Here is a 114491-nt window from a genome sequence, read left to right as displayed (position 1 = left end):
GCCAGCTAAACTCGCCGCCCCTCACCCGGGGCCGCGCGACGCAGACACAGGCGGTGCATCCGGCAAGCGGGTGCGCCGCCTTCCTTTGAGAGTAACAGGACCAACATCATGATTATTCGCGATCTTGCAGACATCGTCGGCACCGACATGGACGTGAAGGGCAAAGGCTGGACCTCCCGCCGTCTGCTGCTGGCCAAGGACGGCATGGGCTTCTCCCTGCATGACACCCTGATCCATGTGGGCCACGAACTGCACCTCCACTATGTGAACCACCTCGAAGCGGTCTACTGCATCGAGGGCAAGGGCCGCATCCTCGACAAGGCGACCGGCAAGGTTACGGACCTGCACCCCGGCGTGGTCTATGCGCTGAACGAACATGACGACCACATGATCGAAGCCGACGAGGAGATGCGCATGGTCTGCGTGTTCAACCCGCCGGTGACGGGCACTGAGGTGCACGACGAAACGGGCGCCTACCCCGCAGCCACCGAATAGCAGCTGCACCCGCCATAACTCGGGCACATTTGACGGGCACAAGAGCGGTCTCGGAGGGGATCGTCTCTTGTGCCCGTTGTGTATTTGCGGGGAGGCGGCATTCAATGGATTTCATCTGGCTGATCGGCGGCGGTATCGCGCTTGCCATCGTCATCTCACTCGTCATGTTCGGCTCCGGCCACAAGCGCGCCCGCAAGGATGAGCGCCTTGGCCAGGCTTTCGACCGGGCCCGCTACGCGCGGCGCACCGGCACCATGGGCTCGGATCGCGGATATATCCGCTAGCCGGGTCCGGCCACGTTCGCATCAAACCTGTCATCCTTGACAGGAAATGACTGCACCTCCATTCTTGTCATGAGTGACAGGATTGGAGCGCGCCATGGCACGACCGCAGATGGGAGACGAACGCCGCGAGCAGATACTCGCAGCCTTCGAAGCCTGCGTGATGCGCGCGGGCCTGGCCAAAACGACACTGACGGACGTGGCGTCGGAATGCGGCCTGCCCCGCTCCCTGGTGCGTTACCACATCGGCAACCGGGCAGAGATGGTGGACCTTCTGATCGACCGCATGGTGGAACGCGCCGAAGACGGCGTTGCCCGCCTGCGGCCGAAGGGGCGCGCCATGACCACCCACGACCTCGTGGACGTCCTCTTCACCAACACCTTCACCAACGATGTGACCAACACGGTGGTGAACGAGCTGTGGTACCTCGCCGAGCGTGACGATAACATGCGCGACCGGCTGCGTGCCATGTATGGCCGCATCACCCGGATGCTCACCACACAGATGGAAAAGGACGGCCTCGGCAGCAGCCCGCAGGCACGCCGTGACACTGCCTACGCCATTCTCTCCCTGACCTATGGCAATGAAGCCTTCCAGTTCCTCGGGCTGCAGGGAGGCCGGCGCGCTGCGGCCCTCGCTGCCGCTCGCACCCTGGTCGACACCATGGCGACAGAGGGAACAGGGACGAAAACCAAAAAGGAAAAACAGAAATGAAGAAACTGCTTTTGGGCGGTGCCGCCCTGCTGCTGGCAGCAGGGGCCGCTGGCTATGTGTTTTTCGGCAGCAATATCGACCGTGCCACGACGGTGGCAACGCTGTTCACCGGGGAGGAGCAGTACCAGAACTTCCATCGCATGGATGACATGTTCCCGGTGAACCGCCTGCCGGCATCGGATAAGCCCTACGACTTCCCGGACGGCGAGAGGATCAGCCTGCCCGCCACCTTCACCTACAAGGGTGACACGGTGGATACCGAAGAGTTCATCAAGCTGACCGACACCGGCGCCCTCTTGGTGCTGAAGGACGGCAAGGTCGTCTATGAAAATTACTGGCTGACCGGCGGGCGCGACGAGCAATGGCTCTCCATGTCCGTCGCCAAGAGCTTCATCTCGACGCTGGTGGGGATTGCGGTCGAGGAAGGTCACATCGAGAGCATCGAGCAGCCGGTGACGGCCTATCTGCCGGACCTGGAAGGGTCTGCCTATGACGGCGTCCGCATCAAGGACATTCTGCAGATGTCATCAGGGGCTGCGTGGAACGAGGATTACTCGGACCCGGACTCCGACATCAATCGCTTCGGCCGCATCTTCGCCCTCGGCGGATCGCTCAACGACTTCATGGCCACGCTGGAGCGCGAGCGGGAGCCGGGCACCTATAACCACTACAACTCGACCGACACGCAGGTGCTGGGCGCGCTTGTGGTGGCAGCCACCGGCCGCAGCATTGCCGACTACATGACCGAAAAGCTCTGGCAGCCGCTGGGCGCTGAAAGCGATGCTTTCTGGCTCACCGACGATGAAGGCATGGAAATGGCCTTTGGCGGGTTCAACGCCACGGCACGTGACTATGCCAAGCTCGGCGAACTGTTCCGCAAGGGCGGTGAATGGCGCGGAAAGCAGCTGGTGCCTGCGGACTGGGCAAAGGCCGCTGTGACGCCGGACGCGCCGCATCTGCTGCCGGAGGCAGAAAACGGCATCCCCTTCCCGCTCGGTTATGGCTACCAGTGGTGGGTGCTGGACAGCACCGAGGGCGAGTTCTCGGGCATCGGGGTCTACAACCAGTTCGTCTATGTGAACCCCGCCAAAGACGTGACCATCGTCAAGCTGTCGGCCTTCAGCGACTACGCCAAGGACCTCGAACAGAGGTCCTACCGTGAGGAGGAAACCTTCGAGATGTTCCGCGCCATCGTGGACAGCCTCTGACACGCACCATGGGACGGGTGGCGGCGCGCAGTCTCCTGCTTGCGGCAACACCATTGACGCCGCCGCCCGCCTATGGATGATCCCCCGCAAACAGAAACACGTCTTTTCGGGGAGAATTCCATGCTTGAAGGCATTCGCGTCGTCGAACTCGCCACCTATATCGCCGCGCCTGCCGCCGCCGGCATCATGGCCGACTGGGGCGCCGAGGTGATCAAGGTGGAACCGCTTCAGGGCGACGCGATCCGCGGCATGTTCAAGAACGTGTCTGCCGCCAATGTGGAAGGCAACCCGATCTTCGACATGGACAACCGCGGCAAGCGCGGCCTTGCCGTGGACCTGCGCAACCCGCAGGGCGCCGAAGCGCTGAAAAAGCTCGTCCTGTCGGCCGACGTCTTCATCACCAATGTGCGCCCCGGCGGCCTGGCCCGCGCCGGCCTCGACTGGGCCACACTGCACGCCGAAAAGCCGGAACTGATCTATGCCAGCGTTACGGGCTATGGCCTGACCGGCGAAGAGAAGGACCGACCCGGCTTCGACATGGCGGCCTTCTGGGCCCGCTCCGGCGTTGCCAATCTGACAGCGCCCAAGGGCTCCGAACCCTTCCCCCTCCGCGTCGGCCAGGGCGATCACACCACGGGCCTTGCAACCCTCAACGGTATTCTCGGCGCCCTGTTCGAGCGCACCCGCACCGGCAAGGGCCGCCTGATTGAGGCGTCCTTGCTGCGCACCGGCATCTATTCCATTGCCTCTGATATGGCGATCCAGCTGCGCTACGGGCGCATCGCCTCCACCAAGGGCCGCACCGAGGCCGTGAACGCGCTGAACAATTTCTTCCAGTGCGCCTGCGGCACATGGCTGTGCCTGCTGACACGGCACTCCGGCGACATCTTCGGCCCCATCGCCCGCGCCATCGGGCGCCCCGAACTGGCCGAGGACGAACGATTCCTGACCGCAAAATCGCGCCGCGCCAATGCCGAAGTGCTGGTGACGATCCTCGACGAGGAATTTTCAAAACACGACATTGCTGAATGGGGCCGCCGCCTCGATGAGCAGGATGTGGTGTGGGCACCGGTGCAGACCCTCGCGCAGGTGGCCGAGGACAAGCAGGCGGAAGCAGCAGGCGTGTTCGTGGAGATCCCGGACGGTGAAGGCGGCAGCGGCAAATCCGTTGGAGGCCCGGTGCGTCTGCCCAATGAAGACGGCACGACAGCGGACAAGGTGCGCGGGCCCGCCCCGGCGATCGGTCAGCACACCGAGGAAATCCTCCGCGAGCTCGGCTATGACGATGCGAGCATCGCCTCCATGCGCGACGCCGGAGCGATCAACTAGGGAAATGGCGTCAGGCCAGCGTGCCGCGCAGGACGTCCTGATAGGCCTGGGTCACGGCGCGGGAGGGGATGGCGTAGGTGTCGTCGCCTTCGGCCCACTCATAGCGGTCATCCTCACCCTTGCGGGCGGAGGCTGCGGGGAGCGGGTCGAGGGACGCAAGCACGTCCATCACGGCAGGCGTCAGCACCAGCGTGGGGCGTGACGCGGCAACAGCACCGCCAGACAGGGCAAAGGTGAGCGGACCGGCACCGCCCTGGGCGGGGCTGCGGTAGTTCACCACCGCGTCAGCGGGCTGATGCACCAGCGGACGCGATGCCCCGGCGGAGGCGACCCGCTGCGGAGCACCTTCAAGGGCGGCGACGGCAGCCCGCGCGTCGGCGCCGATATCCTTGTCCCGTGTCAGCCGGTCATAGACCTCGGACACGTTCCTGGCGCGGCCGTTGCCGTCATAGAAAATCGATGTGTTGGCCTTGGCAGCCGCCGGGAACAGCGACGCAGCCGGGGTGCCCGGATCGCTCTCAGCCGTGTTGATGAGCTTGATCGCGCCGCTTGGCCCCATGAAGTGGGCAAGATAGAGCTCACCAGACGTCGCCTTGCGGCCAATGCCCTGCTCCAGCGCCCGCGCGCTCTCATTGGTCAGCGCACCGGCCATGAGGGCGGACACTTCCGGGTCATGGCGCAGGGCAAGAATTGCCTCCCGGGCAGATTTGTCGGTCACTTTGTGCCGACCACCCGCCGTGGTGTCGATGGCCGCAGCTTCGGCCTCCAGACCGAAGTCCGCGCCATGCCGTTTGACCACGCCGAGCCATGTCTGCTCGATGAACTGGAACAGGCCCGACGCACTGGACGTCTTGGCTTTTGCCGAGGGATTGAGCGAGCTTTCGCGCACGGCCGTCTCAAGCAGATAGTCGAAATCCGCCCCTGTCGAGGCAGCAGCCGTCTTCACGGCGGCAACGACGCTGGTGGTGCTCTGCGAGGCGTTGATATTGGCAACGGCGGTCATGCGGTCGGGCTCCTTTCGGCGCTACCGTTTCAAGCCCCGTGCCAGTTTATGGACACAGAAAGTCGGTTGGTTTCAGCCCCCTGCTTGTTAGGATGCGGTTAATGACTCCTAACAGGAGTTGAACAAGAACACGCATATGAGGGAGGCGCGCCGCATGACCGGACCCGGTCGCGACGACGACAACATCAATGATGAAATCGGCCATATCGCCGATGACATGATCGAGGCAGGCACCCAGACGCCGGCCATCCACGACGACACCCCGCCCGCAGCCGGAGAACCGCCCTACCCGAGCAGGCTGTACGCCTGGTACGTGGTGGGCGTGCTGGTGCTGGCCTATACCTTCTCCTTCATCGACCGGCAGATCCTGAGCCTGCTTGTCGTGCCGATCCGCCGTGACCTGGAAATCTCCGACACCGAGATGAGCCTGCTCATCGGCTTTGCCTTTGCGTTGTTCTACACGATCTGCGGCCTGCCCATCGGCCGCGCGGTGGACGTGAAACACCGGATACGGATCATCTCAATCGGCATTGCCTTCTGGAGCGTGATGACCGCCCTGTGCGGCGTCGCCAAGACCTATTGGCAGCTGTTCCTGTTCCGCATGGGCGTCGGCGTCGGCGAGGCGGCACTGTCACCTGCAGCCTACTCGATCCTGTCCGACTATTTCCCGCCCAATCAGCGCGGCGCTGCGCTGGGTGTCTATGGCATGGGCGTCTATATCGGCGCCGGCCTGGCGCTTGTCATCGGCGGCGTGGTGGTGAAGGCGGTTTCCGGCGTCGAGCACACCGTCCTGCCCATCGTCGGCGAGGTCTATGCCTGGCAGGTGGTGTTCTTCGTCGTCGGCCTGCCGGGCCTCCTGGTGGCGCTGTGGGCACTGACCCTGAAGGAGCCTGTCCGGCGCGGCCACACCCGCAAGACGGTGGATGCTAACGGGCGTGAGGTGCTGGAATCCGTGCCGGTGAAGGATGTGGTCGATTACATGCGCGCCAACTCCCTCACCCTGTTTTCCCACCATGTGGGCTACGCCCTGTGCGCCATGATGGCCTATGGCGTCTCCGCCTGGATTCCCACCTTCCTGATCCGCACCCATGGCTGGGAAGCCGGCGACGCGGGCATCTATTACGGGATCATCGTCGTCATCTTCGGCACGGCGGGCGTCGTCACCGGCGGCTGGATGGCCGACAAGCTGACCGAGATGGGCTATCGCGACGGCAAGCTGCGCGTGCTGCTTTATGGCGCGCTGGCCTGCATTCCCTTTACCGCCGTCTATCCCTTCCTCGACAATGCCTGGGTCGCCATGGCGCTGATCGCCCCGTCGACCTTCTTCGCCACCTTCTGCACCGGCGCAGGCCCCGCAGGCGTGCAGGAGATCATGCCCAACCAGATGCGCGGACAGGCCTCCGCCTTCATGATCTTCGTGGTGACCATCATCGGCCTTGGCCTCGGCCCCACGGCCATCGCGGTCGTGACCGACGCGGTCTTCGCCGACGACAACATGCTCTACGCATCCCTCGGCATCGTCGCCACGGCCATCCTCGTGATCGCCGTCGTCGTCATCTGGGTGGGCCTAGACGCCTACAAGGCCAGCCGCGACTACCTGGATGAATGGGTGGCCGTGCACGAAAAGCCGTGAGGTCGCACAAGCGCCCAACCCCAGGCTAACTCCAGCGGCCTTGACCGAGTTGTCCGCAGCATCTAGCTTGTTCGTGTTTTGTTCTTATTGCGTGCGAGCACTAGAATGTCCAACCAGCATACACTCGCAAAGAAGTTCCGCGCCCTTCACCAGCCGGGCAAGCCCTTTATCATTCCCAATCCATGGGATGCGGGGTCAGCCCGATACCTTGCTGCACGCGGTTTCCCTGCGCTGGCCACGACCAGCGCAGGCTTCGTTTTCTCGAGAGCAATGAGTGAAGGCTCATTGACGCGCGATCTTGTCCTGACACACGCCAGTGAACTGGTGGAAGCAAGCAACTTGCCCGTGAGCGCAGATCTCGAGGACTGTTATGCGGCAGCAGCGGAGGGCGTAGCGGACACCATCAGGCAGGCGGCCGCTACAGGACTCGTCGGCGGCTCAATCGAAGACGCCCGCCAAGGCACATCTGACCCCATGTATGGGTTTGAAGAAGCCCTTGATCGAGTGCGCGCCGCAGTGGAAGGGGCCCGGTCTCTACCCTTTCCGTTCACCTTGACGGCGCGCTGCGAGAATTACCTGTTTGACCGGCAGGACCTGGCTGACACCATCAAACGGCTCCAAGCCTATCAGGACGCTGGCGCCGACGTCCTTTATGCGCCCGGCCTGACCCGGATCGAAGACGTCAAAAGCGTCGTCACATCGGTCGACCGCCCTGTAAACGTCGTCGTGGGACTGCCGGGGACCCAGTTCTCGGTTGAAGAACTTGCCAGGGCAGGCGTTGCCCGCATCAGCATTGGCTCGGCCCTGTTCCGGACGGCGTTCACGGCAGTAATTCAGGCCACTGATGAAATGCTGGCCACCGGTACATTCACCTTTGCCAAGACAGCGACAGGCTTTGGTGAGCTGAACGAGTTGTTCTCATCATGACCTGTCGTCCTGCCTAATAGCTCTTCGGCAGGCCTAGCACGCGTTCGGCGAGGAAGGAGAGGATGAGTTCGCGGCTCACGGGGGCGATGCGGGCGATCATGACTTCACGGAGATAGCGCTCGACATGGAACTCCTTGGCATAGCCCATGCCGCCATGGGTCATCACCGACCGTTCGCAAGCCGTGAAGCCCGCTTCCGCTGACAGATATTTGGCGGCATTGGCTTCGGCGCCGCACGGCTTGCCCGCGTCATAGAGATAGGCCGCCTTCATGCACATGAGCCACGCGGCTTCAAGCTCCGCCCAGCTGGCTGCCAGCGGGTGCTGGATGGCCTGGTTCTGGCCGATGGGACGGCCGAAGACTTCCCGCTCGGCCGCGTAGGTGGCTGCCCGCTCAAGGGCGAGCTGCCCGAGGCCGACCGCTTCCGCCCCGATCAGAATGCGTTCCGGATTGAGGCCGTGCAGGAGATATTCAAACCCCCGCCCCTCTTCGCCGATCAGGTCCTCCGCCGGCACGTGCAGCCCATCAATGAACAGCGCGTTGGAGTCGACCGCCTTGCGGCCCATCTTGTCGATCACATGGACGTCCACCGCCGAGCGGTCGAGATCCGTGTAGAAGAGGCTCAGGCCGTCGGTTGGCTTGCGCGCTTCCTCAAGCGGTGTGGAGCGCGCCAGAAGCAGGATCTTGGTCGCGGTCTGGGCCGTGGATGTCCACATCTTGCGGCCGTTGATGATGTAGCCATTGCCGTTGCGCACGGCCCGTGTCTCGATATGCGTGGTGTTGAGACCCGCATTGGGTTCCGTCACGCCGAAGCAGCAGCGCGCCTCGCCGGCGATCAGCGGGGGGAGGTGTTTCTGCTTCTGTTCATCCGTGCCGAACACCACCAGCGGCATGGGACCGAACATGTTGATGTGAATGGCGCTGGCACCGGAAAAGCCCGCACCGGAGCGCGCGACCGTATGCATGACGAGCGCCGTCTCGGTAACCCCAAGCCCCGCCCCGCCAAACGCCTCCGGCATCGCCGTCCCCAGCCAGCCGCCTTCAGCCATGTCCTTCACAAACGCTTCGGGAAACACGCCATCGGCATCCCGCGCCAGCCAGTAGCTGTCGTCATAGGCCGCACAGATGCGGCCCACAGCATCCACTATCGCCTGCTGGTCTTGCGTCAGCTCAAACATGCTTCCTCCGGTCTTGCTGCCTGTTGACGCGGCTTGCCCGCGCGTATTTACAGTCATGCCCCAAAGCAAGGGAGGGCACAAATGGCCGGGCTTTATTTCGAGGAATTCGAGGACGGGATGGTGATCGAGCATGCCATCCGGCGCACCATCACCGAAAGTGACAACACGCTGTTCTCGGTGATGACCATGAACCCGGCGGCGCTGCATCTGGATCATCATTATGCGGAAACAGAGACCGAGTTCGGCAAGCCGCTGGTGAACTCCCTGTTCACGCTCGGCCTGATGATCGGCATCTCGGTGCATGACACGACGCTGGGCACGACCGTCGCCAATCTCGGCATGACGGATGTGAATTTTCCCAAGCCGCTGTTCCACGGCGATACGGTGCGGGTGGAGACCCGGGTGATCGGCAAGCGGGAGTCCAAGTCGCGGCCGACCCAGGGCATCGTCACCTTCGACCACACGGCTTTCAATCAGCATGGGGACGAAGTGGCCCGCTGCCGCCGCCAGGCGCTGATGCTGAAGAGGCCCGCCAAATGAGGTCGCTGCTTTTTGTCCCTGCGGACAGCGAAAAGAAACGCACGAAAGCCTTGGAGGGCGACGCCGATGCCCTGATCCTCGACCTCGAGGATTCAGTCGCGCTCAGCGAGAAGCCGCGGGCGCGCGCGGAGACGGCGGCGTTCCTCCGCGACGGGGACCGCAAGGGCAAGACCATTGTGGTGCGTGTGAACCCGGTGGACGGCCCGCATTGCAGGGACGACGTGACACAGATCGTGCCCGCTGCGCCGGACATGATCATGCTGCCCAAGGCGACGCCGGAAGGCGTGCAGGACCTGAGCGACATGATCGCGCCGCTGGAACGGGAGGCGGGCCTTGACCCGGGATCGATCCGCATCCTCACCGTGGCCACCGAGACGCCCGGAGCGCTGTTCGTGATGGATGGCTATGTGCATTGCGGCGAGCGGCTGGCCGGCCTGTCCTGGGGCGCGGAGGACCTGGCAGCCGAGATGGGCGCCACCTCCAACCGCCGCACAGACGGCGTTTACACGGACACTTTCCGCCTCGCCCGCACCCTGACCCTCGCCGCCGCCCGCCATGCCGGAGTATTGGCAATCGACAGCGTCTACACGGATTTCCGCAATGAAGACGGCCTGCGCGCGGAACTCGCCGAGGCAGTGCGGGACGGGTTTGATGCCAAGCTGGCGATCCACCCGGCCCAGGTGGCGGTCATCAATGAGGCGCTGACGCCATCGGCTGCGGAACTGGCCGAAGCCCAGGCAATTGTGGATGCCTTTGCCGCCAGTCCGGACCAGGGCGTGCTGTCGCTGAATGGCCGGATGATCGATCGGCCGCATCTGCTGCAGGCCCAGCGGGTTCTCATGCGTTCAGCGCAAGGCTGAGTGACGGGAATCACGCAGCACAACCGCCTTCACCCACTGGATGGTGGCGACTCTTCAGTATAAGCTGCTCTGAATAAAGGACTTCCGGCGTTGCGTATTTGGAAAGCTCCCACACAACAGGACATCTTCCTCGGGGACGTCGACATGCGCCGCTTGAACATCCAGGATTCCGCTTTCCTCACCGTCGAGACCGATGAAAGCCCGACCCATGTGGCCGGCTTGCAGATCCTGCAATTGCCGCCGCGCTACAAGGGCAACTTCTTCCAGGAAATGTTCGACAGGTTCGACCTGTCCGCCCCGCCGCAGGCGCCCTTCAATCTCAAGCTCGGCGGCCAGCTGTCGAAGCTGGAGCTGACCCCGCGCTGGGTAGAAGACGAGGATTTCGACCTCGACTACCACATCCGCTTCGTGCGCCTGCCCGAGCCGGGCACCATGGAGCAGCTGACGGCACTGGTGTCGCGCCTGCACGGCCAGCGCCTCGACCGGGCGCATCCCCTGTGGGAGTGCTATTGCATCGAGGGCATCGAGGGAAACCGGGTCGCGCAATACATCAAGATCCACCACGCCCTGGTGGATGGCGTCGCGGCCATGTCGATCCTGTCCTCCACCCTGTCACGCTCCGCCCGTCACCGGCAGGACAAAGGCTTCTGGCAGATGCCGGTGAAGCGCAACAAGAAGGTGCCGGTTAAAGCCGGCCCCGCGCCGAAGCGCGACATGGTTTCCCTGGCACTTGAATCCCTAAGCCAGGTGGCCGAGGGCGTGAACACCACGACCCGCACCGTGAGCGAACTGGGCGGCAAGCTGCTGCGTGGCGGCTTCCACATCCTTTCCGGTGACGAGCGGGACGCGCCGCTGCCCTTCCAGGCACCGCCGACGATCTTCAACACCACGATCTGCCGTCACCGCCGGTTTGGCGTCGCCACCCTGCCCCTGACCCGCGTCAAGGACACGGGCAAGAACCTCGACGCGACGGTGAATGACATCGTGCTGGCGATCTGCGCCGGCGCGCTACGGAAATATCTCACGGTCCACAAGGCCCTGCCCGCCAAGCCGCTGACCACCATGTGCCCGGTCTCCGTACGCCCGAAGGATGCGGAGCAGGAAGGCAATTCCATCTCCATGATCATCACCACGCTGGCGACGGACGTGGACGATCCGCTGAAGCGGCTTGAGGTGATCAAGCGCTCTTCGCGCGCGGCCAAGGACAAGGTGAACCACCTGTCCCGTGAGGCTGCCACCAACTATTCGCTGCTGCTCAACGCGGCCGTGCTGGCCACCAATGCGGTGGGATTGGGCGGCACCGTGCCGCCGCCCGCCAATCTGGTGATCTCCAACGTGCCGGGCCCGCGGGAGCAGCTCTACGTCAACGGCGCCAAGCTGGTGGCGAATTATCCCATGTCGGTGCTGGTCCACAGCCAGGCGCTGAACATCACCGTGACGAGCTATCTGGATTCGATTGACTTCGGCCTGATGGCGGACCGGGAAGTGGTGCCGGACGTGGACCTCATGGCCGACCTCGTGATCGAGGCCGCGCAGGAACTGGAAGACGCCTTCGAAAAGAAGATGGAGCTTCAGGCTTTCCAGGCCGCCGAAGCGCTGGCAGCACATAAGCGCCTCAAGGAAGCCCAGGCCGAGGCAGGCAAGAAGAAGCCGGCCCGCAAGAAGGCCGCCGCGCGCAAGACAACCGCAAAGAAGAAAACCGCCGCGAAGAAAGCGACGTCCAAAGGCCCCGTCGCCAAGACGGGCGGCAAGCGCACGGCGAAACTCGAAGCCAAGGCAAAGACCGCCGCCCGGCGGGCCCGCAAGGTGGCCAAGCAGACCCCGATCAGCGAGGAGGCAACCACCACGGTGCCGGATCCCAAGCTGAACGGCGCCCTGCAAACGCTCGACGTGACGACCGTGACGCCGGAAACGGTAGTGGTGACCCCGGCAGTTGAGACACCCGCACCGGACAAGCCTGCCGAAGGCTATTCAACGGCAGCCGAGTAGCAGCGCGCCGCACTCCCGCCGGATCACCTGTCCCTGATCACTCCGGGTTGGCCAGCCCGCCTGCGCCGCCGCGCCGCGCCAGCACGCGGAAGCGCAGGCTGATGACGGCAGCCGAAAACAGGCTCGCGATGAGGAAGGCTTCAAGCAGCCCCTGCGGCCCGCGCTCCCAGTGAAGGCCGAACAGCCAGGCCAGCGGCAGCATGATCAGGAAATAGGAAATGACGTGGAAGCCCGTGGGCACCCACGTCTCCCCCATGCCGCGCAAGCCGCCGGCAACAACCGTCTGCGCCGTATCAAACGGCAGCACCAGGCCGATGAAGCCAATCAGCCCGGCCGCCAGCACGATGAGCTCGCCATTGTCGCCATAGATTGAGGCAATGGGCTCGCCAACCACCATCAACAGGCCGCCGAGAACGGTCATGACGGCGAGGTTGAAGCCGAGACCGATCCACCCGGCCACTTCCATCTGGTGCCGGTCGCGCTGACCGTAATAGAAGCCCACGCGCACCGCTGTCGCCGTGCTGATACCGACGGCGGCCATGAAGGACACCGCGAACACATTGAAAGCGATCGTGTAGCTGCCCAGTGCCAGAGCGCCCATAGTGCCGGCCATGAGCTGCATGATGGAGAATGCAGCGTTCTCGGTCCCCATGCTGGCGCCTGCGGCATAGCCAAGTTCCCGCTGCCGGGCACCGCCCCGCCAGAACGCCCGCCATCCGGCCGCCACGCGCGCCCGGACGCCGAAGCGCTGCCGGTCACGCAGGTGCCAGATGTAAAGCGTGATGATGAGAGCCTGGAACGTCCACACGATCGCCGTGGCAACAGCGGACCCGACCGCCCCCATCTCCGGGAACGGACCAATGCCGAAGACGAGCAGCCAGTTGGCAAGGATATTGAGCAGATTGGCAGCAATCATCAGCACCATGCCGGGCACCGGGCGCTTGATGCCTTCAAGGAAGTAGCCGCCCGCAACGGTGATGAGCACGAACGGCATGGCGAGGCCCAGCACCATGCTGACCTTGCCGCCTTCACGCGCAAGCTCAGCCGTCTGGCCGGTAAGCGCCAGGATGGGCCCGCCAAAGAGACAGAACACGAATCCGAGCAGCCCTAGCGCCGCCGCATAGGGGACGCCGCGCCGCCATGCCGCCCCGCAGGCCGTGTCATCCCCCGCCCCGAATGCATTGGAGGTGACAACCAATTGCCCCATGATCCCGCCGAGCAGGAACAGCAGCATGAAGCTGAAGGGCACATAGCCGATGGCCTGGTAGGCAAGTTCCTGAGCGGAGTAATTGCCCACCATCATGGTATCGACCACAGACATGGTCAGCACACCGCCACGCTGCACCATGGTCGGCAGCGCAAGGCGAACGAGCTCCGACAGGTGGGCACGGTAAAGTGCAACACCGCGCTGGCCGGCCGCCGGCGCATGCGCCGTGCTCATGATGTTGGTATCGTCGGTGTGCGGCGGCATGGGATCTTTCAATTGTGCCCGCCGCCACTCCGGCCTCGCGGGGGGCGCGCACGCTAACACCGGATCGCGCCCGCGGTAAGCCACGGCGGTCGCAAAAACTTGTCTCGTGTCGGGCATCATGCTCCCCTATCTGCAAGGGGTAAGTGGGGTCCGAAAGGGAGGAGACTGCACATGCGCACACGACTTGTGGCTTTCGCCGTGATCCTGCTGGCAGGCGGTGCCGGTACCTGGCTGATCCTGCAGACGAGCAGGCCCGCAGCGATCGTCTTCGGCCTGTCTGTTCTGCTGCTGTCCCTGACCGCCTTCCTCAACCGGAAGAAGGCGACCTCGGCGGCATCTGACGGCAAACACACGACCGGCAGCAGCAAACTCGACAAGATGCCCGCCGGCGCCGTCGCCTTCCGCCAGAGCCGTGCCATGGCCCGCGCCGAGGATGGCGAGATCCGCGGCCTGCCGGGTGGCCCGGGCTAGGACGCCCGCCGCCGCCACAGCCCCTCCCCGCAGTTTGCCAGTATGTGATGTCCCAGTTCCCGCCTGACAGGCCAAGCGCCAGCCACCAGGAAACGATCATTCCCCTGGAGGCCTTGCCCGCCCGCCGCCGCCGCCCGCGCGCACTCCACACGGTGGGTCTTGTGGCAGCCAGCATTACCGGCGCCGTCCAGTTTGCCGGTGCCGAAGCCACCGCGGGCGCGAGCCTGATGACCTATGGCTGGGGCGACATCACCATGGCTGCCCAGCGCAGCGCCAACCATTCAGGCACGACCGCACCGCAGCGGGTGGTCTTCATCCACGGCACGCCCGGGTCGGCAGGCGCCTGGGAGGATTATCTGGCAGACGTGCCGGAAGGGTTCGAGTTCATCGCCGTGGACCGCGCGGGCTTCGGCGACAGCGGCCCGGACGATGCGGTGACGTCGCTGGAAGACCATGCGCGCGCCATCGCCCCGCTCCTGGACGCGCGCGGCACCATCCTTGTCGGCCATTCCCTCGGCGGCCCCGTGGCAGCGATGCTTGGTATTCTCAAGCCTGATGCCGTGCAGGCGCTGGTGATCGTGGCGGGTTCGCTGGATCCCGCGCTTGAAGAAGTCCATTTCATGCAGCCGGTGGGTGAATGGTGGGGCGTGCGGCATGTGCTGCCGCGCATGATCCGCAATGCCAATCGCGAATTGCTGGCGCTCGAGCCCGAGTTACAGGCCCTTTCTGCCCGGCTGGAGGAACTCACCATGCCGGTGGAGATCATTCACGGCACGGAGGACAACCTCACGCCCTTCGCCAATGTTGCCTATATGCGTGCCACCATGGTCAATGCGCCGCTCAACATTACCGTGCTGGAGGGGGAGAACCACTTCCTGCCGTGGAACGCCAAGCAGCATATCGACGCGGCAATCCGGCGCGTTGCGGCCCCGGGCAATGCGCCGTAACCCCGTCTAAACCGGGTGTGCGACAAGCTGGCCATATGGGTTAGATTGCCCCCGACCTGATTCATTCCTGCCGCCGGACACCAGATGGATTTCTCCTACGAGGCGCTGCTGGCCTTAATCGAGAGCTTCTCGGACAACCAGCTTCTGGTGATGCTGGCGATCATCGCCGGCACGCTGATCCTCGAGGATGCGGCCACCGTGACCGCTGCCCTTCTGGCGAGCGAGGACGTGCTGCCCCACACAGCCGCTTTGATGTCGCTCTATATCGGCATCCTTTTCGGTGATTTCGGGCTCTACGGACTGGGCGCCCTGGCGGCACGGTGGCCCCGTGCCCGGCGATGGGTCTCCGAGCACAGGATCATGAAGGGCCGCGAATTTCTCGAAGGCTCACTCTTCGTCACATTGTTTGGCGCGCGCTGCATCCCGGGCATGCGGCTGCCGACCTATACCGGCGCAGGCTTCGTCGGCATCCCCTTCCCGCGTTTTGCGCTCTATGCAGGGGCGCTGGCGGCTGGCTGGTCCACCGGCGTCTATACCCTGATCGCCATATTGGGCGAGACGGTGCTGGACGAGCTTGGCCCGTGGCGCTGGGGCGTTGCCGCGATTGTGATTGTGCTGGCCATTGTGCTGCCCCGCATCACGGCGAAGATATTGAAACGGTTCGGCACTCCTCAGCCGACGGATAATTCCTAGCTCAATCAGTCCGGGGCCCGCGCGCCAATGACCGAGACCGCCACACCGCCCACCCCTACCCCTCCGCACCGCCCGACACCCAACCGCCCGATCCATGTGGGCATGCCGCCCCTGGATATGTCAGGCCCGCCCGTCTCCCATTTCGAGTTCTGGCCGCAGCATATCTTCTATGCGCCCATCGCGCTGCAATGGTGCTGGCTGGCGCTGCGCCACCGGGGGCCGGGTCTTGCGCTGCTGGCCAACCCGTCCTTCCCGGACGGCGGCATGGCAGGTGAAAGCAAGCTGGCGATTTTCGAGTTGCTGGAAGGCCAGGCCCGCGAGGCCATGGCCAGGTGGACGTCCCTGACCCGCGGACCTGCCGATACCATCGGCACGGCGCAGGACATGGAAACCGCCATCGGCCTCATGGCGGCAGCAGATCTCAGCTTCCCGGTCGTGGCAAAGCCCGATATCGGATGCCGCGGCGTTGGTGTACGGCCCGTCCGCAGCCGCGAGGACCTGGCGGCCTATCTCGAGAGCTTCCCGCAAGGCGCACGCCTGATCCTTCAGGAAATGGTTGAGCATGAGGCGGAGGCCGGTGTCTTCTATGTACGGCTGCCGGGCGAGAAAACCGGCCGCATCTTCTCGCTTACCCTCAAATACTTCCCTCACGTGATCGGCGACGGTCACTCGACGCTTGCTGAGCTGATCGCCGCGGACCCGCGCGCCGGGCTGCTGCAGCACATCTACCTGCCACGCCACCGACACCGGCTGGACATGGTCCTGCCCCATGGCGAACCCTTCCGCCTCGCCTTCGCCGGCAGCCATTCCCGCGGCACCATCTTCCGCGACGGGGCCGCCTACATCACGCAGGAGATGGAACGGGCTTTCGACGCCATCGCCGACAGCATTCCCGAATTCTATTTCGGGCGCTTCGACCTGCGGTTTGAAAGCATTGAGAAGCTGCAGCGCGGCGAAGGTTTCAAGCTGGTGGAGATCAACGGCGCCGGCGGCGAAGCCACCCATATCTGGGACCGCAAGACGACCCTGCGGCAGGCCTATGCCACGCTCTTTGAACAGAACCGGCTCCTGTTCGAGATCGGCGCGCGCAACCGTAGGCGCGGCTTCCGTGCCCCGAGCATCTGGAACCTGTGGGATGCCTACAAGCGGGAAAAGCACCTGAACCCGCTTTATCCGGTGACCCAGTAACAGGCCTCAGATCTCCGGCCGCCAGCGCGAGACCTTGTCTTCGAAGTCCGGACGCACACGTTCGCCGGGTGCATTCACCACCGAGCCGAAATAGAGATACCCCGCCACGCGCTCATTCTCGTGCAAACGCAGCGCCTGGTTGACCATGTCGTCATAGGCGTACCATTCGGTCAGCCACTGGGCAGCAAGACCATGGGCCGTGGCGGCGATCAGCATGTTCTGGCAGACAGCCCCCGCCGACAGCACCTGCTCCCATTCCGGGATCTTGCTTTCCGGATTGACGATGGAGACAACGGCAACAACCGCGCCTGCCCGCAGGAAGCGCTCGCGCTCGAACTGGCGGCGGTCATCCTCGTCAGGCATGCCGCTGGCGAGATAGGCCCGCTCAAGCACGCCCCCGAACTGCTTGCGCGCGGTGCCCTCGAACACGATGAACCGCCATGGGGCGAGCTTGCCATGATCCGGCACCCGCAACCCCGCCCGCAGGATATCCTCCAATTGCTCCGCAGACGGACCATCCTGCCCCATGTCGCGGGCAACGATGGACCGGCGGGTCCTGAGGAGATCAAGGGTCGGGTTGGCAGCGTCGGTCATCAAGGGGCTCCGGCGAATGGCAGTGCGGCGCCTGTATAGCGCGGTTCAGCCCTGATGTAGTGTTTTGAGAACGGCTCGCAAGTAGAAAAAGCGCGTAGCCCCGGGGGAAGGTCCTACCGGCTGAGGGTTTCGCGCAGATCAGCCCGGATTTCCGGCCCCTCCTTCGGGGTCCCGGAGGCCGGGACCGTGGACGTGACCGGCGTCAGCAGGCCTTCAACGTCGATATCCGGCGGCGAGCTCCAGCCGGACCCCGGCGCACCGGCCTGAAGCTGGCTGAGGGTAAAATCCATCCGCGTGTCATAGGTCCGCTCCGGCTGGTTGCGCAGCCGCTGTTCGGCCTTGTACCAGGCGCGCTTGGTGCCGCCGTCGGGGCACGTGGCAAGCTCCGCCCCGTCCGCACCCCAGCGCCGCTCGGCACAGTGGTAGGGGTCAAATGACAGATCAAACAACCGGTCCTTCACATCAGCAAAGCCGAGGTTGACCTCAGCACCCGCGGAATTGCGGTAAGTTATGCGGCAGGCATCCGCCTCCGCCCTGTACACCCCCAGCAGGTCAGCGCGGATGTCTGTGCCTGCATAGGTGACCCGGTCGCTGCCGTCATCCACGAGGGCAACGAAGCGCGCGACCTCATCCCGCAGCTCCATGAAGGATGTCTTGAGGCGGGCATCGCGCGACGGGGTGGAATAGGTCTCCCACTCCCCGCTGGTGCCATAGATGTTCTGTGGCAGGCGCGACGGCTGCGGCTTGCGGTTGATGCCCGCGGCAATGGCTTCATCCACCGCGTGAACGCGATAGGTCAGGTCATCACACAGCGACCGCATCATGTTGCGCGTCTCGACAAGCGGGTCATAGACGAGGTTGCGGCCTGCCACCGCGGCACGGACCCAGTCGTAGTAATCCATCCGCTGGCCGTTGAAGGCAAAGCCGCCCGCATTCCACGCGGACCGGTCGGGCGCGACATTGCCGTAATACTGATCGACAGAGAAATCCGGCAGCTCGCTATTGGCCGCATATTCGTACCGGCCGCCGACAAGACTGCCATCTGCAGCACGGGTCGCGCCGACAAGGCGCAGGGGCCGCCAGTTCTTGAAGCCTGCCCCCATGGTCGGCCGGGACCGCACGAACTTGCGGCCATAGACACCACGGGTAATGGAATTGTCCGGATGCGCATCAATGTAGTGAATGCGGCCGTCCGGATCGACGCGGTAGACGACCGTCAGATGCCCGTTGGGATCATAGATGGTAGTGCCTGGCCGGATCGATTGCGGCGCGACGCTGGCGGAATAGTGATCCGCCGCAATACCGCGCTTTTCCTCCGGGTGGTAGCGATACATGGCGGAGGAGACATAGTTGGAGATGCGCTGAAGCATCAGCGGCCCATCCGCCGGCACCTGCCCCGGCTGGTTGATCACCGCCGTCTTCTCGATCACCCGGTTGCCCGCCGCCACATAGCGGATGTCGCGCGTATAGCCGTTGGGCGCCACGGCGCTGGCAAAGGCGAAGGGCAGACCGTTCATCCAGGCGAAGTAGCCCCGGAGCGTGTAAGGCAGGTCCGCGCAATCGGCATAAAAGCGCACGCCCTTGGGATTGCGGCCGCGATAGACATTGGCTGCATGCTTCAGGCACTGGTCGGTGGTGCGGCAATCGCTCTCACCGATGGCCGTGATGAAATCCTCGTAGGCCTTCTCGTCACTGGCAGTCCACCGGTCCCGAAGCAGGCGCCAGGAACGCGGCGAGGCAGCCCGCGACGGGAGCGGCGCCGGCGCAGCGTCAGACGTGGCCGCAGCTGGCTCTGCCGACGGCGCAGGGGATGACGCCAGCACTGGTTGAGAAACACCCAACCCAGCGCACAAAGCCACTGCCGCGCCCAGAACGCGGCCGAATGCCGGATTGCCCATGCTGCCCCTCACCTTCCCGGTTGCCGTAGCCGTAACGACCGTCAGCCACCCTGCCGGATGTTCTATTTAACAACGCGACGACGCCGCGCACGTTAACAAAGAATAAGCATCCTGTCGCTGAGCGGCCGTCGTGTAATCAGCCCGGTCGAAACCACCAAAACAACCAATACGAGCATCTTGCAGCGCACTGCAACTACTTGATTTTATGGGGAAAATCGACATTTCCGATCAGCGCATCGTCAATTCCGAAACATGTTCAAGGAATGGGCAAATGGCGGTTTTTTGTGCAAATACAACCACTTGCTACCTTTTCGCGTTCACGAGATTTTAGGTTCGCTCCTGCAAAATAATTTGAAGCTGACGAAAATTTTCGTCTGCCGAGAAATCCTTTATCAGGGGAAATTCCATGCGGGGCGCGAAACTTCTGGACTTGAAACTGTCCCAGAAACTGCCTGCGGTGATCATCGGTCTTTCGGTGACAGCGGCAGTCATCACGACGGGACTTGGCTTCTTCGGCGCGAGCAACGCGCTGAACCAGCAGATCGAGAAGAACCTTGAATCAGTGGCAGCGGATCGCGCCCTGGAAGTCGGCGAGTACATCGACGGCCTCGGCGAGGAACTGGTGATCCTGGCCAACAGCACCACGGTGATCGAGGCCATCGGTGCCTTCGATGACGCCTGGTACTCCCTCGGCAAGAGCGCGACCGAACGCTTGCAGCGGGACTACATCACCGAGAACCCCCACCCGCTCGGCGAGAAGGACAAGCTTCTCACCAAGGACGACGGGACCCTCTACTCCCACAACCACAGCTATTATCATCCGTGGTTCCGCGACCTGCAGCAGCGCCGCGGCTATTACGATGTCTTCCTGTTCAACAGCCGGGGCGACCTCGTCTACTCGGTGTTCAAGGAAGCCGACTTCGCCACCAATTTTGTGGATGGTGAATGGGCAGCCTCCGGTCTCGGCAAGGTCTATCGCCGTGCCGCCGAAGCTGAAGCCAACTCCATTATCTTCGAGGACTTCGCAGCCTACGGGCCTTCAGGCGGCGCTGCGGCAAGCTTCGTCGGCGCGCCGGTCTTTGATCGCACCGGCAACCGCACCGGCGTGATCGCCTACCAGATGCCCGCCGAAGTCATCAACCAGCTGATGGCCAAGACACATTCGCTGGGCGAGACCGCGGACAGCTACATCGTCGGCCCGGACGGCATGATGCGCTCCGACAGCCGGTTCTTCGAAGAGCCCACCAGCATGACGCTGAAGGTGGAGAACGAGGCTGTGACAGCCGCGCAGGCCAAGCAGACAGGCTTTACCCGCATTGACAGCCTGACCGGCCAGGACAGCTTTGCCGCGTACAACTTCGTCGACATTTTCGGCACCACCTGGGCCGTCGTCGCCAAGATCGACTTTGACGAGGCGGAAGCACCGGTGATGGCTCTGCTGATGATGTTCCTCATCGTCGGCGCTCTCGTGGCGGTTGCCGCAGCCGTCATCGGCCTGCTCGTCGCCCGCAGCATCGCCAAGCCGCTGAGCGACATGACCAGCGCCATGGGTGAACTGGCCAACAAGGTGTGGTCGACGCAGATCCCCGGCCTGACACGTACCGACGAGATCGGCGAGATGGCCAAGGCCGTCGAAGTGTTCAAGGACCAGGGCCAGGAAGCCGAACGCCTGCAGTCCGAAGAAGCCGCCCGCGAGGCCCGCGCCGCCGAAGAGAAGCGGGCTGCCATGAACCAGCTCGCGGACGATTTCGAAAGCTCCGTCGGCGAAGTGGTGGAGGCCGTGGCCGCCACCGCACAGGACCTGAAGGACACAGCCCAGGGTGTGTCCGCAATCGCCGAGGAAACCACGGCCCAGTCCGCCAACGTGGCGAGCGCTGCAGAGGAATCCTCGGTCAATGTGCAGACCGTGTCGTCGGCGACCGAGGAAATGTCTGCCTCGATCTCCGAGATGCAGCAGCAGGTCATGCGCTCCCGTGACGTGTCCGAACGCGCTGCCCAGAGCGTTGAAGATGCAGCCGGCCAGGTCACTGGCCTGTCCGACGCCGCCGACCAGATCGGCGACGTGCTGGCCCTCATCCAGGACATTGCCGAGCAGACCAACCTGCTGGCCCTCAACGCCACCATCGAGGCAGCCCGCGCCGGTGAAGCCGGCAAGGGCTTTGCGGTCGTGGCGAGCGAGGTGAAGAGCCTGGCAACCCAGACCCAGAAGGCGACCGAGCAGATCCGTCAGCAGATCGAAGGCGTGCAGTCTGAAAGCAAGACCGCGGTCGGGGCCATCAGCGGCATCCGCGAGGTCATTGCCCAGGTGACGGAGATCAGCCAGTCGATCGCTGCCGCAATCGAGCAGCAGACGGCCGCCACCAGCGAGATCGCCCGCAATGCTCAGCAGGCCGCCGCCGGCACCCATGAAGTGTCGTCCAGCGTCCAGGGCGTGAGCGAGGCATCCCAGCAGGCATCCGCCGCTTCGACGGAGCTGCTCGCCTCCTCCAACTCGCTGGCCGAACAGGGCGAAGCTCTCCGGGAGCGGATGAAGTCCTTCATCGAAAAGGTGCGTGCCGCTTAGGCACCGCCCCACATCGACACCATGACAAGGGGCGCCCCAACCGGGCGCCCCTATTGTTTGTACACGCATAAATTGCGAACAAACACGCAATGCGAGTTCACTCTAATTTAGCCCGCAACCCCTAGCGTCCTGATCCGAGAAAAGAACCCGTGCCGGCGATCAGTGCCATTTCTGGCCACCGTCAGCATGTGACTTCAGGAGGAAGATGGATGCGTGCCCCCGATTTTTCGGCACTGAAGATTTCGCAGAAGCTGCCTGCCGTCATTATCGGCATGTCCGCCGTAGTCGCCGTCGTTACAGCAACAATGGGCTTTCTCGGGGCCCGCTCTGCGCTTGATGCGCAGATCGAGAACAAGCTCGAGACAGTTGCCGCCAACCGCGCACAGGAAGTTTCCGACTACCTCAACGGGCTGGGCCAGGAACTGGTGATCCTGTCGAACAGCACCATGGTCATCGAGGCCATCGGCGCGTTTGACGACGCCTGGATGTCCCTGGGCCGCAACGTCTCCGATCAACTTGTTGAAAAGTTCGTGACCAACAATCCGAACCCGGAACAGCGCGAGCTGCTGGAAACGGTGGAAGACGGCACGTTCTACTCCCATACCCACAGCTATTATCATCCGTGGTTCCGCGACCTGATGAACCGCCGCGGCTATTATGACGTCTATCTCGTCACCCGCGACGGCGATCTGGTCTACTCCACCCGCAAGAACCCGGAATTCGCCACCAGCATGACCGAAGGCGAATGGGCCGACACGGGCCTTGGCCGCCTCGTCGCCCGCGCCGCCGAAGCCGAGATGGGCACGATCCTGTTTGAAGATTACGCCGAATACGGCCCGGCCAATGGCGAACCCCGTGCCTTTATCGGCGCCCCGGTCTTCGACCGTATCGGCGAACGTGTCGGCACCATCGCCTACCAGGTGCCGCACAACGCCATCAACAACCTGATGGCCAAGACGCAGGCCCTGGGTGACACGGCGGAAAGCTTCCTCGTGGGCCCGGACCGCTTGATGCGATCGGACAGCCGCTTCAGCGCCGAGCCGACCACACTTGCCAACACCGTTGAGAACAACGCTGCCATCGACGGCCTGGCCGGCAATTCCGGCTTCGTGGAATCCACCGGCCTTGATGGCTCCGACGCCCTGTCGGCCTATCGTCCCGCCAACATCTTCGGCGATACTTGGGCCGTGCTGGCAACCGTCAGCAAGGACGAAGCGCAGCAGGACATCTCTGCCCTTCTTACCCAGTTCATGCTGATGACGGCGCTTGCGATGGCAGCCTCCACCGCCGCCGGTTTCTTCATGGCCCGCAGCATCTCGCGGCCCCTGAGCAACATGACCGGTGCCATGGAGCGCCTGGCCAACCGCGACTGGTCCACCGAGGTGCCCGGCCGCGGCCGTAAGGACGAAATCGGCGCCATGGCCAATGCCGTCCAGGTCTTCAAGGAACAGGGCCAGGAAGCCGAACGCCTCGAAGAGGAAAAGGCCGAACAGGAAGCCCGCGCCGCGGAAGAAAAGCGCGAAGCCATGAGCAAGCTGGCCCATGACTTCGAGGTCTCCGTCGGCGAAGTGGTGGAAGCCGTGGCGGCCACCGCCCGCGACCTGAAGGAAACCGCCCAGGGCGTGTCTTCCATCGCCGAGCAGACCACCACGGAATCTGCCCGCGTGGCAGCCGCCGCCGAGGAATCGTCCGTCAACGTGCAGACCGTGTCGTCGGCGACGGAAGAAATGTCGGCGTCGATCTCCGAAATGCAACAGCAGGTCATGCGCTCCCGCGACGTGTCGGAACACGCCGCCCAGAGCGTGGAAAATGCGGCCGGCCAGGTCACCGGCCTGTCGGACGCCGCCAACCAGATCGGTGACGTGCTGGCCCTTATCCAGGACATCGCCGAGCAGACCAACCTGCTGGCCCTCAACGCCACCATCGAGGCGGCGCGTGCGGGCGATGCGGGCAAGGGCTTTGCGGTCGTGGCGAGCGAGGTGAAGAGCCTGGCGACCCAGACCCAGAAGGCCACCGAGCAGATCCGTCAGCAGATCGAAGGCGTGCAGGCCGAAAGCCAGACCGCCGTCGCCGCCATCAGCGGCATCCGCGATGTCATCGCGCAGGTCAACGAGATCAGCCAGACGATCGCAACCTCGATCGACCAGCAGACGGCGGCCACGGGCGAGATTGCCCGCAACGCCCAGCAAGCCGCCGGCGGCACCCACGAAGTGTCGTCCAGCGTCCAGAGCGTCAGCCAGGCATCGCAGCAGGCCTCCGCCGCCGCGACCCAGCTGCTGGCCTCGTCGAACTCCCTGGCCGAACAGGGCGATGCCCTGCGCGATCAGATGAAGGCCTTCATCGATCAGATCCGCGCTGCGTAACCGCACGGACCTGATTGTCTCCGCCAACTGAAAGGGCGGCTTCCCGGATGGGAAGCCGCCCTCTTTTTTGCTTGAGCTGACGTGCTGTGCCTATTCGGCAGCAGCGGCCTGCACCCGCTGGGCCTGAGGCGGCAAAGCCTCTTCCGCCAGCGACTGGGCCGCTTCGGCCAGCGGCAGCACAATCTGGTCCTTCGAGCCGAGACGCCGGATGGCGACGGTCCGCTCTTCGGCCTCGCGCTTGCCGACCACGAGAAGCGCCGGCACCTTGGCCAGCGAATGCTCACGCACCTTGTAGTTAATCTTCTCGTTGCGGATATCAGCCTCCGCCTTGAGACCGAAGCGCTTGAGCTCTTCCACCACCTGATGCGCATAATCGTCCGCATCCGACGTGATGGTGGCGACCACGCATTGCAGCGGTGCCAGCCACAGCGGGAAACGACCCGCGTGATGCTCGATCAGGATGCCGAGGAAGCGTTCGAGCGAGCCGAACAGCGCCCGGTGGATCATCACCGGCTCATGCTTCTCGCCATCTTCACCGATATAGAACGCGCCCAGACGGCCCGGCAGGTTGAAGTCCACCTGCACGGTGCCGCACTGCCAGTCACGCCCGATGGCATCGCGCAGCACGAACTCAATCTTGGGGCCGTAAAAGGCGCCCTCGCCCGGGTTCAGCTCATACTCAAGACCCGTTGCCTCGATGGCCGTCTTGAGCGCCGCCTCGGCCCGGTCCCAGATCGCGTCCGAGCCCACGCGCTTCTCCGGACGATCGGAGAATTTGAGCCGCACATCCTCGAAGCCGAAATCCCGGTAGATCGACAGGATCAGGTTCGTCACCGTCACGCATTCTTCCGTGATCTGATCTTCGGTGCAGAAGATATGCGCGTCATCCTGCGTGAAGTGCCGCACCCGCATCATGCCGTGCAGCGCGCCGGACGGCTCATAACGATGAACCTTGCCGAACTCGGCAAATTTCAGCGGCAGCTCGCGATAGCTCTTGAGGCCGTGCTTGAACACCTGCACATGGCCCGGGCAGTTCATCGGCTTCAAACAGAACGTGCGCTCGTCGGGCGTCACCGACGTGTACATGTTCTCGCCGAACTTCTCCCAGTGGCCGGACTTCTCCCACAGGGACTTGTCCATCACGTCAGGCGTGTTGATCTCTTCATAGCCCGCCTTGGCCTGCTGATCCCGCATATAGGAAATGAGCGACTGGAACAGTGTCCAGCCATGCGGATGCCAGAAGATGGAGCCGGGCCCCTCTTCCTGGAAATGAAACAGGTTCATCTCGCGGCCGAGCTTGCGGTGATCGCGCTTCTCGGCCTCTTCAAGCATCTGCAGATGCTTCTTGAGATCCTTCTCGCTCGCCCAGGCGGTGCCGTAGATGCGCTGCAGCTGCGCATTGTTGCTGTCGCCGCGCCAGTAGGCACCGGCCAGCTTGGTGAGCTTGAAGGCCTTGCCCAGACGGCCCGTGGACGGCAAATGCGGCCCGCGGCAGAGATCCTTCCAGTTGCCCTGGCGATAGACCGTGATCGTCTCATTCTCCGGCAGATCGGAAATGATCTCGGCCTTGTAGCTTTCGCCGATGGACTTGAAATGCTCGATCGCCTCGTTGCGATCCCACACCTCGCGCGTGATCGGTTCGTCACGGTCGACGATCTCGGCCATGCGCCTTTCGATCTTCTCGAAATCGTCCGTCGAGAACGGCTCATCGCGGGCGAAATCGTAGAAGAAGCCGTTTTCAATGTTCGGGCCGATGGTGACCTGCGTGCCGGGGAACAGCTCCTGCACGGCTTCGGCCAGCACATGGGCCGTGTCGTGGCGAATGATCTCCACGCCTTCGGGCTCATCGCGGGTGATCAGGCGCACCTTGGCGTCCTGCTCGATCTCGCGCGTGAGATCCCACTGGTCGCCATTCACCTCAATGGCAACGACCTTCTTGGCCAGTGATTTTGAAATATCTTCCGCCAGCCCAAGGCCCGTAATGCCTTCGGGGAATTCACGGATAGACTCGTCGGGGAGCGTCAGCTTGACCATCCCTCTCCTCCTCATTCTCTGCACACCATGCAGGTAAGCCTGAGAGCGTTTGTGGTGTGGGGCCGATGGAGCCCCTATGAACGGACCGGATCAGTCGTCCGGGAAACGGTCCCGGATATGGGCGCCGGTCCAGCGCCCGTATTTCCAGGGAGTGAGCGCGCTTGCGTGCGGCACCTCCTCCGGTACCGGATCAAGCCCCTGCGTGCCCCACGGATGGCACCTCAGGATGCGTGATACGGCCAGCCAGCCGCCCCGCCAGACCCCGAACCGGGTAATCGCCTCCTGCGCATAGTCGGAGCAGGTCGGCACATGCCGGCAACGCGGCCCCAACAGGGGCGATATGGCGTTCCTATAGACCCAGATAAGGCCCAAGGCCAGATACTTAAAGGGATTCGGCATATCCGGGTCCCAAGTGAATAAAAACCTAGCCGGGGCAGGATTAATCAGTCGTTAACCCTGCCCCGGCTTCCAGGTTCCTCAATAGGCGAAGCGGACGCCGGCGACAAATGCCGTCGCACCAGGATCTTCACCGTCGGCCCGGGCAAAATCGGCAGTCTCGCCGAGCTTCGCTTCGTAATTGACACCGATATAGGGGCTGAGCCCCCCGGTTATCGCGTAGTGAAACCGCAGGCCGGTTTCGATCTTTCCGAAACCCGCCCCGATCTCGCGGGCCGAATTCTCGCTTGCGAACAGGTCGAGCTCGATCATCGGCTGCGCGAAAATGCGCCGGGTGAGATAGAGCTCGGTCTCGGCTTCCGCGCGGAACGCGATATCGCCGTCATCGGACAAGTAAGCCGTACCCTCGAATTCCACCCATTGCGGCATCAACCCTGCAATGCCGAGGGCCAGATGGGTAGTTTCCGGGTCCGGCGCCAGGTCGTGCCGGATACCGGCCTGCACATCAAAGAAGGGTGAGACCGGACGACGATAGAGCAGGTGCACTTCCGTACTTTCGAAGGTACCGCCATCAAGATCGCGTTCAGCTTCCACACCGAGGACAGCCTTATGATCGTCATTGCCGATCACGAGGTCTCCTTCCACGAAGCCGTGATCGTTGCCATCCTGAACGCGGTATTCGAGGCGTTCAATCGTGACAAGTGACAGGACCATATTGTCCATCTCGGCGGCCGAAGCAGGAACGGCAAGCAATGCAGCAAAAGAAGCTGCGACCAGGAACCACACCATCAGTGATGCCCTCCGGCCTGCGCATCTCCGGCATTGGCCATGCCCCAGAGTTTCTCAAGCTCTGGATCGACCTGCGCCAGATCCTCCGGGCCGCCCTCAACGATGACCTTGCGGAACATGCCGGCAGCCATGTGGTACATCAGGTGGCAGTGGAACGCCCACTGGCCCGGTGCGTCCACCTCCACATCGGCGGATAATGTCGTGTTGGGGGCGACCGTCAGCACATGCTTGAGCGGGTTCCACTTGCCCGCCCCCACATCAACAATCTTCCACATGCCATGCAGGTGCATGGGATGCGCCATCATCGTCTCATTGATGAAGGTGAAACGGACACGCTCCCCATACTTCAGACGCAGTGGTTCGGCCTCTGAAAGTTTCTTGTCGTTGATCGACCAGATATAGCGCTCCATGTTGCCGGTAAGCCGGAGCCGGATTTCCCGGTCATAGGGTCGCTCCTCATAGAGAGGGTCCTGCGCCCGCAGATCTCCGAGGGACAGGAACTTGCCGCCATTGGCCGCGTCAGGCTCAAGCCCTGATCCCGGTGCATAGAACGGATCATCATCTCCCCCGCCCATGGCACCCATGTCATGGCCCGCATGTCCCATGGCAGCGTGGTCCATCTCTCCCTGGTCCATGTCCCCGTGAGTCATGCCTGGCATGGCCCCATGATCCATGTCGGCCATAGTCAGCCGCGGCGGGTCACGCAACTCGGGCACGGCAGCTTCCATGCCGTCACGCGGCGCCAGCGTGCCACGGGCAAAACCATCCCGTGCCATGGTTTCAGCGAAGATGGTGTAGGCCCTGTCCTCACGCGGACGGACGATCACGTCGTAGGTTTCAGCCACCGCAATGCGGAACTCGTCCACCGTCACCGGGCGGACGTTGTTCGCATCCGCCTGCACCACGGTCATTTCAAGTCCGGGAATGCGGATGTCATAGAACGACATCGCCGATGCATTGATGAAACGCAGGCGCACGCGCTCCCCGGGAGTGAACAGTCCCGTCCAGTTCTGCGACGGGTTCCGGCCGTTCATCAGATAGGTGTATCCCTGAACATCCTGAATGTCGGACGGCATCATCCGCATCTCGCCCCAGTCCAGCCTGTCACCCAGTGCAGCACCGAGACCTTCTTCCTCTGCCTGACGGAAAAACTCGCCTGCCGTGCGCTGGATGAAATTGTAGTGATCCGGCGACCGCTTGAGATTACGGAAGACCTGCATGGGACTGTCCTCGTGCCAGTCAGACAGCACCACCACATGGTCCCGGCCATAACGGAAGGGTTCACGTCCGGTCGGCTCGATGATGATCGGGCCATACATGCCTGCGCCTTCCTGCAGGCCGGAATGGGAGTGATACCAATAGGTCCCTGCCTTCGGCGCCTTGAAACGATAGGTGAAGGTTTCGCCAGGCTTGATGCCGTCAAAACTCATGCCCGGCACGCCATCCTGGTCAAAAGGCAGAACGAAACCATGCCAGTGAATCGAGGTATCCACCTCAAGCGTATTGGTGACGTTGATGGTGAGTTCCTCGCCCTCGGTAAACCGCAATAGCGGCGCCGGGACCTGACCGTTGATCGAAAAGCCGTCCACATCCCGCCCCGACACATCGAGGGTGACGGGCTCGACCGTGAGGTCATAGGTGCCTGCCGCCGCGGGAAGAGCGCCTTCAAGTGCGACCACCGCGCAGCCAAAAAGTGCTGCAAATATCCGTACACGTATTTTCATGGCGCCTACTCCACATCCACCGTGCCGACCATGCCGGCGGCATAGTGGCCGGGCACGTTGCAGGCGAACTCGATGTCGCCCCCGGAAGTGAAGGTCCAGGTAACGATCCCGCTCTTGCCCGGTTCAAGCAGGACACTGTTCGGGTGGTCATGGCTCATCATGTGGCCGTCCTCCCCCATGGGCGCGTTCATCATGGCGTGGTTGATGTGATCACCCATCAAGACGCCATGTTCCTGCATCATCATCATCTCGCTCTGGTGGGCTGCATGGTAGGCCGGGGTGCCGAGGTTGAACTCGTGCACCAGCGTGCCCTTGTTGACGACGTTGAAACGGATCGTCTCACCGGCGCGTACGCTGATGCTTTCGGGCGTGAAGAAATTGTCCTCCATGACAATGTCGACCACACGGTCAGCGCCTTCCGGGTCCCCGGGCTTGCCGAAGGACATCGGGCCCGAATCGGGACCGGCAGCCGCCCCGCTTTTCATGTGGCCTGCGTGCCCTTCGGCAGGTTGCATGTGGCCGTGAGCATGGCTGCCGGCGGCTGTTGCCGGTACGGCAAGCACGAGGCCAAGGGCCGCCCCGGCAAGGATGGATGTCATGGTGTGAATACGGACAGGCATCTCTGATCTCCGCGATAGATGACGTCCCGCGACTGCGACGCGCATATGCATCGCCGAACACGTGACGAACTGAATGAACTGAGAGGTGCGCAAGCCAGGCGCGCATGCGCCAGTCTCACGCGGCTTCAGACGTCACCCAGGCGGGGCGGCGGCGGATCGAGATCAAAGCCAGCAGGACCAAGCAGCCGCGCAGATGGCGGCAACAGCCGGACAGGCGTCAGGCTGCCCATCACGACTGACGGCGCAGTGGGCGCGGCGAGGCTTGTGAAGCAGGAAGCTGCGAGGGGGCAGGACCGGCTCGCCGGCTCATCGCCCCCCTGGTCAGGGCTTGTCTGGCCATGGGCTTCATGATGCGCCCCGCCAGCCATGGCACTTGATGTTATGTCACAGCCGAGCATGTGCGCTGCCGTCATTTCGGGCGACGCCCACAAGGGCGCGGCCGGAATGGCGACCAGCAGAAGACTCAGCAGACATGACATCAGCGCGCGCATGAGCAGAGCCTGCACCTTCCCCCAAGGGGAAGGTCAAGAGAGATAGAAGCCCGGTCCGCTCAGACCTCGTCAGCCGCAGCTTCGATCTGGCTGATGGCGTCGAGGGTTGCTTCGAAGGTGAGCATGATCGACTGGTGGCGGTTCTTGAAGTCGCGGGCCGGGAGGAGGACTTCGAGATCGGCCCAGTCACCGGTGGGCGGGTCGCCCTCTTCCTTCAGCATGGCGCGCATCTGGTCACGCACCTGCTCGATGTCGGCGCGGGTGGCCCCGATGACGTGCCGGGCCATGACCGAGGAGGAGGCCTGGCCCAGGGCGCAGGCATGGACCTCGTGGGCAAAATCGCTGACGCGGCCATCCGCCATCTTCAGATGCACCGTCACCTTAGAGCCGCACATCTTGGAGATGGCACTGGCCGATGCCGCCGCATCCTCCAGCTTGCCGATGCGCGGGATGTTGCCCGCCAGCTCAAGAATGCGGGCGTTGTAGACGTCGTTCAGGTCGGTGCCGGAAGCACTCTGGGAGGCCGTGTCACTCATTGAGCCTATGTGCGTCCAATCTTGTGAAAATCCAAGCGGGTATTTGCTGCGTATCTGGAACAAAACAGGAGGCGCCCACCCAAATTTTAGCAATTCCAATGTGCACCAATTGCGACAACCTCTAGAAAATGCAACAAAGGATGCACAGTTTATGCAGTGTGGCGGGGCCCTGGCCGTGCCATATATCAACCGCCGGCGCGCGTGCTGACGTAAGGACTGACTGGACTTCGCGCACCGGATCCATACCAGTGATGCGCCTCGCTGCGCCTCATGCCCGGAAACCTTCGATATTGACCGGGACGGGGGGCCGCGCGTGCGCCAGGAAGGACGAAACCAATGGATGCCATGGTCGACAAAGCAGAGCTGACCGAGACCACCGGGGATGACATCAAGCGCCCCACCCGCGCGGAAGCTGAAGCCGCCGTGCGGACGCTCATTTCCTGGGCCGGTGACGACCCCGCCCGCGAGGGCCTGATCGACACGCCGTCGCGCGTGGTGCGTGCCTATGAGGAATTCTTCGAAGGCTACACCGAAGACCCCGCCCAGGTGCTGGGCCGCACCTTCGAGGAAGTCGAGGGCTACAATGACATCGTCATGCTCCGCGACATCTCACTGGAGAGCCACTGCGAGCACCACATGGTGCCGATCCTCGGCAAGGCGCACATCGCCTATATGCCGATCAACTCGGTGGTGGGCATCTCGAAGCTCGCCCGCGTGATCGAGATCTACGCCAAGCGCCTGCAGACGCAGGAAACCATGACCGCGCAGATCGCCGAAACCATTGCCTCGGCCCTGAAGCCGGCCGGCGTGGCGGTGATGATCGAGGCCAAGCACCAGTGCATGACCACCCGCGGCATCAAGAAGCCCGACGTGGCGACGATCACCACCCAGTTCACCGGTGTGTTCAAGGATGACCCGCGCATGGAAGAGCGTTTCTTCCGCCTTGTGCGCGGCGACCGCAGCTACTAAAACACCGCCATCCTTTTGAGATGACGAAAGCGGCCCTGCATATTATATGCGGGGCCGCAATCATTTGCGCCGAGAGCTGCCCTCCCGACCGGGCGCCGGCGCATGGAGTAAGACCGATGACCAAGAAGCCCGAATTTGCCCCCCGCGTGACCGTTGAGCAGGTCGAGGAAGGCCATGACCTGGCGCCGAAATTCGACGCCAACGGCCTGATGCCCGTGGTGACCACGGATGTGCATACGGGCGACGTGCTGATGGTCGGCTACATGAACGACGAAGCCTTCGCCAAGGCCATCGAAACCGGCGAGGCCCACTATTTCTCCCGCTCGCGCCAGGCCGTCTGGCACAAGGGCGCGACCTCGGGCCTGGTGCAGAAGATCGTCGAACTGCGTATCGACGACGATCAGGACTCCGTGTGGATGAAGGTGGATGTGGCAGGCTCCGGCGCATCCTGCCATGTGGGCTACATGTCCTGCTTCTACCGCGAAGTGCCCACCGGCCCGCGCGAAACCGAAGGCGACTTCAAGTCGATCGTCCTGACCTACAAGGAAGACGAAAAGACTTTCGATCCTGTCGAGGTCTATGGCGACGCGCCGAACCCGACCAAGCTCTGAGGCCTGTGGCCTGCACATCAAACGAAAAGCCCCGGACACTGTCCGGGGCTTTTTGGTTTTTGGGATCGGGGCGAGACCCCTCACTACAATCACCGGCCACCCCATCCGTGTCCCTCCGGCTCGACCGGAGGGATACGGTATGGATGGATTAGGAACGGCTTTTGTCCAACCGGGGCTGCCGCCTCACTGCTTAAACCTCACAGGTCTCCTGCCAGCGGGCGCGGGTGAGGGTGTAGAAGACGTGCGGCAGGCCAACGCGATCACCGTCATGGCTGTACTGGAACCCCGCCCCCTCCATGGTGCGGCGTGACGCGGTGTTGCGCGTGAGGGTGAAGCACCAGGCCTCTTCAAGAGCCAGCCGCGCGAAAGCCTCATCCAGCGTGGTCCGGGCAAGTTCTCTCGCCCGCCCCTGCTGCCAGAAATCAGGCACCACCGCATAAGCAAGCTCAATCACCGGCCGACCGTCCAGCACCACGAAACGCAGGCCCGCATAGGCACAGAAGCTGCCGCTCGCCCTGTCCGTCACATACCAGAGGCCGAAGCCATGCGCGTCCCAATGGGCCGCATGAGCCTGTGTCCGTGCCCGGATGGCATCGTCGGTGAGCGGCTTGCCGTCTGCCGACAAGGTATCCATGGCGCGCGCGTCACCATTGATGCGGGCAAGATCCTTCCAGTCTTCCCCCTGGAAGGGGCGCAGATCCATCCGCTTGGTCGCCAGCTGAGGCATCACGTCGTCTCCCGGTTTCCCGTCCATCAGATTGCTGCCAATGGTGACTTGCACCCAAGGCTCATAGTGGCATTCTGCGGCCACTCCCGAATTCGCCCCGCGTTCCGCGGGGCCGCGCACCATAAGGACTGGACCCCCATGACGCGACCCAAAATCGGCCTTGCCCTTGGCGGCGGCGTGGCGCGCGGCTGGGCGCATATCGGCATCATGCGCGTGCTGATGGAAGAAGGCATCCGCCCGGACATCATAGCAGGCACCTCCATCGGTGCCGTGGTGGGCGGCTGCTACTCGGCGGGCAAGCTGGACGCGCTGGAGGACTGGGCCCGCAGCCTGACGCCGCGCCGGATGCTGGGCCTGCTCGATCTCAATTTTGGTGGTGCGGGGCTGCTGTCAGGCATGAAGCTGGCAAAGCTGCTGGAAGAGAATATCGGCGACATCGAATTGCAGCATCTCGGCACCCGCTTCGTGGCGGTGGCAACGGAACTGGCGACCGGCCACGAAATCTGGCTGCGCGACGGCCCGCTGGTGCCGGCCTTGCGCGCCTCCTATGCTCTGCCCGCCGTGTTCAACCCCATCAATATCGAGGAGCGCTGGCTGGTGGACGGGGCGCTGGTGAACCCGGTGCCTGCCTCCGTGTGCCGTGCCTTCGGTGCGCGCCTGGTGATCGCCGTATCGCTGGGCTCGGACACCTACGGCCTCGGCATGGTGACCGAGGGCGACAAGGTGGAGGGGATGGATTTCGGGTTCGAGGAAAAGCGCGAAGGGCGCCGTTCCATCGGCCGGGCCATGGTCTCCCGCGCCACCCGGCCGGACCGGGAACTGGTGCGCCAGCTATTTGGCTGGGACAGCAAGACACCGGGCATTACCACGGTGATGATGGGAGCCCTCAACATCATCCAGGACAGGCTGGCGCGCATGCGCCTGGCCGGTGACCCGCCGGACGTGATGATGGCCCCGCGCATCGGCCACATCGCCCTGAGCGATTTCCACCGCGCATCCGAGTGCATCAAGATAGGTGAGGACGCAGCCCGCCAGGCCATCCCGGTTATCCGGGAAGCAATGGAGTTCCTCGGCGGCAAGCCGGACATGTCCGGCGCGCCCGTATCGGAATAGGCCCGCGCCGATGACAGGGGGCTGACGGGCGGGGTTCCGTCGGACCCCGGTCAGCCGCTGGCGATGTAGGCCTTGAGAGACTCGGCTTCGAGCTCCGCGTCCGCGATGCGGCGCTTCACCACGTCACCGATGGAGATGATGCCGGCCAGCTTGCCGTCTTCCACCACCGGCAGGTGACGCATGCGCCCGGAGGTCATCATTTCCATGAGACGCTCGGTGGTGTCCGCCGCGGTACAGGTGACCACTTCGCGGGTCATGTAGGCAGCCACCGGCTCTTTCAGCGCGTCGCAGCCGCTGCCTGCCGTGGCACGCACGATGTCGCGCTCCGACAGGATGCCTGCCACGCGGCCGGCAAAATCCGTGACCACCACGGCACCGATACGCCGCTCGGCCAGGACGCCCGCTGCGTCCTGCAGGGTCGCATCCGGCGAGATGGTCGCAACCTCCCGCCCCTTGTCCTTCAGGATGCTCGATACAGTCATCACACGCTCTCCCTATTCAGCGATGATGAATCCGACGCACCGTCCGCGCCCGGCTGCTGCTTTCCGCCGTTCCGCCCGCTTGCCCGGTCTCGCGCCGGTCTGTTCCGGCCATATGGAGCCGTTGTGCATCGGGGCGAAGCTGCCCGGCAGCGGAGTGCCGCCGGAATGCGGAGCTGGCCTACCCGGGCCGACTGCGCGTATGAAATCGAAGTATGAGCGCGACATTCCGTCGCGACAAGGAGAGAAAATGAACAAGGTCAATGGTTTAGGTCAGCGGCGCTGACGCATTCAAACAAATTTGGCGTCAAACCAAGGAAAAATGCGCGCCGCATTTAAGGCCAAATGGGTGCTTAGGGCTGGGGATACAGGCGGGCGCACGCCCCGCGCGAGGGAGGAACAAGCTGATGATTCTGCGACAGGCCTATCTGCGCCGCCTGCGCGACGACCTCGACCGCTGGGCCCAGAAGGGCCTCGTGGACCCGGCCCGCATCCCGGCAATCCTCAAGGAAGCCGAAGGCAGCGGCAGCGAACGCGGGCTGACCTCGATCCTGGCCGTGCTCGGCGTGATCCTGCTGGGCTTCGCCGCCATGAGCTTCGTCGCCGCCAATTGGGGCGAGATGTCGAAGCTCGCCAAGCTGCTGATCCTGTTCGGCGGCATGTGGGCCTCGCTCGGCGTTGCCATCTGGCAGGTGCGCGCCAACGGCACGGAGCACCCGATCTATGCCGAGGCGGCGATCCTGCTTGCGGTCAGCCTGTTCGGCGTCGCCATCATGCTGATCGGGCAGATGTACCATGTGGGCGGCGAGTATTCGGGCGGGCTGATGCTGTGGATGGCCGGCGCGCTGGTGACCGCCTGGCTCGCCCCCTCCCGCGCGGCGCTGGCGCTGGCCATCATCCTGGCCCCGGCCTGGAGCCTGGCGGCGCTGATGGAGAACCCGGCCTCCCTCCACTGGCAATTCGTGATCCCCATGAGCCTTGCAGGCCTGCTGGTGGCGGAGATGGGCTGGCGTGCGGGCGCGCATTTGCTGCTCATTGCCTGGGGCGTCTGGGCGGCCATCACCGGCGTCTGGCTGGTGGGCGAGCGGGAATGGACAGGGCCTGAAGCCTTCGCGGTGGGAGCTCTGTTCGCCATTCTGGTTACCGCCAAGGGACACCTGCCCCTGCGCCTCATCGCGCCCTTTGAGGATGCGATGATCCACTGGGGCCTGCTGGCAGCCCTTGGCAGCGGCGTGCTGATGCTGCTGGCAAGCGAAGACGCCCAAGCTCCGCTGACGGAGTATCTGGTGGTGGCGCTCATCTTCACGGGCGCCGCCGTCGCCACCATCGTCATGGGACATCAGGCGAGACGGCTTACCTATCTGGATGCGACGGCGCTTGCCGCGATGGCGTTCTTCACGCTGGCCTATCCGTATCTGCTGGCGGCAGCGTCAGCGGTGGAGTGGTTGCTGGTGATTGCCCTGTTCGCCGCGGCGATCTGGGCGGTGAGTTACGGCATGCGGACCCATGACCGGTTCAGCACCAATCTCGGCTTCGTCCTGTTCGCGGGCATGGCGCTTTATGTCTACCTCCGCACCGTCGGCACGCTGCTCGATACGTCGCTGGTGTTCATCATCGGCGGCCTGCTGCTGATCGGGCTCAGCATCGGCATTGCCCGCGTGCGCAGACAGATGCTGACAGGCAGCACGGGCACGGGAGACGTCTCATGACCGAAGCACCAATTGAAGCACGAGCCGGATGGCTCACAGGTTTTGCCCGCGGCGGCTACCGCGTCTGGGGGCTGGCGCTGGCAGGCGTTCTCATGACGGTGCTTCTGGCGCAGATCGTGATGGAGCGCGTGGCAATCCTGACCGACGGCGCGGAAGTGCGCCTGGCGACAGCGCCGGTGGACCCGCGCGACATTTTCCGTGGCGACTATGTGATCCTCAACTACCGCATCTCCACGCTATCCCTGGAGGATCTGACGGACACGCCGGAGGCCTTCACCGAGGGCGGGCTGATCTATGTGTCCCTGAAGGAAGGCGCGAACGGCATCTGGGAGCCCGTGGCTGCAGCACCCACCCTGCCCGGCCATACCGCAGGCGTGGTCACCATCCGTGGCCGGATCACCAGCCTGAGCCAGACAGGGCCCGTGACGGCCATAGGGGAGGCGCCCCGCCCCCTTGAGGACGCCACCGGCATTCGCCTCCGCGTGGATTACGGGATCGACCAGTATTTCGTGCCGGAAGGAACCGGCCCCGCGCTTGAAGCCGACCGCAACGAAGGCACGGTGAGCGTGCTTGTGGCGGTGGCCGAAAACGGAAACGCCGCCATCAAGGGCATTGTCCTCAATGGCGGCGATCCGGTCTATCTGGAGCCGCTGTTCTAGCAGCAACTCGGGCATTCACATCAGGCGACGATCAGTCGTCGGCCTTCTCATCCGGGAAACGGTTGAGCGGGAACGGCTTTTCGTTGGTGTTGAACGTCACATAGGCAAGACACTGCCAGACGAACTTGATGAGGTTGCGGCTGAAGGTCTTCAGCTCATTATTGGCTTCGCCGCGGATCAGGATCACCACGAACTGCAGCGCACCGAGGAAGATCGAGATCGAGAAGGCCAGATTGCCGAGGAACCAGTAACCGAGCATGAACAGCAGGCGTACCCAGAGGGCCTCGTCGCCATTTGCATCGGACCCGATGCGGCGGGTCTCGCCGTCCGGATTGGGGGTATCACCGGGTGAGGAAGCGGTTGCATCGCTCATTGTGGGGGGTCTCTCCTGAGTTGGGGCACACCAGAACCGTGCGGTAGTCGGGCCATGATCCGGGTTTGTGACCGGCCGAAACGCGGCCCGAGGGCCGAAGCGGGCCGCCAGCCGGTTTGACAATCGGGCTGTCGGATCAGGCTCATCCGCTTGCTCTGGATTTGGGGAAGTCCGTAAGCGGGTTCAATAGGTTACCCGCTATTTTGCGCATCTTTCCTGTTATTCAGCCCCCTATTCCTCCGACGCGACGCCCGGGTCGAAGCGCGGGAAGAACAGGATGCCCGCGATGAAGCCCGCCACATGGGCTTCCCAGGCGATGTTGGCGCTCTCCCCCGCAGCCCCCAGGCCGATAAGCCCCGTGAGCAGGGTCAGCCCCAGCCAGACGGCGCTGAAGACAAGCGCCTGCCCGCCCGCCAGCGCCTTGTGCGCCGGGCGCCGGGGCACGGCCCGAAGGGCTTCGGCCGAATAGTCGAAGCCGAACCGCGCCAGCGGGCCTGATCGCTCGAACACGAACAGCGCAGCGCCCGCAATGACACCGGAAATCGCACCGGATGCCCCGACAACAGGAGCAAGCGAGCCTGCCTGCGCCCCCGCATAGGCCACCCCGGCAATCACCCCGCACAGAAGATAGAAAGAGATGAAGCGCACGGCCCCCAGCCTGCGGGCCACCGGCGTGCCGAACGCCATGAGCCACACCGAGTTGAAAATGAGATGGAGCCAGTCCGCGTGCAGGAAGGCGTAGGTGACAGGCGTCCACAAATCCGCCCACAGACCTCCGGGAAAGGAGTAGACCGCCCCGTCCACGGTGGGGGCGTAGCGCGCCGGGAACAGCGCAAAGGTGAGGATCAGCTGGAAATCAGCCTCCCCGGACAGGAACCCCCGCGCCAGGTGAATGCCGAACAGGAGCGCGACCAGCCCCACCAGCACGCCGGGCGCGCGAAACGCCGGATAGGACGGCCGGGCGCCGCCACGATCAAAACCTTCACTCATATGGGGATGTCCTGTGTATACGCGATTTCGGTCAGGCCGCAGCCTTGAGGGCGGCTTCGACCAGCTCCAACCGGTCATTGCCGAAATACATGTCCGTCTTGTTAACAAACATGGTGGGCGACCCGAAACCGCCGCGCTCGATGACTTCTTCCGTATTGGCCCGCAGACGGGCCTTGACCGCGTCAGAAGATAGCGCGGCCTGGAACGCGTCCCAGTCGAGACCGACCGTGTCGCAGATCTCCTTCAGCACATCCGGCTGGGAAATGTCCTTGAGGTCCCCCCAATAGGCTTCGAATGCCGCACGGCTGTACGGCACGATCCTGCCCTCGTCCTGCGCGAAGATGGCCCCGCGCATCACATCAACGGCACGGACGGGAAAGACCGGCGGCTGACCGATCTTCACCCCGCAGAAGCGGGCCCAGTCCCGCAGGTCCTTAACGTAATAGCGGCCCTTCACCGGATGAGGATTGGCCCGGGCCTCATAGACCGCCTCGTTAACCTTGTTGAAGATGCCGCCCACCAGCACCGGGCGCCACTCGATGGTGGCCCCTGCCCGTTCGGCCACGGCCTCGACACGCGAAAAGGCCAGATAGGTCCATGGGCTGGAGACGTCATAGAAGAATTCAAGCACGGCCGGCATCGGCTCACTCCCTGCGTGGGGGCTTCAGCGCCCCTTATGATGGGTATGTCAGATCGCGCGCAGGATGGCGGCTGGTTAATGCCCTTGGCAAGGCCGCAAGGGCACCGCGGGTAATCCGCCGCGGCGGGGTGTCCCTATGTGGATGTGCCCATCTGGCCCATTCGGGACGATCTGCCGGGCCGGATGTCCCGCTTTGATCCAGAGCGGGACAGCCGAAACTGGCACGTTCCGGCACCCGGAGATTAACACCCGAACCAGCTTAAAGGCCGATTGGCGGAATTGCGCCACTTCCATGGTTAATCCGCCTTCGGATCAAAGCTCTGTGGGCTGGCATGGCCGTTGCTCTCTTACCGGCGTGCACCGCGTTGGTGCGCATGAACCGAAGGAAAGCGACACGCCATGCTGGGCACGACGCAGAAAAAGAACCGGACACGCACGCAGGCCGAACTGGCCGCGCTCGTTGCCGGCTGCGCTCTGGCCCTGGGCCTTTCCGCTCTCAGCCTGACGGCTGGTGCGGCGCTCGCGGCCAACGAGCCGTGGGAAGAAGGCCTGACCATGAACACGCCTTTTGGCATGAACCCTGGTGAAGAAAATCGCGCCTTCAACCCGTCCAATCGTGATGTGAACGGCAACCGTGTCCTCGTCAACCAGTACTCGCAGTACAGCAACACTGCGGGCGTGGCAGGCGAAGGGTCGGGCGTCGGGTACGTCAATGGCTCGGCAGCAGCCATCGGCAACCAGCTGAACGTCGTGACGAATGGCAACAACAATACAGTGATCGTCAACTCTACCCAGATAAACAATGGCGATCAGGAGGCCGTTATCCTCAATGGCACGCTCGATCTTGATTAAATCCCCGACCAACACCCGTTCCGCCCTGCGCGGCATCGCCATGTCCTTTGGTGCGCTGGCCCTCGCCGGCTGCATCAGCCCCGTGGCCGGCCCCAGCGGCACTTACGCAACGCCGATCGGCAATGCGCCGGTGATCAGCAACGAAACGCCGTACTCCACGGCGCTGCGCTGCATGTCCCGCCAGGTGCGTGGCCGCGGCATGGCCGGCCCGCGCATCGCCGTCGGCCAGATCGCCGATTACACCGGCAAGGAAGAATTCGAAGGCGGCCGCAAGGTCACCCAGGGCGCTGCCCTGATGGCCATCTCCGCCCTCGCCAAGGCCGGTGTCCGCCTCGTTGAGCGCTTCGATACGGGCGTCAGCGAGCTGGAACTGAAATACGCCAACAACAAGCTCATCGGCGACAATGGCGCCGAAGGTGCCTACCGCCAGGTGCATGCGGGCCAGATTCCGGGTTCGGACTATTACCTGGTCGGCGGCATCACCGAGCTGAACTTCAACATCCGCTCCGGCGGCCTGGACGGCCTGTTCTCCGAAGAGAGCGCCACCGGCACCACGGCAACCCTGGTTGCCAAGCAGTATGTGCTGAATGTCGGCCTCGACCTGCGCCTGGTGAAGACCTCCACCCTCGAAGTGGTGGACGTGATCTCCTACCAGAAGCAGATCATCGGCCGCGAGCTGCGCGCCGGCGTGTTCGACTTCTTCGGCGGCAACCTGATCGACATCGGTGCCGGTGAAAAGGCCCTCGAGCCGATCCAGCTCGCCGTGCGCTCGGTCATCGAACGCGCCGTGCTGGAAATGATCGGCAGCCTGAACGGCCTCGGCCCGGCCACCTGCGCCGGTGAGGATCCGCTGGGCGACGGTCAGGCCATGGCATCCAACCGCTATGTCAACGAGCTGAACGGCTCCGCGACCACCGTGAAGGTGCCGCACGCCACCGCCGGCCACACGACCCAGACCTATGCCACTGCCCCGCAGGCCCAGGCTCCGCAGGCCCAGGCTCCGGTCTACTACAACACCAACACCCAGGCCGCGCCTGCCGCGCAGCCCGCCCCTTACACTGCTCCTGCTTCTTCCGGAGGATATGACTATGCAACGCGCAATCGCCCGTATGGCTGGTATGCCGGTTCTGACGGCCGCGTCGATAGCGGTCTGCGTGGCTCTCTCTAACGGCGCAGCTGCGCAGGAAGCCACCACCGACGCCACTGCCACGACCACTGTTCCGGTCTCGACCGTCCTCAACGGCCAGATCAACCTGAACAGCGTCATCGCCGACATCAAGGTTGTCTACGACGACGGCTCCGGTGTCGACGCCACGGCAGCGGCCTTCGCCAACGACTTCACCGCCGTCACCCGCGGCTCGACCCTGGACCTGACCTCGACCCAGACCAACGAGGCCGCCGTGCAGGCAAATGTGGATGTGACCGTGGACGAGATCGACGGCTATACCGGTGCCAACTCGCTGGCCGTGTCGAACAAGATCACGGCAGGTGCCAACTTCGCCGGTGGGGTCATGAACGTGACCCAGACCGCCAATGCGGAGACCAGGGCCACGACGACGATCACCGCCTCGGACGGCTGGGGCAAGACGCAGGGCACCGCCACCGCGGTGGCCAACTCCGCCACCGGCGCGGTCGCAGGCTTCGGCAATCCGGCCCCGCTTGAGGTGAACAACAACCAGACGAACAACGCGCTTTCCAGCGCAACGGTCAACTTCAAGACCGACAATACCAACCATGCTGCCTTCACCGGCCTCAGCGCCACGGCGATCGGCAACTCGGCAACCTACGGCGCCGATTTCTAGCGCCACCTTCTTTCGAGCAGCGCCCGACACCGTCGGGGTTGAGGGCGCACATACTCAAGGGGAGACCTTCGGGGGGTCTCCCCTCTTTTTTTGCGCTGAGCACTGCGCACTGAGAGATGTCAGACACCGCGCAGCGGCAGCTGGCCGGTCATGCGGGCGGCAAAGGCGATGATGTCCTCATCGCTGTCACCCACCTGGACCCGCCCATCGACCACCAGCATGGATGCCCCATGCACCAGTGACCAGGCCGCCGTGCAGGCCGTGTCGATCTCCTGCGCTGTTGGGGCATCACCGAGACAGGCTGTTACGCCTGCGCGCAGCATCTCGTAGCTGTGCGCCGCGGTCTCAAGCAGCTCCGTATACTTGTCCTTCGCCACGAAACGGGGCCCGTGCATGAGGCGGAACAGAGCCGGGTTGCGCACGGCAAAGAGAATGTAGCCGGCCCCCAGCCCGCCCATATGCGCGCCGCTCGTCCCGGCATCACGCGACTGGGCATCCATATGCGCTGATAGCTCGGCAAAGCCTTCAGTGGCCAGGGCCGCGAGAAGCGCGTCCTTGTCCTCGAAGTGATGATACGGCGCGGCCTGGCTGACACCGGCCGCCCGCGCAACGCTGCGCAGGGACAGCGCTTCCGGTCCCACCTCCTCGAGCAGCGCCCGGGCCGCAGCAAGCAGCTCGCGCTTGAGATCTCCATGGTGATAGCTGGCGGATTTCCGCCCTTTTCGTGTCTGTCCTGTCATGCAGTCAATTTAATCTTGACAGCGTTCAGATGCAACATATCTTAACACCGTCAAGATAGACACTATGCGCAGCCTCCATGGCGCGCCAGACCGGGAGGGTCTCATGCCTCGCAGCTCCAAGCCTCGCAGTTCCAGTCCCACTGTCCGTTTGAACCGACGTCAGGCGCTCACCGCCACAGCCGGCGCCAGCGCGCTTGCCTGTCTGCCGCTGGGGAAACTCCCCTTCACCTCGCAAGCAGCCCCCGGAGGTCTCATGTCATCCGCCCATGCCGCACAGCCCTCACCCACCCGCGCCCCTGACTGGCTGGCGCTCCTCGGCACGTCCGAGCAGGGCGGCCGCGACTACACCCCGGAAATCGAAGGCACCCTGCCCGACGGCCTCGCCGGCGTGCTCTACCGCAACGGCCCGGGCCTGTTCGAGCGCGGTGGCCATCGCAAGCAGCACCTGCTGGACGGCGACGGGCTGGTGCAGCGGCTCTCGATCCGCAACGGCAAGGCGCATTACCGCAATGCCTTCGTGCAGACGCCGAAATATATGGCGGAAGAACAGGCGGGCGTGTTCAAGCACGCGACCTGGACCACCCGCCGCCCGGGCGGCATGCTCTCAAATCTCATGGGCGGCGACATTGCCAGCCAGGCGGGCGTCACCGTCTACCCGGTGCATGGCAAAATCGCCGCGCGGGATGAGGGCGGCGACACTTTCCTCCTCGACCCGCGCAGCCTGGCTACCACCGGCACCCAAAAGGTCAGCGCCCTCAGCGGCGGCTACAAGGCACATGCGAAACTTGATCCGGACACGAATGAATGGATCCTCGCGGGCCAGGGCTTCGGGCCTTCCATGTCCCTGCATGTGGCGATCTATCGACCGATGCTGGAGAAGGTGCGCGAGTTCAGGTTCGATGCGCCGCGCCAGGTCTATATCCACGACTTCCTGGCCACGAAGAACCACGTCATCTTCGTGCTGCATCCCTGCCACTTCTCGCCCTTCGGCTTCCTCGCCGGCATGAAGAGCCTGACAGATAGTCTGAGCTTCAGCCGCGACGACGGGACCGTGCTGGCCGTGGTGCCGAAAGACGGGGGCGCGCCGCGCTATTTCGACGTGCCCGGCTCGTTCATGTGGCATGCGCTCAACGCCCACGAGACCGGCGGCGAGATCATTGCCGACATCGTGGCCTATGATGCGCCGGACCATTTCATCGGTGACAACCCGTTCTTCGCGTCTTTGATGCGCGGCGAGATGGGCAATGCCGAACATCCCGGCACGATCCGGCGCTATGTGCTGTCACTGGAGACGGGCGCTGCCCGGGAAGAGATCCTTGATGGCGGCAATCACGAATTCCCCATGACGGACCCGCGCGTGCAGCTCAGTAACCACCGCGTCGGCTATTTCGCCTGCGGCGGCGTGGGCGGTCTCAACAGCGGCATCAAGCGCATGGACATGCAGACCGGTGCGACCCAGCTCTTCGACTTCGGAGCGGACAATGTGCAGGTGGGAGAGCCTGTCTTCGCCGCACGGGACGAGACTGCCGGTGACGTTGATGAAGGCTGGCTGATCGCCCAGTGCCTTGAGGCCAAAAGCAGGACGACCTTCTTCGCCGTGTTCGACGCCCGGCACGTGGAAGACGGGCCGCTGGCGAAGATCCGCCTCAGCCACCACGTCCCCATTTCCTTCCACGGGGCATGGACGGGCCAGGGCTAGGCACGTGCGGCCATCCCCAACCATCGGGATCACTTACCTGAGGCGAGACAAAAAAATGCGGGCGTTCCGGTCCCCCAACCAGAACGCCCGCGGGTGCGATGAGGGCAGCGCTCAGGACAGGAAGCGCGCTCTCATCTGGTTCCCCTCTCGGAACCCCACTTGTGACTAGTAGACGCGGCCGCCGACGCCGCCGGTAAGCACCAGGCCGCCGAGATCAGCCGCCGTGCCGCCATGGCCGGAGGCCGACGCAGCGGACCCGCGATGGATCAGAACCTCCGCGAGCGGACCACCAGCAAGGCGCGCGTGAGCAAGATCGGCCCGGCGCTCTTCGGCGGCGCAGGCAAGACGGCCGGACTGGCCGAAGCGCAGTGCTTCACCCGGCTGGCACTCGATCACGAACCCATCCGTATAGTCGGCACGGCCATTGACCCACTCGCCAACCGTGGCGCCCAGGGCAAAGCCATCCGGGCAGCGGAACACTTCGCCCTTGTAGTCGACGCCGATTTCGGCAGGCGACACTCGGATCGCGTTGGACAGACGGCCCTTCACGTCAATGCACTCGGCCTTCACGGGCTTCGGAGCCTGGGGCTGCACGACATTGATCTTCGGAATCTCGATGGCCGGGGCCTGCATGATGACATAGGACGAGCCACCGCCACCGCCGATGAAGACGGTTTCGTTGTTGATGACCTCGCGCTCGATGATGGTCGTCTCGCGGATGGTCTCACGCTCGATGATGGTTTCCTTCTCGCGGAAGGTATCCGTGCCGCCGTCCTTCTTGTCGCGCTGGCCATTGAACATGGGCACATGCACGTTGGGCACGGGGACCGACACGTTGAAGACATGGGTGGAAATCTTCGGCACGCCAACGGAGATGTTGGGGGCGTGCGGCATGGACGGACGGTGCTTGCCGTAGCCGCCGCCCTTCTCGTCACCGGCGATGGAGGCACCGCCCAGCACCGTTGCGCTCAGAGACACCGACAGGGCGGTGACGGCAGCAATCCGGATCACGTGTTTCATTTTGGCACTCCTGCGGGCCGTATCCGGGGGAGATATGACCCATTTCTGTCCTGAAGCGGGGCGTGTGCCCGCCAATGGACGGAAAAATGCAGGGAGCGTGCCGGGTTGGCGCCCCGAGGGGGCCCCGGGACTATTCAGCCGGGGCAAACCCCGCACGGGAGCGCTTTCGTTCGTCCCGCCGCGCCTCGCGCCGGGCAATGATCATGAACAGCGCCGGGGTGAAATAGAGCGCCAGGATGGCCGAGCCGCCCACGCCGCCGGCAATGCCCGTGGCCATGGGCTGCCAGAAGCGGCCGCCGAACATGATAAGCGGCAGGAAGCCGCCGATGGTGGTTAATGTCGTTGAGATGATGTGCCGCGAGGCAGCGACCACCACGTCTTCCGCCGCCTCGGCATCCCCCGCCCGCGCGGCATCATCCGCCCGCAAGGCCGACAGCACGATGATCGCCCCGTTAATGGCGAGGCCCACAAGACCCATGGTGCCGACAATGGCAACGAAGCCGAGCGGATGGCCGAACAGCCACACGCCCCACAGCGCCAGCCCCACCGACAGGAAGGCCACGGCAAAGACGATGCCCGCATAACGGAACGAATTGAACGACAGGATGATCGACGCGGCCATGATGACCAGCAGCGGCCCGGCAAACGCCAGGAAGCTGCCCAGCGCCTCCGACCGCTGTTCGGCATCCCCGCCGAACTCGAAGCGGTAGCCGCGCGGCGGCGCGTAGCCCGCCTTCTCCAGTTCCGCGCGGAACCCGGCCAGCGCCTCAGCGGGCAGCACGAAAGGCACGACGAAGGCCTGGATGGTGTTGGTGCGCTCGCCATTGCGGCGGGTGATGCCCGCAAGCTCTGGCTCAAGCCCGATATCGGCGATGGCCGTTAGCGGTACGCCCGGCATGCCGCCTGCCGTAATCGGTCCGCGCTGGCTGGGCAGGATGTATTCAGACCGGATGTCGGCGACGGTGCTGCGGTCGTCGTCACCGATGCGCACGCGCACCGGCAGTTCTTCCGTCGCTTCCACCACGGAGCCGCCGATGGCCCCCTCGAAGGTGGCGTCGAGCTGGCGGGCGATGTCCACCGCCTGCAGCCCGGCATTCTTGGCTTCGTCCTCATTCGGCACCACGGTCAGCTTCGGCTGGCCGCCTGCCAGCTTGGCGATCGTGTAGGTGATGCCCGGCGTGCGATGCATAATGGCGCGGATTTTCTCGCCTTCTTCGCGCAGCACATTGAGGTCCGGCCCCACCACGCGCACTTCCACCGGCGCATCCACCGGCGGGCCCTGCTCGAACGGCGTGGCCAGGATGGTGGCGTTGGGGAAGGCATTGCGGATGTCGTTCTGGATCTCGGGCAGGTCTTCCAGCGTCGCTTCCCATGACACGGTGCGGACGAAAGCCTGCGCGAAGGCCGTGTTGCCCTCGCCCGAATTGGTCATGGAATAGAAGACACGCGGCGCCGGGTCGCCCACCACCCAGTAACTGTCAACGATGCTCTCATGGGCGTTCAGCTCTTCGCGGATCTGCTCGACCATGCTGCGTGTCTCCTCGATGGAGGCCTGCGGCGGCATGAAGAGCTGCACCTGGAACATGTCGCGGTCATTGGCAGGGAAGAACTGCTCTTCCAGCGTGCCCGCCATCAGGAAACCGATGACCGGCAGCACCATGGCAACGGCAATGCCGATGACCGGCACGCGGAGGATGAGGCGGATGGACCGCCTGTAGAGGTCCGCAAGGTCGCGGTTCACATAGCCATCGCGCCACCAGACAGGTGCACGGCCGTCACGCCCGTCATCCTCGCTGGAGACATAGCCCGCAACCGCCGGGATAACAGTCATGGCGAGGAAGAAGGACGAGGAGATGGCGACGATGACGCCGATGGCCAGCGGACCGACGAACTCCCCCGCCCCGCCCGGCGCAAGGAAAATCGGCGCGAAGGCCAGCGCGGTCGTCAGCGTGGACGCAAACAACGGCACGAACAGATGCGAGATCGTTTCCGAGATCGCTTCACCGGGGCTTGCGCCCGCCTTGCGGCAGGCATTGAAGTCATCCACCACCACGATGGCGTTGTCGATCAACAGGCCGAGCGACACGATGATGCCGACCATCGAAGTCTGGTGCAGCGGCATGCCGATGATGTTGAAGAAGATGAACACCATCAGCACCGACAAGGGCAGCGCCATGCCGACGAGCAGCGCGGACTTCCAGCCAAGGGTGATGAGCAGAACGCCCAGCACCACCCCGGCACCCAGCAGCATGTTGGACCCGAGTTCGCCAAGCCGCGCGGAGGTGTAGATGTTCTGGTCGAAGACGATGCGCATCTCGATGCCGCGCGGCACCTCTTCGCCGAACTCCTCGATCACCTCCATGGCGCGCGCCGACCACAGGTCGATGCGGCCGCCGGCTTCCATCTCGGCAGCAACCATGACGCCGCGCTTGCCGCGGATTAGGGCCAGGCTGCGGGGCGGATCACGCGTGCCCTTGCTGACGGTCGCGATATCCCGGATACGGACGATCTGCCCGTCCGGCCGCTGCTTGATCGGCAGGTCGCCGATCTGCGCCACGGTCTCAAGCTCGCCCACCACCTCGATGGACAGGTCATTGGTGGCATTGCGCAGGAGGCCGGCCGAGACCTTGGAATCCGCCAGCCGGATCGCATTGGCCACTTCCGCCGTGGTGAGGTTGAGGGAGGAGACCGCCACCGCATCAAGCGTGACGAGAACTTCCTCGATTGCCTCCCCGTGAATGTCCGCCTCCCGCGTGCCGGGCACGTTGAGCAGACGGTTTTCAAGGTCTTCGCCGAGCCGGGTGAGGATATCCACCTGCGGCGGCCCCTCCTGATCCCAGGCCAGGCCCACAACGATGGTGACGGCTGTCGAGGAGCGGTCCTGAAGGTCGGGCTTGCTGGTGCCCGGCGGCAGGATGGCTTCCGCCTCGATGAGCTTGTTGCGCACCTTGGACCAGATCTGGTCCGGCACCATCACTTCGTCGCGCAGCTCGACGCGGATGAGCGACACCCCGGCGCGGCTTTCGGAATTGAGCTCCTTGATCTCCGGCACCTCGCGCAGCGCATCTTCGATAGGCTCGGAGACAAGGCTTTCCATGCGCAGGGCATCCGCCCCCTGCAGGAAGGTGATGATGGTGGCAAAGCGGCGCGTGAGGGCCGGGTCTTCCTGACGGCCGAGGCTGGTGAAGGCAAGCCAGCCGGCAACGATGATCAGGCCCAGCGTCAGGGCGGTGAGACGGGGATTGCGATAGAAGAGGTTGGACCACATGGCGCGAACTCCCCCGCCCTACTTGCCGCTGCCGGTGGCGGCCGGTGCGGCAGGTGTGGCAGCAGACGCCACACCGTCAGACAGGCGGACCCGCTGGCCCGGGGCCATGCGGTGTGTGCCGCGCGACACCACCATCTCCCCGTCGCTGAGCGTGCCGCGCACATAGGCCCGGTCGGCTTCCGTGTGCAGGAGCTGCACCGTGCGGCGCTCAAGGATGCGTTCCTTCTCGCCGGGCTGGGTACCGTCCTCGTCCGGCTCAGGCGTGACCAGCGCGAAGATGGCCCACAGGCCGCGGCGCCCTTCGGTCAGCGCTTCGATGGGCACCCAGTAGCCTGCCTCGTCGATGGTCTGGGTCAGGAAGACGCGCGCCAGCTCGCCGGAGCGGACGCGGGAAAAAGGCGCTTCAACCAGGAAGATGGCCGTGGCCGTGCGGGTCTCGCTGTCGACTTCCGACAGCACCTGCGACAGCACGGCGGGGTAAAGCTCCCCGCGCACTTCGACCTGATAGATCGTGCCTTCAGTCAGCGTGTCGAGAACTGATGCGGGAATGCCGATGCGCGCTTCCAGCCGCGCGCTCTCCAGCAGGCGAAAGATGGGCTGGCCCGCATTCACCACCGTGCCCTCGTCGACCATGCGGGCGACCACATGACCGTCATAGGGTGCGCGGATGGACGCAAGCTCCAGTGCCACATCCAGCGCACGGATATTGGCGCGGGCGGCGGCAAGCTGCGCCTGCACCGCCTGCCGGTTGAACCGCGCATCGTCATAGCGCTGCTGGGAGACATTCTTGCGTTGAAGCAATTGCCGCTGCCGGTTGACGGTGACGTCAGCAAGCGACAGCCGCGCCGAGGCCTCGGCTTCCGCCGCCCGGGCCTGGGCGAGCTGGGCTTCAAGGCTGCGCGTGTCCAGAGAGGCAAGCACGTCGCCCTCTTTCACTTCCGCGCCTTCATCCACCGTCACGGTGGCCAGCAGGCCGGGGCGTTCGAAACCGAGATTGGAGCTGCGCCGGGCCGTGATGCGGCCCGCATAGCGGGCAGAGACATCGTAGGAGGATTGGAGAACCAGCGGCGCGGCCTGCACCGGCAAGAGCTTGTCGCGCTCGATGTTCTCGCTGATGGCCTGGCGGGCGCCGCTGACAAAGAAAATGACGATCCCTGCGAGAAGGAGGAGACCGAGCCCGATCAGATAACGCCCACGCACCACGCCGTTTCCCCCGACACACGCAGACCCGCCGGATGACATTCAGGTGCCGGGGCGGATCACAGGTTGGTTAGTTGCACCATGGAACTTATGCTGCCATGGTGAGTTTCATGATGCAACGCACATGGCGCAGCTTCCTGACAATTTGTCCGGAATGTGGCGCCCTATGGAGTTAGATGGGTGCGCCGGACCAGTTTCGCCAACTCTGAATGTACGCTCGCTTGCTCGCTGGAGATCATCGGCGAGTGGTGGACGATGCTGATTATCCGCGAATCCCTGAGCGGCTATACGCGATTCGAGGAATTCCGCGAGAATCTGGGCATTTCGCGCAATATCCTCACCCGCCGCCTGCGGCACCTTGAGACCCACGGCATCCTCGAGCGGCGGCAATATCAGGACCGCCCGCCGCGCTATGAGTACCACCTGACCACCAAGGGCAAGGATCTCGGCACCGCCGTGATGGCGCTGGCCCAGTGGGGCAACCGCTGGAAAGTGGCCAACGACAAGGCGACCCCCGTTGCCTTCAACAATTACGTCACCGGTGCCCCGCTGGAGGCCCGGATCATCGATACGTCCAACGAAGAGGCTGTGCCGTTCAATGCCGTGGTGGTGACCCGGCCGGACGGTGTCGTGTGCCATCCGGGCAAGGACGAGATGGACGCCGCGCAGATGAGCGACTCGCGTTAACTCTCCGACATTTCAGTCAAATTGCGTTTTCCACAAGAAAATTAGCCCTGTCCCCTGCCCATGCACGGGCCTTGGGCGGCAATGGCATGTAGCGTGCTCTACCACTCCTGAACGGCGTCACCGGGCCCCGATCTGTGCCTAACCGGCACGACTGGCTGTCCCGGAACTGCCTGACGGATCAATAAGGGACGATGGGGCCGAAAACCCTGCCCGTTCCGCCCCGGCTGTGCCAGAGATGCACGCCGGCACTGTGGATTGAGAGCTGCGAGCCGATGACCAAGACCCGCGCCGCCCGTGACCTTCTGGCCTACTGGTACCGCCTGAGCGCAGGCCGCCAGGCGCCGCGCCGCGACGAGATCGAGCCGCGCGACATCAAGCGGCACCTGCCGGAGATGTTCATTCTCGAGCTCGAGCGCCCCGGCGTCTTCACCTTCAGGCTGGCGGGCACGGCGATCTGTGAAAGCTACGGCTTCGAACTGCGCGGCGAGGATTTCTCCACCCTGTGGCAGCATGACGGCCGGACCGGCGTCATGGACCTTCTGGCCCGCGTCGTCGGCAATGCCGAACCGGTGCTGCTGGAGGTTGCCGCTGAATCCTTCCGTGAACGGATGGTGCGCTTTGAACTGCTGCTGCTGCCGCTGGCCGCGCCCAATGGCCGCCTGACCCGCGTGCTCGGCTGCTTCGCGCCGCTGGAAGAGCCGTTCTGGCTGGGCACCGACCCGATCGTGCGCCAGTGGACGGAGACCATTGAAGTGCTGGATGCCGAAGACGGCGACAGCGTGCCGCTGACCGACCGGGTGGAGCTTGATGTGGAAAGCGATGACCTGTTCGCCGACCGCACGGATACGCCCGCCCCGCCCGCCATCGCCTTCCGCGAGGTGCGGCCCTATCTGCGGCTGGTGAAGACCGACACCCGCTAGAACACAGTGCGCCGGATGGACCGCGCTAGGACGTGACGGCGGGGAGTTCATCCTCGAAGTCGACAAGCTGCACGCGCAGTTCTTCGGCACCACGTGCCCCGCGCAGATCCACCCCGCCAAGCTCTGCGCCGCGCAGGTCAGCGCCCCGCAAATCCACATCCACCAGGATCGCCTCGCGCAGATCCGCGTTGCGCAGATCAGCCCGGTAGAACGAACCGCCGGTGAAATCCGCCTGGCGCATATCGGCGCGGCGCAGATCAGCGCCCTGGAACATGGCCCCATGGGCCCGCACCGGCCACTTCTTGCCGCCCATGCCGCCAATGGGCATCGGCGACATATCCGCGTTTGACAGGATCGCGCCCTTGGCCCGGATATTGGACAGCCGCGCGCCACGAAGATCACAAAACTGAAGCTGCGCCTTGGCCAGCATCGCGCCATCCAGATCGGCCATGGTGAGGCTGGAGTGCGATAGCTGGGCATCCGCCAGCACGGTATTGCGCAGGTCAGCGGCAGCCAGCTTCATGCGCGGCGCCTTGAGACCGGTGGCGTCAATTCCGACCGCCTGCAATTGCTTGCCGCGCTCCCCGAGGCTCGCAACCCAGATGCGGTGCTCCTGAATCATGTCGGCGATGGTCTGCCCGGTCTCGGTGACCTGCGGCGGCAAGGTGGCTCCGGTGATGTCCGCATGGGTCAGCTCGCTGCGCGTCACCTGCGAGGCCGTGAGATCGGCACCGGCCAGATTGGTGTTGTCGAGAACACTGCCGGCAAGGGTGGAGCCGCGGAGGTTGCAGCCGGACAGATCCGCATCGGTCAGGTCACAGCCGGTGAAGATCGCCCCCGACAGGTCGGAATCCGTGAGCCGCGCGCTGCGCATGCGGGCGTTCTGGAAATTGGCGTCGGTCAGCACCGTGCCGGACAGATTGGCCCGCAACATACGCGCGCCGGTGAGATTGACCGACGACATGCTGGCGCCGGTGAGGGTTGTCGTCCCCTCGCCGCTGGCGAAATAGGCAAGATTGCCACCGCCGTCGCGGGTCATGATCATCCCGTCGCGGATATCCGCGTGATCGAGATTGGCACCCTCGAAATCCGCTTCGACAAACAGCCCGCCCCGGAGGTCGGCCCGCACAAGCGTCGCCCCGCGAAAGGTCGCTTCGCTGAAATCGGAGCTGAAGAAATTGGCCCCCGACAGGTCCGCACCGTCGAGACAGACATTGCGGCCGCTGGTGCCGACGAATTCCGCTTCGCGCAGATCCGCGCCGGACAGGTCCAGGCCGTCGATACACTGAAAGGAGATGACGAGGCGCTGCCCGCCCTTGAGGCCCTTGATGAACTTGTGGTGGCGGAGAAGCGCCACCTTCAGCATCTCCACCCCCATCCGTGCCTGCGAGGACACCACGCGTGACGGCAGAATGTCAGGCGATGCGCCGTTAAGCGCGACCCCCGGCCCCAGGGGTGACCGGGCCCGCAGCCGGACATGAGCCGGGGCCGAACGGGTGATGGGCTGGTTCAGGGGAGGCTGCATGAGGCCGGATACACCTTCTGTTGAAGGACCAGCCTAGGCGATGATCAGTGCCGGAGCGCCTAACCCGGCGCTCCGAACACTGACCAAATTTTCCTAAAATTACACCGACCGCCCTATTCGGCGGCGGCCACCGGCTCGCGGTCTTCGGCGATGGTGACATATTCCGGTGCAAGCGCCGTACGGCCGCGGATCATGTCGGCGGTCTTTTCGGCGATCATGATGGTCGGCGCATTGGTGTTGGCCCCGACCAGCGTCGGCATGATGGACGCATCCACCACGCGCAGACCTTCAACACCACGCACCTTCATGGACGGATCGACCACCGCCATGTCGTCGGTGCCCATCTTGCAGGTGCCGACCGGGTGATAGAGCGTCTCCGCCGTGGCACGGATCCAGGCGTCATACTCATCATCCGTGTTGACGCCCGCAGGGGGCTTCAGCCGGTCACCGCGATAGGGATCGAACGCTTGCTGGCGGAAGATCTCCTCGGTGGCGCGAATGCCGTCACGCATGGCGCGGCGATCATCCGGGGCTTCCAGATACATCGGCTGCAGCAGCGGATCATCCATCGGGTCCGCGGATTTGAGACCGAGGAAGCCCCGGCTCTGCGGACGGGCCGGATACATGATGCAGGAGAAGCCGTGCGCCTCGTTGATGCCTTCGCGGCCGTGGCTGTCGGGCATGGCGACGCTGACATAGTGCAGCTGCACATCCGGAATTTCGAGGTCCGGACGGGTCTTGATGAAGGCACCGCCGGCGGTCGGCGGGAAGGACGCGTCCCCCTTGCCGAACAGCAGATAGGACAGGCCGGCCTTGATGCGGGCCGCAGCGCCGGCTGACCGGTGCAGCGTGATCGGCTGGGTGCAGTTGAACTGGCTGACCACGCCCAGATGGTCCTGCAGGTTCTGGCCGACGCCCTTGACGTCCGCCACCGGCTGGATGCCGAACTTCTTCACGTAATCCGCGTTACCGATGCCCGAAAGCAGCAGGAGCTGCGGCGAGTTAATGGCACCGCCGGAGAGGATCAGCTCCTTGTTGACCTGAACCTGCTTCACCTCGCCCTTCTGCACATACTCAATACCGGTGACCTTTGTGCCGTTGAACAGGATGCGCGTGGTGCGGGCACCCGTCTCCGCGACCAGGTTCTTGCGGTTCAGCGCCGGCACCAGATAGGCCTGCGCCGCCGAACAGCGCTTGGAGCCCTTGATGGTGTGCTCGTAGCGGGCGAAGCCTTCCTGCTGCGCGCCGTTGAAATCCTCCGTCAGCGGATGGCCGGCCTGATGACCAGCCTCGACGAAGACATCGAGCAGCGGGTCATTGGTGCGGTTGGACTTCTGCACATGCAGCGGGCCGTCATGGCCGTGGAACACGGTGTCGTCGCGGTTGGAGTGCTCGGCCTTCTTGAAGTACGGCAGGCAGTCCGCATAGGACCAGCCCGGATTGCCCATCTGCCGCCACATGTCGTAGTCGCGCGCATGACCGCGCGTATAGACCATGGCATTGATCGAGGACGAACCGCCCCACCCCTTGCCGCGCGGCCACCAGAGCTTGCGGTTGTTGAGATGCGGCTGGCCTTCGGTCTCGAAGCCCCAATTGTGCGGGTTCTTGGTGCCGACAAGCTGGGCGTAGCCGGCAGGCATGTGGATGAACATGTTCTTGTCGCGCGGACCGGCTTCCAGGATCAGCACCCGGGCCCCTTCGTCCTCGCTCAGCCGGTTGGCCAGCACGCAGCCCGCGCTGCCCGCACCCACGATCACATAATCAAATGCGTCCATTTCATCCCTGCCTGTTCTCTGCAATGGCGGCCCGCCCTCTTCACCGGAGGGCCAGGAATGGCCGCCGACGCGCCAATACAGCGGCGCGGCCACCCCGAAAGGGCAACCGCGCCATGATTTGCGTTACATTACCGTAAAAGATGACGCCTGCGTCAAGTTTATACCGCAGACCTCGCCAAACCGTTACGGCACCAGCTGAATTTCCACGCGGCGGTTGAGCGCTTCGCGCACACCATCGGCGGTGGGAACGGCAAGCTGAGTCTCGCCATAGGCGATGACGCGGATGGCATCCGGCAGCGCCCCCAGCTCGACCATGGTGGCCTTCACCACCTCGGCGCGTCGCAGGGACAGGGTGTCGTTGTAGCCGGCCGGGCCGGAGGTATCCGTATGCCCACCGAGCACGATTTCCCCGTGGCCGCCGACGCGGGCCGTTTCCATCGCTTCGCCGATCACATCCAGCGCCTCGGCACGCAGGAACCACTCATCAAAGCCGAAATAGGCGGTGAAACTGGCGGCATCCGGCAGCACGACCACCGGAGCCGGCGGGGTAATGGCGGCTTCAAGACCCACCAGACCCGTATCGAATTCGGACCGGCAGCGGCTGATGGCGGCGGCGTCAGACTCAGGATCGATTGAGCGCAGATACCAGCAGTCAAACGCTGCCTGGGCCTGGGCCGACAGCACCGGCTGGGTGCTGCGCCCCGCATTGAGGGCGGCGATCAGGCGGCTGCGGGCCGTGTCGAAATTGGCGATCGGCGCCGCCCCGGGCTGCAGGGCATCGGCCATGGGCACCACCGGCGCCACCACCGTGCCGCGCGCCGCAGCAATGGCGCGGGCAGCAAAGGCGTTGGACAGCTCTTCGTTGTCTTCCTCGAAAGCACGCGCCGAATGGGTGAGATAGGCGTCATAGAGGGCCTGGGTGAAGGCATCCCCCGATGGCGTCATGTCCCGCGCCTCATCCAGCTGATAGCTGGCGCAGGAAGACAGAATGACCGCGACCGCCACCATGAGCAGGTGACGGATGTCGAGACGAAGGAACTGCCGCATCTTTTTCTTGATCCCCAACCGTGAGTCCTTAACCACGTTTGGCGGGACAGTATCAGGCGGCAGGCGCAAGGCCAATGCTGCTAACCGGCAGTTTTCAGCCGCCTCCATTGCCGGAGTGCATGACCCTTGCCTCCCACCATTTGGGCCGTGTCCGAGCATGGCTGTGGCGGGCGTCCGGAACGATCAGGTTAGGCCGGTCCAGACTGCCAATTGTGATGGAGACATTGGCATATCCATCATCAACGGCGCATAAGCCGCTCCCACACAGTGGACAGGAGCCGCGCTGGGTGCGCGCACTACTGCGAAACAGCTGCGGCTCACCGCCTGGGCCGCACCAGTCAATCTCATCCATCGGAAACTCGACCCACGCAACCGTTGGCGCGCCGCTCCACCGGCGACACATGCGGCATGAGCAAAGATGCGGAAATACCGGCTGCCCCTCGGTACGGTACCGGATATACCCGCACAGGCAGCCACCTTCATACACCCGGGCAGGTGCCATGGAACGCTCCCTTCAAAACAGGCGTCCGGAGCAAGCCCTAGAACTCTTCCTTGGCCGGCCGCAAGTCCATTTCCAATGTCCAGGTGGTCTGGTTCTGCATGTGCAGCGTCCAGTAGGCGTCGGCGACCGCGTCAGGATTCAGTCCGCCGTCCTCGCCCTTGGCGTCGAGATATTCCGGCAGGCGGCTGCGCACCTGATTGCCGTCAACAATGCCGTCGATAACCGCATGGGCCACATGCAGGCCGCGCTTGCCAAATTCACGCGCCATGCCGTGGGCCAGTGCGCGCTCCGCGGCCTTGGCGGAGGCAAAGGCTGTGAATGGCGGCCGCGCGCGCATGGAAGCCGTGGCACCGGTGAAAATGAGGGTCGCCTGGGTATCACGCACCCCGTCACCCTCGGGCAGCACACGCCGCGCCATCTCGCGCCCGACAAGGAAGCCGCCAAAGGCGCAGAGCCGCCAGAGGTCCTCAAAGAAGGAATCGCTCATCTCCGTGAGCGGCGAAAAGCGGTTATTGCCCGCATTGTAGATCACAAGGTCAGGCAGCCCCGCTTCCTTCTCCGCCACGTCGAACATGCGCGCGACATCATCCGCCTGCGTCGTATCAGCTACGATTGCGGTGGCCTTGCCGCCGGCGGCCTCGATTTCGCTCACCAGCGCATCCAGCTTTTCCTGTGTGCGCCCGGCAACGAAGACATGCAGCCCTTCCGCTGCTGCCCTGCGCGCAATGGCACCGCCGATACCCGCCGAAGCGCCGGCACCCACCACCAGCGCCACCTTGCCCTTGTCGATCTGCATTGAAGTGATCCTCCCACCCGGCGCCCCGCCCGACAGGCGATCGACGCGTTCTGAAATGAAACCCGGATATGGGGCCTGCGGCCCCCAATGCCAGCGGTTTTTGCAACGGCGCGTTAACCAGCGGCGTGAAACACTTCAACCCGTGGTTCTGACCCATGTGCAGGTGCGCGCTATTCTCAGGCGCATCACGGAGCTTATGAATGACTGACCGCCAACCCGGCCTCGAGATGGCTGAAGGCCAGCCGCACTCGTTTGTGGCGACAGATGAGCGGCGCACCTATACGCGCGTGGCCGTCAATCTGTCCGCGCGCTGCCTGATGCCGGATGGCGGGGAGTATGAAGGCCGTGTGCGCGACATCTCGGCCTCCGGCTGCTTCATCGAGCTGGATGCATTCTGCACCCGCCCGGAAATGCGCGAACGCATCATTGCCTATATCGACCGCCTGGGCCGCTTCGAGGGCGATGTCGTCCGCAGCACCCAGGATGGCTTTGCCCTGGAACTCTCCATGACCCCGGCCAAGCGCGACCGCTTTGCCGCAACGCTGGAGAAATTCGCCCAGGGTGATGCCGCCGCGCTGGAAGAGATCCGCCGCCACCGGCGCGTGGAAATCGAGGACAAGCCCACCCAGCTGAAGCTTGCAAGCGGCCAGACGGCCCATTGCCGCATCATCGACATGTCCCTGTCGGGTGCATCCGTTGAAACGCATCTGCGCCCCGTGCTGGGTGCATTCGTGGAGCTGGGCCGCATGCAGGCCAAGGTCGTGCGCTATCACGAGAACGGCTTTGCCGTTGAGTTCTCGGAAGTCGGCACGACGCCGAAGGCCGTGCTGCGCCACTTCGACCCGATCCAGTAGCCGGGCCGACACCGCCTTAGGTCTTCACCGCCTCAGATCTTCACCACCACACATCTTCCACAATTGTCATGGAAGCATGCTGGATCGGGTTCCCACCTCACCGGCATACTGCATCCATGACCTGTCTTTCCCTGTTCCGTGCGGGCTCCGGCGCCGCTGTCCTGTCCCTGCTGGGCGCTTTCAGCCTGGCCGGTGCCTCCCCCGCTTTGGCCGCGGGATGCGGCTCACAGGAGCGCCACCGCATCGCGGCGGTGCAGGCGGAAAACGACCTGTTCGGCAACGGGGCGGACCGGCACTACACCCACGGCACCCAGGCGACCTTCATTTCGGGAGGGCCGGTGCCGCAGATCCTGCAGGACATCGGCCACGGCACGCCGGGCTTCGGGCGCAGTGACCGGATGCAGTTCTCGGTCTCGGTGGGCCAGTCGATCTTCACGCCGGACGACATTTCCATCCCGACCCTGCAGAAGGATGACCGGCCCTATGCGGGCTGGCTCAATCTGGGCCTCGGCGTGGTTGCCTTTCACCAGGACTGCGCCCCGGACGGCACCTCCACGACAACGCGCATCGATGCGCTGGAGGTCGCGATCGGCGTGATCGGCCCGTGGTCGCAGGCCGATGACGTGCAGACCACCTGGCATGACTGGATCGACACCCAGGAGCCGCGCGGCTGGGCCAACCAGCTGGAGAACGAGCCGGGCATCGTGCTCACCTATGAACGCCGCCTGCCGCGCCGGCTGGACATCCAGTGGTTCGAGGACGCCCTGCCCTTCAACCTGGAAGCGGATGCGACACCGCATTTCGGCTTCTCACTGGGCAATGTCTTTACCCATGCAGCCGCAGGCGCCACCTTGCGCATCGGCGATGACCTGAGCACCACCGACGGCGTGCCGCGCATCCGCCCCAGCCTGCCGGGCTCGGGCTATTTTGAACCGGTGGACGGCATCACCTGGCAGGCATTCGGCGGTGCTGAGCTGCGCGCGGTGGCCCGCAACATCTTCCTCGACGGCAACACGTTCCAGACCAGCCACCGGGTGGAAAAGGAAACGCTGGTGGCGGATTTCCAGGCCGGTGTGGCGCTGACCATCGGCCGGGCGCGGGTGACCTTCACCAACATCTGGCGCAGCAAGGAATTCAAGAAGCAGGACGCCTGGGACGAGTTCGGCTCGATCTCGGCCGCGTTCCACTTCTGACCTGAGATTTGCCAGTCTGCCCCAAACCGTGCCGCTCGGCGCTGCTTGGGGTAGACTGGTATGAGCGGGTGCATCCGCGCCCTCATGATCCGGAGATCATCGCCATGCTGGCATTTGCAAAACCCATCCTGACCGTCGCCGCTGCCGCCATGGCCGCGGTCTTCCTGCTGGCCGCAACCCCCACCACCGCGCGGGCGGAGAGCGATTGCAGCAATACCAATACCGGCGGCGTGCTGGGCGGCATTGCCGGTGCGGCTTTGGGCGGCTTCCTCGGCTCCCAGTTCGGCTCCGGCGGCGGCAAGACGGCGGCCACCATCGGCGGCGTCATTCTTGGCGGCATTGCAGGCAACCAGCTCGGCAAGGAACTGACCTGCGAAGACGAGGAATATGTGGAGGACACCACATATGAATCGCTGGAAACCGGCGAGGAGACCACCTGGCGCAACGAGGAAAGCGGCAATTACGGCGAAGTGCGCCCTGGCGAGGTCTATACGGACGCCCGCGGCTATGAATGCCGGGCCTTCGAGCAGGAAATCTACGTCAATGGCCAGCCGGTGAAGGACACAGGCACCGCCTGCAAGCAGCCCGACGGGTCCTGGCAGATCGTTTCCTGACCCCTGACGAGCCCTCCTGAAGACCCCGAAATGATCAGAATGGCCGCCTGAGACGGCCCCCGACGCCCCCAAAAACGGGTGCCGGTGATTTTTTTTCGGGTCCCGACCACTTTTTTTCAAGGCGCGCTTTGCCCGGCAAGGCGCGCCTTTTTCGTGTCCCGCTGCCCGGCCCCGGCAGACGCTGCAGCCGGCGCGGTGCCGCGGCACGCCAGATGCCCCCCGATTTTCCGCAGAACAGAGCCATTTTGCAGCGCAGCAAAAGCTAGAGATAAATCTGGATAAAAATCGAACGACAATCGATCTGAAATTACCCGACTGTTTATTTGAAACAAGGCCGCTTTTTCATTTCGTTTGACTTAAATATAGATGCGGAAATCAGAAATATAGAAAAAGGATAGAGCCAATCTCAGGTCATCTTTTAGAGGTAACCAAGGGGTTGGTTATGATCATTCTTCGCAGTGTTCTTATGCTGGCAGTCGTCGTCGTACTTGCGGCCTGCCAGACCACCGGCGGCACCGCCGCCACTCTCACCAGCAATTCTGCCTCCGCCATGGCGCCCAATGCGGCACCTGCCATGAAGGAAGGCGCCCGGGCACGTCCGCCTATCGGCTATGTGGGCTTCTGCCTGCGGCACCGGGAGGACTGTCAGCCTGCCGACAGCAGCCTCACCACCGCCTCCACCGGCATGGCCGCCGGTATGCAGCGCGCAGCAAACGCCCCGGCAGCCGTGGCGCTGACCGCCGGCAAGTGGCGCGAGCTCAACGAGGTGAACAGCTATTTCAACAGCACCATTCGCCCGGTGAACGACATCGATCTCGTGCAGAAGATCGAATGGTGGGACTACGCCATCAACTCAGCCGGCGACTGCGAGGACTATGTGCTTGAAAAGCGCCGTGCCCTGATTGCCCGCGGCTGGCCTGCTGATGCGCTGCTCATCACCGTCGTCCGCCAGCTCAATGGCGAGGGCCACGCGGTGCTGACCGTGGTCACCGATAAGGGCGACCTCATTCTCGACAACATGACGATGGGCATCGTGTCCTTCGACAAGGCGCCCTACACCTGGCTCATGCGCCAGTCGCGCCAGCACCCCATGCACTGGGTGAAGCTGAACGGTGAAGGCACCGCTGCCCGCACCGCGTCTACCAAGGCTTCCGATACCCGGTCTCCGAGCTTCGTGGCGGAGGGTCCTTCGGGCCTCTAAAAAGCGCCGACCCCGACGAGGGATTTTCTGCCACGAAACCTTGTTGGACCGGGCCGGACAGCCTGGTCCATCCCCCGGCCCCGCCGGACAGCGGGGCCAAAATGAAAGAGGGCCCGATACCGCCGGACAGCGGTATCGGGCCCTCCGCGTTTGAAGGGGCTCTCAGACAGCGCCTGGCGGCCCTTTCGCATGACTTTGGCGGGAAGCGCCTAGCGGCCCTTCCACTGGGGAGCGCGCTTCTCGGCGAAGGCGCGCGGGCCCTCGATCAGGTCCTCGCTCTTGAACAGCGCATGCACCGCGTCGTATTTGCCGGTGACGGCCTTCTCGAGATTGGCCTCGTCGAGCCCCGCATAGACACTCTGCTTCGACGCACGGATCGACATCGGGCTGCACGCCTCGATCTGCTTGGCCCATTTCATCGCCGCATCCATGAGCTCCGCCTGCGGAACAACCTGGTTGACGAAGCCAAGCGCCTGGCCCTCGGCCGCCGGTACGGTGCGGCCCGTGAGGATCATGCCCATGGCCTGCTTGACCGGGATCTGCCGCGGCAGCCGGTGCAGGCCACCGGCCAGCGCCGCAAGACCCACTTTCGGCTCCGGCAACGCGAAGGTGGCCGTGTCAGCCGCGATGATGAGGTCGCACGCCAGTGCGATCTCGAAACCGCCTCCCATGGCGACACCGTTGACTGCGGCGATCACCGGCTTGGTGATGCCGTACCGCGCGGTGAGACCGGCAAAGCCCGTCTTCGGCACTTCGATGGCATTGCCCTCGGCCTGATATTTGAGGTCGTTGCCCGCCGAGAAGGCGCGCTCGCCTGCACCGGTGATGATAGCGACCCACAGATCATCATCCGCCTCGAAGGCATCGAAAATCTTCTCGAGCTCGAAATTGGCCGGCGGATGCAGCGAGTTCATGCGGTCCGGCCGGTTGATGGTCACCTTCAGGACGTGGCCGTCGCGCTCGGCGGCGGCGAATTCGAGATTGCTGAATGCGTCACTCATGACAGGCGTCTCTCTCCAGTTTGTTCCAGTGTTGTCTGATCCGGGGGCTCTTGATTATGCGGTCGCAGCTCACCAGCGCGCCGCAGCAGCCGGGTTCGGGCGGCAGAGTGCGCCGGGCCGAGGCAGGCTTTCAAGCCCGCAGGCGCGGTTTTGCGCCGCTGGCGGCCCCGTCCCCGATGGACCCTGCGTCACCCCGCGCCTATCCTTGCCGCAAGCAGGTGCGTTGATTCGGGCCTGCTGCCCCTTCGCGTGCATCGGCACACCTGCATCCGGGCATGGGCGACCGGGGCATGATGCGTACCCAGAGTTTACCGATAACCGGCGCAGACATCCGCAATGGAAGCTGAAACAGATCAGGATCCGCTCGACGCCCGCTGGGTGTTGCAGGTCGCCGGACGCATCTACGGCCCCTATACGGGCCATGCGCTGAAGGAATATGCGCGCGAGGGGCGCGTGGTGCCCCACTCCATCGTGGCGCGGACCGGCAGCCCTGCCGGTGAAGAGACCTGGATGCCCGCCGCCGAAGACCCGGTGCTCGGCATCCTGTTTCAGCCCGGCGGCATGACACAGCCGATGGGGCAGCCTGCTGCCCAGCCATCTGTTCAGCCAGGCACCCAGCCGGTGCTTCATGCGACCCCGGAACAGACCCCGGCAGCCACAACACCGGCCGCAGGCAAGCCCGCACCCTCCTACGGCCCGCGCAAGAACCAGATCGACCGTCGTGCCAAGCCGACATCCTTCAACATCCTGATCGTCGCGGATGTGAAGTCGCGATCCAGCGGCCCGATGGAAACAGCGCTCATGTCGTTGGGCCCGGCCTACAAGGTATCGGCGAATTCCTGGGTGGTGCACACGCCCTCCGGCGCGCCGGAAGTGGTGAACCTGCTGACCCAGCACCTGGGGTCGAGCGACCGTCTGTTCGTGGTGGACGCAACGCGCAACCGCACCGCCTGGTACAATATGGGCCCTGAAACCGAAGCGAAGATCCGCCAGGTGTGGAAACAGGGCTGACGCGTCCGCAATCCGGGCCTGCCCATGCTTGATCCGTCAGCGGAGGATCAGCGCGGACGGGGTGACGGCACGGGCGTTGACGAGACACCACCCCCCTCATCCACCCGGCGCAACGGCAAGGGCGCGCCTGTACCCGCGGCAGCGGTACCGGCACCGGTGCCCCCTTCCTCAGCCACATCGGCGAAGATCTCCGCAGCCCGTCGCCATTGCTCGAACATGGCAGCGTTCATCGCCCCCGCCGTTTGGCAGGTCTCCGCATCCTGATCGCCCGCATTGCAGGACATGGTGGTGACCAGCAATTCCTGCTGCACAGCAAGGCGCGCTTCAAAGCCCGCATAGTTCTCAGCACCCATGGCGCGGTCCCGCAGGGTGGCGATGACGCTGCACCCGGCCTGCTGACGCTCGAGCGCCAGAGGCACTGCCTTGTGGGTGACCGCAAGCGCACTGGCGGACACCGCCGTGCAGATGCGGCCCGTGATGTGGGCCTGCACGTGATCGAACAGCCGGATCAGTTCCCGCTCCCGCGCGGGCAGGCCGAGATAGGCGTCGGCAAGCTGCGTGCCCTCCGCCCCTTCGAGCAGGAAGACCTGACCGGCCTCTGTGTCGCGCGGCGCGGTGCCCAGCATGGTCTCCACATCCACATCCTCGCGCGCCAGCGCCGACTGGACGGCGGCGGCGAGATTGGGTGTGCCGGCCTCGTCAGGCGGAATGAACAGGAACTGGATGCCGAGCGGACGCGGCTCGAGCTGGAAGAAGGCCTTCGCCCCGTCCCGCGCCAGCTGGCCTTGCGCCCGGTTGCCCATGCGCTGGCCGTTGACCGTGAAGACCCTACCCTTGGCATCCGTATACTGACCAACGACGCGGCCCTCACGCTCGATGAGGCTTACCACCGCGCCATCGGACAGGGCGAAACCGACATAGCGGCCGGAGAAGCTCTCCGGCTCCTCCTGCGCGTGCAGCGGCACCGTGGGCAGCCCCCCTGCCGCCATCACCAGGGCAAGACAGACGGCGGCGGCCTGATACCGCATCCGCTGCATGAAACGCATGCCCGTCAAACCTGTCATGTGTGTCCTATCGTCCCTTGAAGTCCGGCTTGCGCTTTTCAAGGAAGGCCATCATGCCCTCCTTCATGTCGTCCGAGCCCATCAGCGGCAGCAACTGCAGATAGACGTGGTGCACATGGTCGGCGAAGGTCTCGTTCATGCCCATGCGCATCATGCGCTTGGAGGCCTGCACGGCGAGTGGCGCATTGCCGGCGATCTCTTCAGCCAGGGCCCGCGCCTCGGTCATCAGGTCAGCCGCCGGCACCACGCGGGAGGCAAGGCCCCATTCGACAGATTCCTCGGCCGACAGCGTGCGGCCGGTAAAGATAAGTTCCGCCGCCTTCTCCCAACCGAGCATGCGCGGCAGGAACCACGTGCCGCCGCTTTCCGGCACCACGCCGCGCTTGGTGAAGGCCACCGCCATCTTGGCCGTGTCGGCCATCAGGCGGATGTCGCAGCCAAGCGCCGTGTCGAGCCCATAGCCAGCCGCCCCGCCATTGACGGCGCAGATGGTGGGCGTGTCCATGGCATGCATGACGGTGGGCGGCGTGTTGCGCAGGTCCAGCGTCGGGCGCGGGCCGGAATTGATGCCGCCGGAAATACCTCCGCCGGAGCGCGCTTCCTCGAGATTGAGACCGGCGCAGAAAGCCCGCCCCCGTCCGGTGAGAATGACGCAGCGGACGGCTGTGTCTTCCTCCGCCACCACCATCAGTTCCGTCAGCCGCGCCAGCATGTCGCGCGAAATGGTATTCATGCGGTCCGGCGCGTTGAGGGTGATGGTAGCGATATGGCCATCCACCTCGTACAGCACCTCGTCTTCGGCAGCAGCCGAAAGGTCATGCGCTTCACTCATGGGACGTCCCCCCTGTCTTTTTGTTCGCAGAAAGCCTAGGCCCGTTTCGGGCCCCGCGCCAACCGCCAAGGCCCGAATGCGGCTCAATCGGCCAGCTTGCGCAGTTCCTTGGTAAATTTTTTCCAGTTTTCCACGTAGTGATGTGCGGACAATTTGAGGGCGGCGCTGTCCTCCGGCGTCAGCTCCCGTACGACCTTGGCGGGGGACCCCACCGCCAGCACGCCGTCGGGGATCTCCTTGCCCTCGGTAACCAGCGCATGCGCGCCGATGATCGAGCCCTTGCCGATCTTCGCGCCGTTGAGCACCGTCGCGCCGATGCCGATCAGCGAGCCTTCACCGATGGTGCAGCCATGCAGCATGACCATGTGCCCGATGGTGACATCCGGGCCGATGGTAAGCGGCATGCCGGGATCCGTATGCAGCACCGAGCCATCCTGAACGTTGGCGCGCGCGCCGATGCGGATGGGGTCATTGTCGCCGCGGATCGTCGCACCGAACCAGACACTGGCATCCTCCTCGAGAATGACATTGCCCATCACCGAGGCGCTGGGCGCCACCCAGTAGCGGCCGGATTCGGGAAGCTGCGGTTCAGTGCCATCAAGCGCGTAGATCGCCATGGGGTTTCCTCTTGTTGATTGTGCAATTGGGGAAAGCGTGAATCCCTGTAAGTTTGCCACGTCCCCCGCCCCCATGACAGGCCGTCATGGAAGCGGCAAACCCCGCTGCGTCATGGATGCGTCATCTGCCACCCTTACCGTCTGCGGCAAATCCCTCCCCTGACCTGTCGCGTGCGAGCGAAGGAGTACCCTGATGTCCTATCCGGACCGGACCGATCCCAATTGCGGTGTTGCCCTGGAGCCGACCGAAGACGTGCGGTCGAGCCCCGCTACCGAAGCCACCTTCGGCGAAGTGGCCGCCGCCCGCATGGGCCGCCGGGGCTTCCTCAAGGGGGCCATGGGCACCACCGCCTATGCGGCACTTGCGATCGCCCCCGCCTCCCTGCTGGCAGCCTGCGGCGACGATGAAACCGACAAGGTAGCAAGCGATCCGGCAGCCAACGCCGCACAGGACATCAAGGCATCCACCTACCAACCCGGCTCGCTCGCCCGCTTTCCCGAAATCAGCCACGGCGTCTCAAAGGACCATGTGGTGGCACCGGGCTATGAGGCCGACATCCTGATCCGCTGGGGCGACCCGGTGACGGCGGATGCGCCCGCCTTCGTTCCCGGCAAGGCGGACCCGGACGCGCAGGAAAAGCAGTTCGGCTACAACAATGATTTCCTCGGCTTCGTGCCGCTCAATGAGGCGGGCACACGCGGGCTGCTGTGCGTGAACCACGAGTTCACCTCCCGCAGCGTCATGTTCCCCTATGACCTGCGCTTCAACAGCCCGAAGGAACTGGCCGAAACCGAAATGGCGGCCCATGGCGGCACCATCATCGAAATCGCGCAGCAGAGTGACGGCCGCTGGGTCACGGTACAGGACAGCACCTATAACCGCCGCATCACCGCCCGCTCGACCGCGATGGATATCTCAGGCCCCGCAGCCGGACATCCCCGCATGCAGACAAGCGCTGACCCGGCGGGCACGCGGGTGATCGGTACCCTGAACAATTGCGCCGGCGGCATCACGCCTTACAACAGCTACCTGATGGCGGAAGAGAACTTCCACTTCTATTTCCGCGGCAAGCTGGACGACAGCGACCGGCTCTGGCGGACGGCGGGCGACCTTGAAGCCGCATGCGCCGCCGGTGACGCAACTCACCCCGAGGCGCGGAACTATTGCCGCTACGGCGTGGCCATGGGCGGCGGCTATGACTGGGGCCGCCATGTGGACCGCTTCGACATCAACAAGGAGCCCAACGAGGCCAACCGTTTCGGCTGGGTGGTGGAAGTCGATCCGCTGGACCCGACATCAACACCCGTGAAGCGTACGGCGCTGGGCCGCTTCAAACATGAAGGTGCGGAAAGCATCACCAACAGGGATGGCCGCCTGGTCATCTATATGGGTGATGACCAGCGGTTCGATTATCTCTACCGCTTCGTCACCGACGGCACGGTGAACGAGACCGACCGCGCGGCGAATTTCGGCCTGCTCGACACAGGCGTGCTGAGCGTCGCGAAGTTCAGCGAGGACGGCACCGTCACCTGGATGCCGCTGGTGCACGGGACCGGACCGCTGACGGCAGAAAACGGGTTCGACAGCCAGGCCGACGTGATGATCGAAACCCGCCGCGCCGCCGACCTGCTGGGGGCCACGCCGATGGACCGGCCGGAGGACGTGGAACCCAACCCGAAGACCGGCAAGGTCTATGTGGCGCTCACCAACAATTCCAAGCGCGGACCCGCGCAGCGGGACGCGGTGCATGACCGCGCGCCCAATTACTGGGGCCTGATCGTGGAAATGACCCCTCCGGACGGCGACCACGCAGCGGACAGCTTCAGCTGGGACATTCTGGTGAAGGGCGGCGACCCGTCCGTGCCGGTGACGGGCGCGCAATTCGCCGAAGGGACCAGCGCCAATGGCTGGTTCGCCTGCCCGGACAACCTGGCCGTGGACCCCTCCGGCCGCCTGTGGGTGACCACCGACCAGGGCGGCGGCTGGGCACAGATCTCGGGCTCCGCGGATGGCGTGTGGTGCGTCGGCACCGAGGGCGAGGACCGGGGCATCAGCGCCATGTTCTACCGCGTGCCGGCTGGCGCCGAGATGTGCGGCCCCTGTTTCACGCCCACCGGCGACACGCTGTTCGTTGCCGTGCAGCACCCCGGCACCGATGGCGCGCTGGCCTTTGACGAGCACGCCCGCGCGTCCGACTTCGAAGACCCTATGACCCGCTGGCCGGACTTCAACGAGGCCACCCCGCCCCGGCCGTCTGTGGTGGCGATCCGGAAGGAAGGCGGCGGGCCGATCGGCTGATCGAACAGCGCGGGCCGAATGGTCTGTTCATTCCTGAACACGCGGCGGGAAGAAATTGGACCTTCCCGCCGCCTGCCAATTCGCTAGTGTCGCCAGCAATGCACTCAAAGCGGGGACACGACCATGATCGAGAAATGCATTGACGGCTGGCACGACTACATCTTCCGCAAGAAGCCGGGCGCCCTTGAAGAGCTGATCGCCGAGGACTGCGTGTTCCTGTCGCCCGTGGTGTTTACCCCGCAGGTGGGCCGCGACATCACCATTGCCTATCTGACGGCGGCGGGCGGCACGCTGGGCGGTCAGGGCGCACCGGGCGTTGACACGCCGGCGGAGAACGCAGGCAAGTTCAAATACACCAAGGAAGTCCTCGCCGGGAACCACGCCGTGCTCGAGTTCGAAACCGAGATGAACGGCAAATATGTGAACGGCGTGGACATCATCACCTGCAATGACGAGGGCAAGATCACCGAATTCCGCGTGATGATCCGCCCGCTTCAGGCGGTGAACGCCGTCCACGCGGCGATGGGCGCCATGCTGGAGAAGATGAAGGGCTGAGCCTGCCCCCACTTACCCGCCAAAAGGACACAGGCCGGACGCAAATTAAGCCTGTTGCCGCCCGCTCCATTGCATCGCGCCGCCCGATCCCGCACCCTTGGGAACTGTAGGGGCCATGACATTGTTTGAATGTCTGGAGGGGCGTCATGCGCGCATTCGTGGTTGTTTTCCTGGCGATCGTCATTCCCGGCGGCCTGTTCCTGGCGCTGGAGGCGGGGCTTCTTGACGCCTATCTCGAGGACATTCCCACCGAAACGCTGATCCTGCAGGAGCTGCACGCCACCGTGTCGCCCGAGGAGCTGGACGCCCGCGTGCTTGAGGCGCTGGAAGAGGGCCGCCAGGACGACGCGGAAATGTACGCCGAAATCGCGGTCTATATGGACCGCCCGCTGGGCGAGGACGCCGCAGCCGCGCTTGCCGCCTCGCAGACCACCAGCGCCACCGTCATCCGCAACACCGGCAGCTTCTTCGAGGGCTTCGTCACAGGCGAGGGCAGCGACAACGCCTCCTTCGCGGGAGCCGTGACCTCGGACCTGACCGTGATCGGTGATATCCGCGACATCGGCTCGGAAGGCTCGAAGCTCGTGGCGGGCGAGGAATACAGCGAGGTCATTCTCGGCCTCTCGGTCGTCGGCCTTGCGGTCACCGCAGGCACGGTTGCCTCCGGCGGCGGCGGCCTGCCCGCCCGTGTGGGCGTGTCACTGCTGAAGGTGGCGAAGAAGGCCGGCACCATGACCAAGTCCTTCTCCAAGCAGCTCGGCAGGTTGGTCTCCAAGGCCGTGGACTTCCCCGCCCTGCGCCGCACCCTGTCGGACGTGTCCCTGTCGAACCCGAATGCCACCCGGCGCGCAGTGACCGCCTATGCGGACAATGTGAAGAGCGCGGAGATCTTTCCCGTGCTGGCGCGGATGAACGACGTGCAGAAATCCGTCGGCCCCGCGGAGAGCGTGCGGCTGATGAAGTATGTGCGCAACACGGATGATCTCGACAATATCGCCGACATGACCAGGACCCTGGGCGTGAAGACGCGCGGCGTCATCCTGCTCACCGGCAAGACGTCCCTGCGTGCCTTCAAGGGCGCCATCAACCTGATCCGCTGGGCGCTTGAATGGGTGTGGGCGCTGGGCGTGGCCGTGCTCGGCTGGCTGGGCATGGCCGGCGGCCGCCGCGTACTGCGCCGCCGCCGCACCCGTGTCGCCGAGGCCCGCGCTGCAGCCCAGCCCAACAAGCTGGCCTGACGGACCCATGGGCAAGGCGCAAGCACTGCCATCCCCACCCTTCGTACTTGCGCAAGCGCAAATTAGAGTGGGCCCCTCCGGTCAGGCCGGCGGGCTGCGGCGTCTCTTGAGAAATTCGATTATCCCCTCACCCCGGCCACCGGCGCAAAAAAATGGGCGCTTCTCCGAGGAGGGGAGAAGCGCCCAGTAATCAAGACGTCAGGGAGGAATGCGTCGTCTTGAGGAATTCCGGTGTCAGACCGTCCTAGAGATAGGCGAGGGTCTGGAAGATGACGATCGCGCCGACGGCGGTGGACCCGACATAGGCAGCGAATGCGCCACGGCCCGCATAGGAGGCCGGGTTGGTGAACATGCTGACGATGGCATCGCGCAGCTGCTGGTTCTCGCGGGCGATGAGCTGGTTTGCCGTGAACAGCAGAACCACAAAACCCACCACGAAGAACGCGTCACCCGGGGCCATGAAGCCGAACTCGAAGAGGACGACAGTCGCAACCATGGCAATGGCGGCAAGGATGTTACCGATCAGGCTCTGCATGGTGTGGCTCCCGGCTGCTGCTGCAGCGCATCAAATGACTGAACTTGATCCTGTAGGTAGGTCTCTATTGTGACAGGGTCAAGACAGGGCGCCTGGGTGTGGTTACGAATTTATATAACGATCCGATATGCCTACCAAAGTATGACTTCTTGTCAAAACCAGCGTCAAAATATCCAATCTATTGATTTATATCGATTTTCTGGACTGAACAGGCTTCGAACCGGCCCAAGCTCGGTTTATGAATCCTGAACAATTCCCGGATCATTCTCATTCGGGAATGCCAGCCATGCGGAGGCGCAGGGCTTATTGCGCCGCAACAGAGGCAGGCGGGCACGGCAAAACGCACAAAAAGGCGTCCCCGCGTCCCCTACCAGGGGCAGCAGGCGGCCAGGTGACCATGTTCTGAGGAGAACGGTGCGGGAAGCGTCAGCGGGCCAGGATCAGGCTCATGACGAAGACACCGGACATGAAGGCCCAGAAGACCGAGATCGAAGCCGACAGGGCCAGCCAGACCAGGGGCCGCTGCTCCAGCACTCGTGCCCGCACGGCGTTGCGCATGATGACCATCGGCCCCGCAAAAACCAGCGTGGCAACGCCCGTGACCACTTCCGGCACCGAGGCGGCAAGCAGGCTGAAGCTCAGCGGCCGGTTGGTGACCAGCCGGTAGAAACTCGACGTAAGACCCGCCGTGACGATGCCCGTGGCAACCGCCAGGGCGAAGGCTGTTAATTCGGTCATGAGCAGACCCCGGATGTGACCCTTCACTGCCCCTGCGCCATCACCGGACATCCGGCGGCGGAAACGGGGCTCCCGGGTCTGACAAGGGCAAGCGCCATACCAGTCGCGATGGGCCCCGTTCGGGGCAATACCGCCTGAAAAGGCAGCAAATCCGGGGCGATGCGCATAAATCACGCCGCCGCCGTTGCGCGGTGACACAGTTCGGCAACCAGGCCCGTGCCATATCAGGACGTCATCACAGCACGGGAGGGTGCGGGACGCGAATCCGATAGACTGCGGGCTCTGACCGTACCCGGCACCCTGCCCCACCCTGCCATTTGCGCCATTGAGCGCGGCATTCCGAAAAGGACCCCCATGGCCCGGCCCCAGAACCAGTCCCGCCAGCGCCAGGACGAAGTCGTCGAGCGGCCGCCATGGCTTATCCCCGTGGTGGTGGCGGTCGGCGTCATCACCTTCGCCGCGATCTTCCTCTGGTACTATGTGGGCCCCAGCACCGATGAACTGCTGGGCCTGGCACCGGAAGCGACCGACCAGGTGCGCGAGGTACAGGTGACGGTGGGTGACGTGGCCCTGTCGATCCCCGCCAATTTCACCCGCTTTTCCGCCGCCCGCTCCGGCGGCGCCAAGAAGCGGGTGGACCTGCATGCGCTGCTGCCGGATCTCGACCCCTTTACCGAACGCCAGCGGGCGGAATTCGACCGGTCAGATCCCATGTCACCGGTTCTGCACATCCGCATCGCCGAAACCGACAGCGTGCTGGCCGCCCAGCCGCGGCTGGAACTCATCTACCTGCCCGCCGTCACCAACCATGAAGGCGAGGAAGGTCCCTTCGGCCTGCGCCACTACGTCTTCCGCAACGAGACGGGCTTTGCCGGGCAGGACATGTATGTGGGTGTGGGCCCGGCCAACGCGCCGGCCATTCTGCTGTGCGCGCGCGATGCACCGCTGTTGTGGTGCAGGCGCGAAATCCTGCTGAGCGAGACGGTGGTGCTGCGCTACCGGTTCAAGCGGGCCTATCTGGCCGACTGGAAGGAGATCGACGACGGGGTCATTGCCCTTGTCGCGGGCTTCCGCCGGAACGCGCAGGCTGACGCATCATCGGGGGCGCGCACATCCGTGTCGGCGCCGGAAGAGCTGCGGGGCGAAACCGCGGAATGATCTGATCCCGCGCCGCCCCGCATGGCGTGTCGTGAACAACGTCCGTCGCGGACGCCGGATCAGTCGTTGTCGAGGTCGAAGCCGAGAATGGCCATGTTGAAGTCGTAGGAGACTTCGCCGTCCTCGTCGTCCTTGAAGATCACGCCCAGGAACTCATCGACCAGATAGACCTCGACGGAATCATCCTTGGTCGGGCGCTGGCGGACTTCCAGCAGATCGAGCCGGAACTTCTTCCGCAGGTAATTTTCAAGGCGCACGATTTCTGATTGGTCCACGGGGAAAGCTCCGGATTTGGGGGGCGGCAGGAAGTGGCTCCCATGTAGCGTCCCTTGAGGGGCGGTGTAAACCCGCGGGCCCCACGGCCACACAGGCGTCCATCGTCCTAGCGTTTGGCGCGCGCCATGGCCCTGGCAATGGCCGTGCGCACGTCAAATTCATCATCCCCGTCATAGCGCGGCGCATAGGTGTCAAAGGCTGCGCGCAGGGCATCATGACGCTTGTCGATATGGACCATGTTGTAGGCATGGGACACCGCGAAGAAATGACCCGCCTTGAGCTGCGGCATGACGATGGCGGTGTAGCGGTCCGTCTCCATGGCGCCGGGGAAGCCGTCAGTCATTTCAGACGCGACCCAGCCGGGCGTGATCAGCGACACGTCGATGAAGTCCGGCACGTCTTCCGCCAGCTGCTCGGTGATGGCGAGCACCGCATGCTTGGAAGAGATATAGGCGGATGATCCGGGTACGGCGGGAAAGAAGCTGTTTTCCGAGCCCACATTGTAGATGGCCGCCGGGGTGCCCTGCTCCACGAAGCGGGTGCCGAACACCTGGATGCCGTGCAGCATACCGTAGATGTTGATGCCATAGACCCGGTCATATTCACCGAGATCCAGCGTCAGGATGGAACCGCGCGCCGTCTGGCTGACACCTGCATTATTGAGCAGCACGTCCGCTTGCCCGAAAGTGGACCAGGCGAAATCAGCCAGCGCCTCCACGTCGCCGCGCTTTGCCACGTCGCACGCCGCGCCCGCCGCCTGATAGCCGAGCGCCTCAAGGGCGGCGACGGCCTCATCGACCCGGTCTTTCCGGCGACCGGCAATGACGAGCCTGGCCCCGTCCTCCCCGAACCGCTTGGCGAAGGAGAACCCGATGCCCGTGGCCCCGCCTGTGATCACCACCACCTTGCCGTCGAAACTGTCCATCCACGCCTCCTGTTTATGACTTCCGGTCATTTCGTGGCAGGATGGCGCGAAGCTGCAAGGCACCGCAAGGGCAAAGGTGCAACCTGCCGGTGCTTTCGCCTGTCACGGGCGGCGTGCTATCGAGCAGGAGATAAAAATCTCTAGTGACGTTCAGGCCCCATCCACCACGCCCTCGCAGAGGGGCGGCGGGGCCGCCGGAGGAAACATTGGCTGACACTTCCCCTGCTGGCGCCCCCAAGGGTGCGTCCGCCAGCATGACCGACCGCCTGCGTACCACCCCCCTCGCTGCCTATGCGGCGCTGACTTTCCCAATGGGGGGGCTGGGTCTTCCGATCACGGTCTATCTGCCACCGCTCTATGCCACCGATGTGGGGTTGGGCCTGTCGCTGGTCGGCTTCCTGTTCATGATCACCCGCATCTTCGACGTGATCACCGATCCGATCATGGGCGTCATCATCGACCACTACCCCACCCGCTGGGGACGGCGGCGGCACTGGATCGCCCTGTCGGTGCCGATCCTGCTGATCTCCGCCATCTTCATCTATTTCCCGCCGGTGGGCGCAGGCGGCGCCTATCTGCTGACATGGATGCTGGTGCTCTATGTGGGCTACACGATGCTGACCATTGCCCACCAGAGCTGGGGCGCTGAACTGTCTGCCGACTATGCGGAGCGCAACCGCATCTATGGCTGGCGCGAGGTGGCGATCATCCTCGGCATGGTGTCGGTGCTGGGACTGCCCGCCGTGCTGGAGATCACCGCGGGCGCTGATGCCTTCGGCAAGGTTGGCGCCATGGGCTGGTTCCTGATCATCACCCTGCCGATTACCGCCATTGCCGCGGTGCTGCTGGTGCCCGACCACGTGACCAAGGTGAAGACCGGCCAGTCGCTGGAGCTGAAGGAGGGGCTACGCATCCTCTTCACCAACTGGAGCATGGGCCGCATCGTGGCAGCCGACATGTTCACGGCGCTGGCCACCGGCATCATCGGCTCAAGCTACCTGTTCCTTGCCCGCTTCGTGTGGGAGCTGCCGCAATATTCCTCGATCATGCTCTTGGGCTATTTCGTGCTCGGCTTTGCGGGCATGCCGTTCTGGATGTGGCTGGCCAAGCGGATGTCCAAGCACCGCGCCCTGTGCGTGGCGCTGATCTGGAGCATCGTCGCGCAGCTGGTCTATCTCATTCCCGGGCCGGGCGATTTCGCGCTGGCGCTGTTCGCCACCTTCTTCCTCGGCTTTGCCTTCGGGGCGGGTCCGTTCCTGCTCCGCTCCATGATGGCCGATGTGTGCGACAAGGACCGTCTGGAAACGGGCCAGAACCGCACCGCCCTGCTCTACGCGATGCTGACTACCACCGCGAAGGTGGGCGCGGCGATCTCCGTCGGCATGACTTACCCGCTGCTGGCGTGGGTTGGATTCGACCCGGCGACGGGCTCGGAGAACTCCGCCCAGGCACTGGACGGCCTGCGCCTCATCTTCGCGCTGCTGCCGATCCTGTTCCTGGCTGCCGCCATCGCACTGATCTGGAACTACCCCATCGACCACGCTGCCCAGGCCGAAATCCGCCGGAAACTCGCGGAAATGCACGCCGCAGACAAGGCACTGGCAGAGGACTAAACAGACCGGGAAAGCGCCGCTCCCGCCCCCTGCGGCAAAGCGCGCGCTTTCCCTCCCTCTCCCGCGGCGGATACTGGCCGCCAGATTCCGACGCTGTATCCAACGCGGTGCCGCCCTGAAGAGGCCGCCGCCGGACAGGAGCCACATCATGATGCGCCGCACCTTTCTCGCCCTGACCCTGGCCGCGAGCCTTGGCCTTGCAGCCGCCGCGCCCGGCGAGACTGAAGACACGCCCCTCACCGTGACCGACGCCTTTGCGCGCGAGACCATCGGTCTCGGCAAGACCGGCGCTGCCTTCCTGACCGTGAGCAATGCGGGCAGCGAGGACGACACGCTGCTGGCCGGCGCCACCCCCGCCGCCGGCAAGGTGGAACTGCACACCCACGAAAAGGACGGCGAGATCATGCGCATGCGGAAGGTCGAGGCCTTCCCCGTTCCCGCACAAAGCGACCTAAAGCTTCAACCCGGCGGTAACCACATCATGCTGTTCGACCTCGCAGCACCGCTGGCGAAAGGCGAAAGCTTTCCGCTGACCTTGAGCTTTGAGAAGGCCGGGGATATCACCATCGACGTTTCTGTCGTTGCCATCGGCGACACCATCGGCCACAAGGCGGGTCACGAGAAGATGGATCACGGCCAAATGAACCATGGTGAGATGGACCATGGTGAGATGGACCACGATAATGGGGGTCACGGCCATTCGGGCCACTGATCCGACAAACAAACAAGTGGGGCTTGGGGGCTTCAGCACAGGTGACAACGCACCGTCATACACACCAGCGCAAGAGCTGGCGTGACCGCTGGCAGCGCAGGGGAATTTCCCTTGCGGGGCTCGCGGCAATGGCCGTGCACCTGGCGGCCTTCGCGCTGGGGGCGATCATGCCCGTGGCCACGGCCCTTGCCGCCGCCGAGGCGGAACCCTTCGAGATTGTCATCTGTACCGTCAACGGACCGGTGACGCTGGACGCCCGCGACCTGGGCGTCGACATCGGCGATGGCGAGGCACCCACAAAGATACCCCGCTCCGCCTGCGCCCTGTCGCTGCAGGCCGCAGCCCCCGTGGCCGTGGACACGGCTCCCGCACTCCTCATCGAGCCGGTGGAATATACACCGGCCGACCATGCGCCCGTGGCGGACACCCGCCCGGCTTACCGGGCCCCGCAGCTGCGGACAAGCCCGCCCCGCGCCCCGCCGCACACGTCCTGAAAACCGACACGGCCGGTCCGACTCGCGAATGCCGCGTGACCGGCACGGGACAGCATTGTCCCGTGCCCGCGTGCATGTGCTGATCGGGCGGGCTTCCCCGCGACTTTTTCAGGAAGACCTCCGATGACATTGCGTCTAACAGCGGCCGCTGCTGCCGCCTTCAGCCTTGCTGCCACCCTTCCTACGCTTGCCCATGACGGCATCGACCATTCAGCCCCGGCACCCATTCGCGCCGACGGCCACGCCCCCATCGGGGTGATGGGCGACCACATGCACAAGGAGGGCGAGATCATGTTCTCCTACCGCTACATGCGGATGGAGATGTCCGATGTGCGCGACGGCACCAGCGATCTGTCCAACGCTGATGTTCTTGCGACGCCCAACCGCTTCTTCGGCATGCCCATGCAGCCGCCGGGCCTGCGCATCATCCCGACCGAGATGACCATGGAGATGCACATGGTGGGCGCGATGTATGCGCCGAGCGACTATGTCACCCTGATGGTGATGGGGATGTATGTCGAAAAGGACATGGATCACATCACCTTCAACCCGATGGGCACAGCGCAGATCGGCGGGTTCACCACCACCACGCGCGGTTTCGGCGACACGCGGGTGTCCGCACTGATCCGCCTGCACGAAGACGGCAACGAAAAGGCCCATCTCAACCTCGGCGTCAGCCTGCCGACCGGCTCCATCACCGAAGAAGACACGATCTTCACGCCGATGGGCACCACCCAGCGGGTACGCCTGCCCTACCCCATGCAGTTGGGCTCCGGCACGGTAGATGTGCTGCCGGGCATCACCTATTCAAACCGCATCGACGATTTCTCCTTCGGCGGCCAGGCCTCCGCGACCATTCGCGGCAACCGGAACAGCGAGGACTACAAGCTGGGCGACATGGGCGAAGTAACCGCCTGGGGCGCCTATCAGTTCGCACCGTGGATTTCCGCCTCCGCCCGCGTGAGGGGCCAGACCATCGGCCAGATTGACGGCCGCGACGCGCGCATCATGGGCCCTGTACAGACCGCCGACCCGGACAATCAAGGCGGCCGCTTCGTGGAAGCGGGCATCGGCCTCAACCTCGTTGGCCAGGAAGGCATCCTGCGCGGACAGCGCATCGCCATCGAGGCTGTCGCACCGATTCATCAGGACCTGAATGGTCCGCAGATGAAGCGTGACTGGACCCTGACCGTCGGCTGGCAATACGCCTTCTGACCCGGTCATTCCGACCCACCGGCCGCGCGGGAAAGCTAGGGGCCCGCGCGGCCATTTCTCCCTTTCCAAAACAGGAAACGGCACGCCCGCGCGTGCCGACGATACCAATGCAAACCAAACTCGCATTCGCAGCCTGCCTGCTGTCCACCACCGCACTTGCGGCCCCTGCCCTGGCACAGCAGCAGGACACCTCTTCCGCCCCGGCTGCCGCTGACGTGACGCTGCCGGCAATCTCCGTTTATGCACCGCGCATGAGCCTGCCGGCGGAGAGTGAAACCCGGCCGCAGGAAACACCGGCCCCCACGCCCCATTCCGATGGCGGCGACTTCCTGCGCTCGGTGCCGGGCGTTACCGCCGGACGCTTCGGCGGACACGGTCTGGAGCCGGTCATCCGCGGCCAGTCGCAGAACCAGCTGAACATCACTGCCAATGGCGCGACCACCTATGGCGCCTGCCCGAACCGCATGGACCCGCCTTCCTCCTATGCGGCGATTGAAAGCTATGACCGCATCAAGGTCGTGCGCGGCTACCAGTCGGTGCTCAACGGCCCCGGCGCGCCCGGCGGTGCGGTGATCCTGAGCCATGACAAGCCGGAGCTGGGCGAGACCCTGACCGCCCGCGGCAGCGCGGCTGCCGGATATGACGGCAATGGCGTGACCCGCTCCGCCGACGCCTATGTGCTGACGGGCACGCAGGATGCCTATGCGCGGCTGACGCTCGGGCTGAAAGACGCCGAGAACTACGAAGACGGCGACGGCAACTCGGTCCGCAGCTCGTTCTCCGAGCGCCAGGCCGGGTTCACCCTCGGCGTCACGCCCGGCAACAACACCCATATCCGCCTGAGCTACGCCTATCACGACGTGGAAGACGCACTGTTTCCCGGCGCCGGCATGGACTCGCCGACCGCCGAGACACGCAGCTACAGCGCCGGGCTGGAGCATGAATTCGGCACAGGCATCGTCAGGCGCATCGACGTGACCGCTTATGCGACGCAGGTGGACCATGTCATGGACAATTTCAGCCTGCGCACCCGGCTGGCCGCCCCCTTTGCCCGCGTCCCGTCGGAATCCGACACCATCGGCGGTTCGGTGAAGGCCGATCTCGATATCGGCGGCCAGATCGTGCAGACCGCCATCGACTACCGGCGCAACAACCGTGAGGCCATACGCTCGGTCGGCCCCAATGCGGGGGCTGTGACCCGCACCCAGGCTTTCCTGTGGCCGGACATCACCATCGCCGAACTGGGATTTGCTGCGGAAACCAGCCTGACACTCGGGGAGCGGACAATGCTCACCACCGGTGCCCGGATCGACCGGGTGACCGTTGACTATGGCCGCCCCAACGAACGCGCCCAGATGACCGGGCGCACCGCCAATGATCTCTACCGCGCGTTTTATGGCGTAACCGCGTCTGACCAGACCGAGACCAATGTCAGCGCGCTGGCCCGGCTCGAATATGACCTGACAGACGATACGGCCCTGTTCGGCAGCATCAGCCGCAGCGTGCGCACGGCAGACGCAACAGAACGCGGCCTGGCCAACGACCAGGGCCTCGGTGCCAACAACAGCTCCTGGGTTGGCAACCCGGAAATCGATCCGGAAAAGCACCACCAGGTAGAAGCCGGCATGCTGACCGGCGGCATGGACTGGCAGGTGAGCGCCACCGCCTACGCCAATCTGGTGGACGATTACATCCTGCGCGATGCGGCCCGCGGCCAGGACGGCATCCTCATCACATCAGCCAATGCGGACATCTACCGCAACATTGATGCCCTGCTGGCGGGTCTCGAACTGGCCGGCGAGTGGGCCATGAGCGATAGCCTGAGCCTGCGCGCGGACGCCGCCTATACCTATGGCGAAGACCGCGACGCGGACCGGGCACTGCCGCAGATCCCGCCGCTGCAGGGCGCCCTGCACCTGGACTGGCAGACCACCGAATGGCTGGAACTGGGTGCATCCACCCGCTTCGCAGCACGCCAGACCCGCGTGGACACCAACGCCACCACAGCCACCGGCCGGGATGTCGGCAAAACGGGCGGCTATGCGGCTCTCGACATGCGGGCAGCCGTGACACCGGTGGACGGCGTAGAGCTGTCTGCAGGCGTCACCAACCTGCTCGATGCCACCTACGCCAACCACCTCAACCGGTCGAACATCTCAGACCCCACGGAAGTCCGCGTCAACGAACCGGGCCGGTCTGTCTTCGTCCGGGGGCGGATCACCTTCTGACCATGACCCATATTACTCACCCCTGTTTCAGAGGAAAAAACTGAAAGCCATGAAACCGTCACGCCAATTGCTCGCCGTGCTGTGCACGGGCACTGCCCTTGTCTCCCCTGCATTTACCTCCGCCGCCCTGGCGGAAGATGACGCAGTGGAGCTTGCGCCCGTCATCGTCACCGGTGACGAAATAACCGGCACACGCACTGTCCCGGGCAATGCCGAAGCGGAGCGGCAGATCCGCCGCACGCCCGGCAGCGTGGCGGTGGTGCCCTCGGAGGATTTCGAGGACACCTACGCGCTGAGCTTTGAAGACACGCTGAGGCTGACCCCGGGCGTCTACGCGCAGAAGCGCTTCGCCGAGGAAGTGCGCATCGCCATCCGCGGCTCCGGCCTGTCACGCGGGTTTCACCTGCGCGGCCTGACGCTGCTGCAGGACGGCATCCCCTTCAACCTGGCCGATGGCTCGGGTGACTTCCAGGAAGCCGACGCGCTTGCGTTCCAGCGCCTTGAAGTCTTCAAGGGTGCCAACGCCCTGCAATATGGCAGCACCACCCTGGGCGGCGCGGTGAACATGGTCTCCAAGACCGGCCAGAGCCACCCAGGCAACCAGGTCCGCTTTGAAGCCGGGTCCGACAGCACCTTCCGCGCCAACCTGCAGGCGGGCCGCGTGTTCGAGAATTCGGACATGTTCGTGAGCCTCACCGGCACGCTGAGCGAAGGCTTCCGCGAGCACGAGGACCAGGAGAACGCCAAGTTCAACGGCAATGTGGGCCTTGCGCTGTCTGACACGGCCGAGACGCGCTTTTATCTGAGTGCCAACATCATCGACCAGGAGCTGGCGGGCAGCGTTTCCCGCGCAACCGCTCTGAATGATCCGGAGGCGGCCAATCCCTCCTCCGTGACTTCGGACTGGGCCCGCGACATCCGCTCGGTGCGCCTGTCCAACAAGACGAGCTTCGAGCTTTCCGGCGGCGAGACCGTGGATGTGGGCGCCTTCGTGAACGTGAAGGAACTGTTCCACCCCATCACGCCTTTCGTGGGGCTGATCGACCAGGAAAGCACGGATTACGGCGTCTTTGCCCAGGCGGGCGGCGACTATGACATTGCCGGGCACCGCAACACCTTCCGCGTCGGCGTGACCTCGCAGTTCGGCAAGGTGAAGGCCAAGCTGTTCCAGAATGTCGGCGGCTCGCGCGGTGCGCTCACGGCCAATGCGGATCAGAAATCCCGTAACGTGGCGGTCTATGGCGAGAACGCCTTTTACGTGACGCCGGAGCTGTCGCTGATCGCGGGCGGGCAGTTCACCTGGTCGGAGCGGGAACTCAAGGATCTGCTAACCCCGGCTGAGAATGATACCCGCAGCTATACCGGCTTCAGTCCCAAGGTCGGTGCGATCTACGAACCGGAGCCGGGCACGCAGGTCTTTGCCAATGTCAGCAAGAGCTTCGAAACGCCGACCTTCAGCGAGCTGACCCAGGGCGGCACGACCGGGTTCACGCCGATTGATGAGCAGGAAGCCTGGACCGTTGAAGTCGGCTCCCGTGGCAGCGCCGGCCGGGTGGCCTGGGACATTGCGCTCTACAGGGCATGGCTGGACGGCGAAGTGCTGCAGTTCACCACAGGCCCCGGCGTTCCGGCGGCCACCTTCAATGCACAGGACACGGTGCACCAGGGCGTTGAACTGGGGCTTGATGTCGATGTGGCATCGGACGTCTTCAGCGACGGGGACGGCCTTACGTGGCGCAACGCGTACACCTTCAGCGACTTCTTCTTCGACGGGGACCGGCAGTTCGGTGACAACGACATCGCCGGTCAGCCGAAGCACTTCTTCCAGACGGAGCTGCGCTACGACGCCGCCGATGGCTGGTTCACGGCACTCGACTGGGAAGCCGCGAGCAAGGCAGACGTTGATTTCGCCAACACCCTGGACGCCCCCGGCTACGGCATCATCGGCCTGACGGCCGGTATGGACGTGACGGACACTGTCAGCGTCTATGTCAACGGCCGCAACCTGCTGGACCAGGAATACATCTCTACCTTCAGCACCATCGTGAACACCGCCGGCAATACGTCGGTGTTCTATCCCGGCCAGGGCCGCCAGGTCTTTGCCGGGCTGCGCGTCAGCTTCTGAGGACACACACAATGGCTGAAGCAGGAAACCAGTATGCCCGTCTGTGGCGCTGGCACTTCTATGCGGGCCTGATCATTGCCCCCGTCCTGATCATCATGTCGGTGACGGGGGGAATGTATCTCCTGCAGCCGCAGATCGAGGATGCTCTGTATGGAGAGCTTCTTTATCTGCCGGACCCCCATACGGGTCCTGTCGATCATGATGCCCTGATTGCCACCGCGACAACGCGCCTGGAGGCTGTCCGCCTCCACGCCTATACCCCGCCCCAGGGGCCGGAGCATTCAGCAGCCGTGGACCTGACCACGCAAACCGGTGACCGCCTGACCGCCTATCTCTCGCCTGCCACCGGCGACATCCTCGGCACCGTGGCCGAGGACTGGCGGCCGATGACCCTGGCCCGCAAGATTCACGGCGGGCTGATGCTCGGCAAGCCGGGGGACGTCATCGTCGAACTGGTCGCCTGCTGGACGCTGGTGATGGTGGCAACCGGCCTGTTCCTGTGGTGGCCGCGCAAGACACGCACTGTCGGGACGGCCCTGCCCCGCGCCAAAATCAGGGGCCGTGCTTTCTGGCGGGACTGGCACGCGGTGCCCGGCGCCTGGGCCGGACTTTGGATTGCCGCCATCATCGTCACCGGCCTGCCCTGGTCGATCCTGTGGGGCGGCGCCTATGCGGCGATCGGCAAGGCCACCGGCGAAGGGCTGCCTGCAGCCATCTTCACCGAGCGGCCGCACTCGGTGAGTGACGCGGCAATGCCGGACGTCACCATGAATGAGCTCGTCACCCGCATCACCGCGCAGAGCGTGCCGCTGGCCTACAAGATCGATTATCCGTGGTTCGCCAACGGCGTCTATGCGGTGATGCCCCTGCGGCAGATCGGTCAGGCCGAGGAGATGGCCTATCTGTTCCTCGACCGCCGCTCCGGCGCGGTACTGACGGATCTGCGCTGGGATGATCTGGGCGCGCTCGGCCGCGCCTCGACCATCGGCGTGCAGTTCCATGAAGGCCGCCTGTTCGGGCCCGCCAACCAGATCATCAACCTGGCGGCGATCCTCATCCTGATCGCCCTGGCGTTGACGGGTCCCGTCATGTGGTGGAAACGGCGGCCGAAAGGGAAGCTGGCACCGCCCGTTGTGCCGCGAGACACGCGGCTGTCAATCGGTGTGCTGACCATCGCCACAGCCCTCGCCCTCATCCTTCCGCTGTTCGCCCTGTCGGTTCTGCTGATCCTGGCCGGCGAATGGGTGTGGGCACGGCGCACAGGGGCGAATGCCTGACGGGCGCTGAGGCACCATGGCCACAGCCTCCGGCTGTCGCCGCAGCCTCTGATAGGCCCTCCGGTCAAGCCGGGGGGCGAGCGGAGGAGGAGAAAAAGTCACCTCTCCCCTCGCGGGAGAGGTCGGTGCGCAGCACCGGGTGAGGGGGATGGGGGCACTAGGCTTTCGGCGTCTGAGACCGAGGCGCCTCTGCCGCCCCCTCACCCTCCCACGGGCTTACGCCCGCGGGCCCCTCCCTCTCCCGCAAGGGGAGAGGGAATGATAGCCACACCCGCTATTCCTCCGGCTTGACCGGAGGATCTCTTGGTGGCTCTGCCGTGTCGATAGAGGCCCTCTGGTCAAGCCGGAGGGCGAGCGGCGAAGGAGAAAAAGTCACCTCTCCCCTCGCGGGAGAGGTCGGTGCGCAGCACCGGGTGAGGGGGATGGGCGGCGCAAAGCTTTCAGCGTCTGAGATCGAGGTGCCGCTGCCGCCCCCTCACCCTCCCACGGGCTTACGCCCGCGGGCCCCTCCCTTTCCCGCCAGGGGAGAGGGAAGAAGACCGGTAACCTAGCGCGCGGTGTAGCCGCCGTCGACGACGAGTTCGGAGCCGGTCATGAAGCCGGAGCGGGGGCTGGCGAGGAAGACGACGGCGTCACCGATATCGCGGGTTTCGCCGAGGCGGCCGATGGGATGTGCCATGACTAGCATGTCGATCATCTCGTTGGCGCTCTGCAGCACGGCATCCGGCCGCTTGGTGCCCTCCTCCACCGCGTCGCGCACAAGGGCCGTGTCAATGAAACCGGGATGGATGGAATTGACGCGGATGCCGTAGCCAAGCTCGGCACATTCAAGGGCCGCCACCTTGGTCATGATCCGGACACCGCCTTTTGACGCGTTGTAGTCCGCATTGCGCGGGAACCCGACGATGCCCATGACCGACGAGATATTGATGATCGCCCCGTCATTGGCCTTGGGGCTCGAATACTTCTTGATGGTGCGGATGCCGTGCTTGCAGCCGAGGAACACACTGTCGAGGTCAATCGCGGTGACGCGCTTCCAGTCCTCGAAGGCGAGGTTTTCTATATATTCGCCCGCCGGTGCCACGCCCGCGTTGTTGACCAGGATATGCAGCGCGCCGAACAGCTCCTCGGCCTTGGCGACAGCTGCTTCCCACTGATCTTCCTGCGTGACGTCGAGCGGAAAGAAAGCCGCCTTGCCGCCTGCCCCGGCGATGCGGTCCACCACCGCCTGGCCTTCATCGGCGCGCATATCCGTCACCAAGATGCTGGCGCCCTCGCGCGCCAGACCTTCCGCTGCCGCCGCGCCGAGACCGCGTGCGGCACCGGTCACCAGCGCCACCTTGCCGGCGAGTTCCTGTTTGTCCTGCTGAGCCATCTGTTCCCTGAGTTTTTCGTGTTGTTGTTGGTTGTTGCGTCCAGATTTCGGTCACGTATTGTGACGCCCGCCGCATGAAGCGCAACCCGCAACGTAAGTCCCGACAGGAGTTCTCCATGGCCAGCGATACAGCCTTCGTCCACCTCATCAGCTTCACGGGGTCGGCCGACACGGTTGCCTCAAATCTGCGCGGCTATGTGGAACGCGAGCTGGCCCGGTCCGCACCGAAGGGCTTTCTCTCCGCCGTGGTGATCGAGGGCAAGGATGGCGAAACCGCGGGGCTCTTGTCCTACTGGGAAAGCCTCGACGCCATCGAGGACATCACCGACACGGCCCCGTGGGAAGCGGCGATGGATCTGTGCGAGGCGGTGTGCGATACGCGCAGCGAGTTGTCCTACGCAATCACCGGCGCAGCGGCGGCTGGCTGAGACGGCCGATCATCAAACCACCGCTATTCCTCCGGCTTGACCGGAGGATCTCTTAAAGGCTCTGCCCTGTTGCCCGAGACCCTCCGGTCAAGCCGGAGGGAGTGCGGGGACCTAATGCGCGTGCGCCTGTCTCTCGGCGTGCGCGGGATATGGGGAAAGATGTGCGGGGCACTTCCCTCCCACAGAAAAATCTCCGTTGCCCTCCGGCTTGACCGGAGGGCCTACTCGCTCGGCTGCTTGCCGCAGAGGAAATGAGGGCTGCACGCGTGGCCAAGTGCGCATGCCCGACCACTGCCCAGACAAGTTGCACTGAGAGTGGGCCCTCCGGTCAAGCCGGAGGGACACGGCATGAAAAAGGGATGGAGTGCGGGGCGTCGGCGGAGCCTAGATCGCCGCGCCTTCGTCGTCGCAGCCACCGACCATCTGGTCCATGGAGCGGGCGGGTTCGGGGCAGCCGGCTTCGCCGATGACCTTGGCGGGTACGCCGGCGACGGTGGTGTTGGCGGGGACGGCCTTGGTGACAACCGAGCCTGCCGCCACGCGGGCGCAATTGCCGACGGTGATGTTGCCCAGCACCTTGGCACCGGCCCCCAGCATGACGCCGCGGCCGATCTTCGGGTGGCGGTCGCCGTCTTCCTTGCCGGTGCCGCCGAGGGTCACCGAATGCAGCATGGAGACATCATCCCCGACGACGGCGGTTTCGCCGATCACGACGGAGGTTGCGTGATCCATCATCACGCCGCGGCCGATCTTCGCATTGGGGTGGATGTCCACGCCGAACACTTCGGAAATGCGGCTCTGCAGGTGATAGGCCATGGCGATACGGCCCTGGGTCCAGCACCAATGGGCGACCCGGTAACCTTCGATGGCCTGGAAGCCCTTGAAGTAGAGCAAGGGCTGCAGGAAGAAATCGCAGGCCGGATCGCGGTCGAACACGGCGACAATGTCGGCGCGCACGGTCTCGGCGATTTCCGGCGTGTGGTCATAGGCATCGTCGAACACCTGCTGCAGCAGCATGGCGCCGACCTGGTCATTCGCCAGCTTCTCGGCCAGGTGATAGCTGAGCGAGCTTTCAAAACTGCGGTGATTGAGAATGGCGGCGTGCAGATAGCTCGCCAGAAGCGGTTCGGACCGTGCCCAGTCCTCGGCCTCGCGGCGGATACGGTCCCAGACGGGATCGACCTGCGCCAGCGACGCGCCGGCTGTTTCAATCGGCTGAGACATGGAACCCTCCCACACTTGCCGGGGCGTGATACGCAAGCGCCCCTCTCCCACCGCCCGCAGACAGTGCCATTGCCGGCACGCCATGGGCAGGTTTACGCCGCTGCAGAAATACCACATATGGTGGCAGCGAACGAATGACTAATCTCCCAATCCAGATCGGGGGATTTTAGGGAGGTAGGCATCGCGATGCCGGTTTCAACCGTCAATGACATCGACATCCACTGGGAGATGCGGGGCAATGTGGCAGGCCCGCGCGTGCTGTTCATCGGCGGCACCGGCGGCGACCTGCGCAAGACACCGAATGTCTTCGACGGGCCGCTGGCTAAAAGCGCCCATGTCCTGACCTTCGACCAGCGCGGACTGGGCCGGACATCGAAGCCCGACGGGCCCTACAGCATGGAAGACTATGCAGATGATGCGGCCGGGCTGATGGCGGCCCTGGGCTGGGATGACGCCCATGTGATCGGCGTGTCCTTCGGCGGCATGGTGGCGCAGCACCTGGTGGCCCGGCACCCGGCCCGCGTGACACGCCTCGTGCTCTGCTGCACATCACCGGGCGGCGATGGCGGCAGTTCCTATCCATTGCACGAGGTGGCGGCGATGCAGGAGGAAGAGCGCATCCGCTTCATGATGCCGATCTCCGACACGCGCCACACGCCCGCCTGGCAGGCCGACAACAAGGAGCTGGTCGAGGGCCTCATCCGTATGCAGATTGACGGCGAAGCGCCCTACCGGGACGAGCCGCGCCGGGCCGAGGGCGCCTTCCTCCAGCTCGACGCGCGCCGGCATCACGATGCCTGGGACAGCCTCGGCGCGATCAGGCAGGACGTACTGATCTGCGGCGGCAAGTATGACGGCATCGCCACGCCGGAGACACAGGCGCGCCTGGCAGAGCGCATCCCGTCAGCGACGCTGCGCATGTATGAGGGCGGGCACCTGTTCCTGCTGCAGGACGCCCGGGCCTGGGCCGACATCATCAGCTTTGTGACCGGCACACCGGGAGACGACGCATGATCCGTACCGAGACAGATGGGGCCATCGGCTGGCTCATCATCGACCGGCCCGGCCAGCGCAATGCCCTGTCCACCGCCATGTGGGCTGACATTCCACGCGCGGTGCGGACGCTGTGCGAGACGGACGGCGTGCGCGCCATCATCCTGCGCGGGGCGGGCAATACGGCCTTTGCCGCGGGAGCGGATATCGGTGAGTTGCAGCGCATGGGCAGCGACCCGGCGGCGCTGGCCGACTTCGAAGAGAAGTTCGAGGCGGCGCAGGCAAGCCTTGAGGCTTGCCCCCTGCCCGTGATCGCCGCCATAAAAGGCCCCTGCATGGGCGGCGGGCTGGCGCTGGCGCTTTGCTGCGACATGCGGGTGGCAGGCGATGATACAAGCTTCGCGATCCCCGCCGCGCGCCTGGGGCTGGGCTATGCGGCCCCCGCCGTGGCCCGGCTGATGCGGGCGGCAGGACCGGCCGGTGCCTTCGAGGTGCTGGCAACCGCCCGGCGGTATGCGGCCGACGAAGCGCTGACACGCAATCTCGTGACAGAAGTGGTGGGGACAGATGACGTATTTCCCCGCGCCGAGGCCCTGGCCCGACAGATCGCTGCCAATGCGCCGCTGACGGTGCGCGCCGCCAAGGCCACCATCACGGCGCTGACCCGGCAGGACGACAGCCTTCAGCAGGCGGAAGAGCTGATCATGCGGTGCGGTTCAAGCGCCGACTTCGCCGAAGGGCGGCAGGCCTTCATGGAAAAACGCCCGCCACGCTTCACAGGCGAATAGGCCCGCCCCGCCCTATCGGGGTTGCATGTTGGCGGGTTCGCCCGGCATGACGGTGACCGGCTGATGCAGGCCGCAGTCAAAATCACGCGCCATCGTGTCCGCCGCATGGGCCGCCACCGCATTGGCATTACTGACCGCGCGGGTGTTTACATAGGCGACGTGGCAGGACTGCTCGGACGCATCCCGCGGCACCTTGGTGACCACCAGCACATTGCCGCGGCTTGCCGGATCACCGATGCCGTCATCGGTGAAATAGCGCAGGATCATCGCATAGGGCTTGAAGGTGCCGCCCTCCGTCTCGCCGCGCCATTCAGCCTTGGTGTTGATGGTGTTGAACGGAGACAGGGTCTCGAAGCGGATGTCGGTGCTGCTGCCGGCCGGGCGCGGCTCCACCCAGAAGCGCAGATCTCCCTCCAGCACACGCAGCTCCCAGCCATCGGGCCCGGGGCAGATCACCTCATAGGCAGGCTCGTCCTCGAATTTCTGCCCCTTCGGGCAGTTGTCGAGATCGATGTCGGAATATTTGCTGACCGGCTCGGCCAGAGCATGGCCGGCTGCAAAGAAGACGGCGGCAGCCGAGATGGCTGCGGCAAGACTGCGCATGAATATGATCCCCTGTTCATCTTGAGATGACCCGGAGGGACTAGTCCTCCCGGACGTCTACGCGGTCCGTATAAAAGGCCAGATGGTCCTTGATGCCAGCCAGCTCTTCAAACGGATCTTCATAGGACCATACAGCATTTGTGCCGTCTTTACCTGCACTATCAGCCTGGACGGAGAAATAAGACGCCGCCCCCTTGAACGGACAATAGGTGCTGTGATCGGTGGCCGTGAGAACCGACATGTCGGCATCCGCCCGCGGCACATAGAGCACGGGCGGGTAATCGCCCTCGTGCAGGCGGATTGCGTTACTGGTCCGCGCGAGGCTCACACCGCCCATGGTGACGGTAACCTCGCCTGCCACAGGCTCCAGCCGGATGCGGCCGGGATATTGCGCGAGTTTCGAGGGCAGCATGGCGCCGGAAACCGTGCGCGCTGTTTCAGTGTCTGATCCGGACATGGCCGTGTTCCTTGCTGTCTGTTTGGTTCTTGAACCGTGCCCCCGCTATGCCCTTATGTTGGGTCAGCACGCACATAACAACAAGACACGGTCCCGCTGACCGGGGTGGTGCGCCTATCGCACCATCGTGTCGCCTATCGGGGAGGGGCGCATATGCGCATCGACGGACAGACCGCCATCATCACGGGCTCGGCCACAGGGCTGGGCGCTGCCATCGCCATCAAGCTGGCCGAACGCGGTGCCAATGTGGTGATCAACTACACCAAGAGCAAAACCGAAGCCGAAGAGACGGCGAAGGCCTGCGAAGCGGCCGGCGCAAAGGCGCTGCTGTGCCAGGCGGACGTGTCCAAGGACGAGGACTGCCGCCGCATGGCGCAGGAGACGGTCGAGGCCTTCGGCGGCATCGACATCCTGGTGAACAATGCCGGCGGCACGAAGTTCGCCGACCACGCCAACATGGACGAGCTGGACGCCGACGACTTCCACTGGATCTACGGCCTCAACGTGGTGGGCCCCTACCAGATGATCCGCGCCTGCCTGCCGCAGCTCAAGGAGAACGGCAAGGGCAAGGTGGTGAATGTCTCGTCCATCGCGGGCGTGGCGGGCATCGGCTCCTCGGTGGCCTATGCCGCGTCCAAGGGCGCGCTCAACACCATGACGATCTCGCTGGCCCGCTCGCTGGCGCCGGAAGTGCGGGTGAACGCGATCTGCCCGGGCTTCATCGGCACGCGCTGGTTCAAGGACAAGTTCGGCGACAACGCATTCCAGTCGATCGTCGCGGACCAGGAAGCAACCATGCCGCTGAAACAGGCAGGCACACCGGAACTGGTGGCAGACGCAGCCGTGTTCTTCGCCTGCGAGGGCGGCGAACACATCACGGGGGAAACACTGATCACCGACGCGGGCATGCATCTTGGCTATGCCCCGCTGGTGGCACGCTGACTTGAACCTTCAGGAAGGAAAGACCCGATGACAGAGGTCTCACGACACAACCCGGACACGCTGCCGGACTCCGCCCGCATGGGCTACACCCAGGTGACCACTGCCCCCGCAGGCGACCTCATCTGCATGTCCGGCCAGGTGGCCTGGCGGCGGGATGGCTCACCGGTGCCCGACAGCCTGGGCGAGCAGGCGCAGATCGCCATCGACAATGTCCGCTTGGGGCTCGAAGCCGTGGGCGCGGGCCCGGCCAATGTGACCGCCATGCGCGTCTATGTGGTGGGGCTGACGGCGGAAAACAGCGCAGAAGCCGCCGGGCCGCTCGCGGGCTTCTTTGGCGGCCCCGCCCCCTGCGTCACCATGATCGGTGTCAGCTCCCTGGCCATGCCGGAGCTGAAGATCGAAATCGAGGTGATGGGCGTCAAATAGCGCCTCACGGTGCCGCCGGGGCCCGGGATTCGGGCCCGGACACATCGCCCACAACACGGAAAAGCCGCCGGTTTCGGCGGCTTTTTTGTTTGTGTGACATTTTTATCGCCCAAATATGACGCATCCGGATCTTTGCCCTGTGCAGAATTTTTCGCGCAGTTTCCAGGCATTTCACCAAGCCGCCTGCAATTTGTGCATTTTCCATGACGGATTGATGAATACTTGGGCGATAAACCAATTAACTCAATGGCTTAGAGTCTTTGACGCACCGCAACAACACTGTTAGCGGTGAAGTCGGTGACGCGCCAATCCTCCCGGCACGCACCGCAGCACTAAGACTGGAAACGACTGTTTCCTCCAGCGCAAAACGGGCTGTTTTGCGAGCGGTAATGCTCACCCTTTTGACAGGGAAGTAAACCAGCCCCTCACGCGCAAGATAAACGGGGTTTATACATGAAGAATATTGGGGTGCTCACCACGCGCGGCCTTACCATGACGGCATCGGCGGCACTGCTTGCCGCGGCGGCACTGACCGCGCAGCCGGCGCTGGCCGAGGAAGACGAAGGCAAGGTGCTGGGCGGTTCGCTGTCGGGCAATGTGGGGTTCTTCACCGACTACATCTATCGCGGCGTCACGCAGACCGACAACGAGGCGGCCATCCAGGGCGGCATCGACTGGGGCCATGACTCAGGTTTCTATGTGGGCGCCTGGGGCTCCAACGTGGACTTCAATGACGGGGACCAGGCCTCCATCGAAGTCGACGTCTATGCGGGCTTCGCCAACTCGATCGACAGCCTGCCGGAACTCTCCTACGACTTCGGCTTCCTCTATTACTGGTACCCGGGCGCGGCCTCGAGCCTCGACTACGACTTCTGGGAAGTCTACGGCTCGCTGTCCTACGACTTCGATTTCGCCGCCGCGAGCGTGGGCATTGCCTATTCGCCGGAATTCTTCGGCGACACCGGCGACGCCTTCTACTACCAGTTCGGCGTTGATGTGCCCCTGCCCTACGACATCGGCATTTCCGCCGGCTACAACTTCCAGGAATTCCAGGAAGGCGCGCAGGACGATTACTCCGACTGGAACATCGGCCTCAGCTACACCGTCTGGGACCTGGATCTGAGCCTTACCTATTCGGAGACCGTCGATCTCGGCACCTCCGACAATGAGGCACTGACCTTCGGCGTGTCCTACGCCTTCTAGGCAGGACACCCAACCCCAAGGAGCTCGTCCCTCCTTGCCGGGCCGGATCGCGTTGCAAGTGGGGGCTTTGCGCGGTCCGGCCCTTTTTATTTGTCGGCCGCGGAAACCGCGTCAGCGCGCAAGGAAAGCCAGCACCTCCTGCTTGGTGACCTTGTCGCCCACCGCGCGCATGTGATCGCGCCGGGGCACGATCACACACTCCGCACCCGGAACAAGGTCCGCCAGCGGGGCCGGGTCACGCGCCACATCATCCGTCTCCCCGGCAATGACAAGTGTGGGGGCTGCGATGCGGCCCAGCTCGTCTGCGGTGAATTGCCTGGTGATGCCGCGAATGCAGGCCGCAAGCGCCCGCTTGTCAGCGCCCGTCTGATCGGCGAACAGGCGGAAGCGGCGGGCGACTTCCTGCCCGGCGGGCGGCACGTCCTCTGACAGCAGGCCCGCGGCGATCTCCCCGTTGCGGCGCGAGGCATCCCGCAGCATGTTTTCCCCGACGCCCGCCAGCACCAGCCGCGACACGAGATCAGGCCGCGCGGCGGCAAGCGTTGCGGAGATGAAGCCGCCCATGGAATAGCCCATCAGCGCCACCGGACCATCGGACACATCCTCGATGACCGCGGCCACATCCGCCGCCATTTCATCAAGCGCGTAATCCTCGGGCGCATAAAACGCCGTGCTCTTGCCGTGGCCGCGCATGTCGGGCGCGAAGACCGCAAAGCCTGCTTCTTCCAGCGGGGCAATCCAGCCGGGGCCAACCCAGTTGGTAACATGGTCCGATGCAAAGCCGTGCACCAGCACGAGCGGCATGCGCCCCGCCTCGCCCGCAGCCTCACTCTGATACACGTGAATGTGCGCGTCACCGCGCGTGACCGTTTTCGACATCGCCTGTTTAACCTGCCCGTGGGTCGTGTAGAGTTTCGCACCTTATGACATGAAAGGACGATGCCCCGTGAGTGATCTGGCCACGCTGAAGCGCGAAACCTGCGACCGCATCGACGCCCTGGCGCCGGAACTGATCGACATCAGCCACCAGATTCACGCGCGCCCGGAACTGGCCTTTCACGAGCATTTCGCAGCAGGCCTGCTGGCGGACACCCTCGACAAGCATGACGTGCCCGCCACCCGCAACGCCTTCGGCCTCGAGACAGCCTATGCCTCAAGCTTCGGCGAGGGCGGCGCGGAAGTGGCGATCCTGTCTGAGTATGACGCCCTGCCCGGCATCGGCCATGCCTGCGGCCACAACATCATCGCCACGACCGGCCTTGGCGCAGCGCTTGGCCTTGCGGCGCTGAATGGCCGCCTGCCCGGCCGCATCCGCTATCTCGGCACCCCGGCTGAGGAAATGGGCGGCGGCAAGGAACTGATGGCACAGGACGGCGCGTTTGACGGGCTGGATGCCGCCATGATGGTGCATCCGGCAGGCATCGACCTTGAGACCATGCCCTGCATCTGCGTGAGTGAAGTGCGCGTGACCTATCACGGCAAGTCAGCCCATGCCTCGGCCATGCCCCATGCGGGCCTCAACGCGCTGGACGCGCTGGTGACCGCCTACCAGACACTGGCGCAGCTGCGTCAGCACATCCGGCCGACGGAGCGCATCCACGGCATTTTCACCGAGACGGGCCTTGCGCCCAACATCGTGCCGGACAAGGCCTCGGGCCTGTTCTATGTGCGCGCCAAGAACGCCAACGACCTCGCCCAGCTCAAGACCCGCGTGCAGGCCTGCTTCGACGCCGGTGCACTGTCGTCGGGCTGCACGGCGGAGGTGGAATGGGCGAAAGCGGATTATCTGGACATGAAGACGAGCTGGCCCCTGTCCCAGGCCTATGTGGCCAATGCGACGGCACTCGGCCGCGACTTCATCGACCTGTCGCTGCTGCCGTCGAGCTCGGCCGGGTCCACCGACATGGGCAATGTCTCCCACCGGGTGCCGTCAATCCACCCGATGATCTCCTGCGCCCCGGCCAATGTGGTGATCCACAATCCGGAATTCGCCAAATGGGCGGGCTCCGACCTTGGCGACAAGGCAGTGGTGGACGGCGCGAAGGCACTGGCGATGACAGCGCTCGATTTCCTGATGTCCCCGGACATGCAGGCGGCTGCCAGGGCAGAGTTCGAGGAAACCGCCGAAGTGTCCCGCAACGCGGTCTCCATGGCCTACAATCCGGACGGGCTGGCCGAGATCGGCGGCTGCGGCTGCTGCTGAGGCACGGGAGCCTTACAGCGGCTCTTCCCTATTCGAACGGCACGATGGGCGGCTCGCGTTCGGCGCGTTCCATGATGATGCGGCGGTTTTCCTTCTGCCGCGCTTCGTCCAGCGGGAAGTGCCACATGATGCCCGCCACCGCGAAATACATGAGCGTCGGCAACCAGATGAAGGTGGCGCGCACGGCCTCAAGCGCCTGCGGCGTGTTCTCCTTGCCGGGCATGAAGCCGAGCCCGTCGATCAGCGCATAGGTGACACCGACGGCAATCGCGGCCCCGACCTTGCTGGTCATCGTCAGCAGCGAGAAGAACAGGCCCGTGCGCTGATTGCCCGTCTCCACCTGGTCATGGTCCGCCACATCCGCCATCACCGACCGCAGCAGGAACGAGCCCGCGCCGAGATTGATGCCGAACAGGGCGGTGAAGATCACCATCAGCAACACATCGCCCGGGCCCACGAGATACATCAGCGGCAGGCCGATACCATTGGCCAGCGCCGACACTGCCAGGGTGAGATGCTTTCCGAAGCGGTAGGACAGCCGGACGATCAGCGGGACGAAGATGACGCCCGCGCCGAAATAGGCGAGCAGGATGACACTCGACCACCCGCCCATCTGGAGCACATCGGACGCCACGAAGATGAACAGCGCCGCCATGGTGCCGCTGCCGAGACCATTGGCGAGATCGGCTGCCAGCAGCCGGCGCAGATAGCGGTTGCGCAGCATCACGCCCACCGCCTCGCGGAACGGCACATGCTTGGGCGGCGGCACATCGCGTTCACCGACGGTGGTGACGGCGAAGGCTACGGTGATGGGCAGCAGGATGACGACGAACCAGCCCATGGCGGCGACACGGGCCTTGCCCACATCTTCCGCCCCCAGATAATCGATCACCGCAGGCGTGATGAGCACCAGCAGCATGCCGAGAATAAGCGCACCCTCGCGCCAGCCCTGCACCAGCGACCGCTCATTGTAATCAGGCGTAAGCTCGGCACCCCAGGACATGTGCGACAGGGTGAGCAGCGTCCACCCCACATAGAGCACCACCATCCAGATCAGCAGATAACTGCCTGAAACAGGTGCCGTGGGCATGAACAGCATGACCGTGGCCAGCAGCATGATCGGCACCGACAGCACGATCCAGTGCCGCCGGCGCCCCCAGCGGGTGACGAACTTGTCTGACAGGACACCGAGGACGGGATCGGTGAACACATCCCAGAACCGCGCCAGCATGAAGATGGTGCCGACGAGCGCGAGCCCCAGCCCCATTTCGTTGGCATAGAACGGCGGCAGATAGACCGAGATGGGCAGGCCCATTGCCGCGATGGGAATGGCCGGCGAGGCAAAGGCAAGCAGCCTGAGCGGCGTCAGGGAGAGGGAGGACATGGGCACTCTTCTGTGTCTGTCGCTTCAGGAGATATGGGGGCTCAGTCTGATCCGCCAAGGGGGGCGATGGAGGCACCGGCATTGCCGCCCGCCCCTTCCGCCGCCGCAGCCCGCTGGGACAGGATGCGCCGGTTCTCGCTCTGGGTTTCCTCGTCGATGGGGAAATTCCACATGACCCACGCCACGATGAAGCCGATGGCCATGGGCGGCAGCACATAGATCATCCGCAGCCCCATCTCGGCGGCGGACGCATTCTCAACCCCCGGAACAAAGCCCACAAGCTCAAGCGCCGGATAGGTGATGCCCACCGCCAGCGCCGCCCCCACCTTGTTGGTGAGCGTGAGCAGCGAATAGAACAGCCCGGTACGCTGATTGTGGCCCTGCACTTCGTCATGGTCAGCCACATCCGCCATGATGGAGCGGAACAGGAACGGCCCAGCCCCCATGTTCACGCCCAGGCAGATCCAGATGAACACCGCGAACAAAAGATCGCCCGGCGACACCAGGAAGATGAGCGGCACGGTAACGGCGGAGAACAGCGACGAATAGGCCAGCGTGCGGTGCTTGCCCCATTTGTAGGACAGCCGCACGATGATCGGCACGAACAGGCAGCCGGAGGTGAGATAGACGAGGATCAGCAGGCTGGCGTTCTTGAGGTCCAGCACATCGGCGGCGAGGAACAGGAACAGGCCGGTGACGATGCCGCCGGACACACCGCTGATGAGATCAGCCACCAGCACACGGCGCAGCGGCGCATTGGCGACCAGCACGCGCACCGCCTCCTGCCAGCGCACATGGACCGGGTCCGGCACCCGGCGCTCGGGCACCACCCACACGGCGATGGCGACGGTGATCGGCAGCAGGATGAGCACGAACCAGCCCATGGAGGCCACACGCGCCGCGCCGAGATTTTCAGGCTCCATCGCCTCGATGAAGACCGGCATCAGCAGCACCAGGATCATGCCGCCAATGAGCGCCATCTCGCGGAAGGCCTGCACGGAGGAGCGCTCATTGTAGTCGGGCGTCAGCTCCGCCCCCCACGACATGTGCGACAGGGTGAGCAGCGTCCAGCCAATGTAAAGGATGACCATCCAGATCAGCAGGTAGCCGCCGCTGACCGGCGCCTCCGGCATGAACACCATCCAGACCGACACCAGCATGATGGGCACGGACAGCACGATCCAGTGCCGCCGCCTGCCCCACCGGGTCTTGTACTTGTCGGAAAGCACGCCGAGGACGGGATCGGTGAACACGTCCCAAAACCGGGTGATCATGAAGATGTAGCCCACCAGCGCCAGGCCGAGACCCATTTCATTGGCGTAGAACGGCGGCAGATAGACCACAATGGGAAGCCCCATGGCGGCGATCGGCGCGGCGGGAAGAGCGAAGGCTGTCTTGGTCCAGTTGCCGAGGCGCGGCTGATCACTCTGTCCGGAAGCGCCGGTCGTGTCCGGCGCAATACGACTCTCCATGCGGCCCAATACCTCCCTGGGTCACGTCCCCTGTGGCGCGCGAATGCCCCGGCTGCATGCGCCGGGCCTCCGGCCCCTTTTTGTGATGGCTGATTAAACGCGCTTCCTGTGATGAAGCGGTCGCACTCACGTTGTTATTCTTGCCGATGATACGCACAAAGATATTGGCAGAGAAGGCAAAGCGTCTCACGCAGGGTCAAAAAACCGGTGATTTGTGCGTTGCAGCAGACACAGCGACGCCGCACACTGCACCTGTCCGGCCACATGTCCGGCGGTCATTTCACATAAGCGACGTCACACACCACCGGGGGGCGGCTGGTGACAGCGGTGGAGATGAACGCAGGCACCGGGAGGCAGCAGGTGCGGAGCCATGATCCGCATCAGCGGTGCGGGACGATCGGGGGAACGGGGATCCATGACCACGCAGACAGAGGCGCCCGGCGGCACCGGCACGACCGCACCTGACCGGGAGGACGGCGGCGGGACCGGCACGGGCACCGGTTCTCCGGCGCGGGTAGCGGTGCTGTGCCATGCCGACAATCTGCGCGCCAGCCTCGCCCATGCCTTCGGCCCCGGCTACGCATCCGTCAACCCGCAGGCGCTCGCGGAACGGCTGGCAGCCGAACGCGGCTGGGATCTTGCCCGCCTCACCGTCTATGCCTCCAGCGATCCGCACACGGATAACACGTCTGACACGCTCCTGGACGACACCGGCACCCGCGCAGCCTGGCTCAAGCGCGTGGGCGGCACCAGCGCGAGGCTGACAACCCAGCCCGGCGACGTGACCCTGCGCATGGCGCTGGACGGCACGGCACAGCTCCGTGACCGGAATATCGGCATCCTGATGGTAATGGGCGCGGGCCCGGGCTTCATGGCGCTGGCGCAGGACACGCGCACGGCGGCACGCCAGCAGAACCGCGACATCCGCTTTGCCAGTGCGTTTGCGCCGTCAAGCCATCCCCACGGCCGGGCCGTGCCCTCCGCCGACCTGTCAGTCAGCATCAGCCGGGCGCTGGTGGAAAAATGCCTGTTCAGCGCAGGCGCCACCCCGCCCTCGCCGCGGCGCATCTATGCGGGCCGGGCGAGAGCACAGACAGCTGAACCGGCCGCCCCTGCCCTGCGCCTGCCGCGCCTGCGGCCCCTGCGTGCCCTCTACGGCGTCGGCTTTGCGGGCAGCGTGATGGCGCTGGTGTGGGAGGATGTGGTGGCTGCAGGCGGTCACGCCGCGCTGGCCTGGGACAGCTGGCGCTGGGGTGTATCGCTGGCGCTCGCTGCGGCAAAGTCCCTGCTGTGGCCGCTTTACTGGCTGGCGCGGGCCCTGGGGATCGAAGCGGGGGGCTAGACCTTTTCAGGCGCTGGACAGGGACGCGGGACACGGCTACCCCCATGGGGCGACGCGGGGGGTCACACGGCCCTGACACACAGACTAACGAACAAACAAAAAGCGCGGGCATCCGCACCGCGCCATCGGGGGGTTGGATCATGAAATGGATCGTCATCGGTCTCGGCATTCTTCTGGCTGCGGCGGCACTGGCCTATGTGGCGGCCGGCATGGCACGCAAGCCGATGGACGAGGCCGCCCGCGCCAAGGCACCCGGCGACCTGGTGCAGGTGAGCGCCGGCAGGCTGCATGTGCGCCGCGACGGCCCGGCTGACGGGCCGGTGGTGGTGATGGTTCACGGCTTCTCCACGCCCAATTTCATCTTCGAACAGAATGTGGCGGCGCTGACGGAAGCGGGTCTGCGGGTGATCCGCTTTGATCATTTCGGGCGCGGCTGGTCGGACCGGCCGATGGGGCCCTATGACACGGATTTCTATGACCGGGCGCTGCTGGAGCTGATGGACGCCGAGGGGCTGACCGCGCCGGTGGGGCTCGTGGGCCTGTCGATGGGCGGGCCGATCGTCGCGGAATTCGCCGCCCGGCACCCGGAACGGGTGTCCGGCGTGTTCCTGTTCGTGCCCGCGGGCTTCGACGTGGCCGGCACCGACAGCACCGCTGCCCGGCTGGTGCGCACGCCGCTGATCGGCGACCTCATCTGGCGCGTGGCGGGCGAAAGCATCCTGCTGGGTGACCCGCAATACCAGGAAGAGGGCCTGGAGCCGGAAAACCGCCTGGCGGGCGACGTGGCAGAGCAGATGCAGTATCGCGGCTATTTCCACGCCCTGCTCTCCACCATGCGCCACATGAAGCTGACCGGCCGCGAGGACACCTTCGCACGGCTGGCGGAAACCGGCCTGCCGGTGACTGCCCTGTTCGGCGCCGATGACCCCACCGTCCAGGTATCAAGCGCCGCGCGGCTGGAGGAAACCGTGCCCGCCGCGACTGTCCACGTGCTGGAGGGGGCCGACCACGGCCTCAATTACAAGCGCCACGCCGACGCCAACCCGCTTCTGGTCACGTTCTTTACCGAGGGCCCCGGCGCGCCCGCGCGCTGAAGCGCACGCTTGCGGCTGGCCGCATCGAAGGGCTAGAAAGGCCCGGCGCGCCGCATTGGCCGGCGCGGTGATTCAGTTCTAGAGGACAGGCGAACCCATGGCCGGAGCAGTGGTGCCGAAATTCAGGAATGACGACGCGGTCGCGGTGATCGAGGTCGGCGTGAAGGAATTCTACTGCACGGGCGCCAGCGCGCCGCACGACCACCCGCATGTCTATCTGGACATGGGCGGCGACACGGAAACGATCTGCCCCTATTGCTCGACCGTCTACCGCTACAACGAAAAGCTGGCCCCGACCGAAAGCGTCCCCGCGGGCGCGATCCTGGTGCCGGAAGCCACCGACCCGGACCGGCGGTAGCAGCCTCCCCTTTTTCTTTGCCCGGCTTGCCCGATCAGCCTTGACCTTCGGTCGCCCCGCCATAGAACATAACAGGAACAAACCGTTCCTGTCCGTCCGTTCTCAATGCCCGGGGCCATGCCGCAAAAATCCCTCCAGGACCGTCTCGCCATCCTCGCCGACGCTGCGAAATATGACGCCTCCTGCGCGTCATCCGGTGCCGGCAACCGCAACGCGCTGAAGGACAAGGGCATCGGCTCCACCGAGGGCATGGGTATTTGTCACGCCTATGCGCCGGACGGCCGGTGCATTTCGCTGCTGAAGATCCTGCTGACCAATGCGTGCATCTATGACTGCGCCTATTGCATCAACCGGGTGTCGAGCAATGTGGAGCGGGCCGCCTTCACCCCTGCGGAGGTGGCGGACCTGACAATGGCGTTTTACCGCCGCAACTACATCGAAGGGCTGTTCCTGTCGTCCGGCATCATCCGCACCTCGGATTACACGATGGAACTGATGCTGGAAGCGGTGCGGCTGCTGCGCACCGAGCACCGCTTTTCCGGCTATGTGCACCTCAAGACCATCCCCGAATGTTCGCCGGAGCTGATGAGCGAAGCGGGGCGGCTGGCCGACCGACTGTCGATCAATGTGGAACTGCCGACCCGCGCCGGGCTGAAGCAGCTGGCACCGGAAAAGGACGAGACCACGATCCGCACCGCCATGGGCCATGTGCGCAGCCGCATCGAAGACGCCAAGGACGCCAGGCGCGACAGGACCCTGCGCCGCGCCAAGCCACCGCGCTTTGCGCCCGGCGGGCAATCCACCCAGATGATCGTGGGGGCTGACGCGGCAAGCGACGCGGAGATCCTGACCACCAGCGCCACCCTCTATGCGGGCTACGGGCTGCGGCGGGTCTATTACTCGGCCTTCAGCCCCATCCCCGCCCCCTCCGCCGTGCTGCCGCTCAAGGCCCCGCCGCTTAAACGCGAGCACCGGCTCTATCAGGCGGACTGGCTGCACCGGTTTTACGGCTTCGAGATGCCGGAGATTGAGGCGGCGACCACCGGCGGCATGCTCGATCTCGATATCGACCCCAAGCTCGCTTGGGCCCTGCGCAACCGGCATGTGTTTCCGGTGGACGTCAACAAGGCCGACCGCGAGATGCTGCTGCGCATCCCCGGTATCGGCACAACGGCGGTGAAGGCCATCCTGAAAACCCGCCGCCACCGCAGCCTGCGGCTGGATGACCTCAGCAAGATGACCCGCGCCCTGAAACGCGCTCTGCCCTTCCTTGTCGCTGCTGACTGGCGGCCGACACAGATGCTGGATGCGGCAGGGCTGGAGGCAAGCCTGCGCCCGCCCAAGCAAATGGAGCTGTTCGACGCGCCATGATGCCCGTCACATATGCCGTCACCCTTGCTCATGACGCCGACTTCACCGGCTGGCGCAGCGCCGCCCGCAGGCTGGACGCCAACCATGTGCAGCCCGGCTGCGTGCAATGGCGCTGCGAGGGTGATCCGCAGCCGGACTTTCTGTTGCCCGCAGCGCGCCCCTACCAGGAGCTGCCCACAGGCAACGCCGCGCGCACCGTGCCGGGGGCGTTTGTGTCGCTGGCGCAGAAGCTGATCTGCCACAGCGCGGATGACCGCTTCACCCTCGCCTACCGCCTGTTCCGCCGCCTGCGCGAAGAGCCGCAGCTTTTGTCGGACGCCGGCGATGACGACATGCACCGGGCGCATCTGATGGCCAAGGCCGTCTCCCGCGACGCGCACAAGATGAAAGCCTTCGTGCGGTTCCGCGAGGTGACACCCGATCAGGGTGCGGATGACCGCCCGCATTTCGTCGCCTGGTTCGAGCCGGACCATCACATTGTCGATGCCACGGCCCCCTTCTTCATGCGCCGCTTTGCGGGCCAGAGCTGGTCGATCCTGACGCCCGAGCGCTGCGCCCATTGGGATGGCGAAACCCTGTCCTTCACCCCCGGCGTGCCGCGCAGCCAGGCGCCCGACGGTGACCCGGCGGAAGATCTGTGGCGCACCTATTTTGCCAGCACCTTCAACCCCGCCCGGCTGATGGTGAAGGCGATGACGGCGGAGATGCCGAAGAAATATTGGAAGAACCTGCCCGAGGCGCAGCTGATCGACCCGCTGATCGCCGACGCGCAAAAGCGCCACCAGGCAATGCAGGACACAGCGCCCCGCGCCCCCGCCCGCTCGACCCGTGTCCGCCGCGACCATGAGGCAGGCAGCCGCGCAGCGGACGCGCCGATCCGCTCGCTCGACGACCTTGCAGCGGCGGGCCGCAGCTGCACCCGCTGCCCGCTTCATTGCGGCGCGACCCAGGCCGTGCCCGGCGCGGGGCCGGGGGATGCGCCGCTGATGCTGGTGGGCGAACAGCCCGGCGACCATGAGGACATCGCCGGCAAACCCTTTGTGGGACCGGCGGGCGATGTGCTGAATGACGTGCTGCGCGAGACAGGCATCCTGCGGGACCGCGCTTTCGTCACCAATGCGGTGAAGCACTTCAAGTTCGAGCTGCGCGGCAGGCGGCGGCTGCACCGCTCGCCCGATGCGGGCGAAGTGGCCCATTGCCAATGGTGGCTGGCAAAAGAGCTGGAGCTGGTGCGCCCGCGCGTAGTCGTCGCCCTCGGCGTGACCGCCGCCCGCGCACTGACAGGCCAAACTGTGACCCTCAACGCCATGCGCGGCGCAGTTCACGACATGGCGGACGGCACGCAACTGGTGGTGACCAACCACCCCTCCGCCCTGCTGCGTCAGCGCAATGCCGAGGCCGCGCGGCAATTGCGCGGCAACATGCTGGCCGACCTGACGACGGCGCGGCGATGTCTGGAGGCTGCCGGCTAGGCCCGCGGCTCAGGCGATGTCCGCCGCATATTGCCGGGCGATGATCTCTTCCAGCACAGCGAGATCCACATCATCCAGCTTGTTGATGTAAAGGCAGGCGACGGAACGGCGATGCTTGCCGAGCCGGGCGTAAAGCGTCTCAGCTTCGGGGAAGCTGTCACGCACATAGAAGGTCATGTTGGCCTTGCGCGGCGAGAAGCAGGCTGCGGGTACCCGCCCCGCGCGACCGGCATCCGTGGTGTAGCGCCGCTCACCGAACCCGATGATCGACGGCCCCCACATGACGGGCTCAAGCCCCGTGACGCGCCGATAGATCTCAAGCGCCACCCGCGCATCCGCCTGACGCCGCGCGGGGGCAACACCATCCAGAAAGGCATTCACGGAGGCCCGTGTGGGAACGGTCTTGTTCTCTGCCATGGCGATGACCTCATCGCGCGTCGGGACAGTACCCGGATGCTGCAAGATAGCGTGCGGTGGTGCGGGCTGCCGGACTTGAACCGGCATGGACGTTACCGTCCGAGGGATTTTAAGTCCCCAAACCCCTAAGAAATTCAAGCACTTAGCTGGAAGAAAATGCAGCCAGTCGCATTTCCGGCAACAGTTGCGGCAACAAAAAAAGTAAGGAGACTAGGTCCCTTGCTCATTCTCTAAGTTGGTCACAGAAGGGCCGTCAGATGCCTTTTTTTCCTGTTTGTTTTTCCGTTTTTGTGCCCGTTTATTCGCCACAATCTCATGAAGCTTGGCGGTTTGCTCCGAACGCTTCTTGCGGTTGACGTACCAACGGTCGATTAGAATTTCGATGAGAGCTACGAGAAGGCGGGCTTCCTCTGGCTCGACATCCACGACCATATCAACGTGCTTGTCCATATGCGCGCCGATGTCTCCGATCGCCCGTATTGCCTCAATTTCTTTCAGAAGTTCAGGGTCAATTTGATCGGAAAGCGAACTGATCTCCGCACCTAATTTGCCTCTTTTGCCTTCCGGCAAATTCCAAAAATCACGAATGATGCCTTGCAGACAGCGACGAGAAAGCGCCGCAGACGCGTTCGGACTGAGTTCAACTATTCTTGCCGCTTGCTGATAGGCATCCCTTATGGCCTCCGGCACGTACTCCGGGATCGGCTTTGCATTCGATTCCGGTAGAAGCTTCCAAATACCAATTTCTTCTTGTTTGACACGTTGCCCCCCGCTCCCCTTGGCGTACCAAGCGGCCACCGAAAGCGTGAGCTCTCCACAATTAGGATTAGGACAGCCAATGGCCTGTGCCCTCAGGGCGATAGAGGGCTTTTTTTTCTGGACAGAAGCCATGACGACAGTTTGGTTTTTGATGCTTGCAGCGGTTATCGTAGTCGGTTGCCCGCAGTAGGGGCAGGTCCAAGAAAAAGGTGGTTCCATATGCAATTAATCCTATGGTGCGGGCGGCGGGGATCGAACCCGCACGTCCTATCGGACCCAAGATTTTAAGTCTTGTGCGTATACCAGTTTCGCCACGCCCGCACGAGGATAGGAAAGGTTGCATTGCAGCAACTGCCGCAACAATCACCTCACCGAAAGAGCTTCACTAATCCACCCCTGCAATTAGCAGGGGACTTTGTTGCAGAAACAGATTTTTTTGGCTGAAATCCTCACCCAATCAATCCAAGGGTGACTTGATACCCCCATAGGTTCAGGGACTTGTGAGCAAGGAACAGTTCTAACTTTCTCCACAAGTCGTTGTTTCTTCAGGATGGGGACTAAAAGTCGTTTTAAGTCCCTTGTGTCTACCAATTCCACCAAGCCCGCATGCGCCCGGAATCACCCCGTGGCCGACAACCGCGCGACCATAGCGGCTGCGGGCAGGCGTGCAACATCAGGCGTCGGCGAGTGGCGCGGCGCGCGGGGCCGGGAGGCAGACACGCCGCCCCGGGCTGTGGGCAATTGCGATTCAGGGTCTTGTGGATATCCCGTCAGGCCACTGACAAGACTCGATAATCCGCATCGCTCCACATGCCCACAGACTCACGCCCGCGAGGATAAGTGCGGGCCTAGAGCACCATCTGCGTCTGGCTGGTGACGGCGACGAGCTTGCCGTCCGCGCGGGTAATCCGCGTCTGCCACATCTGGGTGCGGCGGCCGCGATGGACCGGCGTGGCGGTGGCCCGCACCACCTGCCCCGCGGGACAGGCGGCGAGGAAATTGGTCTTGCTCTCGATGGTGGTGGTGCCGCCGGCACCCTCGGGCAGATTGAGGAAGGTGGCGACCGCGCCCACCGTGTCGGCCAGCGCCATTGCGGTGCCGCCATGCAGGATATGCCCCGCGGTGCAGAGCGCTTCGGTGACCTCCAGCTCGGCCACCACCTCATCCGCCGTGGCGGCGACGAAGCGGATGCCCAGATGGCGGGCAAGCGGCAGCGGGTTGGCGTTGAGCTGGGTGACGGTGTCCGGGGTATCGGTCATCGGGGCCTCCTGATGCGGGTGGAGGCACAGCTATCGCCGGCGCGGCGGGTGATGGCGATTACGCGGGGCGTAAGGGCCGGCAAGACCCGAAGCTTCCGATAGGCCCTCCGGTCAAGCCGGAGGGCGAGCGGTGCGTGGGCGCAGATATGAGCCAATTCGCTTTCCGAGCTGGATTCGGAGAATGTGGCGGCACCAAGTCACCTCTCCCCTTGCGGGAGAGGTCGGTGTGCGAGCACCGGGTGAAAGGGGTGGGCCTTCCTACCGGCATCAGGTCAGAAATCAAACGCTACTGCTGCCGCCCCCTCACCCTCCCACGGGCTTGCGCCCGCGGGCCCCTCCCTCTCCCGCAAGGGGAGAGGGAAGTTTTGGAGAGGTATGGCACACGAGATCCGCTGTCCCTCCGGCTTGACCGGAGGGGCCATGGGAGGTGGCGGGGGCCTTCCCTGCGCCAACGAAAAACGGCGGCCCGTGTGGGACCGCCGTTTGACGTGCGAAGGGTGAGTTCGCGAAGAAGCTTGGATACGCGTTTGGGGCGCGTCTTAGTTGACGAGGCCCTGCCAGACGGCCTTGCAGTTACCGCCAAGGGTGCCCTGCACGGCGGCCATGGCTTCTTCCATGTTGGCACCGTCCTGGGTGGTCTGGCTGTCGGCGCCACCGGTGCACCAGACGTAGAACTGGTGGGTGCCGGACTTGCTCATGGCTTCAAAGCTGGAGTCCAGAGCGAACGCCTGACCGGTCATGATCAGCGCGCCAGCGGCAAGACCGAATGCGCCTGCGAGAATCTTTTTCATGCTGAGTGTCTCCCTCGTGACGTTTCCTAGGCCCCGGTTATTCTCCGGGGTGCAATTCCCTGACTGACAGGCTTGCACGCCTGTCGTTCATTGATGGGCGGCAGATGCCCTCGCCGGTAAACCGGCACCCGGGTCCTGACGGACCATGCGGGTGCCACTCCCCTCACCGGCGTGATGCGCACCGCACCACCCTTTATGGGGTGGAACGATAACCGCTCCTGACCGTCATACTACTGGATTCCGCGGCTGATAGCCTGAAATCTTCGTAATGTTGGGATGTCTGTTGCCAAACTGTCACGCAATCAGCGTTAACGCAGCGCGGCCAGACACTTAGCGCTCACGTGCCATCGCCGATGACAGGCTCGACACCCAGCGAGCGGACCATCTCGACAGCTTCCTGCTTCACCGCTTCGAGAAGCGCCGGGTCCGTCGAGCGGAAGACGAGATTCGCGCCGAAGGTGCCGTCCTTGTAGTAGGGATAGCTGCCCATGGAGACGGCGGGATACTTCTCCTGCAGCGCCCCGAGGGGGCCTGCCACCATGCCTTCGGCGATCTGCCCGGCGACCGAGCAGGCCAGCATGCGCGCCCCGCCCGTGAGCCGGTCCTCGATGCCGGTGATCATCGCCTGCATCACCGAGGGGATGCCCGCCATCACGAAGACATTGCCGATCTGAAAGCCCGGCGCCTTGGAGACCGGGTTGTCGATCAGCGTCGCGGTATCCGGGATGCGCGCCATCCGCTGGCGGGCCTCGTTGAACTCGATCCCCTGCGCCTCGTAATGGGCGGTGAGCCGCGCCATGGCTTCGGGATGATGGCCGATGGGCACACCGAAGGCCTTGGCAATGGAATCGGCGGTGATGTCGTCATGGGTGGGGCCGATACCGCCGGAGGTGAAGACATAGTCGAACTTGGCGCGCAGCGTGTTCACCGCGTCGACGATCTCGTCCTCGATGTCCGGCACCACGCGGGCTTCCATCACCCGGATGCCCCGCTCACCCAGCCAGGTGGCGATGAAATTGAGGTTCTTGTCCTGCGTCCGCCCGGACAGGATCTCGTCGCCGATCATGATGACCGCCGCAGTGACTTTTTTGTCTGTGTCGCTCATGGGCCGAGGATATAGCACGCACGCGCTGCGGGGACAGCGATTGAGAACTGGCTGCGCGTTGCTTTTGCCCCGCTTCCCTCCGGCTTGACCGGAGGGTCCACTCGCTTGCGCTGCGGGGTGAGGCGTCGGCGAGTAGGCCCCGGATCAAGTCCGGGACAGCGGGGAGAAGGAGCGGCGAGCGCCCGCGGAAAGTCACCTCTCCCCTTGCGGGAGAGGTCGGTGCGTGAGCACCGGGTGAGGGGGTGGGCCTGTCACCTACCGCGTCGTCAGAAATCGAACACCACTGCTGCCGCCCCCTCACCCTCCCACGGGCTTGCGCCCGCGGGCCCCTCCCTCTGCCGCAAGGGGAGAGGGGCATGGTTCCGGCCTTGACCGCTGCCTGTCGCGGCGGGCATATGCCGACCCATGAAACTCCCTCCTCTCGTGCCGGGCACGCTCATCAAGCGGTACAAGCGGTTTCTGGCTGATGTCGAGCTCGACAGCGGCGAGACGCTGACGGCCCATTGCGCCAATCCGGGTGCGATGATGGGGCTGCATGCGCCGGGCAACCGGGTGTGGCTGTCGAAATCGGACAACCCCAAGCGCAAGCTCGCCTATTCGTGGGAGCTGGTGGAAGTGGACGGCACGCTGGTGGGGATCAATACCGGCATGCCCAACAAGCTGGCGGAGGAAGCGATCCTCGCCGGGCGCATTCCGGAACTGGCGGGCTATGAAACCCTCCGCCGCGAGGTGAAATACGGCAAGTCGAGCCGCATCGACATCCTGCTGGAGGATGACGGCAAGCCGCTGACCTATGTGGAGGTGAAGAACGTCCACCTGATGCGGGAAGCGGGACTGGCGGAATTCCCCGACAGCGTGACCGCCCGCGGCGCCAAGCACCTGGAAGAGCTGGGCGACATGGCCGAGGCCGGCCACCGGGCGGTGATGCTCTATGTGGTGCAATATCCCGGCACCACGCGCTTCCGCCTGGCCGCCGATATCGACCCCAAGTACGCCGAAGCCCTCAAAAAAGCGCGCGCTCGCGGTGTGGAAGCCCTATGTTATGGTTGTGACATCACAACAGACGCGATCGAGCTGACCCACCGGCTCTCGCCTGAACTGGACTGAACCCCGCAATCTGGGACCTGAGAATGCGGGACCCGACGAAGAGGCAACAAAGCCAATGAACTATGTGGACGCCTTCGACGCGCCGCTGATCAATACCGGGGCCATCAAGCTGCATGGGCCGGAGGATTTTGCCGGTATGCGCAAGGCCGGGCAGCTGTCGGCGGCGGCCCTCGACATGCTGGTGCCGCATGTGAAGCCGGGCGTGACCACCGGCGAGCTGGACAAGCTGGTGCTGGACTTCGCGCTAGATCACGGCGTGGTGCCCGCCACCTACGGCTATCGCGGCTACCGGCATTCCTCCTGCACCTCAATCAACCACGTGGTGTGCCACGGCATCCCCGGCGACAAGGCGCTGAAGAACGGCGACATCGTCAATATCGACGTGACGCTGCTGGTGGATGGCTGGCACGGCGACACCAGCCGCATGTTCCCGGTGGGCGACATCAACCGCAAGGCGGAGCGCCTCATCGAGGTGACGTACAAATCCATGATGCTGGGCATCGAGGCGGTGAAGCCGGGCGCGACGCTGGGCGACATCGGCGCCGCCATCCAGACCTATGCCGAAAGCCAGCGCTGCGGCGTGGTGCGCGACTTCTGCGGCCACGGGCTGGGCAAGGTGTTCCACGACGCGCCCAACATCCTGCATTACGGCAAGCGCGGCGAAGGCCAGACGCTGAAGGAAGGCATGTTCTTCACCATCGAGCCGATGATCAATCTCGGCCGCCCGCATGTGAAGCTGCTGTCCGACGGCTGGACGGCGGTGACCCGCGACCGCTCCCTGTCGGCGCAGTTCGAGCACTCGGTCGGCGTGACTGCGGATGGCGTTGAGATCTTCACCGGCTCCCCGGGCGGCTTCGACTGCCCGCCCTATCTCTAGCAACAGGCTCCAGGCGCGCTGATGTCAGGTTTCGAGGACACAGGCGGTAAGCCGCTCCCGCGCCTGCAACCTGACACAAGGGATGCTGGCGCAAAACAGGGTGCGGACCCCGCCCCCGCGCCCGGAACCGGTGCACCGGAAAAGCCCGCGCCCCGCAGCGCGGAGAAATCCGCCCCCCGCAGCAAGGCAGCCGCTCCCTCCCATGCGGGCCACCGCCAGCGCCTGCGCGCCCGCTTCATCGAGGGCGGGCCGGACGCCCTGCCCGATTATGAATTGCTGGAGATGGTGCTGTTCCGTGCCATTCCCCGCCGGGACACCAAGCCGCTGGCCAAGGCGCTGATCGCGCATTTCGGCAGCTTCAATGAAGTCATCACCGCGCCGGTTGATCGGCTGACGGAGGTGACGGGCGTGTCCGAAGGCGTGGCGACGGAGCTGAAACTGATCCAGGCGGCAGCCCTGCGGCTGGCGAAATCAGCGGTGATGGACCGGCCGGCGATCTCAAGCTGGTCGGCGCTGGTGGATTACTGCTCGGCGGCCATGGCCTACGAGACCACCGAACAATTCCGCGTGCTGTTTCTCGACCGCAAGAATGTTCTGATCGCGGATGAAATCCAGAGCCGCGGCACCATCGACCACACGCCGGTCTATCCCCGCGAGGTCATAAAACGGGCGCTGGAACTGGGCGCCAGCGCCATCATTCTCGTCCACAACCACCCCTCCGGCGACCCCTCCCCCAGCCGGGCGGATGTGGAAATGACCAAGAAGATAGAAGACGCCGCCAAGCCCCTCGGCGTCGCCGTGCATGATCACCTTGTGATCGGCAAGGGTCAGCACGCGAGCCTGCGGCAGTTGGGGTTGCTGTAGGCGGGTGGTTGATTAGGGAGAGAACCCCACCTCATACGCTTTCCCTCCGGCTTGACCGGAGGGTCTATCCGAGCTGCCCATGGGCCCTCCGGTCAAGCCGGAGGGAAAGCGGTGTGTTGGTACCTGCTCCCGACCCTCTTTCTCCCAATCCTCTGTGTCACCCCGCGACGTGATCGCGGGGTCCAGGGCCATACGGCACGGGCTGAGCGGTTTGCTCTGGATTCCGCGATCACGTCGCGGAATGACAAATGCAAAAGTGGGGACAAGATCACCCCCCTTCTCCCGCATCCCTCCGGCTTGACCGGAGGGTCTACTCTCAGCGGTGCTTGCCGCAGCGGGCGGTGCTACGGACGGCGGAGCCCCCCGGCGCTGTGCTCATTTTCCAAGGCGAGTGGGCCCTCCGGTCAAGCCGGAGGGGTACGGGGGTGTTGGGGGGGGGCAAGTGCCGCCCGCTCCTACCCCTCGAACGCATCCCAGGGCGGGACGGGGCTGAAGGTGGTGACGAGGTGGTCGATCATCAGGCGGACCTTGGCGGACAGCGCCTTGCCGGGGGGATAGACTGCGTGAAGGGCAATGGGGGGCACGCACCAGTCGGGCAGCACGCGCTCCAGCGCGCCGGATTTGAGATCATCGCCGATGATGAAGGTGGGCAGGCTGGCAAAGCCCGTCCCGGCCAGCATGGCCTCACGCAGCATGTCGCCATTATTGACCTTGAGCGGCCCGGCCGCGCGCACCCGTGTAACCACCTCCTGCGGGGCCGCCTCGCGGGCCAGCGCCACCTGATCGCCGCCGATCGAGTAGCGCAGGAAATGATCCGTAGACAAATCATCCGGCGTTGCGGGCCGGCCATGCCGGTCAAGGAAGGCGGGTGACGCCGCCAGCACCAGCCGGACAGGCGCGATGCGCCGCGCCTTCAGGCTTGAATCCGCAAGCTCGCCGATGCGCAAGGCGAGATCGAAGCCCTCATCCACGATGTCCACGAAGCGGTCGTTCAGCACCATGTCCACTTCGAGCTGCGGATGCTGCGCCATGAAGTCGGCCACCACCGGCCCCAGATGCCGGATGGCAAAGGAGAACGGGACGGACAGCTTGAGAACCCCGCGCGCCTCCTCCTGCTGACTGGAGGCAGCGGCATCGGCGCTGTCGAGATCCGCCAGCACCGCCCGCGCCCGCTCGCAATAGGCCTGTCCGATATCGGTGAGGCTGACACGGCGGGTGGTGCGGTTCAGCAGACGGGCACCGAGCCGGTCCTCGAGCGCTGCCACATGCTTGGAGACGGCGGAGTTGGACATCTCCAGCGCCTCGGCGGCCTTGGAAAAACTCCCCCGCTCCGCCACCGCCACGAAGACCTCGAGCATCGCCAGACGGTCCATGGGCTTGCCCTCCGTTCATCCCTGCAAGAGAAACAATCTTGTTCCATTCTAGCCGATTATTCGCAGAACTGGAATGCATAGCTTTGCCCCATCGCCGGGGCGCACGGCCTCGGCAGCAAATGGAGACGGACCCATGCTGACCAGATTCCTTGACCAGACGACCCTCGACACAGCCACCGCGCCGCTGGCGGCGACCCTGCTGCGGCTCACCCTCGGCACGGCCTTCCTCGCCCACGGGCTGCTGAAAGTGCTGGTGTTTACCCCCGCCGGCACGGTGGCCTTCTTCGAGAGCCAGGGCTTTCCCGGCATCACCGCCTATGCGGTGATCCTGGCTGAGCTTGCCGGTGGCGCGGCGCTGATCCTCGGCCTGCATACCCGCGCCGTGGCCCTGGCCCTGATCCCGGTGCTGGCAGGCGCTGCCCTCGTCCACCTGCCCAATGGCTGGGTGTTCTCCAACCCGGGCGGCGGCTGGGAATTCCCGGTCTTCTGGATCGCCGCCAATGCCGTGCAGGCGCTGCTGGGGGACGGGGCCTATGCCCTGCGCTCCCCGCTCGCCGGCCGGACTGCGTCCGCAGCGGCCCGCTAGGGTCGTCTCCATTCCCGCACCGGGCCGGACGCGTCCCGCCCCCCGCATCCCTCGCCTGCGCCAACGGCGGTTGAGGGGTGCGGGGGCTTGGCGTATCAACGGGGCCAAATCCACAAGACTCACCATCCGTCCCGCCCGGACCGCCCCAAGGAGCCGCCGCACATGATCCCCCGCTACAGCCGCCAGGAAATGGCCGATATCTGGTCGCCCGAGAGCAAGTTCCGCATCTGGTTCGAGATCGAGGCCCATGCCTGCACGGCGCTGGCCGAGCTGGGCGTGATCCCCGAGGAAGCGGCGAAGAACATCTGGGAGAAGGGCTCAAAGGCCGAGTTCGACGTGGCGCGCATCGACGAGATCGAGCGCGAGGTGAAGCACGACGTGATCGCTTTCCTGACCCATCTGGCGGAATTCATCGGCGACGACAGCCGCTTCGTCCACCAGGGCATGACCTCGTCGGACGTGCTGGATACCTGCCTCTCCGTCCAGCTTACCCGCGCCGCTGACCTGCTGCTGGAAGACATGGACAAGGTGCTGGCTGCCCTCAAGAAGCGCGCCTACGAGCACAAGGACACAATCACCATCGGCCGCTCGCACGGCATCCACGCCGAGCCCACCACCTTCGGGGTGAAGCTGGCGCAGGCCTATGCGGAATTCGAGCGCGGCAAGATGCGGCTGGAACAGGCCCGCGCCGACATCGCCACCTGCGCCATTTCCGGTGCCGTCGGCACCTTCGCCAATATCGACCCGCGGGTGGAAGAACATGTGGCCATGGAAATGGGCCTTGTGCCCGAACCCGTCTCCACCCAGGTGATCCCGCGTGACCGGCACGCGCAGTTCTTCGCCGTGCTGGGCGTGATCGCCTCGTCGGTCGAGCGGGTTGCCACCGAGATCCGCCATCTTCAGCGCACGGAAGTTCTGGAGGCCGAGGAATTCTTCTCCGCCGGCCAGAAGGGCTCCTCCGCCATGCCGCACAAGCGCAACCCGGTGCTGACGGAAAACCTGACGGGCCTCGCCCGCATCGTGCGCGGCATGGTGACCCCGGCGCTGGAGAATGTCGCCCTGTGGCACGAGCGCGATATCTCGCACTCATCAGTCGAGCGCATGATCGGCCCGGACGCCACGGTGACGCTGGACTTCGCGCTGGTGCGCCTGGCCGGGGTGATCGAGAACCTGGTGGTCTACCCGGAAAACATGCTGGCCAACATGAACAAGCTCGGCGGCCTCATGCACTCCCAGCGCGTGCTGCTGGCCCTCACCCAGAAGGGCGTCAGCCGCGAGGACAGCTACCGGCTGGTCCAGCGCAACGCCATGCCGGTGTGGCGCGGCGAAGGCAATTTCCTCGATCTCCTGAAGAAGGACGAGGAGGTGGTGTTGTCGGACGCGGAACTCGAGGATTTGTTCGACCTCGGCTACCACACCAAACATGTCGACACGATCTTCAAGCGGGTGTTCGGGGCTTAGGGGGAGCGCCTGTTCTGAGTATCGGCAAATGGGCGGAATGAGCCTAAACTGGCGTTGGTATTTACTGAAACGCTTGGTTTGGGTTCAACATGCTTTTTGCACGAAGAATTCTATGGATTTTAGGCTTCGCTGCGTTCGTCATTGCTGCATTAAACATTGAGAAGTTCGCTGAATTTCTTGGCATCGACCAGTTATTGATATTTGCGATGCAGCAATCGCCCGAGTGGGTTCAAGCTATTTGGGAAATGATCAAGAGCGGCACAGCGATAACAGTCTATTTGTGCATAGCTAGCTATATTGCAGGACTTAAAACTCAAGCAGCAAGGAATTACATAACGCGTATTGGAAACAAGCCAATAAGCACACAAGCAATGGCAGACGAATGCGAACAATTAGCACTGGACGCTGAAGCAGCCGCACCATTAGCAGATAGAAACAATATCTACCTAACGAGACTAAGTTCGTCATTGCTGAGTTTGAAGTTTGATTTCTTGCGTGGGTTTGGGCACGCACCACGCCTTGAAATTGACTCCTCTGAGAACGCTCTAGAAACCGCAAGAATATTGAAAAGTCTCGCACTTCCTCTCAGGGACAATGACTTAGAGGAGGTCAGAGCCATGATAATAGAGTCGACAGAAGTCGAGACATCTCAGCAACAGCCTTCCTAACGCGAGAATTTGATCCGCACGATAGTTTTCCCCGGCCCCTGCCTCCTGCCGCATACTCGTTGCCATGACCTCCCGCCACACGGGCAGCCGGGCCGACCGGACCTGGGCGGGAGGGCGGATGCCCGGAAGGTTGGGCGAGAGGCGGCCCCTTGGGAACGTGGGGTACGCGCGCCGGGTCGCGATGCGCAAGTAACGGGTGCGCATTAGATGGGTGGTGGTGTCCCGAACCCGGTCACGCCCTGAAAAAGCTGGCCCCACCGCGTCCAGGCCCGTTCCAAAGTGTGGAGGGTGGAAGCAGGGTTCGCGGGGTTGGACACGCAGGGTAATGCCTGCCCCGCCCCGGTCCGGCCACCGCTGGCAGCCATCCGCGCGGGACGCGCCTGAGGCTTGCGACCCAAATCTGTTTATTGCTCCTACCGGCGCCGCGTGAGCGCCGGGCGCGTCCTGCTCTCCCGTCTCACCGCAGCGGCAATGCCGTGCGCGGAGGGTTTGGCGTGGGCACCCTCTCCGATCCTCCTTTTCCGTCCGCCACACAAGTGTCGCGTGGGGGCCTATACTGGGGGCGACCAGCAAACAGCCTGTTTCGGAGTGAAGCCCATGACCATGTCCCCCCGCATTGCTTTTGATGGCGCGCTGCGCCGGCGTGTCTATCTGTTCCGCCACGGGGACGTGGCCTATGTGACCAATGACGGGTCGATCGTGGCGGACCCGCGCCAGGTCCACCTGACCCGGCAGGGGCAGGAAGAGGCGGACGCCATGGGACGGATGATGGCGGATGTGCCGGTGGACAAGGCCGTGTGCTCCGGACTGCCGCGCACCCGTCAGACGCTGGCACGCATTCTGGGCGACCGCGACCTGCCGGTGGAAGAAGTGCCCGATCTCGAAGAGCTGCGCTCGGACCGCGCCCAAGCCGCCTATGAGCAGGGCGGCGCGCCGGACCCCGTGCCCCTGCCCGACGACCTGAGCGAGGTGGCCTACGCGTTTCTCAATGCCCATGAGCCGGGCATGCGTTACCGCAACGGCGAAGTGTTCGCTGATTTCGAGGGCCGCGTGGTGCCGGCTTTCGAAGGGCTGCTGAAGCATCCTGACTGGCACAACATGACCCTGGTCGCCCATGGCGGCGTCAACCGGGTGCTGCTGGGCTGGGCGCTGGGCACGGGCCTCAAGACCTTCGGCCAGTTCGAGCAGGACACTTGCTGCCTCAATGTGCTGGACATCGATCAGGACCCGGACAGTCTCGCCGTCCGCCGGGTGCTGGTGCGCGCAGTGAACGCCA

Annotated in this window: 109 protein-coding genes and 1 tRNA gene (2 of these 110 running past the window's edge); 63 read left to right on the top strand and 47 right to left on the bottom strand. The window is 64.4% G+C overall.

Annotated elements, in window-relative coordinates; genetic code table 11:
- The 6 genes from ectB to HG718_RS04730 all read left to right on the top strand — a co-directional run.
- Window positions 1-9: the 3' portion of a diaminobutyrate--2-oxoglutarate transaminase gene (ectB, locus tag HG718_RS04755; RefSeq protein WP_160588852.1), read on the top strand. 1299 nt of this gene lie to the left of the window's left edge; only the last 9 of its 1308 coding nucleotides appear in the window; its start codon lies beyond the left edge, outside the window; its stop codon occupies window positions 7-9.
- A gap of 99 nt (window positions 10-108) precedes the next feature.
- Window positions 109-495 carry an ectoine synthase gene (locus tag HG718_RS04750; RefSeq protein WP_027840671.1) on the top strand — a complete coding sequence of 129 codons (387 nt, stop codon included), beginning with the start codon at window positions 109-111 and terminating at the stop codon, window positions 493-495.
- Window positions 496-599: 104 nt separating this feature from the next.
- Window positions 600-779 (top strand): hypothetical protein, encoded by a 180-nt coding sequence (locus HG718_RS04745; RefSeq protein ID WP_027840670.1) that lies wholly within the window; start codon window positions 600-602, stop codon window positions 777-779.
- Between the two features lie 94 nt (window positions 780-873).
- Window positions 874-1491, top strand: a complete 618-nt coding sequence (locus tag HG718_RS04740) for a TetR/AcrR family transcriptional regulator (RefSeq protein ID WP_160588853.1) — start codon at window positions 874-876, stop codon at window positions 1489-1491.
- On the top strand, window positions 1488-2699 hold the full coding sequence (locus HG718_RS04735) for a serine hydrolase domain-containing protein (RefSeq protein WP_160588854.1): 1212 nt from the start codon (window positions 1488-1490) through the stop codon (window positions 2697-2699). Before HG718_RS04740 ends, HG718_RS04735 begins: the two co-directional genes overlap by 4 nt.
- A gap of 120 nt (window positions 2700-2819) precedes the next feature.
- Window positions 2820-4028 carry a CaiB/BaiF CoA transferase family protein gene (locus HG718_RS04730; RefSeq protein ID WP_160588855.1) on the top strand — a complete coding sequence of 403 codons (1209 nt, stop codon included), beginning with the start codon at window positions 2820-2822 and terminating at the stop codon, window positions 4026-4028.
- A gap of 10 nt (window positions 4029-4038) precedes the next feature.
- On the opposite strand, the gene HG718_RS04725 is transcribed toward HG718_RS04730, so the two are convergent.
- The gene (locus tag HG718_RS04725) at window positions 4039-5031 is read right to left on the bottom strand and encodes a lysozyme family protein (RefSeq protein ID WP_160588856.1); all 993 of its coding nucleotides are present in this window, start codon (window positions 5029-5031) and stop codon (window positions 4039-4041) included.
- A gap of 154 nt (window positions 5032-5185) precedes the next feature.
- Between HG718_RS04725 and HG718_RS04720 the strand changes: the two genes are divergently transcribed.
- Entirely contained in the window at window positions 5186-6664 is a 1479-nt protein-coding gene (locus HG718_RS04720) for a spinster family MFS transporter (RefSeq protein WP_205345715.1), read from the top strand.
- Window positions 6665-6769: 105 nt separating this feature from the next.
- Window positions 6770-7591 (top strand): isocitrate lyase/PEP mutase family protein, encoded by an 822-nt coding sequence (locus HG718_RS04715; RefSeq protein ID WP_160588857.1) that lies wholly within the window; start codon window positions 6770-6772, stop codon window positions 7589-7591.
- Between the two features lie 13 nt (window positions 7592-7604).
- Here the strand turns inward: HG718_RS04715 and HG718_RS04710 are convergent, their stop codons facing one another.
- Complete coding sequence (locus tag HG718_RS04710; RefSeq protein WP_160588858.1) at window positions 7605-8768, bottom strand: acyl-CoA dehydrogenase family protein; 1164 nt, start codon at window positions 8766-8768, stop codon at window positions 7605-7607.
- Window positions 8769-8849: 81 nt separating this feature from the next.
- On the opposite strand from HG718_RS04710, the gene HG718_RS04705 reads away from it, so the two are divergent.
- From HG718_RS04705 to HG718_RS04695, 3 genes are all read left to right on the top strand, one after another.
- Window positions 8850-9308, top strand: a complete 459-nt coding sequence (locus HG718_RS04705; protein ID WP_027840664.1) for a MaoC family dehydratase — start codon at window positions 8850-8852, stop codon at window positions 9306-9308.
- Entirely contained in the window at window positions 9305-10168 is an 864-nt protein-coding gene (locus HG718_RS04700) for an HpcH/HpaI aldolase/citrate lyase family protein (protein WP_160588859.1), read from the top strand. Before HG718_RS04705 ends, HG718_RS04700 begins: the two co-directional genes overlap by 4 nt.
- Before the next feature lie 144 nt (window positions 10169-10312).
- On the top strand, window positions 10313-12157 hold the full coding sequence (locus HG718_RS04695) for a WS/DGAT/MGAT family O-acyltransferase (protein WP_160588860.1): 1845 nt from the start codon (window positions 10313-10315) through the stop codon (window positions 12155-12157).
- A 37-nt stretch (window positions 12158-12194) separates the two neighbouring features.
- Here HG718_RS04695 and HG718_RS04690 read toward each other — a convergent pair whose 3' ends face one another.
- On the bottom strand, window positions 12195-13628 hold the full coding sequence (locus tag HG718_RS04690; protein WP_160588861.1) for an MATE family efflux transporter: 1434 nt from the start codon (window positions 13626-13628) through the stop codon (window positions 12195-12197).
- Between the two features lie 171 nt (window positions 13629-13799).
- Between HG718_RS04690 and HG718_RS04685 the strand changes: the two genes are divergently transcribed.
- From HG718_RS04685 to HG718_RS04670, 4 genes are all read left to right on the top strand, one after another.
- A complete protein-coding gene (locus HG718_RS04685) occupies window positions 13800-14099 on the top strand; it encodes a hypothetical protein (protein ID WP_160588862.1) in 300 nt (99 codons plus the stop codon).
- Window positions 14100-14146: 47 nt separating this feature from the next.
- A complete protein-coding gene (locus tag HG718_RS04680) occupies window positions 14147-15046 on the top strand; it encodes an alpha/beta fold hydrolase (protein ID WP_160588863.1) in 900 nt (299 codons plus the stop codon).
- 84 nt (window positions 15047-15130) lie between these two features.
- Window positions 15131-15739, top strand: coding sequence for a DedA family protein (locus HG718_RS04675; protein WP_160588864.1), 609 nt, complete (start codon window positions 15131-15133; stop codon window positions 15737-15739).
- A gap of 27 nt (window positions 15740-15766) precedes the next feature.
- Window positions 15767-16927, top strand: coding sequence for a D-alanine--D-alanine ligase (locus HG718_RS04670; protein WP_160588865.1), 1161 nt, complete (start codon window positions 15767-15769; stop codon window positions 16925-16927).
- Window positions 16928-16933: 6 nt separating this feature from the next.
- On the opposite strand, the gene HG718_RS04665 is transcribed toward HG718_RS04670, so the two are convergent.
- The gene (locus HG718_RS04665) at window positions 16934-17521 is read right to left on the bottom strand and encodes a nitroreductase family protein (protein WP_027842027.1); all 588 of its coding nucleotides are present in this window, start codon (window positions 17519-17521) and stop codon (window positions 16934-16936) included.
- A 113-nt stretch (window positions 17522-17634) separates the two neighbouring features.
- Window positions 17635-19344, bottom strand: a complete 1710-nt coding sequence (locus tag HG718_RS04660) for a hypothetical protein (protein ID WP_160588866.1) — start codon at window positions 19342-19344, stop codon at window positions 17635-17637.
- A gap of 481 nt (window positions 19345-19825) precedes the next feature.
- On the opposite strand from HG718_RS04660, the gene HG718_RS04655 reads away from it, so the two are divergent.
- Both HG718_RS04655 and HG718_RS04650 read left to right on the top strand, forming a co-directional pair.
- Window positions 19826-21982 carry a methyl-accepting chemotaxis protein gene (locus tag HG718_RS04655; protein ID WP_160588867.1) on the top strand — a complete coding sequence of 719 codons (2157 nt, stop codon included), beginning with the start codon at window positions 19826-19828 and terminating at the stop codon, window positions 21980-21982.
- Window positions 21983-22191: 209 nt separating this feature from the next.
- Window positions 22192-24345 carry a methyl-accepting chemotaxis protein gene (locus HG718_RS04650; protein ID WP_160588868.1) on the top strand — a complete coding sequence of 718 codons (2154 nt, stop codon included), beginning with the start codon at window positions 22192-22194 and terminating at the stop codon, window positions 24343-24345.
- Window positions 24346-24435: 90 nt separating this feature from the next.
- Here HG718_RS04650 and thrS read toward each other — a convergent pair whose 3' ends face one another.
- From thrS to HG718_RS04620, 6 genes are all read right to left on the bottom strand, one after another.
- Entirely contained in the window at window positions 24436-26379 is a 1944-nt protein-coding gene (gene thrS / locus HG718_RS04645) for a threonine--tRNA ligase (protein WP_160588869.1), read from the bottom strand.
- 90 nt (window positions 26380-26469) lie between these two features.
- Window positions 26470-26778 (bottom strand): membrane protein insertion efficiency factor YidD, encoded by a 309-nt coding sequence (yidD, locus tag HG718_RS04640; protein ID WP_027842023.1) that lies wholly within the window; start codon window positions 26776-26778, stop codon window positions 26470-26472.
- A 78-nt stretch (window positions 26779-26856) separates the two neighbouring features.
- Entirely contained in the window at window positions 26857-27564 is a 708-nt protein-coding gene (locus HG718_RS04635) for a copper resistance protein B (RefSeq protein WP_160588870.1), read from the bottom strand.
- Complete coding sequence (locus tag HG718_RS04630) at window positions 27564-29288, bottom strand: copper resistance system multicopper oxidase (protein ID WP_160588871.1); 1725 nt, start codon at window positions 29286-29288, stop codon at window positions 27564-27566. Before HG718_RS04630 ends, HG718_RS04635 begins: the two co-directional genes overlap by 1 nt.
- A gap of 5 nt (window positions 29289-29293) precedes the next feature.
- Complete coding sequence (locus tag HG718_RS04625) at window positions 29294-29908, bottom strand: cupredoxin domain-containing protein (protein ID WP_205345716.1); 615 nt, start codon at window positions 29906-29908, stop codon at window positions 29294-29296.
- 550 nt (window positions 29909-30458) lie between these two features.
- Window positions 30459-30935 (bottom strand): iron-sulfur cluster assembly scaffold protein, encoded by a 477-nt coding sequence (locus HG718_RS04620; protein WP_160588872.1) that lies wholly within the window; start codon window positions 30933-30935, stop codon window positions 30459-30461.
- Between the two features lie 336 nt (window positions 30936-31271).
- Here HG718_RS04620 and folE point away from each other — a divergent pair, with 336 nt between their 5' ends.
- A complete protein-coding gene (folE, locus tag HG718_RS04615; RefSeq protein WP_027842018.1) occupies window positions 31272-31904 on the top strand; it encodes a GTP cyclohydrolase I FolE in 633 nt (210 codons plus the stop codon).
- 116 nt (window positions 31905-32020) lie between these two features.
- Complete coding sequence (hisI, locus tag HG718_RS04610; protein ID WP_160588873.1) at window positions 32021-32515, top strand: phosphoribosyl-AMP cyclohydrolase; 495 nt, start codon at window positions 32021-32023, stop codon at window positions 32513-32515.
- Between the two features lie 190 nt (window positions 32516-32705).
- Here hisI and HG718_RS04605 read toward each other — a convergent pair whose 3' ends face one another.
- The gene (locus HG718_RS04605; RefSeq protein ID WP_160588874.1) at window positions 32706-33296 is read right to left on the bottom strand and encodes a GNAT family N-acetyltransferase; all 591 of its coding nucleotides are present in this window, start codon (window positions 33294-33296) and stop codon (window positions 32706-32708) included.
- A gap of 84 nt (window positions 33297-33380) precedes the next feature.
- Here HG718_RS04605 and HG718_RS04600 point away from each other — a divergent pair, with 84 nt between their 5' ends.
- Entirely contained in the window at window positions 33381-34355 is a 975-nt protein-coding gene (locus HG718_RS04600) for a patatin-like phospholipase family protein (protein ID WP_160588875.1), read from the top strand.
- A gap of 50 nt (window positions 34356-34405) precedes the next feature.
- Here HG718_RS04600 and HG718_RS04595 read toward each other — a convergent pair whose 3' ends face one another.
- Window positions 34406-34837 (bottom strand): CBS domain-containing protein, encoded by a 432-nt coding sequence (locus HG718_RS04595; RefSeq protein WP_027842015.1) that lies wholly within the window; start codon window positions 34835-34837, stop codon window positions 34406-34408.
- A gap of 404 nt (window positions 34838-35241) precedes the next feature.
- Between HG718_RS04595 and HG718_RS04590 the strand changes: the two genes are divergently transcribed.
- The gene (locus HG718_RS04590) at window positions 35242-36543 is read left to right on the top strand and encodes a DUF2157 domain-containing protein (RefSeq protein WP_160588876.1); all 1302 of its coding nucleotides are present in this window, start codon (window positions 35242-35244) and stop codon (window positions 36541-36543) included.
- Window positions 36540-37202: a GDYXXLXY domain-containing protein gene (locus tag HG718_RS04585; RefSeq protein ID WP_160588877.1), complete on the top strand. Its 663-nt coding sequence runs from the start codon at window positions 36540-36542 to the stop codon at window positions 37200-37202. Before HG718_RS04590 ends, HG718_RS04585 begins: the two co-directional genes overlap by 4 nt.
- A gap of 31 nt (window positions 37203-37233) precedes the next feature.
- Here HG718_RS04585 and HG718_RS04580 read toward each other — a convergent pair whose 3' ends face one another.
- The 3 genes from HG718_RS04580 to HG718_RS04570 form a co-directional block, all read right to left on the bottom strand.
- Entirely contained in the window at window positions 37234-37575 is a 342-nt protein-coding gene (locus tag HG718_RS04580) for a DUF4389 domain-containing protein (RefSeq protein ID WP_160588878.1), read from the bottom strand.
- A gap of 231 nt (window positions 37576-37806) precedes the next feature.
- On the bottom strand, window positions 37807-38565 hold the full coding sequence (locus HG718_RS04575) for a rhomboid family intramembrane serine protease (protein ID WP_160588879.1): 759 nt from the start codon (window positions 38563-38565) through the stop codon (window positions 37807-37809).
- 31 nt (window positions 38566-38596) lie between these two features.
- A complete protein-coding gene (locus HG718_RS04570) occupies window positions 38597-39196 on the bottom strand; it encodes a 2-hydroxychromene-2-carboxylate isomerase (RefSeq protein WP_170080222.1) in 600 nt (199 codons plus the stop codon).
- A 408-nt stretch (window positions 39197-39604) separates the two neighbouring features.
- Here HG718_RS04570 and hfaA point away from each other — a divergent pair, with 408 nt between their 5' ends.
- Genes hfaA through HG718_RS04555 form a run of 3 tightly spaced genes read left to right on the top strand, consistent with a single transcriptional unit; the run spans window position 39605 to window position 41859 of the window.
- Window positions 39605-40057 (top strand): holdfast anchoring protein HfaA, encoded by a 453-nt coding sequence (gene hfaA / locus HG718_RS04565; RefSeq protein WP_160588881.1) that lies wholly within the window; start codon window positions 39605-39607, stop codon window positions 40055-40057.
- Window positions 40035-41225, top strand: coding sequence for a holdfast anchoring protein HfaB (gene hfaB / locus HG718_RS04560; protein ID WP_160588882.1), 1191 nt, complete (start codon window positions 40035-40037; stop codon window positions 41223-41225). The genes hfaA and hfaB overlap by 23 nt, the downstream gene beginning before the upstream one ends.
- Entirely contained in the window at window positions 41212-41859 is a 648-nt protein-coding gene (locus HG718_RS04555; protein ID WP_160588883.1) for a hypothetical protein, read from the top strand. The genes hfaB and HG718_RS04555 overlap by 14 nt, the downstream gene beginning before the upstream one ends.
- Window positions 41860-41978: 119 nt before the next feature.
- Here the strand turns inward: HG718_RS04555 and HG718_RS04550 are convergent, their stop codons facing one another.
- Complete coding sequence (locus tag HG718_RS04550) at window positions 41979-42599, bottom strand: TetR/AcrR family transcriptional regulator (protein WP_160588884.1); 621 nt, start codon at window positions 42597-42599, stop codon at window positions 41979-41981.
- 253 nt (window positions 42600-42852) lie between these two features.
- Here HG718_RS04550 and HG718_RS04545 point away from each other — a divergent pair, with 253 nt between their 5' ends.
- Complete coding sequence (locus HG718_RS04545) at window positions 42853-44298, top strand: carotenoid oxygenase family protein (protein ID WP_160588885.1); 1446 nt, start codon at window positions 42853-42855, stop codon at window positions 44296-44298.
- 165 nt (window positions 44299-44463) lie between these two features.
- Here HG718_RS04545 and HG718_RS04540 read toward each other — a convergent pair whose 3' ends face one another.
- From HG718_RS04540 to HG718_RS04530, 3 genes are all read right to left on the bottom strand, one after another.
- A complete protein-coding gene (locus tag HG718_RS04540; protein ID WP_160588886.1) occupies window positions 44464-45318 on the bottom strand; it encodes a hypothetical protein in 855 nt (284 codons plus the stop codon).
- Between the two features lie 130 nt (window positions 45319-45448).
- Complete coding sequence (locus tag HG718_RS04535) at window positions 45449-48586, bottom strand: efflux RND transporter permease subunit (protein ID WP_160588887.1); 3138 nt, start codon at window positions 48584-48586, stop codon at window positions 45449-45451.
- An 18-nt stretch (window positions 48587-48604) separates the two neighbouring features.
- Window positions 48605-49786 carry an efflux RND transporter periplasmic adaptor subunit gene (locus tag HG718_RS04530; RefSeq protein WP_160588888.1) on the bottom strand — a complete coding sequence of 394 codons (1182 nt, stop codon included), beginning with the start codon at window positions 49784-49786 and terminating at the stop codon, window positions 48605-48607.
- Between the two features lie 180 nt (window positions 49787-49966).
- On the opposite strand from HG718_RS04530, the gene HG718_RS04525 reads away from it, so the two are divergent.
- Both HG718_RS04525 and HG718_RS04520 read left to right on the top strand, forming a co-directional pair.
- Window positions 49967-50473: a winged helix-turn-helix transcriptional regulator gene (locus HG718_RS04525; protein ID WP_160588889.1), complete on the top strand. Its 507-nt coding sequence runs from the start codon at window positions 49967-49969 to the stop codon at window positions 50471-50473.
- Window positions 50474-50745: 272 nt separating this feature from the next.
- The gene (locus HG718_RS04520) at window positions 50746-51393 is read left to right on the top strand and encodes a PAS domain-containing protein (protein WP_160588890.1); all 648 of its coding nucleotides are present in this window, start codon (window positions 50746-50748) and stop codon (window positions 51391-51393) included.
- A gap of 25 nt (window positions 51394-51418) precedes the next feature.
- Here HG718_RS04520 and HG718_RS04515 read toward each other — a convergent pair whose 3' ends face one another.
- The 5 genes from HG718_RS04515 to HG718_RS04495 form a co-directional block, all read right to left on the bottom strand.
- On the bottom strand, window positions 51419-52918 hold the full coding sequence (locus HG718_RS04515) for a pentapeptide repeat-containing protein (RefSeq protein WP_027843744.1): 1500 nt from the start codon (window positions 52916-52918) through the stop codon (window positions 51419-51421).
- Between the two features lie 113 nt (window positions 52919-53031).
- Window positions 53032-54693, bottom strand: a complete 1662-nt coding sequence (locus HG718_RS04510) for a choline dehydrogenase (protein ID WP_160588891.1) — start codon at window positions 54691-54693, stop codon at window positions 53032-53034.
- Between the two features lie 183 nt (window positions 54694-54876).
- Window positions 54877-55740, bottom strand: coding sequence for an OmpA family protein (locus HG718_RS04505; RefSeq protein WP_027843746.1), 864 nt, complete (start codon window positions 55738-55740; stop codon window positions 54877-54879).
- A 94-nt stretch (window positions 55741-55834) separates the two neighbouring features.
- Window positions 55835-56242: a GFA family protein gene (locus tag HG718_RS15735; RefSeq protein WP_160588892.1), complete on the bottom strand. Its 408-nt coding sequence runs from the start codon at window positions 56240-56242 to the stop codon at window positions 55835-55837.
- Between the two features lie 37 nt (window positions 56243-56279).
- On the bottom strand, window positions 56280-57038 hold the full coding sequence (locus HG718_RS04495) for an SDR family NAD(P)-dependent oxidoreductase (protein WP_160588893.1): 759 nt from the start codon (window positions 57036-57038) through the stop codon (window positions 56280-56282).
- Between the two features lie 200 nt (window positions 57039-57238).
- Between HG718_RS04495 and HG718_RS04490 the strand changes: the two genes are divergently transcribed.
- From HG718_RS04490 to HG718_RS04475, 4 genes are all read left to right on the top strand, one after another.
- Window positions 57239-57892, top strand: a complete 654-nt coding sequence (locus tag HG718_RS04490; protein WP_160588894.1) for a PilZ domain-containing protein — start codon at window positions 57239-57241, stop codon at window positions 57890-57892.
- A gap of 116 nt (window positions 57893-58008) precedes the next feature.
- Window positions 58009-59085 carry a lipid A deacylase LpxR family protein gene (locus HG718_RS04485; RefSeq protein WP_160588895.1) on the top strand — a complete coding sequence of 359 codons (1077 nt, stop codon included), beginning with the start codon at window positions 58009-58011 and terminating at the stop codon, window positions 59083-59085.
- A gap of 104 nt (window positions 59086-59189) precedes the next feature.
- Window positions 59190-59699, top strand: a complete 510-nt coding sequence (locus tag HG718_RS04480) for a glycine zipper 2TM domain-containing protein (protein WP_160588896.1) — start codon at window positions 59190-59192, stop codon at window positions 59697-59699.
- Between the two features lie 442 nt (window positions 59700-60141).
- Window positions 60142-60900: a transglutaminase-like cysteine peptidase gene (locus HG718_RS04475; RefSeq protein ID WP_160588897.1), complete on the top strand. Its 759-nt coding sequence runs from the start codon at window positions 60142-60144 to the stop codon at window positions 60898-60900.
- A 209-nt stretch (window positions 60901-61109) separates the two neighbouring features.
- Here HG718_RS04475 and HG718_RS04470 read toward each other — a convergent pair whose 3' ends face one another.
- Window positions 61110-61901, bottom strand: coding sequence for an enoyl-CoA hydratase-related protein (locus tag HG718_RS04470; RefSeq protein ID WP_160588898.1), 792 nt, complete (start codon window positions 61899-61901; stop codon window positions 61110-61112).
- Window positions 61902-62237: 336 nt separating this feature from the next.
- On the opposite strand from HG718_RS04470, the gene HG718_RS04465 reads away from it, so the two are divergent.
- Window positions 62238-62912 carry a hypothetical protein gene (locus HG718_RS04465; RefSeq protein ID WP_160588899.1) on the top strand — a complete coding sequence of 225 codons (675 nt, stop codon included), beginning with the start codon at window positions 62238-62240 and terminating at the stop codon, window positions 62910-62912.
- A 47-nt stretch (window positions 62913-62959) separates the two neighbouring features.
- Here HG718_RS04465 and HG718_RS04460 read toward each other — a convergent pair whose 3' ends face one another.
- The 3 genes from HG718_RS04460 to HG718_RS04450 all read right to left on the bottom strand — a co-directional run bounded on the left by HG718_RS04460 (window position 62960) and on the right by HG718_RS04450 (window position 65425).
- Window positions 62960-63976 carry a hypothetical protein gene (locus tag HG718_RS04460; protein WP_160588900.1) on the bottom strand — a complete coding sequence of 339 codons (1017 nt, stop codon included), beginning with the start codon at window positions 63974-63976 and terminating at the stop codon, window positions 62960-62962.
- Window positions 63977-63983: 7 nt separating this feature from the next.
- On the bottom strand, window positions 63984-64808 hold the full coding sequence (locus HG718_RS04455; protein WP_027843754.1) for an enoyl-CoA hydratase/isomerase family protein: 825 nt from the start codon (window positions 64806-64808) through the stop codon (window positions 63984-63986).
- An 83-nt stretch (window positions 64809-64891) separates the two neighbouring features.
- Entirely contained in the window at window positions 64892-65425 is a 534-nt protein-coding gene (locus HG718_RS04450) for a gamma carbonic anhydrase family protein (RefSeq protein WP_027843755.1), read from the bottom strand.
- A 193-nt stretch (window positions 65426-65618) separates the two neighbouring features.
- Here HG718_RS04450 and HG718_RS04445 point away from each other — a divergent pair, with 193 nt between their 5' ends.
- From HG718_RS04445 to HG718_RS04435, 3 genes are all read left to right on the top strand, one after another.
- On the top strand, window positions 65619-67724 hold the full coding sequence (locus tag HG718_RS04445) for a PhoX family protein (protein WP_160588901.1): 2106 nt from the start codon (window positions 65619-65621) through the stop codon (window positions 67722-67724).
- A gap of 123 nt (window positions 67725-67847) precedes the next feature.
- Complete coding sequence (locus tag HG718_RS04440; protein WP_160588902.1) at window positions 67848-68279, top strand: nuclear transport factor 2-like protein; 432 nt, start codon at window positions 67848-67850, stop codon at window positions 68277-68279.
- A 146-nt stretch (window positions 68280-68425) separates the two neighbouring features.
- Window positions 68426-69517 (top strand): hypothetical protein, encoded by a 1092-nt coding sequence (locus HG718_RS04435; RefSeq protein ID WP_160588903.1) that lies wholly within the window; start codon window positions 68426-68428, stop codon window positions 69515-69517.
- Window positions 69518-69761: 244 nt separating this feature from the next.
- On the opposite strand, the gene HG718_RS04430 is transcribed toward HG718_RS04435, so the two are convergent.
- Both HG718_RS04430 and HG718_RS04425 read right to left on the bottom strand, forming a co-directional pair.
- The gene (locus HG718_RS04430; protein ID WP_027844704.1) at window positions 69762-70052 is read right to left on the bottom strand and encodes a hypothetical protein; all 291 of its coding nucleotides are present in this window, start codon (window positions 70050-70052) and stop codon (window positions 69762-69764) included.
- Window positions 70053-70478: 426 nt separating this feature from the next.
- On the bottom strand, window positions 70479-70790 hold the full coding sequence (locus HG718_RS04425; protein WP_160588904.1) for a DUF6949 family protein: 312 nt from the start codon (window positions 70788-70790) through the stop codon (window positions 70479-70481).
- A gap of 354 nt (window positions 70791-71144) precedes the next feature.
- Here HG718_RS04425 and HG718_RS04420 point away from each other — a divergent pair, with 354 nt between their 5' ends.
- On the top strand, window positions 71145-71948 hold the full coding sequence (locus tag HG718_RS04420; RefSeq protein ID WP_160588905.1) for a hypothetical protein: 804 nt from the start codon (window positions 71145-71147) through the stop codon (window positions 71946-71948).
- 59 nt (window positions 71949-72007) lie between these two features.
- Here HG718_RS04420 and HG718_RS04415 read toward each other — a convergent pair whose 3' ends face one another.
- Together HG718_RS04415 and HG718_RS04410 are read right to left on the bottom strand one after the other, a co-directional pair.
- The gene (locus tag HG718_RS04415; RefSeq protein WP_027844707.1) at window positions 72008-72223 is read right to left on the bottom strand and encodes a DUF3126 family protein; all 216 of its coding nucleotides are present in this window, start codon (window positions 72221-72223) and stop codon (window positions 72008-72010) included.
- Window positions 72224-72330: 107 nt separating this feature from the next.
- Window positions 72331-73149, bottom strand: a complete 819-nt coding sequence (locus HG718_RS04410) for an SDR family NAD(P)-dependent oxidoreductase (protein WP_160588906.1) — start codon at window positions 73147-73149, stop codon at window positions 72331-72333.
- Window positions 73150-73355: 206 nt separating this feature from the next.
- Between HG718_RS04410 and HG718_RS04405 the strand changes: the two genes are divergently transcribed.
- From HG718_RS04405 to HG718_RS04375, 7 genes are all read left to right on the top strand, one after another.
- Complete coding sequence (locus HG718_RS04405; RefSeq protein WP_160588907.1) at window positions 73356-74762, top strand: MFS transporter; 1407 nt, start codon at window positions 73356-73358, stop codon at window positions 74760-74762.
- Between the two features lie 148 nt (window positions 74763-74910).
- A complete protein-coding gene (locus tag HG718_RS04400; RefSeq protein WP_160588908.1) occupies window positions 74911-75474 on the top strand; it encodes a copper chaperone PCu(A)C in 564 nt (187 codons plus the stop codon).
- A 41-nt stretch (window positions 75475-75515) separates the two neighbouring features.
- Window positions 75516-75968, top strand: a complete 453-nt coding sequence (locus HG718_RS04395) for a DUF2946 family protein (RefSeq protein ID WP_160588909.1) — start codon at window positions 75516-75518, stop codon at window positions 75966-75968.
- Window positions 75969-76091: 123 nt separating this feature from the next.
- Window positions 76092-77183, top strand: coding sequence for a transporter family protein (locus tag HG718_RS04390; RefSeq protein ID WP_160588910.1), 1092 nt, complete (start codon window positions 76092-76094; stop codon window positions 77181-77183).
- Between the two features lie 107 nt (window positions 77184-77290).
- Window positions 77291-79411: a TonB-dependent copper receptor gene (locus HG718_RS04385; RefSeq protein ID WP_160588911.1), complete on the top strand. Its 2121-nt coding sequence runs from the start codon at window positions 77291-77293 to the stop codon at window positions 79409-79411.
- A gap of 49 nt (window positions 79412-79460) precedes the next feature.
- On the top strand, window positions 79461-81536 hold the full coding sequence (locus HG718_RS04380; RefSeq protein WP_160588912.1) for a TonB-dependent receptor family protein: 2076 nt from the start codon (window positions 79461-79463) through the stop codon (window positions 81534-81536).
- Between the two features lie 11 nt (window positions 81537-81547).
- A complete protein-coding gene (locus tag HG718_RS04375; protein WP_160588913.1) occupies window positions 81548-82813 on the top strand; it encodes a PepSY-associated TM helix domain-containing protein in 1266 nt (421 codons plus the stop codon).
- Window positions 82814-83360: 547 nt separating this feature from the next.
- Here HG718_RS04375 and HG718_RS04370 read toward each other — a convergent pair.
- Window positions 83361-84188 (bottom strand): glucose 1-dehydrogenase, encoded by an 828-nt coding sequence (locus HG718_RS04370; protein WP_160588914.1) that lies wholly within the window; start codon window positions 84186-84188, stop codon window positions 83361-83363.
- Window positions 84189-84304: 116 nt separating this feature from the next.
- Here HG718_RS04370 and HG718_RS04365 point away from each other — a divergent pair, with 116 nt between their 5' ends.
- Window positions 84305-84616 carry a hypothetical protein gene (locus tag HG718_RS04365; RefSeq protein ID WP_027843456.1) on the top strand — a complete coding sequence of 104 codons (312 nt, stop codon included), beginning with the start codon at window positions 84305-84307 and terminating at the stop codon, window positions 84614-84616.
- A gap of 384 nt (window positions 84617-85000) precedes the next feature.
- Here HG718_RS04365 and cysE read toward each other — a convergent pair whose 3' ends face one another.
- Entirely contained in the window at window positions 85001-85840 is an 840-nt protein-coding gene (gene cysE / locus HG718_RS04360; protein ID WP_027843457.1) for a serine O-acetyltransferase, read from the bottom strand.
- A 186-nt stretch (window positions 85841-86026) separates the two neighbouring features.
- Between cysE and HG718_RS04355 the strand changes: the two genes are divergently transcribed.
- Both HG718_RS04355 and HG718_RS04350 read left to right on the top strand, forming a co-directional pair.
- Window positions 86027-86854: an alpha/beta fold hydrolase gene (locus tag HG718_RS04355; protein ID WP_160588915.1), complete on the top strand. Its 828-nt coding sequence runs from the start codon at window positions 86027-86029 to the stop codon at window positions 86852-86854.
- Window positions 86851-87621: an enoyl-CoA hydratase-related protein gene (locus HG718_RS04350; protein ID WP_160588916.1), complete on the top strand. Its 771-nt coding sequence runs from the start codon at window positions 86851-86853 to the stop codon at window positions 87619-87621. The genes HG718_RS04355 and HG718_RS04350 overlap by 4 nt, the downstream gene beginning before the upstream one ends.
- 12 nt (window positions 87622-87633) lie before the next feature.
- Here HG718_RS04350 and HG718_RS04345 read toward each other — a convergent pair whose 3' ends face one another.
- Window positions 87634-88224, bottom strand: a complete 591-nt coding sequence (locus tag HG718_RS04345) for a hypothetical protein (protein WP_160588917.1) — start codon at window positions 88222-88224, stop codon at window positions 87634-87636.
- Window positions 88225-88264: 40 nt separating this feature from the next.
- A complete protein-coding gene (locus HG718_RS04340; RefSeq protein WP_373868328.1) occupies window positions 88265-88633 on the bottom strand; it encodes a DUF427 domain-containing protein in 369 nt (122 codons plus the stop codon).
- Between the two features lie 201 nt (window positions 88634-88834).
- Here HG718_RS04340 and HG718_RS04335 point away from each other — a divergent pair, with 201 nt between their 5' ends.
- The 3 genes from HG718_RS04335 (at window position 88835) to HG718_RS04325 (ending at window position 91252) form a co-directional block, all read left to right on the top strand.
- The gene (locus HG718_RS04335; protein WP_160588918.1) at window positions 88835-89623 is read left to right on the top strand and encodes an SDR family NAD(P)-dependent oxidoreductase; all 789 of its coding nucleotides are present in this window, start codon (window positions 88835-88837) and stop codon (window positions 89621-89623) included.
- A 27-nt stretch (window positions 89624-89650) separates the two neighbouring features.
- A complete protein-coding gene (locus tag HG718_RS04330) occupies window positions 89651-90049 on the top strand; it encodes a RidA family protein (protein WP_027843462.1) in 399 nt (132 codons plus the stop codon).
- A gap of 453 nt (window positions 90050-90502) precedes the next feature.
- Window positions 90503-91252 carry a TorF family putative porin gene (locus HG718_RS04325; protein WP_160588919.1) on the top strand — a complete coding sequence of 250 codons (750 nt, stop codon included), beginning with the start codon at window positions 90503-90505 and terminating at the stop codon, window positions 91250-91252.
- A gap of 111 nt (window positions 91253-91363) precedes the next feature.
- Here the strand turns inward: HG718_RS04325 and HG718_RS04320 are convergent, their stop codons facing one another.
- Window positions 91364-92131 carry an alpha/beta fold hydrolase gene (locus HG718_RS04320; protein ID WP_160588920.1) on the bottom strand — a complete coding sequence of 256 codons (768 nt, stop codon included), beginning with the start codon at window positions 92129-92131 and terminating at the stop codon, window positions 91364-91366.
- A gap of 67 nt (window positions 92132-92198) precedes the next feature.
- On the opposite strand from HG718_RS04320, the gene HG718_RS04315 reads away from it, so the two are divergent.
- Entirely contained in the window at window positions 92199-93455 is a 1257-nt protein-coding gene (locus HG718_RS04315; RefSeq protein WP_027843464.1) for a M20 family metallopeptidase, read from the top strand.
- 28 nt (window positions 93456-93483) lie between these two features.
- On the opposite strand, the gene HG718_RS04310 is transcribed toward HG718_RS04315, so the two are convergent.
- Together HG718_RS04310 and HG718_RS04305 are read right to left on the bottom strand one after the other, a co-directional pair.
- The gene (locus tag HG718_RS04310; protein ID WP_160588921.1) at window positions 93484-94839 is read right to left on the bottom strand and encodes an MFS transporter; all 1356 of its coding nucleotides are present in this window, start codon (window positions 94837-94839) and stop codon (window positions 93484-93486) included.
- Window positions 94840-94880: 41 nt separating this feature from the next.
- Complete coding sequence (locus tag HG718_RS04305) at window positions 94881-96311, bottom strand: MFS transporter (protein ID WP_160588922.1); 1431 nt, start codon at window positions 96309-96311, stop codon at window positions 94881-94883.
- Between the two features lie 415 nt (window positions 96312-96726).
- Between HG718_RS04305 and HG718_RS04300 the strand changes: the two genes are divergently transcribed.
- The 5 genes from HG718_RS04300 to HG718_RS04280 all read left to right on the top strand — a co-directional run bounded on the left by HG718_RS04300 (window position 96727) and on the right by HG718_RS04280 (window position 101948).
- The gene (locus tag HG718_RS04300; RefSeq protein WP_160588923.1) at window positions 96727-97653 is read left to right on the top strand and encodes a hypothetical protein; all 927 of its coding nucleotides are present in this window, start codon (window positions 96727-96729) and stop codon (window positions 97651-97653) included.
- A 140-nt stretch (window positions 97654-97793) separates the two neighbouring features.
- Complete coding sequence (locus HG718_RS04295) at window positions 97794-98747, top strand: alpha/beta fold hydrolase (RefSeq protein WP_160588924.1); 954 nt, start codon at window positions 97794-97796, stop codon at window positions 98745-98747.
- Window positions 98748-98844: 97 nt separating this feature from the next.
- Window positions 98845-99105 carry a zinc-finger domain-containing protein gene (locus HG718_RS04290; RefSeq protein ID WP_027843468.1) on the top strand — a complete coding sequence of 87 codons (261 nt, stop codon included), beginning with the start codon at window positions 98845-98847 and terminating at the stop codon, window positions 99103-99105.
- A 117-nt stretch (window positions 99106-99222) separates the two neighbouring features.
- Window positions 99223-100476 carry a putative DNA modification/repair radical SAM protein gene (locus HG718_RS04285; protein WP_160588925.1) on the top strand — a complete coding sequence of 418 codons (1254 nt, stop codon included), beginning with the start codon at window positions 99223-99225 and terminating at the stop codon, window positions 100474-100476.
- Window positions 100473-101948 (top strand): UdgX family uracil-DNA binding protein, encoded by a 1476-nt coding sequence (locus tag HG718_RS04280; protein ID WP_160588926.1) that lies wholly within the window; start codon window positions 100473-100475, stop codon window positions 101946-101948. The genes HG718_RS04285 and HG718_RS04280 overlap by 4 nt, the downstream gene beginning before the upstream one ends.
- Window positions 101949-101957: 9 nt before the next feature.
- Here the strand turns inward: HG718_RS04280 and HG718_RS04275 are convergent, their stop codons facing one another.
- From HG718_RS04275 to HG718_RS04250, 6 genes are all read right to left on the bottom strand, one after another.
- A complete protein-coding gene (locus HG718_RS04275; protein ID WP_160588927.1) occupies window positions 101958-102365 on the bottom strand; it encodes a DUF1801 domain-containing protein in 408 nt (135 codons plus the stop codon).
- 210 nt (window positions 102366-102575) lie between these two features.
- Window positions 102576-103343: a DUF4145 domain-containing protein gene (locus HG718_RS04270; protein ID WP_160588928.1), complete on the bottom strand. Its 768-nt coding sequence runs from the start codon at window positions 103341-103343 to the stop codon at window positions 102576-102578.
- A 15-nt stretch (window positions 103344-103358) separates the two neighbouring features.
- Window positions 103359-103445, bottom strand: a tRNA-Leu gene (locus HG718_RS04265).
- A 527-nt stretch (window positions 103446-103972) separates the two neighbouring features.
- On the bottom strand, window positions 103973-104383 hold the full coding sequence (locus HG718_RS04260; protein WP_160588929.1) for a PaaI family thioesterase: 411 nt from the start codon (window positions 104381-104383) through the stop codon (window positions 103973-103975).
- A gap of 539 nt (window positions 104384-104922) precedes the next feature.
- A complete protein-coding gene (locus HG718_RS04255; RefSeq protein ID WP_027843472.1) occupies window positions 104923-105174 on the bottom strand; it encodes a hypothetical protein in 252 nt (83 codons plus the stop codon).
- A 337-nt stretch (window positions 105175-105511) separates the two neighbouring features.
- The gene (locus HG718_RS04250; RefSeq protein ID WP_160588930.1) at window positions 105512-106279 is read right to left on the bottom strand and encodes a competence/damage-inducible protein A; all 768 of its coding nucleotides are present in this window, start codon (window positions 106277-106279) and stop codon (window positions 105512-105514) included.
- 405 nt (window positions 106280-106684) lie between these two features.
- On the opposite strand from HG718_RS04250, the gene sfsA reads away from it, so the two are divergent.
- The 3 genes from sfsA to radC are packed head-to-tail and all read left to right on the top strand — an operon-like array spanning window position 106685 to window position 109127.
- Entirely contained in the window at window positions 106685-107386 is a 702-nt protein-coding gene (gene sfsA, locus HG718_RS04245; protein WP_160588931.1) for a DNA/RNA nuclease SfsA, read from the top strand.
- Between the two features lie 55 nt (window positions 107387-107441).
- Window positions 107442-108263 carry a type I methionyl aminopeptidase gene (gene map / locus HG718_RS04240; protein ID WP_160588932.1) on the top strand — a complete coding sequence of 274 codons (822 nt, stop codon included), beginning with the start codon at window positions 107442-107444 and terminating at the stop codon, window positions 108261-108263.
- Between the two features lie 21 nt (window positions 108264-108284).
- A complete protein-coding gene (gene radC, locus HG718_RS04235) occupies window positions 108285-109127 on the top strand; it encodes a RadC family protein (protein WP_160588933.1) in 843 nt (280 codons plus the stop codon).
- A gap of 455 nt (window positions 109128-109582) precedes the next feature.
- On the opposite strand, the gene HG718_RS04230 is transcribed toward radC, so the two are convergent.
- A complete protein-coding gene (locus HG718_RS04230) occupies window positions 109583-110500 on the bottom strand; it encodes a LysR family transcriptional regulator (protein ID WP_160588934.1) in 918 nt (305 codons plus the stop codon).
- Between the two features lie 133 nt (window positions 110501-110633).
- Here HG718_RS04230 and HG718_RS04225 point away from each other — a divergent pair, with 133 nt between their 5' ends.
- From HG718_RS04225 to HG718_RS04210, 4 genes are all read left to right on the top strand, one after another.
- Complete coding sequence (locus HG718_RS04225) at window positions 110634-111086, top strand: DoxX family protein (RefSeq protein ID WP_160588935.1); 453 nt, start codon at window positions 110634-110636, stop codon at window positions 111084-111086.
- Between the two features lie 162 nt (window positions 111087-111248).
- Window positions 111249-112547: an adenylosuccinate lyase gene (gene purB, locus HG718_RS04220; RefSeq protein WP_160588936.1), complete on the top strand. Its 1299-nt coding sequence runs from the start codon at window positions 111249-111251 to the stop codon at window positions 112545-112547.
- Window positions 112548-112636: 89 nt separating this feature from the next.
- Window positions 112637-113215: a hypothetical protein gene (locus tag HG718_RS04215; protein WP_160588937.1), complete on the top strand. Its 579-nt coding sequence runs from the start codon at window positions 112637-112639 to the stop codon at window positions 113213-113215.
- A gap of 597 nt (window positions 113216-113812) precedes the next feature.
- Window positions 113813-114491 carry the 5' portion of a histidine phosphatase family protein gene (locus HG718_RS04210; protein WP_160588519.1) on the top strand. It continues 86 nt past the right edge of the window, so the window shows 679 of its 765 coding nt (coding positions 1-679); its start codon is at window positions 113813-113815; its stop codon lies off the right edge, out of view.

The sequence above is a fragment of the Pyruvatibacter mobilis genome, from assembly GCF_012848855.1.
GTDB lineage: Bacteria > Pseudomonadota > Alphaproteobacteria > CGMCC-115125 > CGMCC-115125 > Pyruvatibacter > Pyruvatibacter mobilis.
The sequence above is the reverse complement of the archived record's forward strand: the minus strand, read 5'-3'. Positions and strand labels throughout refer to the sequence as shown.

Coding starts and splice junctions, on each gene's coding strand:
- HG718_RS04750 (WP_027840671.1), top strand. CDS start 109: ATGATTATTCGCGATCTTGCAGACATCGTCGGCACCGACATGGACGTG.
- HG718_RS04745 (WP_027840670.1), top strand. CDS start 600: ATGGATTTCATCTGGCTGATCGGCGGCGGTATCGCGCTTGCCATCGTC.
- HG718_RS04740 (WP_160588853.1), top strand. CDS start 874: ATGGCACGACCGCAGATGGGAGACGAACGCCGCGAGCAGATACTCGCA.
- HG718_RS04735 (WP_160588854.1), top strand. CDS start 1,488: ATGAAGAAACTGCTTTTGGGCGGTGCCGCCCTGCTGCTGGCAGCAGGG.
- HG718_RS04730 (WP_160588855.1), top strand. CDS start 2,820: ATGCTTGAAGGCATTCGCGTCGTCGAACTCGCCACCTATATCGCCGCG.
- HG718_RS04725 (WP_160588856.1), bottom strand. CDS start 5,031: ATGACCGCCGTTGCCAATATCAACGCCTCGCAGAGCACCACCAGCGTC.
- HG718_RS04720 (WP_205345715.1), top strand. CDS start 5,186: ATGACCGGACCCGGTCGCGACGACGACAACATCAATGATGAAATCGGC.
- HG718_RS04715 (WP_160588857.1), top strand. CDS start 6,770: ATGTCCAACCAGCATACACTCGCAAAGAAGTTCCGCGCCCTTCACCAG.
- HG718_RS04710 (WP_160588858.1), bottom strand. CDS start 8,768: ATGTTTGAGCTGACGCAAGACCAGCAGGCGATAGTGGATGCTGTGGGC.
- HG718_RS04705 (WP_027840664.1), top strand. CDS start 8,850: ATGGCCGGGCTTTATTTCGAGGAATTCGAGGACGGGATGGTGATCGAG.
- HG718_RS04700 (WP_160588859.1), top strand. CDS start 9,305: ATGAGGTCGCTGCTTTTTGTCCCTGCGGACAGCGAAAAGAAACGCACG.
- HG718_RS04695 (WP_160588860.1), top strand. CDS start 10,313: ATGCGCCGCTTGAACATCCAGGATTCCGCTTTCCTCACCGTCGAGACC.
- HG718_RS04690 (WP_160588861.1), bottom strand. CDS start 13,628: ATGCCGCCGCACACCGACGATACCAACATCATGAGCACGGCGCATGCG.
- HG718_RS04685 (WP_160588862.1), top strand. CDS start 13,800: ATGCGCACACGACTTGTGGCTTTCGCCGTGATCCTGCTGGCAGGCGGT.
- HG718_RS04680 (WP_160588863.1), top strand. CDS start 14,147: ATGTCCCAGTTCCCGCCTGACAGGCCAAGCGCCAGCCACCAGGAAACG.
- HG718_RS04675 (WP_160588864.1), top strand. CDS start 15,131: ATGGATTTCTCCTACGAGGCGCTGCTGGCCTTAATCGAGAGCTTCTCG.
- HG718_RS04670 (WP_160588865.1), top strand. CDS start 15,767: ATGACCGAGACCGCCACACCGCCCACCCCTACCCCTCCGCACCGCCCG.
- HG718_RS04665 (WP_027842027.1), bottom strand. CDS start 17,521: ATGACCGACGCTGCCAACCCGACCCTTGATCTCCTCAGGACCCGCCGG.
- HG718_RS04655 (WP_160588867.1), top strand. CDS start 19,826: ATGCGGGGCGCGAAACTTCTGGACTTGAAACTGTCCCAGAAACTGCCT.
- HG718_RS04650 (WP_160588868.1), top strand. CDS start 22,192: ATGCGTGCCCCCGATTTTTCGGCACTGAAGATTTCGCAGAAGCTGCCT.
- thrS (WP_160588869.1), bottom strand. CDS start 26,379: ATGGTCAAGCTGACGCTCCCCGACGAGTCTATCCGTGAATTCCCCGAA.
- yidD (WP_027842023.1), bottom strand. CDS start 26,778: ATGCCGAATCCCTTTAAGTATCTGGCCTTGGGCCTTATCTGGGTCTAT.
- HG718_RS04635 (WP_160588870.1), bottom strand. CDS start 27,564: ATGGTGTGGTTCCTGGTCGCAGCTTCTTTTGCTGCATTGCTTGCCGTT.
- HG718_RS04630 (WP_160588871.1), bottom strand. CDS start 29,288: ATGAAAATACGTGTACGGATATTTGCAGCACTTTTTGGCTGCGCGGTG.
- HG718_RS04625 (WP_205345716.1), bottom strand. CDS start 29,908: ATGCCTGTCCGTATTCACACCATGACATCCATCCTTGCCGGGGCGGCC.
- HG718_RS04620 (WP_160588872.1), bottom strand. CDS start 30,935: ATGAGTGACACGGCCTCCCAGAGTGCTTCCGGCACCGACCTGAACGAC.
- folE (WP_027842018.1), top strand. CDS start 31,272: ATGGATGCCATGGTCGACAAAGCAGAGCTGACCGAGACCACCGGGGAT.
- hisI (WP_160588873.1), top strand. CDS start 32,021: ATGACCAAGAAGCCCGAATTTGCCCCCCGCGTGACCGTTGAGCAGGTC.
- HG718_RS04600 (WP_160588875.1), top strand. CDS start 33,381: ATGACGCGACCCAAAATCGGCCTTGCCCTTGGCGGCGGCGTGGCGCGC.
- HG718_RS04595 (WP_027842015.1), bottom strand. CDS start 34,837: ATGACTGTATCGAGCATCCTGAAGGACAAGGGGCGGGAGGTTGCGACC.
- HG718_RS04590 (WP_160588876.1), top strand. CDS start 35,242: ATGATTCTGCGACAGGCCTATCTGCGCCGCCTGCGCGACGACCTCGAC.
- HG718_RS04585 (WP_160588877.1), top strand. CDS start 36,540: ATGACCGAAGCACCAATTGAAGCACGAGCCGGATGGCTCACAGGTTTT.
- HG718_RS04580 (WP_160588878.1), bottom strand. CDS start 37,575: ATGAGCGATGCAACCGCTTCCTCACCCGGTGATACCCCCAATCCGGAC.
- HG718_RS04575 (WP_160588879.1), bottom strand. CDS start 38,565: ATGAGTGAAGGTTTTGATCGTGGCGGCGCCCGGCCGTCCTATCCGGCG.
- hfaA (WP_160588881.1), top strand. CDS start 39,605: ATGCTGGGCACGACGCAGAAAAAGAACCGGACACGCACGCAGGCCGAA.
- hfaB (WP_160588882.1), top strand. CDS start 40,035: ATGGCACGCTCGATCTTGATTAAATCCCCGACCAACACCCGTTCCGCC.
- HG718_RS04550 (WP_160588884.1), bottom strand. CDS start 42,599: ATGACAGGACAGACACGAAAAGGGCGGAAATCCGCCAGCTATCACCAT.
- HG718_RS04545 (WP_160588885.1), top strand. CDS start 42,853: ATGTCATCCGCCCATGCCGCACAGCCCTCACCCACCCGCGCCCCTGAC.
- HG718_RS04540 (WP_160588886.1), bottom strand. CDS start 45,318: ATGAAACACGTGATCCGGATTGCTGCCGTCACCGCCCTGTCGGTGTCT.
- HG718_RS04535 (WP_160588887.1), bottom strand. CDS start 48,586: ATGTGGTCCAACCTCTTCTATCGCAATCCCCGTCTCACCGCCCTGACG.
- HG718_RS04520 (WP_160588890.1), top strand. CDS start 50,746: ATGACCAAGACCCGCGCCGCCCGTGACCTTCTGGCCTACTGGTACCGC.
- HG718_RS04515 (WP_027843744.1), bottom strand. CDS start 52,918: ATGCAGCCTCCCCTGAACCAGCCCATCACCCGTTCGGCCCCGGCTCAT.
- HG718_RS04510 (WP_160588891.1), bottom strand. CDS start 54,693: ATGGACGCATTTGATTATGTGATCGTGGGTGCGGGCAGCGCGGGCTGC.
- HG718_RS04505 (WP_027843746.1), bottom strand. CDS start 55,740: ATGCGGCAGTTCCTTCGTCTCGACATCCGTCACCTGCTCATGGTGGCG.
- HG718_RS15735 (WP_160588892.1), bottom strand. CDS start 56,242: ATGGCACCTGCCCGGGTGTATGAAGGTGGCTGCCTGTGCGGGTATATC.
- HG718_RS04495 (WP_160588893.1), bottom strand. CDS start 57,038: ATGCAGATCGACAAGGGCAAGGTGGCGCTGGTGGTGGGTGCCGGCGCT.
- HG718_RS04490 (WP_160588894.1), top strand. CDS start 57,239: ATGACTGACCGCCAACCCGGCCTCGAGATGGCTGAAGGCCAGCCGCAC.
- HG718_RS04485 (WP_160588895.1), top strand. CDS start 58,009: ATGACCTGTCTTTCCCTGTTCCGTGCGGGCTCCGGCGCCGCTGTCCTG.
- HG718_RS04480 (WP_160588896.1), top strand. CDS start 59,190: ATGCTGGCATTTGCAAAACCCATCCTGACCGTCGCCGCTGCCGCCATG.
- HG718_RS04475 (WP_160588897.1), top strand. CDS start 60,142: ATGATCATTCTTCGCAGTGTTCTTATGCTGGCAGTCGTCGTCGTACTT.
- HG718_RS04470 (WP_160588898.1), bottom strand. CDS start 61,901: ATGAGTGACGCATTCAGCAATCTCGAATTCGCCGCCGCCGAGCGCGAC.
- HG718_RS04465 (WP_160588899.1), top strand. CDS start 62,238: ATGGAAGCTGAAACAGATCAGGATCCGCTCGACGCCCGCTGGGTGTTG.
- HG718_RS04460 (WP_160588900.1), bottom strand. CDS start 63,976: ATGACAGGTTTGACGGGCATGCGTTTCATGCAGCGGATGCGGTATCAG.
- HG718_RS04455 (WP_027843754.1), bottom strand. CDS start 64,808: ATGAGTGAAGCGCATGACCTTTCGGCTGCTGCCGAAGACGAGGTGCTG.
- HG718_RS04450 (WP_027843755.1), bottom strand. CDS start 65,425: ATGGCGATCTACGCGCTTGATGGCACTGAACCGCAGCTTCCCGAATCC.
- HG718_RS04445 (WP_160588901.1), top strand. CDS start 65,619: ATGTCCTATCCGGACCGGACCGATCCCAATTGCGGTGTTGCCCTGGAG.
- HG718_RS04440 (WP_160588902.1), top strand. CDS start 67,848: ATGATCGAGAAATGCATTGACGGCTGGCACGACTACATCTTCCGCAAG.
- HG718_RS04435 (WP_160588903.1), top strand. CDS start 68,426: ATGCGCGCATTCGTGGTTGTTTTCCTGGCGATCGTCATTCCCGGCGGC.
- HG718_RS04430 (WP_027844704.1), bottom strand. CDS start 70,052: ATGCAGAGCCTGATCGGTAACATCCTTGCCGCCATTGCCATGGTTGCG.
- HG718_RS04425 (WP_160588904.1), bottom strand. CDS start 70,790: ATGACCGAATTAACAGCCTTCGCCCTGGCGGTTGCCACGGGCATCGTC.
- HG718_RS04420 (WP_160588905.1), top strand. CDS start 71,145: ATGGCCCGGCCCCAGAACCAGTCCCGCCAGCGCCAGGACGAAGTCGTC.
- HG718_RS04410 (WP_160588906.1), bottom strand. CDS start 73,149: ATGGACAGTTTCGACGGCAAGGTGGTGGTGATCACAGGCGGGGCCACG.
- HG718_RS04400 (WP_160588908.1), top strand. CDS start 74,911: ATGATGCGCCGCACCTTTCTCGCCCTGACCCTGGCCGCGAGCCTTGGC.
- HG718_RS04390 (WP_160588910.1), top strand. CDS start 76,092: ATGACATTGCGTCTAACAGCGGCCGCTGCTGCCGCCTTCAGCCTTGCT.
- HG718_RS04385 (WP_160588911.1), top strand. CDS start 77,291: ATGCAAACCAAACTCGCATTCGCAGCCTGCCTGCTGTCCACCACCGCA.
- HG718_RS04380 (WP_160588912.1), top strand. CDS start 79,461: ATGAAACCGTCACGCCAATTGCTCGCCGTGCTGTGCACGGGCACTGCC.
- HG718_RS04375 (WP_160588913.1), top strand. CDS start 81,548: ATGGCTGAAGCAGGAAACCAGTATGCCCGTCTGTGGCGCTGGCACTTC.
- HG718_RS04370 (WP_160588914.1), bottom strand. CDS start 84,188: ATGGCTCAGCAGGACAAACAGGAACTCGCCGGCAAGGTGGCGCTGGTG.
- HG718_RS04365 (WP_027843456.1), top strand. CDS start 84,305: ATGGCCAGCGATACAGCCTTCGTCCACCTCATCAGCTTCACGGGGTCG.
- cysE (WP_027843457.1), bottom strand. CDS start 85,840: ATGTCTCAGCCGATTGAAACAGCCGGCGCGTCGCTGGCGCAGGTCGAT.
- HG718_RS04355 (WP_160588915.1), top strand. CDS start 86,027: ATGCCGGTTTCAACCGTCAATGACATCGACATCCACTGGGAGATGCGG.
- HG718_RS04350 (WP_160588916.1), top strand. CDS start 86,851: ATGATCCGTACCGAGACAGATGGGGCCATCGGCTGGCTCATCATCGAC.
- HG718_RS04345 (WP_160588917.1), bottom strand. CDS start 88,224: ATGCGCAGTCTTGCCGCAGCCATCTCGGCTGCCGCCGTCTTCTTTGCA.
- HG718_RS04335 (WP_160588918.1), top strand. CDS start 88,835: ATGCGCATCGACGGACAGACCGCCATCATCACGGGCTCGGCCACAGGG.
- HG718_RS04330 (WP_027843462.1), top strand. CDS start 89,651: ATGACAGAGGTCTCACGACACAACCCGGACACGCTGCCGGACTCCGCC.
- HG718_RS04325 (WP_160588919.1), top strand. CDS start 90,503: ATGAAGAATATTGGGGTGCTCACCACGCGCGGCCTTACCATGACGGCA.
- HG718_RS04320 (WP_160588920.1), bottom strand. CDS start 92,131: ATGTCGAAAACGGTCACGCGCGGTGACGCGCACATTCACGTGTATCAG.
- HG718_RS04310 (WP_160588921.1), bottom strand. CDS start 94,839: ATGTCCTCCCTCTCCCTGACGCCGCTCAGGCTGCTTGCCTTTGCCTCG.
- HG718_RS04305 (WP_160588922.1), bottom strand. CDS start 96,311: ATGGAGAGTCGTATTGCGCCGGACACGACCGGCGCTTCCGGACAGAGT.
- HG718_RS04300 (WP_160588923.1), top strand. CDS start 96,727: ATGACCACGCAGACAGAGGCGCCCGGCGGCACCGGCACGACCGCACCT.
- HG718_RS04295 (WP_160588924.1), top strand. CDS start 97,794: ATGAAATGGATCGTCATCGGTCTCGGCATTCTTCTGGCTGCGGCGGCA.
- HG718_RS04290 (WP_027843468.1), top strand. CDS start 98,845: ATGGCCGGAGCAGTGGTGCCGAAATTCAGGAATGACGACGCGGTCGCG.
- HG718_RS04285 (WP_160588925.1), top strand. CDS start 99,223: ATGCCGCAAAAATCCCTCCAGGACCGTCTCGCCATCCTCGCCGACGCT.
- HG718_RS04280 (WP_160588926.1), top strand. CDS start 100,473: ATGATGCCCGTCACATATGCCGTCACCCTTGCTCATGACGCCGACTTC.
- HG718_RS04275 (WP_160588927.1), bottom strand. CDS start 102,365: ATGGCAGAGAACAAGACCGTTCCCACACGGGCCTCCGTGAATGCCTTT.
- HG718_RS04270 (WP_160588928.1), bottom strand. CDS start 103,343: ATGGAACCACCTTTTTCTTGGACCTGCCCCTACTGCGGGCAACCGACT.
- HG718_RS04260 (WP_160588929.1), bottom strand. CDS start 104,383: ATGACCGATACCCCGGACACCGTCACCCAGCTCAACGCCAACCCGCTG.
- HG718_RS04255 (WP_027843472.1), bottom strand. CDS start 105,174: ATGAAAAAGATTCTCGCAGGCGCATTCGGTCTTGCCGCTGGCGCGCTG.
- HG718_RS04250 (WP_160588930.1), bottom strand. CDS start 106,279: ATGAGCGACACAGACAAAAAAGTCACTGCGGCGGTCATCATGATCGGC.
- sfsA (WP_160588931.1), top strand. CDS start 106,685: ATGAAACTCCCTCCTCTCGTGCCGGGCACGCTCATCAAGCGGTACAAG.
- map (WP_160588932.1), top strand. CDS start 107,442: ATGAACTATGTGGACGCCTTCGACGCGCCGCTGATCAATACCGGGGCC.
- radC (WP_160588933.1), top strand. CDS start 108,285: ATGTCAGGTTTCGAGGACACAGGCGGTAAGCCGCTCCCGCGCCTGCAA.
- HG718_RS04230 (WP_160588934.1), bottom strand. CDS start 110,500: ATGGACCGTCTGGCGATGCTCGAGGTCTTCGTGGCGGTGGCGGAGCGG.
- HG718_RS04225 (WP_160588935.1), top strand. CDS start 110,634: ATGCTGACCAGATTCCTTGACCAGACGACCCTCGACACAGCCACCGCG.
- purB (WP_160588936.1), top strand. CDS start 111,249: ATGATCCCCCGCTACAGCCGCCAGGAAATGGCCGATATCTGGTCGCCC.
- HG718_RS04215 (WP_160588937.1), top strand. CDS start 112,637: ATGCTTTTTGCACGAAGAATTCTATGGATTTTAGGCTTCGCTGCGTTC.